The sequence below is a fragment of the Dactylosporangium sp. CA-092794 genome (assembly GCF_050948465.1).
Lineage (GTDB): Bacteria > Actinomycetota > Actinomycetes > Mycobacteriales > Micromonosporaceae > Dactylosporangium.
Window position 1 is genome coordinate 9,433,384 of record NZ_CP192044.1, and the last position, 110,848, is coordinate 9,544,231.

Annotated in this window: 111 protein-coding genes and 1 pseudogene (1 of these 112 cut by a window edge); 46 read left to right on the top strand and 66 right to left on the bottom strand. The window is 74.1% G+C overall.

Annotation, left to right across the window (positions count from 1 at the left end; genetic code table 11):
• Window positions 1–513: 513 nt before the first annotated feature.
• The 10 genes from alc to uraD are packed head-to-tail and all read right to left on the bottom strand — an operon-like array spanning window position 514 to window position 10,505.
• Window positions 514–1,467: an allantoicase gene (gene alc, locus ACQPXD_RS40265; RefSeq protein ID WP_432827614.1), complete on the bottom strand. Its 954-nt coding sequence runs from the start codon at window positions 1,465–1,467 to the stop codon at window positions 514–516.
• Window positions 1,464–2,771 (bottom strand): allantoinase AllB, encoded by a 1,308-nt coding sequence (allB, locus tag ACQPXD_RS40270; protein WP_432827616.1) that lies wholly within the window; start codon window positions 2,769–2,771, stop codon window positions 1,464–1,466. Before allB ends, alc begins: the two co-directional genes overlap by 4 nt.
• Window positions 2,768–3,913: a DUF6986 family protein gene (locus tag ACQPXD_RS40275; protein ID WP_432827618.1), complete on the bottom strand. Its 1,146-nt coding sequence runs from the start codon at window positions 3,911–3,913 to the stop codon at window positions 2,768–2,770. The genes allB and ACQPXD_RS40275 overlap by 4 nt, the downstream gene beginning before the upstream one ends.
• A gap of 1 nt (window position 3,914) precedes the next feature.
• Window positions 3,915–6,182, bottom strand: a complete 2,268-nt coding sequence (gene pucD, locus ACQPXD_RS40280; protein ID WP_432827620.1) for a xanthine dehydrogenase subunit D — start codon at window positions 6,180–6,182, stop codon at window positions 3,915–3,917.
• Window positions 6,179–7,516: an 8-oxoguanine deaminase gene (locus tag ACQPXD_RS40285; RefSeq protein ID WP_432827622.1), complete on the bottom strand. Its 1,338-nt coding sequence runs from the start codon at window positions 7,514–7,516 to the stop codon at window positions 6,179–6,181. The genes pucD and ACQPXD_RS40285 overlap by 4 nt, the downstream gene beginning before the upstream one ends.
• Window positions 7,513–7,971 (bottom strand): (2Fe-2S)-binding protein, encoded by a 459-nt coding sequence (locus ACQPXD_RS40290; RefSeq protein WP_432827624.1) that lies wholly within the window; start codon window positions 7,969–7,971, stop codon window positions 7,513–7,515. Before ACQPXD_RS40290 ends, ACQPXD_RS40285 begins: the two co-directional genes overlap by 4 nt.
• On the bottom strand, window positions 7,956–8,813 hold the full coding sequence (locus ACQPXD_RS40295) for an FAD binding domain-containing protein (protein WP_432827626.1): 858 nt from the start codon (window positions 8,811–8,813) through the stop codon (window positions 7,956–7,958). The genes ACQPXD_RS40290 and ACQPXD_RS40295 overlap by 16 nt, the downstream gene beginning before the upstream one ends.
• Entirely contained in the window at window positions 8,801–9,679 is an 879-nt protein-coding gene (pucL, locus tag ACQPXD_RS40300; RefSeq protein ID WP_432827628.1) for a factor-independent urate hydroxylase, read from the bottom strand. Before pucL ends, ACQPXD_RS40295 begins: the two co-directional genes overlap by 13 nt.
• Before the next feature lie 3 nt (window positions 9,680–9,682).
• Window positions 9,683–9,988: a hydroxyisourate hydrolase gene (gene uraH / locus ACQPXD_RS40305; protein ID WP_432827630.1), complete on the bottom strand. Its 306-nt coding sequence runs from the start codon at window positions 9,986–9,988 to the stop codon at window positions 9,683–9,685.
• Window positions 9,989–10,016: 28 nt separating this feature from the next.
• The gene (gene uraD / locus ACQPXD_RS40310; RefSeq protein WP_432827632.1) at window positions 10,017–10,505 is read right to left on the bottom strand and encodes a 2-oxo-4-hydroxy-4-carboxy-5-ureidoimidazoline decarboxylase; all 489 of its coding nucleotides are present in this window, start codon (window positions 10,503–10,505) and stop codon (window positions 10,017–10,019) included.
• Between the two features lie 180 nt (window positions 10,506–10,685).
• On the opposite strand from uraD, the gene ACQPXD_RS40315 reads away from it, so the two are divergent.
• The 8 genes from ACQPXD_RS40315 to ACQPXD_RS40350 all read left to right on the top strand — a co-directional run bounded on the left by ACQPXD_RS40315 (window position 10,686) and on the right by ACQPXD_RS40350 (window position 19,492).
• The gene (locus ACQPXD_RS40315; protein ID WP_432827634.1) at window positions 10,686–11,684 is read left to right on the top strand and encodes a methylenetetrahydrofolate reductase C-terminal domain-containing protein; all 999 of its coding nucleotides are present in this window, start codon (window positions 10,686–10,688) and stop codon (window positions 11,682–11,684) included.
• On the top strand, window positions 11,681–12,892 hold the full coding sequence (locus tag ACQPXD_RS40320) for an amidohydrolase family protein (RefSeq protein ID WP_432827636.1): 1,212 nt from the start codon (window positions 11,681–11,683) through the stop codon (window positions 12,890–12,892). Before ACQPXD_RS40315 ends, ACQPXD_RS40320 begins: the two co-directional genes overlap by 4 nt.
• The gene (locus ACQPXD_RS40325; protein WP_432827638.1) at window positions 12,889–13,623 is read left to right on the top strand and encodes an ABC transporter ATP-binding protein; all 735 of its coding nucleotides are present in this window, start codon (window positions 12,889–12,891) and stop codon (window positions 13,621–13,623) included. Before ACQPXD_RS40320 ends, ACQPXD_RS40325 begins: the two co-directional genes overlap by 4 nt.
• A 76-nt stretch (window positions 13,624–13,699) precedes the next feature.
• Window positions 13,700–14,557, top strand: coding sequence for an ABC transporter permease (locus ACQPXD_RS40330; RefSeq protein WP_432827640.1), 858 nt, complete (start codon window positions 13,700–13,702; stop codon window positions 14,555–14,557).
• Between the two features lie 22 nt (window positions 14,558–14,579).
• Window positions 14,580–15,752, top strand: a complete 1,173-nt coding sequence (locus tag ACQPXD_RS40335) for a hypothetical protein (RefSeq protein ID WP_432827642.1) — start codon at window positions 14,580–14,582, stop codon at window positions 15,750–15,752.
• A 6-nt stretch (window positions 15,753–15,758) separates the two neighbouring features.
• Window positions 15,759–17,099, top strand: coding sequence for an FAD-binding oxidoreductase (locus tag ACQPXD_RS40340; RefSeq protein ID WP_432827644.1), 1,341 nt, complete (start codon window positions 15,759–15,761; stop codon window positions 17,097–17,099).
• A gap of 65 nt (window positions 17,100–17,164) precedes the next feature.
• Window positions 17,165–18,448: an ATP-binding protein gene (locus ACQPXD_RS40345; RefSeq protein ID WP_432827646.1), complete on the top strand. Its 1,284-nt coding sequence runs from the start codon at window positions 17,165–17,167 to the stop codon at window positions 18,446–18,448.
• 114 nt (window positions 18,449–18,562) lie between these two features.
• Window positions 18,563–19,492: a CPBP family intramembrane glutamic endopeptidase gene (locus ACQPXD_RS40350; RefSeq protein ID WP_432827648.1), complete on the top strand. Its 930-nt coding sequence runs from the start codon at window positions 18,563–18,565 to the stop codon at window positions 19,490–19,492.
• Between the two features lie 55 nt (window positions 19,493–19,547).
• Here the strand turns inward: ACQPXD_RS40350 and ACQPXD_RS40355 are convergent, their stop codons facing one another.
• The 5 genes from ACQPXD_RS40355 to ACQPXD_RS40375 form a co-directional block, all read right to left on the bottom strand.
• Window positions 19,548–20,207 carry a response regulator gene (locus ACQPXD_RS40355; RefSeq protein ID WP_432827650.1) on the bottom strand — a complete coding sequence of 220 codons (660 nt, stop codon included), beginning with the start codon at window positions 20,205–20,207 and terminating at the stop codon, window positions 19,548–19,550.
• A gap of 212 nt (window positions 20,208–20,419) precedes the next feature.
• Window positions 20,420–21,658, bottom strand: coding sequence for a sensor histidine kinase (locus ACQPXD_RS40360; RefSeq protein WP_432827652.1), 1,239 nt, complete (start codon window positions 21,656–21,658; stop codon window positions 20,420–20,422).
• 42 nt (window positions 21,659–21,700) lie between these two features.
• Window positions 21,701–22,459, bottom strand: a complete 759-nt coding sequence (locus tag ACQPXD_RS40365; RefSeq protein ID WP_432827654.1) for a GNAT family N-acetyltransferase — start codon at window positions 22,457–22,459, stop codon at window positions 21,701–21,703.
• 262 nt (window positions 22,460–22,721) lie between these two features.
• Entirely contained in the window at window positions 22,722–23,663 is a 942-nt protein-coding gene (locus ACQPXD_RS40370) for an MBL fold metallo-hydrolase (RefSeq protein WP_432827656.1), read from the bottom strand.
• Window positions 23,664–23,766: 103 nt separating this feature from the next.
• Window positions 23,767–24,144, bottom strand: a complete 378-nt coding sequence (locus tag ACQPXD_RS40375) for a MarR family winged helix-turn-helix transcriptional regulator (RefSeq protein WP_432827658.1) — start codon at window positions 24,142–24,144, stop codon at window positions 23,767–23,769.
• Between the two features lie 108 nt (window positions 24,145–24,252).
• Here ACQPXD_RS40375 and ACQPXD_RS40380 point away from each other — a divergent pair, with 108 nt between their 5' ends.
• Entirely contained in the window at window positions 24,253–25,683 is a 1,431-nt protein-coding gene (locus ACQPXD_RS40380) for an MFS transporter (protein ID WP_432844132.1), read from the top strand.
• 197 nt (window positions 25,684–25,880) lie between these two features.
• Here the strand turns inward: ACQPXD_RS40380 and ACQPXD_RS40385 are convergent, their stop codons facing one another.
• The 11 genes from ACQPXD_RS40385 to ACQPXD_RS40435 are packed head-to-tail and all read right to left on the bottom strand — an operon-like array spanning window position 25,881 to window position 36,814.
• Window positions 25,881–26,378 (bottom strand): hypothetical protein, encoded by a 498-nt coding sequence (locus ACQPXD_RS40385; protein WP_432827660.1) that lies wholly within the window; start codon window positions 26,376–26,378, stop codon window positions 25,881–25,883.
• 11 nt (window positions 26,379–26,389) lie between these two features.
• Entirely contained in the window at window positions 26,390–27,142 is a 753-nt protein-coding gene (locus ACQPXD_RS40390; RefSeq protein ID WP_432827662.1) for a hypothetical protein, read from the bottom strand.
• Window positions 27,143–27,161: 19 nt separating this feature from the next.
• The gene (locus ACQPXD_RS40395; protein ID WP_432827664.1) at window positions 27,162–28,388 is read right to left on the bottom strand and encodes an MCE family protein; all 1,227 of its coding nucleotides are present in this window, start codon (window positions 28,386–28,388) and stop codon (window positions 27,162–27,164) included.
• Window positions 28,385–29,803 carry an MCE family protein gene (locus ACQPXD_RS40400; RefSeq protein ID WP_432827666.1) on the bottom strand — a complete coding sequence of 473 codons (1,419 nt, stop codon included), beginning with the start codon at window positions 29,801–29,803 and terminating at the stop codon, window positions 28,385–28,387. Before ACQPXD_RS40400 ends, ACQPXD_RS40395 begins: the two co-directional genes overlap by 4 nt.
• Window positions 29,800–30,987: an MCE family protein gene (locus ACQPXD_RS40405; protein WP_432827668.1), complete on the bottom strand. Its 1,188-nt coding sequence runs from the start codon at window positions 30,985–30,987 to the stop codon at window positions 29,800–29,802. The genes ACQPXD_RS40400 and ACQPXD_RS40405 overlap by 4 nt, the downstream gene beginning before the upstream one ends.
• 1 nt (window position 30,988) lies before the next feature.
• Window positions 30,989–31,978, bottom strand: a complete 990-nt coding sequence (locus tag ACQPXD_RS40410) for an MCE family protein (protein WP_432827670.1) — start codon at window positions 31,976–31,978, stop codon at window positions 30,989–30,991.
• A complete protein-coding gene (locus ACQPXD_RS40415) occupies window positions 31,975–32,991 on the bottom strand; it encodes an MCE family protein (RefSeq protein WP_432827672.1) in 1,017 nt (338 codons plus the stop codon). The genes ACQPXD_RS40410 and ACQPXD_RS40415 overlap by 4 nt, the downstream gene beginning before the upstream one ends.
• The gene (locus tag ACQPXD_RS40420; RefSeq protein ID WP_432827674.1) at window positions 32,988–34,301 is read right to left on the bottom strand and encodes an MCE family protein; all 1,314 of its coding nucleotides are present in this window, start codon (window positions 34,299–34,301) and stop codon (window positions 32,988–32,990) included. Before ACQPXD_RS40420 ends, ACQPXD_RS40415 begins: the two co-directional genes overlap by 4 nt.
• Window positions 34,298–35,101: an MlaE family ABC transporter permease gene (locus ACQPXD_RS40425; RefSeq protein ID WP_432827676.1), complete on the bottom strand. Its 804-nt coding sequence runs from the start codon at window positions 35,099–35,101 to the stop codon at window positions 34,298–34,300. Before ACQPXD_RS40425 ends, ACQPXD_RS40420 begins: the two co-directional genes overlap by 4 nt.
• Before the next feature lies 1 nt (window position 35,102).
• The gene (locus ACQPXD_RS40430) at window positions 35,103–35,864 is read right to left on the bottom strand and encodes an MlaE family ABC transporter permease (protein ID WP_432827678.1); all 762 of its coding nucleotides are present in this window, start codon (window positions 35,862–35,864) and stop codon (window positions 35,103–35,105) included.
• On the bottom strand, window positions 35,861–36,814 hold the full coding sequence (locus tag ACQPXD_RS40435) for an ABC transporter ATP-binding protein (RefSeq protein WP_432827680.1): 954 nt from the start codon (window positions 36,812–36,814) through the stop codon (window positions 35,861–35,863). Before ACQPXD_RS40435 ends, ACQPXD_RS40430 begins: the two co-directional genes overlap by 4 nt.
• Window positions 36,815–36,984: 170 nt before the next feature.
• Here ACQPXD_RS40435 and shbA point away from each other — a divergent pair, with 170 nt between their 5' ends.
• The 4 genes from shbA (at window position 36,985) to ACQPXD_RS40455 (ending at window position 40,393) form a co-directional block, all read left to right on the top strand.
• A complete protein-coding gene (gene shbA, locus ACQPXD_RS40440; RefSeq protein WP_432827682.1) occupies window positions 36,985–37,563 on the top strand; it encodes an RNA polymerase sigma factor ShbA in 579 nt (192 codons plus the stop codon).
• The gene (locus tag ACQPXD_RS40445; RefSeq protein ID WP_432827684.1) at window positions 37,560–37,922 is read left to right on the top strand and encodes a hypothetical protein; all 363 of its coding nucleotides are present in this window, start codon (window positions 37,560–37,562) and stop codon (window positions 37,920–37,922) included. The genes shbA and ACQPXD_RS40445 overlap by 4 nt, the downstream gene beginning before the upstream one ends.
• Window positions 37,919–38,941, top strand: coding sequence for an anti-sigma-D factor RsdA (locus ACQPXD_RS40450; protein WP_432827686.1), 1,023 nt, complete (start codon window positions 37,919–37,921; stop codon window positions 38,939–38,941). Before ACQPXD_RS40445 ends, ACQPXD_RS40450 begins: the two co-directional genes overlap by 4 nt.
• 717 nt (window positions 38,942–39,658) lie before the next feature.
• Window positions 39,659–40,393 carry an NPP1 family protein gene (locus ACQPXD_RS40455; RefSeq protein WP_432827688.1) on the top strand — a complete coding sequence of 245 codons (735 nt, stop codon included), beginning with the start codon at window positions 39,659–39,661 and terminating at the stop codon, window positions 40,391–40,393.
• Window positions 40,394–40,453: 60 nt separating this feature from the next.
• Here ACQPXD_RS40455 and ACQPXD_RS40460 read toward each other — a convergent pair whose 3' ends face one another.
• From ACQPXD_RS40460 to ACQPXD_RS40530, 15 genes are all read right to left on the bottom strand, one after another.
• The gene (locus ACQPXD_RS40460) at window positions 40,454–41,899 is read right to left on the bottom strand and encodes a cellulose binding domain-containing protein (protein ID WP_432827690.1); all 1,446 of its coding nucleotides are present in this window, start codon (window positions 41,897–41,899) and stop codon (window positions 40,454–40,456) included.
• A gap of 94 nt (window positions 41,900–41,993) precedes the next feature.
• Window positions 41,994–42,695: a class I SAM-dependent methyltransferase gene (locus ACQPXD_RS40465; protein ID WP_432827692.1), complete on the bottom strand. Its 702-nt coding sequence runs from the start codon at window positions 42,693–42,695 to the stop codon at window positions 41,994–41,996.
• 16 nt (window positions 42,696–42,711) lie between these two features.
• Window positions 42,712–43,074: a hypothetical protein gene (locus ACQPXD_RS40470; RefSeq protein WP_432827694.1), complete on the bottom strand. Its 363-nt coding sequence runs from the start codon at window positions 43,072–43,074 to the stop codon at window positions 42,712–42,714.
• Between the two features lie 75 nt (window positions 43,075–43,149).
• A complete protein-coding gene (locus ACQPXD_RS40475) occupies window positions 43,150–44,403 on the bottom strand; it encodes a sensor histidine kinase (protein WP_432827696.1) in 1,254 nt (417 codons plus the stop codon).
• Complete coding sequence (locus tag ACQPXD_RS40480; RefSeq protein WP_432827698.1) at window positions 44,400–45,083, bottom strand: response regulator transcription factor; 684 nt, start codon at window positions 45,081–45,083, stop codon at window positions 44,400–44,402. Before ACQPXD_RS40480 ends, ACQPXD_RS40475 begins: the two co-directional genes overlap by 4 nt.
• Before the next feature lie 25 nt (window positions 45,084–45,108).
• Window positions 45,109–46,641 (bottom strand): pentapeptide repeat-containing protein, encoded by a 1,533-nt coding sequence (locus ACQPXD_RS40485; RefSeq protein WP_432827700.1) that lies wholly within the window; start codon window positions 46,639–46,641, stop codon window positions 45,109–45,111.
• A 26-nt stretch (window positions 46,642–46,667) separates the two neighbouring features.
• Window positions 46,668–47,597, bottom strand: coding sequence for a sugar phosphate isomerase/epimerase family protein (locus tag ACQPXD_RS40490; protein WP_432827702.1), 930 nt, complete (start codon window positions 47,595–47,597; stop codon window positions 46,668–46,670).
• Window positions 47,598–47,674: 77 nt separating this feature from the next.
• On the bottom strand, window positions 47,675–48,028 hold the full coding sequence (locus ACQPXD_RS40495) for a hypothetical protein (RefSeq protein ID WP_432827704.1): 354 nt from the start codon (window positions 48,026–48,028) through the stop codon (window positions 47,675–47,677).
• A 580-nt stretch (window positions 48,029–48,608) separates the two neighbouring features.
• Window positions 48,609–49,355 (bottom strand): metallophosphoesterase, encoded by a 747-nt coding sequence (locus ACQPXD_RS40500; RefSeq protein WP_432827706.1) that lies wholly within the window; start codon window positions 49,353–49,355, stop codon window positions 48,609–48,611.
• A gap of 14 nt (window positions 49,356–49,369) precedes the next feature.
• Window positions 49,370–49,825 carry a DUF4442 domain-containing protein gene (locus ACQPXD_RS40505; RefSeq protein ID WP_432827708.1) on the bottom strand — a complete coding sequence of 152 codons (456 nt, stop codon included), beginning with the start codon at window positions 49,823–49,825 and terminating at the stop codon, window positions 49,370–49,372.
• A 100-nt stretch (window positions 49,826–49,925) separates the two neighbouring features.
• A complete protein-coding gene (locus tag ACQPXD_RS40510; RefSeq protein WP_432827710.1) occupies window positions 49,926–51,443 on the bottom strand; it encodes a phytoene desaturase family protein in 1,518 nt (505 codons plus the stop codon).
• Window positions 51,433–52,200, bottom strand: a complete 768-nt coding sequence (locus ACQPXD_RS40515; RefSeq protein WP_432827712.1) for a creatininase family protein — start codon at window positions 52,198–52,200, stop codon at window positions 51,433–51,435. Before ACQPXD_RS40515 ends, ACQPXD_RS40510 begins: the two co-directional genes overlap by 11 nt.
• Entirely contained in the window at window positions 52,197–53,363 is a 1,167-nt protein-coding gene (locus tag ACQPXD_RS40520) for an LLM class flavin-dependent oxidoreductase (RefSeq protein ID WP_432844134.1), read from the bottom strand. Before ACQPXD_RS40520 ends, ACQPXD_RS40515 begins: the two co-directional genes overlap by 4 nt.
• A gap of 970 nt (window positions 53,364–54,333) precedes the next feature.
• Entirely contained in the window at window positions 54,334–55,554 is a 1,221-nt protein-coding gene (locus ACQPXD_RS40525) for a vWA domain-containing protein (protein WP_432827714.1), read from the bottom strand.
• A complete protein-coding gene (locus tag ACQPXD_RS40530) occupies window positions 55,551–56,714 on the bottom strand; it encodes an AAA family ATPase (protein ID WP_432827716.1) in 1,164 nt (387 codons plus the stop codon). The genes ACQPXD_RS40525 and ACQPXD_RS40530 overlap by 4 nt, the downstream gene beginning before the upstream one ends.
• Window positions 56,715–57,062: 348 nt before the next feature.
• Between ACQPXD_RS40530 and ACQPXD_RS40535 the strand changes: the two are divergent.
• Window positions 57,063–57,287, top strand: a pseudogene (locus ACQPXD_RS40535) (DUF1720 domain-containing protein); the annotation flags it as partial.
• Between the two features lie 79 nt (window positions 57,288–57,366).
• Here ACQPXD_RS40535 and ACQPXD_RS40540 read toward each other — a convergent pair.
• A complete protein-coding gene (locus tag ACQPXD_RS40540; protein ID WP_432827718.1) occupies window positions 57,367–58,734 on the bottom strand; it encodes a hypothetical protein in 1,368 nt (455 codons plus the stop codon).
• 74 nt (window positions 58,735–58,808) lie between these two features.
• Window positions 58,809–59,273 carry a hypothetical protein gene (locus ACQPXD_RS40545; RefSeq protein ID WP_432827720.1) on the bottom strand — a complete coding sequence of 155 codons (465 nt, stop codon included), beginning with the start codon at window positions 59,271–59,273 and terminating at the stop codon, window positions 58,809–58,811.
• 156 nt (window positions 59,274–59,429) lie between these two features.
• Between ACQPXD_RS40545 and ACQPXD_RS40550 the strand changes: the two genes are divergently transcribed.
• From ACQPXD_RS40550 to ACQPXD_RS40565, 4 genes are read left to right on the top strand one after another with little or no spacing between them, the layout of a single operon-like run.
• The gene (locus ACQPXD_RS40550; RefSeq protein WP_432827722.1) at window positions 59,430–60,350 is read left to right on the top strand and encodes an ABC transporter ATP-binding protein; all 921 of its coding nucleotides are present in this window, start codon (window positions 59,430–59,432) and stop codon (window positions 60,348–60,350) included.
• 2 nt (window positions 60,351–60,352) lie between these two features.
• On the top strand, window positions 60,353–61,093 hold the full coding sequence (locus ACQPXD_RS40555) for an ABC transporter permease (RefSeq protein ID WP_432827724.1): 741 nt from the start codon (window positions 60,353–60,355) through the stop codon (window positions 61,091–61,093).
• A 20-nt stretch (window positions 61,094–61,113) separates the two neighbouring features.
• Entirely contained in the window at window positions 61,114–62,373 is a 1,260-nt protein-coding gene (locus ACQPXD_RS40560; protein WP_432827726.1) for a sensor histidine kinase, read from the top strand.
• The gene (locus tag ACQPXD_RS40565; RefSeq protein ID WP_432827728.1) at window positions 62,370–63,005 is read left to right on the top strand and encodes a response regulator; all 636 of its coding nucleotides are present in this window, start codon (window positions 62,370–62,372) and stop codon (window positions 63,003–63,005) included. Before ACQPXD_RS40560 ends, ACQPXD_RS40565 begins: the two co-directional genes overlap by 4 nt.
• A 55-nt stretch (window positions 63,006–63,060) precedes the next feature.
• On the opposite strand, the gene ACQPXD_RS40570 is transcribed toward ACQPXD_RS40565, so the two are convergent.
• The 4 genes from ACQPXD_RS40570 to ACQPXD_RS40585 are packed head-to-tail and all read right to left on the bottom strand — an operon-like array spanning window position 63,061 to window position 67,426.
• Window positions 63,061–65,166: a hypothetical protein gene (locus ACQPXD_RS40570; protein ID WP_432827730.1), complete on the bottom strand. Its 2,106-nt coding sequence runs from the start codon at window positions 65,164–65,166 to the stop codon at window positions 63,061–63,063.
• 9 nt (window positions 65,167–65,175) lie between these two features.
• Window positions 65,176–65,751, bottom strand: coding sequence for a helix-turn-helix domain-containing protein (locus tag ACQPXD_RS40575; protein ID WP_432827732.1), 576 nt, complete (start codon window positions 65,749–65,751; stop codon window positions 65,176–65,178).
• Entirely contained in the window at window positions 65,748–66,878 is a 1,131-nt protein-coding gene (locus ACQPXD_RS40580) for an amidase family protein (RefSeq protein ID WP_432827734.1), read from the bottom strand. The genes ACQPXD_RS40575 and ACQPXD_RS40580 overlap by 4 nt, the downstream gene beginning before the upstream one ends.
• Before the next feature lie 50 nt (window positions 66,879–66,928).
• Complete coding sequence (locus tag ACQPXD_RS40585; protein WP_432827736.1) at window positions 66,929–67,426, bottom strand: hypothetical protein; 498 nt, start codon at window positions 67,424–67,426, stop codon at window positions 66,929–66,931.
• 52 nt (window positions 67,427–67,478) lie between these two features.
• Between ACQPXD_RS40585 and ACQPXD_RS40590 the strand changes: the two genes are divergently transcribed.
• The 5 genes from ACQPXD_RS40590 (at window position 67,479) to ACQPXD_RS40610 (ending at window position 72,739) form a co-directional block, all read left to right on the top strand.
• A complete protein-coding gene (locus tag ACQPXD_RS40590) occupies window positions 67,479–68,486 on the top strand; it encodes an LLM class flavin-dependent oxidoreductase (RefSeq protein ID WP_432827738.1) in 1,008 nt (335 codons plus the stop codon).
• Between the two features lie 134 nt (window positions 68,487–68,620).
• Window positions 68,621–69,130: a GNAT family N-acetyltransferase gene (locus ACQPXD_RS40595; protein WP_432827740.1), complete on the top strand. Its 510-nt coding sequence runs from the start codon at window positions 68,621–68,623 to the stop codon at window positions 69,128–69,130.
• A gap of 60 nt (window positions 69,131–69,190) precedes the next feature.
• Window positions 69,191–70,144: a DUF5996 family protein gene (locus ACQPXD_RS40600; protein ID WP_432827742.1), complete on the top strand. Its 954-nt coding sequence runs from the start codon at window positions 69,191–69,193 to the stop codon at window positions 70,142–70,144.
• Window positions 70,145–70,919: 775 nt separating this feature from the next.
• Window positions 70,920–72,356: a ricin-type beta-trefoil lectin domain protein gene (locus ACQPXD_RS40605; RefSeq protein ID WP_432827744.1), complete on the top strand. Its 1,437-nt coding sequence runs from the start codon at window positions 70,920–70,922 to the stop codon at window positions 72,354–72,356.
• A gap of 38 nt (window positions 72,357–72,394) precedes the next feature.
• Window positions 72,395–72,739: a hypothetical protein gene (locus ACQPXD_RS40610; protein WP_432827746.1), complete on the top strand. Its 345-nt coding sequence runs from the start codon at window positions 72,395–72,397 to the stop codon at window positions 72,737–72,739.
• On the opposite strand, the gene ACQPXD_RS40615 is transcribed toward ACQPXD_RS40610, so the two are convergent.
• Window positions 72,667–72,987, bottom strand: a complete 321-nt coding sequence (locus ACQPXD_RS40615; protein ID WP_432827748.1) for a DUF952 domain-containing protein — start codon at window positions 72,985–72,987, stop codon at window positions 72,667–72,669. The genes ACQPXD_RS40610 and ACQPXD_RS40615 overlap by 73 nt on opposite strands.
• A gap of 83 nt (window positions 72,988–73,070) precedes the next feature.
• On the opposite strand from ACQPXD_RS40615, the gene ACQPXD_RS40620 reads away from it, so the two are divergent.
• The gene (locus ACQPXD_RS40620; protein ID WP_432827750.1) at window positions 73,071–73,406 is read left to right on the top strand and encodes a hypothetical protein; all 336 of its coding nucleotides are present in this window, start codon (window positions 73,071–73,073) and stop codon (window positions 73,404–73,406) included.
• 306 nt (window positions 73,407–73,712) lie between these two features.
• On the opposite strand, the gene ACQPXD_RS40625 is transcribed toward ACQPXD_RS40620, so the two are convergent.
• From ACQPXD_RS40625 to ACQPXD_RS40635, 3 genes are read right to left on the bottom strand one after another with little or no spacing between them, the layout of a single operon-like run.
• Window positions 73,713–73,910, bottom strand: coding sequence for a hypothetical protein (locus tag ACQPXD_RS40625; RefSeq protein WP_432827752.1), 198 nt, complete (start codon window positions 73,908–73,910; stop codon window positions 73,713–73,715).
• A 12-nt stretch (window positions 73,911–73,922) separates the two neighbouring features.
• The gene (locus tag ACQPXD_RS40630) at window positions 73,923–74,180 is read right to left on the bottom strand and encodes a hypothetical protein (protein WP_432827754.1); all 258 of its coding nucleotides are present in this window, start codon (window positions 74,178–74,180) and stop codon (window positions 73,923–73,925) included.
• Window positions 74,181–74,184: 4 nt separating this feature from the next.
• Entirely contained in the window at window positions 74,185–75,954 is a 1,770-nt protein-coding gene (locus tag ACQPXD_RS40635; RefSeq protein ID WP_432827756.1) for a thiamine pyrophosphate-dependent enzyme, read from the bottom strand.
• Window positions 75,955–76,021: 67 nt separating this feature from the next.
• Here ACQPXD_RS40635 and ACQPXD_RS40640 point away from each other — a divergent pair, with 67 nt between their 5' ends.
• Window positions 76,022–77,233, top strand: a complete 1,212-nt coding sequence (locus ACQPXD_RS40640; protein ID WP_432827758.1) for a hypothetical protein — start codon at window positions 76,022–76,024, stop codon at window positions 77,231–77,233.
• 1 nt (window position 77,234) lies between these two features.
• Here ACQPXD_RS40640 and ACQPXD_RS40645 read toward each other — a convergent pair whose 3' ends face one another.
• The gene (locus tag ACQPXD_RS40645) at window positions 77,235–78,017 is read right to left on the bottom strand and encodes an SDR family NAD(P)-dependent oxidoreductase (RefSeq protein WP_432827760.1); all 783 of its coding nucleotides are present in this window, start codon (window positions 78,015–78,017) and stop codon (window positions 77,235–77,237) included.
• A 40-nt stretch (window positions 78,018–78,057) separates the two neighbouring features.
• Window positions 78,058–79,113 (bottom strand): FKBP-type peptidyl-prolyl cis-trans isomerase, encoded by a 1,056-nt coding sequence (locus ACQPXD_RS40650; protein WP_432827762.1) that lies wholly within the window; start codon window positions 79,111–79,113, stop codon window positions 78,058–78,060.
• Between the two features lie 128 nt (window positions 79,114–79,241).
• Here ACQPXD_RS40650 and aceB point away from each other — a divergent pair, with 128 nt between their 5' ends.
• From aceB to ACQPXD_RS40670, 4 genes are all read left to right on the top strand, one after another.
• The gene (aceB, locus tag ACQPXD_RS40655; protein ID WP_432827764.1) at window positions 79,242–80,798 is read left to right on the top strand and encodes a malate synthase A; all 1,557 of its coding nucleotides are present in this window, start codon (window positions 79,242–79,244) and stop codon (window positions 80,796–80,798) included.
• A complete protein-coding gene (locus ACQPXD_RS40660; RefSeq protein ID WP_432827766.1) occupies window positions 80,795–82,252 on the top strand; it encodes an FAD-linked oxidase C-terminal domain-containing protein in 1,458 nt (485 codons plus the stop codon). Before aceB ends, ACQPXD_RS40660 begins: the two co-directional genes overlap by 4 nt.
• 3 nt (window positions 82,253–82,255) lie before the next feature.
• On the top strand, window positions 82,256–83,449 hold the full coding sequence (locus ACQPXD_RS40665) for an FAD-binding oxidoreductase (RefSeq protein WP_432827768.1): 1,194 nt from the start codon (window positions 82,256–82,258) through the stop codon (window positions 83,447–83,449).
• A gap of 62 nt (window positions 83,450–83,511) precedes the next feature.
• Window positions 83,512–84,732: a (Fe-S)-binding protein gene (locus ACQPXD_RS40670; protein WP_432827770.1), complete on the top strand. Its 1,221-nt coding sequence runs from the start codon at window positions 83,512–83,514 to the stop codon at window positions 84,730–84,732.
• A 291-nt stretch (window positions 84,733–85,023) separates the two neighbouring features.
• Here the strand turns inward: ACQPXD_RS40670 and ACQPXD_RS40675 are convergent, their stop codons facing one another.
• Both ACQPXD_RS40675 and tnpC read right to left on the bottom strand, forming a co-directional pair.
• The gene (locus tag ACQPXD_RS40675) at window positions 85,024–85,284 is read right to left on the bottom strand and encodes an IS66 family transposase (protein ID WP_432827772.1); all 261 of its coding nucleotides are present in this window, start codon (window positions 85,282–85,284) and stop codon (window positions 85,024–85,026) included.
• Between the two features lie 8 nt (window positions 85,285–85,292).
• Window positions 85,293–86,435: an IS66 family transposase gene (gene tnpC, locus ACQPXD_RS40680; protein WP_432824394.1), complete on the bottom strand. Its 1,143-nt coding sequence runs from the start codon at window positions 86,433–86,435 to the stop codon at window positions 85,293–85,295.
• A gap of 352 nt (window positions 86,436–86,787) precedes the next feature.
• Here tnpC and ACQPXD_RS40685 point away from each other — a divergent pair, with 352 nt between their 5' ends.
• Both ACQPXD_RS40685 and ACQPXD_RS40690 read left to right on the top strand, forming a co-directional pair.
• A complete protein-coding gene (locus ACQPXD_RS40685; RefSeq protein ID WP_432827774.1) occupies window positions 86,788–87,303 on the top strand; it encodes a gluconokinase in 516 nt (171 codons plus the stop codon).
• A gap of 29 nt (window positions 87,304–87,332) precedes the next feature.
• Entirely contained in the window at window positions 87,333–88,691 is a 1,359-nt protein-coding gene (locus ACQPXD_RS40690; protein WP_432827776.1) for a gluconate:H+ symporter, read from the top strand.
• 5 nt (window positions 88,692–88,696) lie between these two features.
• Here the strand turns inward: ACQPXD_RS40690 and ACQPXD_RS40695 are convergent, their stop codons facing one another.
• The gene (locus ACQPXD_RS40695) at window positions 88,697–89,335 is read right to left on the bottom strand and encodes a GntR family transcriptional regulator (protein WP_432827779.1); all 639 of its coding nucleotides are present in this window, start codon (window positions 89,333–89,335) and stop codon (window positions 88,697–88,699) included.
• A 28-nt stretch (window positions 89,336–89,363) separates the two neighbouring features.
• The gene (locus ACQPXD_RS40700; RefSeq protein WP_432827783.1) at window positions 89,364–91,103 is read right to left on the bottom strand and encodes an ABC transporter ATP-binding protein; all 1,740 of its coding nucleotides are present in this window, start codon (window positions 91,101–91,103) and stop codon (window positions 89,364–89,366) included.
• Between the two features lie 112 nt (window positions 91,104–91,215).
• Here ACQPXD_RS40700 and ACQPXD_RS40705 point away from each other — a divergent pair, with 112 nt between their 5' ends.
• Entirely contained in the window at window positions 91,216–91,797 is a 582-nt protein-coding gene (locus ACQPXD_RS40705; protein WP_432827785.1) for a TM2 domain-containing protein, read from the top strand.
• Between the two features lie 842 nt (window positions 91,798–92,639).
• Here the strand turns inward: ACQPXD_RS40705 and ACQPXD_RS40710 are convergent.
• Complete coding sequence (locus ACQPXD_RS40710) at window positions 92,640–92,849, bottom strand: hypothetical protein (protein WP_432827787.1); 210 nt, start codon at window positions 92,847–92,849, stop codon at window positions 92,640–92,642.
• Window positions 92,850–92,953: 104 nt separating this feature from the next.
• Here ACQPXD_RS40710 and atzF point away from each other — a divergent pair, with 104 nt between their 5' ends.
• From atzF to hpxZ, 5 genes are read left to right on the top strand one after another with little or no spacing between them, the layout of a single operon-like run.
• Window positions 92,954–94,699, top strand: a complete 1,746-nt coding sequence (atzF, locus tag ACQPXD_RS40715; protein WP_432827789.1) for an allophanate hydrolase — start codon at window positions 92,954–92,956, stop codon at window positions 94,697–94,699.
• On the top strand, window positions 94,696–95,391 hold the full coding sequence (biuH, locus tag ACQPXD_RS40720; RefSeq protein WP_432827791.1) for a biuret amidohydrolase: 696 nt from the start codon (window positions 94,696–94,698) through the stop codon (window positions 95,389–95,391). Before atzF ends, biuH begins: the two co-directional genes overlap by 4 nt.
• Window positions 95,392–95,402: 11 nt before the next feature.
• Window positions 95,403–96,083, top strand: a complete 681-nt coding sequence (locus ACQPXD_RS40725; protein WP_432827793.1) for a cysteine hydrolase family protein — start codon at window positions 95,403–95,405, stop codon at window positions 96,081–96,083.
• Between the two features lie 4 nt (window positions 96,084–96,087).
• Window positions 96,088–97,707: a regulator gene (locus ACQPXD_RS40730; protein ID WP_432827795.1), complete on the top strand. Its 1,620-nt coding sequence runs from the start codon at window positions 96,088–96,090 to the stop codon at window positions 97,705–97,707.
• A gap of 12 nt (window positions 97,708–97,719) precedes the next feature.
• Window positions 97,720–98,100 (top strand): oxalurate catabolism protein HpxZ, encoded by a 381-nt coding sequence (gene hpxZ / locus ACQPXD_RS40735; protein ID WP_432827797.1) that lies wholly within the window; start codon window positions 97,720–97,722, stop codon window positions 98,098–98,100.
• Between the two features lie 52 nt (window positions 98,101–98,152).
• Here the strand turns inward: hpxZ and ACQPXD_RS40740 are convergent, their stop codons facing one another.
• From ACQPXD_RS40740 to ACQPXD_RS40750, 3 genes are read right to left on the bottom strand one after another with little or no spacing between them, the layout of a single operon-like run.
• Window positions 98,153–98,728 carry an HdeD family acid-resistance protein gene (locus ACQPXD_RS40740; protein ID WP_432827799.1) on the bottom strand — a complete coding sequence of 192 codons (576 nt, stop codon included), beginning with the start codon at window positions 98,726–98,728 and terminating at the stop codon, window positions 98,153–98,155.
• A gap of 29 nt (window positions 98,729–98,757) precedes the next feature.
• A complete protein-coding gene (locus ACQPXD_RS40745) occupies window positions 98,758–99,573 on the bottom strand; it encodes a DnaJ C-terminal domain-containing protein (RefSeq protein WP_432827801.1) in 816 nt (271 codons plus the stop codon).
• Between the two features lie 35 nt (window positions 99,574–99,608).
• The gene (locus ACQPXD_RS40750) at window positions 99,609–100,217 is read right to left on the bottom strand and encodes an Hsp20/alpha crystallin family protein (protein WP_432827803.1); all 609 of its coding nucleotides are present in this window, start codon (window positions 100,215–100,217) and stop codon (window positions 99,609–99,611) included.
• Window positions 100,218–100,380: 163 nt separating this feature from the next.
• On the opposite strand from ACQPXD_RS40750, the gene ACQPXD_RS40755 reads away from it, so the two are divergent.
• Window positions 100,381–100,776, top strand: a complete 396-nt coding sequence (locus tag ACQPXD_RS40755) for a DUF2267 domain-containing protein (RefSeq protein WP_432827805.1) — start codon at window positions 100,381–100,383, stop codon at window positions 100,774–100,776.
• A 121-nt stretch (window positions 100,777–100,897) separates the two neighbouring features.
• Here the strand turns inward: ACQPXD_RS40755 and ACQPXD_RS40760 are convergent, their stop codons facing one another.
• Window positions 100,898–101,752 (bottom strand): NAD-dependent epimerase/dehydratase family protein, encoded by an 855-nt coding sequence (locus ACQPXD_RS40760; RefSeq protein ID WP_432827807.1) that lies wholly within the window; start codon window positions 101,750–101,752, stop codon window positions 100,898–100,900.
• Between the two features lie 81 nt (window positions 101,753–101,833).
• Window positions 101,834–102,949: an NAD-dependent epimerase/dehydratase family protein gene (locus ACQPXD_RS40765; RefSeq protein ID WP_432827809.1), complete on the bottom strand. Its 1,116-nt coding sequence runs from the start codon at window positions 102,947–102,949 to the stop codon at window positions 101,834–101,836.
• 112 nt (window positions 102,950–103,061) lie between these two features.
• Between ACQPXD_RS40765 and ACQPXD_RS40770 the strand changes: the two genes are divergently transcribed.
• The 8 genes from ACQPXD_RS40770 (at window position 103,062) to ACQPXD_RS40805 (ending at window position 109,036) form a co-directional block, all read left to right on the top strand.
• On the top strand, window positions 103,062–103,712 hold the full coding sequence (locus ACQPXD_RS40770) for a glycosyltransferase family 2 protein (RefSeq protein ID WP_432827811.1): 651 nt from the start codon (window positions 103,062–103,064) through the stop codon (window positions 103,710–103,712).
• The gene (locus ACQPXD_RS40775; RefSeq protein WP_432827813.1) at window positions 103,709–104,356 is read left to right on the top strand and encodes a TIGR04282 family arsenosugar biosynthesis glycosyltransferase; all 648 of its coding nucleotides are present in this window, start codon (window positions 103,709–103,711) and stop codon (window positions 104,354–104,356) included. The genes ACQPXD_RS40770 and ACQPXD_RS40775 overlap by 4 nt, the downstream gene beginning before the upstream one ends.
• Window positions 104,357–104,453: 97 nt before the next feature.
• A complete protein-coding gene (locus ACQPXD_RS40780) occupies window positions 104,454–105,098 on the top strand; it encodes a methyltransferase domain-containing protein (protein WP_432827815.1) in 645 nt (214 codons plus the stop codon).
• Window positions 105,074–106,390, top strand: coding sequence for a molybdopterin-dependent oxidoreductase (locus ACQPXD_RS40785; RefSeq protein WP_432827817.1), 1,317 nt, complete (start codon window positions 105,074–105,076; stop codon window positions 106,388–106,390). Before ACQPXD_RS40780 ends, ACQPXD_RS40785 begins: the two co-directional genes overlap by 25 nt.
• The gene (locus tag ACQPXD_RS40790; RefSeq protein WP_432827819.1) at window positions 106,387–106,791 is read left to right on the top strand and encodes a hypothetical protein; all 405 of its coding nucleotides are present in this window, start codon (window positions 106,387–106,389) and stop codon (window positions 106,789–106,791) included. The genes ACQPXD_RS40785 and ACQPXD_RS40790 overlap by 4 nt, the downstream gene beginning before the upstream one ends.
• Complete coding sequence (locus ACQPXD_RS40795; protein ID WP_432827821.1) at window positions 106,788–107,138, top strand: hypothetical protein; 351 nt, start codon at window positions 106,788–106,790, stop codon at window positions 107,136–107,138. The genes ACQPXD_RS40790 and ACQPXD_RS40795 overlap by 4 nt, the downstream gene beginning before the upstream one ends.
• Complete coding sequence (locus tag ACQPXD_RS40800) at window positions 107,135–108,475, top strand: glycosyltransferase 87 family protein (RefSeq protein ID WP_432827823.1); 1,341 nt, start codon at window positions 107,135–107,137, stop codon at window positions 108,473–108,475. The genes ACQPXD_RS40795 and ACQPXD_RS40800 overlap by 4 nt, the downstream gene beginning before the upstream one ends.
• A gap of 21 nt (window positions 108,476–108,496) precedes the next feature.
• The gene (locus tag ACQPXD_RS40805) at window positions 108,497–109,036 is read left to right on the top strand and encodes a GNAT family N-acetyltransferase (RefSeq protein ID WP_432827825.1); all 540 of its coding nucleotides are present in this window, start codon (window positions 108,497–108,499) and stop codon (window positions 109,034–109,036) included.
• 311 nt (window positions 109,037–109,347) lie between these two features.
• Here ACQPXD_RS40805 and ACQPXD_RS40810 read toward each other — a convergent pair whose 3' ends face one another.
• The 3 genes in view from ACQPXD_RS40810 to ACQPXD_RS40820 are tightly spaced (at most 14 nt apart) and all read right to left on the bottom strand, a layout consistent with a single transcriptional unit that may run on beyond the window.
• Complete coding sequence (locus tag ACQPXD_RS40810) at window positions 109,348–110,199, bottom strand: SWIM zinc finger family protein (protein WP_432827827.1); 852 nt, start codon at window positions 110,197–110,199, stop codon at window positions 109,348–109,350.
• A complete protein-coding gene (locus ACQPXD_RS40815; RefSeq protein ID WP_432827829.1) occupies window positions 110,196–110,483 on the bottom strand; it encodes a YciI family protein in 288 nt (95 codons plus the stop codon). The genes ACQPXD_RS40810 and ACQPXD_RS40815 overlap by 4 nt, the downstream gene beginning before the upstream one ends.
• Before the next feature lie 14 nt (window positions 110,484–110,497).
• Window positions 110,498–110,848, bottom strand: partial view of an LLM class flavin-dependent oxidoreductase gene (locus ACQPXD_RS40820; protein WP_432827831.1) — the end only. It continues 1,077 nt past the right edge of the window; only the last 351 of its 1,428 coding nucleotides appear in the window; the start codon falls outside the window, past its right edge; it ends in the stop codon at window positions 110,498–110,500.

The window sequence follows — 110,848 nt, forward strand, 5'->3', positions numbered from 1 at the left end:
GACGGCCGCGCGACCACGAGAGGGCCCGCGACCACGAGAGGCCGCGCGACCACGAGAGGCCCGCGACCACGAGAGGCCGCGCGACCACGAGAGGCCCGCGACCACGAGACGGCCGCGCGACCGCGAGATAGCCCTGCGACCGGCCGGGTAGCGGCGGAACGCCGGGTGGTTCGGTGGCCGCCGGGTGGCCGGCGGGCCGCGACGGCGCACAACAAGGGGCGCTGCGACGGTAAAGCTCCGCGATCATGCTCAACTGGCCGTGTGCACCACGCGTTTTCCATGATCGCGGAGCAAAAATGTACACATGTGTACATTATGTATCCGTGATCACCGAAAACCCGGTGTCCCGGAGCCGCTCAACGCATGATCACGGAGACATTCCGCTCGTCCGGCGGCACTAAATCGCTATAAATCCCGGTTTTCCGCCTGTCAGGGTATAAGTCGGATAAATCCGGACACGAAGTGTCTGGATTTATCCGGAAAAAGTGCAGAAGACGGGCCAGTGGAGGCGGGCTAGGAGGTCTCGCCCCAGAGGCGGAGTCTGGCCATGCCGCCGTCCGGGTAGATGTCCAGGCGCACGTGGGTGGCGGCCTGTGGCGAGTCGAGGCGGAAGCGGTGCCGCGTGTCGGGCTGCAGCGGCGTGCGCGGCAGCAGGTCGAACCAGGACGAGTCGTCGTCGGGGGACGCCGTGGCGCGCAGCGAGGCGGAGCCGGGGGCGTTGCCCTTGAAGTGGGTGGTGTCCAGCTCCGCCAGGCGGATCCGGCCGCGGTGCGCCAGGCGGACCGTCACCCAGTCGTTGCCGTCGTCGCGGCGGCGGGCGGTCTCCCAGCCCTCGCTCATCTGCCGGGCGCGGTCCGGCAGCAGCAGGTTGCCCGGCGAGCCGTAGAACATGTCGCTGCAGCCCTCGACCACCGCGCCGAGCTCCATCGCGGCCAGGTCCACCGTCATGCCGTGCAGCAGTGCCGGGTCGGGCACGACCGTGCCGTGCACGCGCAGGCGGGCGACGCCGCCGTCGGGGTAGATGTTGAGCCGCACATGGGTGCAGCGGCGAGCATCGACAACCGGGAAGGGGTTGCGGCTGTCGCCCTTGAGCGGCGACCTGGGCACCAGCTCCGCCCAGTCCGCCTCGGCGAGGCCGGCCGGGGACGGGTGTCCTTCGACCTGACAGCCTTCGATGGAGGTGTACGGCGGGAAGTTCCCGGTGAAGTGCGCGGTGTCCACAACCACCCCGTGGACGACGCCGGGCGCGCCGAGGCGAACGATCGCCCAGTCGTGGCCGGGGGTGCGCCGGCGGCGGGTCTCCCAGCCGTCGTAGACCTTGCCCTTCGGGCCGTAGGTCCAGGTCTCGAACTGCGACGGCTCCGGGTTGACCAGGTTGTCCATGGCGGCGAAGAACTCGTCGTTGGCCGCGACCACGCCCCCGCCCAGGGATCGGCCGGCGAGGTCGGGCAGGTCGGTGAACGTCATGCGGCATCCTCCCGGCGCAGGAACTCCCCCTTGGGAGTGTCCCCGACCGGCACCCCGCGCAGCCAGGTGGTGTGCACCACTCCGGACAGTTCCAGGGAGGCGTAGGGGGTGACCGGGTGGCGGTGGTGCAGCGCGGCCGGGTCGACGACGAACGTGCCGGTCGGGTCGAAGGCGACCAGGTCGGCGTCGGCGCCCGGGGCGATGCGGCCCTTGCGGCGCAGGCCGACGAGGTCGGCCGGGCCGGCGGCCATCCAGCGGACCACGTCGGCGAGGGTGAAGCCGCGCTCCCGGGCGGCGGTCCACACCGCGGGCAGGCCCAGCTGCAGGGAGGCGATCCCGCCCCAGGCGGCGGCGAAGTCGCCGGTGTCGCGGCGCTTGAGCTCCGGCGTGGACGGCGAGTGGTCGGAGACGATGACGGAGATGACGCCGTCGGCGAGGCCGCCCCACAGCCGGTCCTGGTTGCCGGTGTCGCGGATGGGCGGGCAGCACTTGAACTCGGTGGCGCCGTCCGGGACGGCGTGGGCGTCCAGCGTCAGGTAGTGCGGGCAGGTCTCGGCGGTGGCCCGCACGCCCTCGGCCCGGGCCCGGCGCAGCGCCGGCAGCGCGTCGGCGGCGGACAGGTGCAGGATGTGCAGCCGGGCGCCGGCCTCGGCGGCGACCGCCAGCGCGGTGCTCACGGCGGACACCTCGGCCGCCGCCGGGCGGGAGGCGAGGAAGTCGGCGTACTCGCGCGACGGGCGGGCGTCGTGCAGCCGGGCCGGGTCCTCGGCGTGGACCACGAACAGCGCGTCGACGGCGGCGAACGCCTCGGCGAGCCCGGCCCGGTCCAGCGGCGGGAACTCGGGCACGCCGGAGTCGACGAGGAAGCTCTTGAAGCCGAACACGCCGGCGGCGTGCAGCGGGCGCAGGTCGGCGGCGTTGCCGGGCACGGCGCCGCCCCAGAAGCCGACGTCGACGAAGCACTGGCCGCGGGCGGCGGCCTGCTTCTCGCGCAGGGCGGCGACGCTCGTGGTCGGCGGCAGCGAGTTGAGCGGCATGTCGACGATGGTGGTCACCCCGCCGGCCGCCGCGGCCCGGGTGGCGGTGGCGAAGCCCTCCCATTCGGTACGCCCGGGCTCGTTGACGTGGACATGCGTGTCGACCAGCCCGGGCAGCAGGGCCAGCCCGCCGAGGTCGGTGACCGGGCCGTCCGGCTCGGTCTCGTAGTCGCCGACGGCCGCGATCCGGCCGCCGTCGACGGTGACGGTGGCGGCCCGCGGGCCGCCGGGCAGGTAGACCTGGCGGGAGCGCAGGGAGAAGGTCACAGGGCCTCCAGCACCTCGATCGGGTGGCGAACATCGCCGGGCCGCAGCGCCCCGCAGTACAGCCCGCGCAGCAGGAACCGGGCCATGGCGCGCGCGGTCGCCGGCTCGTCGAGGTGGCCGCGGACCCGGCGGCCGAGGTAGTGCCCGAGGCGGCGCTGGGCCTCGTCGACGCCGTCGCGGTAGAACGCGAACGTGGCGCCCCAGCGGGTCACCAGGTGCCCGGGGTGCAGGTCCCAGCCCTGGTAGAGGCCGCGCTCCAGGCTGCGGCGGACCAGCCGGGCGTGCAGTGCCCAGGCCGCTTGGACCTCCTCGGTGGTGCCGGTGGGCAGCACGTTGGTGGAGCCGTCGCTGACCCGCACGCCGGTGCCGGCGGCGGCGAGCTGCATGACGGCCTTGGCGTGGTCGGCGACCGGGTGTTCGAGGCTCTGGTACCCCGGGGCGATGCCCAGGGCCGTGCTGTAGTCGTAGGTGCCGTAGTGCAGCCCGGTGAGGCGGCCGTGGGAGCGCACGATCATCTCCGGCAGCGGCGAGCGCCCGTCGGCGCCGAGCACCGCCTGGGGCGTCTCGACCTGCAGCTCGAAGCGCAGCGCCCCCTCGGCCAGGCCGTGGGCGTGCTCCAGCTGGTGGCACAGCAGCACGGCCACGTCGGCGTGGGCGGCCGAGGTCGCCTTGGGGAACGTGATGACGAAGCCGTCCGGGGGCGGGCCGAGGGCGGTGAGGAAGGCGTCGAGGGTGCGGGCGGCGCGCAGTACCGTCTCGGGCTCGAGGCTCTTGCAGCGCAGGCCGAAGTAGGGCGGGGCGTCCGCGCGCAGGGCGGCGCCGGCCGCGGCCGCGTGCGCGTCCTCCTCGTCGTCGGGGCGGGTGCCGTAGCCGTCCTCGAAGTCGACCCGCAGGTCCTCGATCGGCTCGGTGACGAGCTTGGCCAGGACCATCTCGACGATCTCGTCGGGCAGCGGCGGGCGGCCGTGGTCGCGGACCAGGATGCGGGCGCTGTTGCCCCACTCGCCGACCGTGGCCCGGCCGAAGCGGTCGGCGGGCACGTAGACGGTGTGGATCGGCTGCCGGGAGAAGGGCGCGGACGGCTGCCCGAGGTGCTCGGCCCGGGCCTCCAGCTCCTCCAGGTCCCGCTCGGTGAGGCCCATGTCAGGTGCCGGTGAGGTGCTCGGGGCGGACCGGGACCCGCCGCAGCGCCAGCCCGGTGGCGGCGCGGATCGCGGCGACGATGGCGGGCGTGGAGGAGATGGTCGGCGGCTCGCCGATGCCGCGCAGCCCGTAGGGCGCCTCGGGGTCACCCAGTTCGAGGACGTCGATCTTCATCGGGGGTACGTCGAGAATGGTGGGGATCAGGTAGTCGGTGAACGACGGGTTGCGGATCAGCCCGTCCACGACCTGGATCTCCTCCATGACGGCCAGGCCCAGGCCCTGTGCGGTGCCGCCGGCGATCTGGCCGCGCACCGACTGCGGGTGCAGGGCCTTGCCGACGTCCTGCGCGGTGGCGATCTCCACGACCCGGACCAGGCCGAGCTCCACGTCGACGTCGACGGTGGCCCGGTGGGCGGCGAACGCGTACTGCACGTGGGCCTCGCCCTGCCCGGTGCGCGGGTCGATCGGGAAGGTGGGCCGGTGCCGCCACTCGACGGTCCGCTCGACCGGCTCGTCGCCGAGCACGGTGACGAGGTCGGCGACCACGTCCCCGGCGACGGTGAGCAGCTTGCCGCCGGCGAGCCGGCCCTCGGCCAGCCCGGCCCGGCGCAGCACCTCGGCGCGCACCGCCTCGCAGGCCGCCTTGACCGCGCCGCCGGTGACGTAGGTCTGCCGGGACGCCGAGGAGGAGCCGGCGCTGCCGACCGAGGTGTCGGCGGTGGCCACGGTGACCTGGTCGACGCCGAGCTCGGTGCGGGCGATCTGCGCCTGCACGGTGACCAGGCCCTGGCCGACCTCGGCGGCGGCGGTGTGCACGACCGCGGCCGGCTCGCCGCCGACGACCTCCAGGCGCACCCGGGCGGTGGAGTAGTCGTCGAAGCCCTCGGAGAAGCCGACGTTCTTGATGCCGATGCCGTAGCCGACGCCCCGGCGCACGCCCTCGCCGCGGGTGGTGTTGGCCACGCCGCCGGGCAGCTGCCGCGGGTCCGCCTCGCCCGGCGCCGGCTCGGCCGGCAGCGGCCGGTCGCGGACCCGGCGCAGCAGGTCGGCGACCGGGGCCGGGGCGGGCACCACCTGGCCGGTCGGCATCGTATCGCCGGGCTCGAGGGCGTTGCGGACGCGCACCTCCACCGGGTCGAGGCCGAGCGCCTCGGCGAGCCGGTCCATCTGCGACTCGTAGGCGAAGCAGGCCTGCACGGCGCCGAAGCCGCGCATGGCGCCGCACGGCGGGTTGTTGGTGTAGACGGCGTACCCGTCCATGCTCACGCTCGGCACCCGGTACGGCCCGATGCCGAGCGTGGTGGCGTTGGCGACGACGGCCATCGAGGTGGAGGCGTAGGCGCCGCCGTCGAGCACGATCCGGGCCTTGACGTAGACGAGCCGGCCGTCGGCGTCGGCGCCGTGCTCGTAGCGCAGCTTCGCGGGGTGGCGGTGGACGTGGCCGAAGAACGACTCCTCGCGGGAGTAGACCATCTTCACCGGGCGGCCGGTGTGCAGGGCCAGCATGCAGGCGTGGACCTGCATCGACACGTCCTCGCGGCCGCCGAAGGCGCCACCGACGCCGGCCAGGCTGAGCCGGACCTTCTCCTTGGGCAGGCCGAGGCAGCCGGCGACCTGGCCGAGGTCGGCGTGCAGCCACTGGGTGGCGACGAACAGGTCCACGCCGCCGTCCTCGGCCGGGATGGCCAGGCCCGACTCCGGGCCCAGGAACGCCTGGTCCTGCATCCCCACCTCGTAGTCGCCGGTCACCACCACCGCGGCCGTCGCGTCCTGCGGGCCCTTGCGGATCGGCACGTGCCGCAGCAGGTTGCCGGCATCGTGGACCCGCTCGGCGGCCGGGTCCAGCGCCGCCTCGGCGTCCACGACCGGCGTGAGCACCTCGTAGGCCACGGCGATGCGGGCCGCGGCCCGGCGGGCGGTCTCCGGGTGGTCGGCGGCGACGATCGCCACCGGCTCGCCGGCGTAGCGGACCTGGCCCATGGCGAGCACCGGCTGGTCGCGGTGCTCGAGGCCGTAGTGCTTGACGCCGGGCACGTCCTCGGCGGTCAGCACGGCGTACACCCCCGGCATGGCGACCGCCTCGGTGAGGTCGATGCCGGTGATGCGGGCGCGCGGGTGGGGGCTGCGCAGCGTGGCGCCCCACAGCATCCGGTCGGCCCACAGGTCGGAGGAGAACGCGAACTCGCCGGTGACCTTGAGCGTGCCGTCGGGGCGGACCGGCGAGGTGCCGATCCCGTTGGCCGTGGTGGTCGCGACCGTGCTGGTCATCGCAGCTCCTTCGCGGCCCGGGCCAGCGCCGTCGCGAGGCCGGCCTCGTCCACGGTGGACAGCGCGCCGTCCTGCACGACGGCCCGGCCGCCGACGAGCAGCAGCCGCAGCGGCGCGGGCGGGCCGAGGACCAGCGCGGCGACCGGGTCGGCGATGCCGGCGTGGCCGAGGCCGGACAGGTCCCATAGCGCGATGTCGGCGAGCTTGCCGGGCTCGAGCGAGCCGAGCTCGTCGGCGCGGCCGAGGCAGCGGGCGCCGCCGATGGTGCCCAGGGCCAGGGACTCGCGGGCGGTGAGCGCGGCCGGGCCGCCGCGCAGCCGGGCCAGGTAGAGGGCCTGGCGCAGCTCGGCGCCGAGCTGCCCGGCCTCCTGCGAGGCGGCGCCGTCGACGCCGAGGCCGACCGGGGCGCCCGCGTCGAGCAGGTCGCGGACGGGGGCGATGCCGGCCCCGAGCCGCCCGTTGGAGCTGGGGCAGTGCGCGACGCCGGTGCCGGTGGCGCCGAGCCGGCCGATCGCCTCCGCGTCGAGGTGGACGGTGTGGGCGAGCCAGACGTCGTCGCCGAGCCAGCCGAGGCTCTCCGCGTACTGCACGGGGGTGCAGCCGTGGACCTCCCGGCAGTACCCCTCCTCCTCGACGGTCTCGGCCAGGTGGGTGTGCAGCCGCACGCCCTCGCCGCGGGCCAGGTCGGCGGCCTCCCGCATGAGCCGGGGCGTGACCGAGAACGGGCTGCACGGGGCGACCGCGATGCGCACCATGGCGCCCGGCGACGGGTCGTGGAAGCGGTCGATGGCGTCCTTCGTCGCGGCGAGCGCGGCGTCGGTGTCCTCGACGACGCTGTCCGGGGGCAGGCCGCCGTCCTTGACGGACAGGTCCATCGAGCCGCGGCAGGGGTGGAAGCGCAGCCCGACCGCGGTGGCCGCGTCGATCTCGGCGGCGAGCAGGTCGCCGCCGCCGCGCGGGAAGACGTAGTGGTGGTCGGTGCTCGTCGTGCAGCCGGTGAGGGCCAGCTGGGCGAGGCCGGCGGCCGCGGCGGCGTGGACGATGCCGGCGTCGAGGCGGGCCCAGACCGGGTACAGCTCGCGCAGCCAGCCGAAGAGGATCTCCTGCTGGGCGTAGCCGCGGGTGGCCCACTGGTAGAGGTGGTGGTGGGTGTTGACCAGGCCGGGGGTGGCCAGGCAGCCGCGGCCGTCGACCCGGGTGACGCTCGCGTCGCCGCGGTAGGGCCCGGCGCCGACGGCGGCGATCCGGTCGCCGGCCACGACGATGTGCCCCTCGGTGTGCTCGGTCCCGGCCGCGTCCACCGTCGCGATCGCGCAGCGCTCGATGACGATCATCGAGCGGCCGCCAGCTTGACCGCCGCGACGATGTGCTCGTAGCCGGTGCAGCGGCACAGGTTGCCGGCGAGGGCCTCGCGGATGTCCGGGTCGCTCGGGTCCGGGTTGCGCTCCAGCAGGTCGTGCACGGCGACGATGAGGCCGGGGGTGCAGAATCCACATTGGACGGCACCGGCCCGCAGGAACGCCTGCTGGATCGGGTGCAGCGCGTCGGGCGGGGCCAGGCCCTCCACGGTGCGCACCCCGCGGCCCTCCGCCTGGCCGGCCGCGACCAGGCAGGCGCAGACCGGGGTGTCGTCCAGGTAGACCGTGCACGAGCCGCACTCGCCCTGCTCGCAGGCGTTCTTGGCACCGGGCAGGCCGAGCCGCTCGCGCAGCACGTAGAGCAGGCTCTCGCCCTCCCACACGTCGTCGGCGGCCATCGGCTCGCCGTTGACGGTCAGGTTGACGCGCATCGGTACTCCTCCCAGGCCCACCGCAGCGTCCGCCCGCCGAGGACGCTCAGCGCGTGCCGGCGGTAGGCGGCGCTGCCCCGCACGTCGTCGATCGGCCGGGCCGCGGCCCCGACCAGCTCGCCGAAGCGGTGCACGGTCGCGTCCGGCAGCGGCTCGCGGCTCTCCCAGGGCAGCTCGGCCGCGAACGCCTCGGCCTCGGCGGCGCGCAGCGGGGTCGGCCCGGCCGAGCCGATGCCGGTGCCGGCGGTGCGCCGGGCCGGGTCGAGCGCCAGGGCGAACGAGCACACCGCGATGACCATGGCGTTGCGGGTGCCGACCTTGGCGAACTGCTGGGCGCCGGCGGCCGGCGGGAGGAGAAAGGCGGCGATGAGCTCGTCGGTTGCGAGCGCGCTGCGCTTGGGGCCGGTGAAGAACTCGGCGACCGGGATGCGCCGGGCGCCGCGCACGGAGGCGACCTCGACGCTGGCGCCGGCGGCGAGCAGCGGCGGGTGGGCGTCCCCGGCCGGGGAGGCGGAGCCGAGGTTGCCCCCGACGGTGCCGCGGTTGCGGATCTGCGGCGATCCCACGGTGCGGGCGGCCATCGCCAGGCCGGGCAGGCGCCCGCCGAGCTCGTCGATGATGCGGCGGTACGTCACGGCGGCGCCGATGCGCAGGTGCTCGCCGTCGCCACCCCACTCGGTCAGCGCCGCGACCCGGGTCAGGTCGAGCAGGGCGGCGGGGCGGCGCCGGTCGAAGTTGAGCTCGACCATCACGTCGGTGCCGCCGGCGATCGGCACCGCCTCGGGGTGCTCGGCCTTCGCGGCGAGCGCCTCCGGCCAGGTGGACGGCCTCAGAAAGTCCACCGGACCTCCTCGGGGATGTCCACCGAGCGGCGCACCGTGCCCTCGATGAGCCCGTAGGGACGGTCGGCGGCGTAGTAGACCTCGTTGGGGTTGTCCAGGCCGAACGGGGCCAGGTCGACGAGGAAGTGGTGCCGGTTGGGCAGCGAGAGCTTGACCTCGAGCACCTCGGGGCACTGCTCCAGCACGCGCGAGCCCATCTCGAACAGGGTCTGCTGCAGGGCGTAGCTGTAGGTGCCGGCGAACGCCTCGACCAGCGCGGCGCGGGCCTTGGCGGCGTCGGCGGGGGCGCCGGCCGTGCGCCAGGTGGCGTCGACCGAGGTGGCGAGGATGCGGTCGGTGGTCTCCGGCAGCGTGGTGTAGCGGTCCTTGACGAAGCCGTGGAACTCCGAGTCGGTGGTCTTGAGCAGCACCAGACCGGAGACCCCGGAGACGGTCTGGGTGCCGTGGGCGCCGTGGTGCACGACCGCGGTGCGCACCTCGCCGCCGTCGCGGCGGAACGTGTGCACGCCGTCGACGCTGTCCCACGGGTACTGCTCGATCGAGACCCGGGCCTCGTGGATCGTCGGCTGCGAGGCGACGAAGTGCTCCGCCAGCCGCGCCGCGAACGACTCGATGTCGTCGATGCCGTGCTCGCGGGCGAACGCGTAGACCGTGTTCTTCTGCGTGTCGGTGGGCAGCACGGCGCTGTTGTCGCCGGTGAGGTGGCTCGCGGCGAGGTCGCCGCGCAGCGAGACGCTCACGTTGAGGTCGGTGATCGCGTCGCCGCCGGCGCCGCCGCGCGCGACGCGCACGATGCGGGTCTCGGCCTTGCCGTACTGGTTCGGGCCTAGCTCGAAGGTCTTGGCTCCCGGTTGGAAAGTCGACACGGTTCAGCTCCCCCGGTAGGTCGAATAGCCGAACGGGCTGAGCAGCAGCGGCACGTGGTGGTGCCGCGCGTCGGCCACGGTGAACTGGATCGCCACCTCCGGGAAGAACGCGTCCTCGCCGAGGTAGGCGGCGGTGTCGATGACCAGCCGGTAGCGGCCGAGGCTCACGTCCTCGAACCGTAACCGCCCGTCGACGTCGGTGGTGCCCTCCCCGACCAGGAGCCGGTCGGCGGCGGTCTCCAGCCGGATGGGCACCCCGGTGGCGGGGATGCCGCGGGCGGTGTCGAGCACGTGCGTGGAGACGCTCATACCGTCGCCTCCACTCCGCTCCGAACGATCATGCAGCCGCCTCGGCGAGCCGCTCGAGGCGCAGCTCGACGATCTTGCGCAGCTCGCCGCGGACCACGGTGCGCTCGGTCTCGTCGTCGTTGCGCAGCCGGCCCCGGGCCGCCTCCAGGATCTCCTCCGCGGACCGGCCGCTGGCGAAGATCAGGAACAGGTGGCCGAAGCGGCGCTCGTAGGCCTCGTTGACCTCGGCGAGCTCCCGGGCGGAGCCCCGCACCCCGGCCTGCTCGCGGCGCGACCAGGCGGACTCGGTGCTCACCCCGGCCGGTTTCTGCCCGATCCGCGGGTGCGCGGCCAGGACCTGCTGCAGATCCGTCCAGCCCAGCTCGTCGAACGCGCACACCCCGGCCACCACCAGGTCGGCCGAGGTCGGATATGGTCGGGCGGCGGCCACCCGGGCCGCCCAGCCGGGCGACGCGCAGCAGGCGAGGAGGGCTTCCTCGGCGGCCTCGGGCGCGAGGCCGTTGAACCGGTCGAGCATCGGCACCCCTCTCGTATCCCGGCACAGTACTCCGGGGATGTTTCATGTCCAGCCCCCCGCGATCATGTCCAGTATCCGCCTTTTGTCCGGACCCGCGACTCGAACGGGGCCCGAGGTGTGGAAACGGAAGCGTCACGTACGCGAAACCACCGATGACGCCGGGGCGTCGAGATTGTTGGCGTGACCAACATCGCGCCGGACCGGGCACTCGCCCGGCAGGCCTGTCCGAAGCACATGACGCACGGCCCGTGCGCCGGTGTGACGGACGGCGGCGCGTGCGAGGTGCCGTCGGCGGGCATGTGCCCGTACCCCTTGGAATGGTCGTTCGACACGGCCATCGGTGAACGGCTGCGGCTGCCGAAGCCGTTCGTGCTGACCGACCTGCCCGCCGTGCCGCTGGACACCGCAGCGCTGCGCGCCTCCGCCCGGCTGCTGTCCGGCACCGCCGACGCGTTCCTGCTCGGCGACCACGGCGGCGAGCGGGTGCAGTTCCCGCCGTCCTACCGGGCCCGGGTCCTCGCCGACGAGGGGCTGGCCGCCTGGCCGGGCATCAACTGCCGGGACCGCAACCGGGTCGCGCTGGAGGGCGAGCTGGCCGCCTGCCGCGACGCCGGCGCGGCCGGGGTGCACTGCATCACCGGCGACCACCCGGCGCTGGGCCACCGGCCCGACGCCGCGGCCGTCTTCGACCTCGACTCGGTCGAGCTCACCGCCCTGGCCCGGCGGCTGGACCTGATCGTCTCCGTCGCGCACGCCCCGGCGGCGCCGCCGGCCGCGGTCCGGCTCCCCCGGGCGCTGACCAAGATCGCGGCCGGCGCCGACATCGTCGTCGTCGACCACTGCGGCGGCCCGGAGCGGGTGCACGCCGCCGCCGAGGAGCTGCGCGCGGCCGGCTTCACCGGCACCGTGCTGGCCTGCGTGCCGGTCGCCACCGACGCGTTCTCCGCCGCCGTGCTCGCCGGGTTCGCCGGCGGTCGGCTCCCGCCGGGCTACCTGGCCGGGATCTACGAGGCGCCCGACCCGCGGGTCGCCGGCATCGCCGCCGCGGTCGAGCTGGCCCGGGCGCTGCTTTCCCACCCGGGCATCGACGGGGTCAACCTCTCCGGCGGCACCCGGTCCGGGCAGGAGCTGGCCATCGCCCGCGACCTGGCGACCATCGGGCGGGAGCTGCGCCCGTGACGGTCCTGCGCAATGCCACCCTCGCCGACGGCCGGATCGCCGACGTGTCGATCGCCGGCGGGCGGATCGGTGCCGTCACCGACCCGGCCCCCGGGCCCGGCACCGACCTGACCGGCTACGTGCTGCTGCCCTCGTTCGTCGAGCCGCACGCCCACCTCGACAAGGCGCTCACCGCCTCGACGGTGGACAATCCGACCGGCGACCTGCTCGGCGCCATCCGGGCCATGCACGCCGCCGCCGACCGGTTCACCAAGGACGACATCCGCCGCCGCGCCGACCGGGCGGTGCGGGTCATGCTCGCGCACGGCACCACCGCGATCCGCACCCACGTCAACGTCGGCTCGACCATGGGCATGCGGGCCCTGGAGGCGCTGAGCGAGGTCCGCGCCGACTGGGCCGGCCTGGTCGACCTGCAGCTGGTCGCGCTCGTCGGCAACCCGCTGGGCGGCGAGGCCGGGGCCAACCTGCGCGACGCGCTGCGCAGTGGCGCCGACATCGCCGGCGGCTGCCCGCACCTCGACCCCGAGCCGGACAAGGCGGTCGCGATCTGCCTCGACGCGGCGGGCGAGGCCGGCACACCGATCGACCTGCACACCGACGAGACCCTCGACCCGGCCAAGCTGACCCTGGCCACGCTGGCCGACCTGGTGTCGCGGACCGGCTTCGAGCACGGGGCGACCGCGAGCCACTGCGTCAGCCTCGGCGTACAGCCGCCGGACGAGCAGCGCCGGGTGTCGGAGCTGGTCAGCGCGGCCGGCGTCGCCGTGGTGGCGCTGCCGCAGACCAACCTGTTCCTGCAGGGCCGCGACCATCCGGTCGGCACGCCGCGCGGGCTCACCGCCGTGCACGCGCTGCGCCGGGCCGGCGCCCTCGTCGCGGCCGGCGGGGACAACCTGCGCGACCCGTTCCACCCGGTCGGGCGCGGGGATCCCCTGGAGGTCGCCGCGCTGATGGTGATCGCCGGGCACCTCGGCGCCGCCGACGCCGTCGAGTCCGTCACCGCCGCACCCCGGGCCGCGCTCGGCCTGCCCGCCGTCGCGGTCGAGCCCGGCGCCCCGGCCGACCTGGTCGCCCTGCGCGGTGAGGACCTGATCGCCGCGCTCGGCGCCGCCGACCAGGACCGCCTGGTGTGGCGGGGCGGCCGGCTGGTCGCCACCACCACCGTCACCCGCACCCTCGCCGCCCCGCCCGCAAGGAGCCACCCATGACCGCCGCACTGCGGTTCCACGACGTCGGCAAGGCGTTCAAGGACGGCACGGTCGCGCTGACCGGCGCCGACTTCGCCGTCGCGCCCGGCGAGTTCACCTCGATCGTCGGGCCGTCCGGCTGCGGCAAGAGCACCCTGCTGCGCATCGCCAGCGGCCTCGACGACGCCACCGCCGGCGAGGTCACGGTCGGCGCGGACCGGCTCGGATACGTCTTCCAGGACGCCACCCTGCTGCCCTGGCGCTCGGTGCGGGCCAACGTCGAGCTGCTCGCCGAGCTGCACGGGCTGGACCGCTCGGAGCGGCGCAAGCGCGCCGCCGAGGCGATCGAGCTGGTCGGCCTCACCGGCTTCGAGAAGCACATGCCGCACGAGCTGTCCGGCGGCATGCGGATGCGGGCGTCGCTGGCCCGCTCGCTGACCCTGTCGCCGGACCTGTTCCTGTTCGACGAGCCGTTCGGCGCGCTCGACGAGATCACCCGGGAGCGGCTCAACGACGAGCTGCTCTCGCTGTTCCGGCTGCAGCGCTTCGCGGCGCTGTTCATCACGCACTCGGTCATGGAGGCGGTGTTCCTGTCCACCCGCGTGCTGGTCATGTCGGGCCGCCCGGGCCGGATCCTCGCCGACGTGCCGATCCCTTTCGAGTACCCCCGGGATCCCGCCCTGCGCTTCTCCCCCGACTTCGCGGCGCTGTGCGGCGAGATCTCCGGCCACCTCAGAGGAGCACACGCATGAGTGAGCGTAGCGAGCGAATCATGTTGCGGCGTGTGTCGTGCCTCATGGCGACGCCGAGCGCCAGCGAGGTGTCGGCATGAGCGTCATGCAGGCGGCTTCCGACGCGGTCGCCGCGCCCGCCACGACCGCGCCCGCGGGCCGCCGGCGCCGCCCCCGGCTGCTGTGGCGGGTCCTGCCCCCGGTCGGCGTCTTCGCCCTCATCATCGGCGCCTGGTACTACATCTCCTACGGCGTGCTCTCGCAGAGCCGCCGCTTCCTGCTCCCGCCGCCGGACCAGATCATCGAGGTCGGCTTCGGTGACCCGAAGAACTTCGACGCCCTCATGCGCGGCCTCGGCCTCACCACCGAGGTGGCCCTGCTGGGCCTGGCCATCGCCATCGTGGTCGGGGTCGGCGCGGCCGTGCTCATGAGCCAGGCGAAGTGGCTGGAACTCTCGCTGTATCCGTGGGCGGTGATCCTGCAGACGATCCCGATCCTCGCGCTGGTGCCGCTGATCGCGCTGTGGCTCGGCTTCGGCTTCGAGAGCCGGCTGCTCGTCTGCGTGCTCATCGCGCTGTTCCCGATCATCGCCAACACCCTGTTCGGCCTGCAGTCGGCCGACGCGGGCATGCGCGACCTGTTCCGGCTGCACGGCGCGGGCCGGGCCACGGTGCTGTTCAAGCTCATGTTCCCGGCCGGCCTGCCGGCCATGTTCGCCGGGTTCCGGATCTCGGCCGGCCTGTCGGTCATCGGTGCGCTCGTCGGCGACCTGTTCTTCAAGCAGGGCAAGCCGGGGCTCGGCATCCTCATCGACGTCTACCGCTCGCGGCTGCAGACCGAGCAGATGTACGCGGCGGTGATCCTCGCGAGCCTGCTCGGCATCGCGGTGTTCGTGTTCTTCGGCTGGCTGGGCCGGCAGGTCGTCGGCAAGTGGTACCAGGCCGGTCGCGGGTAAATCAATAAACGGGAGCGTGTCCATGAACCGTCCGAAATGGGCGGCGGCGCTGACCGCCGCCGTCTCCTTACTCGCCCTCGCCGCCTGCGCGTCCGAGGACGACACCAGCACGTCGGCCTCCGCCGGGCCGTCGGCCGCGGCCGGGTCGGCCTACGACCTGGCGGGCGTCTGCCCGTCGACCGTGGTCGTCCAGACCGACTGGAACCCGGAGAGCGAGCACGGCGGCACCTACCAGTTGCTCGGGCCCAACCCGAAGATCGACGCGGACAAGAAGCGGGTCACCGGCGCGCTGGTGGCCAAGGACGGCACCGACACCGGCGTGAAGCTGGAGATCCGGGCCGGCGGGCCGGCGATCGGCTTCCAGAACGTGGCCGCCCAGATGTACTCCGACACCTCCATCACGCTGGGCTACGGCGGCTCCGACGATGCCATCGCGTTCTCCAAGACCCAGCCGACCCTGGGCGTCTTCGCCGGGCTGGAGAAGAGCCCGCAGATCATCATGTGGTCGCCGGACGCCCACCCGGACTGGCAGACCATCGCCGACATCGGCAAGACCGACACGAAGGTGATGTACTTCCAGGGCGCGACCTACATGGAGTACTTCACCGGCAAGGGCATCCTGAAGAAGTCGCAGGTCGACGGCTCCTACGACGGCGCGCCCGCGAACTTCGTGGCCTCCGGCGGCAAGATCGCCCAGCAGGGCTTCGCCACCGCCGAGCCCTACATCTACGAGCACGAGATCAAGGCCTTCGGCAAGCCGATCAAGTTCCAGCTCATCGCCGACGCGGGCTTCGACTTCTACCAGCAGATGCTGGCCATCCGCGCGGGCGAGAAGGACAAGCTGGCGCCCTGCCTGAAGAAGCTCGTGCCGATCATGCAGCAGGCCCAGGTCGACTTCATGAACAACCCGGCCGCGACGAACAAGCTCATCCTGCAGCTGGTCGAGCAGTACAACAACGGCTGGACCTACAGCCAGGGCGTCGCCGACAACTGCGTCAAGCAGATGCGGGCGCTGGGCATCGTCGGCAACGGCAAGGACAGCACGCTGGGCAACTTCGAGGACGCCCGGCTGCAGGCGCTGATCGACATCGCCAAGCCCATCTTCACCGCGCAGAACAAGGAGATGAAGGCCGACATCAAGCCCGCGGACCTGGCCACCAACGAGTTCATCGACCCGTCGATCGGCCTGAAGTAGCCGGCAATGCGGTCACCGGTAACACTCCCCGGCGACGTGCCGGTGGTACCGCCGGCCACCCTGGACGCGCTCACCGACGATCTGGTGAGCGCGTTCGGGGCCCGGGCCGTGCGCCGCGACGACGCCGGGCGGCTCTCCGCGTCGACGGACTGGGCGCACATGAGCCCGGTCCTCGCCCCGATGCTGCCCGGCGGCGTCGCCGACGTCGTGGTGTTCCCGCCCGACGCCGACGGCATCGCGCTGGCCACCGCGCTCGCCCACCGGCACAAGGTGCCGCTGACCCCGCGCGGGCAGGGCACCGGCAACTACGGCCAGGGCATCCCGCTCTACGGCGGGCTGGTGCTGGACACCAGCCGGGCCACCACCATCCACGCCGTCACCGACGGCGCGATCAGCGCCGACGCCGGCGCCTCCTTCGTCGCGCTGGAGAAGGCGGCCCGCGCCCACGGCCAGGAGCTGGCCATCCTGCCCTCCACCGTGGGCAGCACCATCGGCGGGTTCATCGCCGGCGGCTCCGGCGGCACCGGGTCGCTGGCCAACGGCGCGATCTGGACCGGCTACCTGCACGAGCTGCGGGTGGCCGCGTGCACGTCGCGGGCGCGGCTGCACGCCGTACCGTATCCGGAGAACACGGCGATGGCGCACGCCTTCGGCGTCTCCGGGGTCATCGCCGGGGCCACCGTGGCGCTGCGCCCGGCGGTGCGGTGGACCGCGCTGTTCGCCGCTTTCGATGCCTTGGTACCCGCGGCAAGCGCCGGCGAGGCGCTGTTCGAGCTGCCCACCACGCCCCGGCTGGTGTCGCTGGACGAGGCCGGGATCGTGGCCACCTATCGCCCGGCGGACCCGGCCATGCCCCGGGACAAGGTGTCGCTGCGCGCCATCGTCGCCGTCGACGACGTGCCCGCCGCGACCGAGGCGGTCCGCGCCCACGGCGGCACCGTCACCGAGGTCCGCGCCAACGGCCCGGCGCTGCTCGCGTCGCTGTCCTACAACCACGTGACGCACCGGGTGCGCAAGCTGCGCCCGGAGCTGACCCACCTGCAGTGCATGGGCCGCGGCCTGATCCACCGCCGGCCCGAGGTCGCCGCCACCGTCCCCGACTCGCTGGTCCACCTGGAGGGCTTCCGGCTGGGCGAGCGGCCCGGCTGGGTCGGCATGCTGTTCACCCGGTTCGTGGACGTGCCGTCGCTCTACGCGGGCATGGACGCGCTGGAGGCGGCCGAGGTCGACGTCGACGACCCGCACACCTGGGTCCTGCACCACGACCGCCTGGAGCGGGTCCGCGCCGCGGCCAAGCGCTTCGACCCCGACGGCCTGCTCAATCCGGGGAAGCTGCCGCCGGCCTGAGCCGCCGCGGCCCTGGCCACCGCGGCCAGCGGCAGCGCCGCCGCGACCGTGGCAGACTCGAACACATGGCCGAGATGGGGCTGCGGCCCGCGATAGAGGTCGTCGACGTCGGCGGGCGGGTCGTGCGGATCGTCGACGGGCACCTGCTCGCGCCCGGCGAGACCCGGTCCATCGGGCACGACCTGCCGCACCGCGGCATCGAGCTCAGCGTCGACGCCGCCGGCTACCGGGCCCGGTGGGTGCGCAGCGCGATCAGCCTGCCCTCGTTCGCCCGGCTGTTCGCCGGGGGCGCGGCCGGCGGGGCGCTGTTCCGGCTGCTCGGGCTGCCCGGCGCCGTGCTCGGCGCGATCGTCGCCGTCGGGGTGGCCCGCGCGACCCGCCCGGCGCGGCCCGCCGACGTCACCGACCCGGCCGTCACCGTGCGCGAGGACGGTCCCGACCTCGTCCTGCAGTCCTCGTCGCTGGCCGCGCTGGTGCTCGGCGTCATGGAGCTGACCGGGTCCGACGGCCCGGTCACCGTCAGCCCGGCCGCGGCCGCCGGGGAGCCGGACGGGGTGCGCCTCGACGACGTCGGCGGCCTCGAGGACGTGGTGGCCCAGTTCCGCGACGTCGCGGTGTCGTTCCGCCACCCGGACGTGATGGCCCGCTGGGGCGCGACCCGGCCGCAGGGCATCCTGCTCTACGGGCCACCGGGCACCGGCAAGACCATGCTCGCCCGGGCGCTGGCCGCGGAGATCGGCGGCGAGCTGCGCGAGATCCGCACGCCGGAGATCCTCGACAAGTGGGTGGGCAACTCCGAGAAGAACATCCAGCGGATCTTCACCGAGGCCCGCGGCCTGCGCAGCCCGACGGTGCTCCTCTTCGACGAGTTCGACTCGATCATCAGCTACACCGGCACGGCCTTCGACGCCGCCGGGCAGATGATCAACGCGGTGGCCGGCATCTTCAAGCAGGAGATGAACACGCTCATCGAGGCCAACCCCAACGTCATCGTCGTGGCCACCACGAACTTCCCGGACCGGGTCGACGCGTCGCTGGTGCGGTCCGGCCGCTTCGACCTGAAGCTGGCCGTCCCGCTGCCGTCGCGGCGGGCCCGGGCCGACATCGCGGCCAAGCTGATCCGCGGCCTGATCGCCCGGCACGAGACGCCGGGCTTCCGGATGTTCGCCGACGACGTCGACATCGACGCCCTGGCGTCGGCCTCCAACGGCCTGACCGGCGCGGACCTCAAGGAGGCGCTGCGCCGCGCCCAGCTGGACAAGGCCATGCACGAGGCCCGCTCCGGCCGCCCGCCCGGCCCGATCACCCAGGACGAGCTGCTCGCGGCCATCGCCCGCCTGCGTACCTGAACGGCAATGGTGGTGCCTGCTGTACCACGGCCGGGCAGCCCGAGGGAATGACCCGCCGCGGGGCGGCTGGTGTGCTGAGGACACACCAATCGACCGTCCCTTGTGGAGGCTCTCGTGGGCGCCGTTCGCGGCCTTGTGCACCGCTTTCCCGTCGTCGTCTTCTTCGCGCTCGCGTTCGGGCTGAGCTGGGTGGCCTGGACGCCGTACATCCTCTCGGAAAGCGGCCTCGGGTGGATCCCGCTGCGCTTCCCGGAGGTGCTGGGCACCACCCAGTTCGCCGGGGTGCTGCCCGGCGCGTATCTGGGCCCGCTGACCGCCGCGTTCGTGGTCACCGCCGCCGCCGAGGGACGGGCCGGGCTGCGGCACTGGTCGCGGCGGCTGGTGCGGCTGCGGGTCGGGTGGCGGTGGTACCTGCTGGTGCTGACCGCCGTGCCGGCCGTGATCCTGCTGGCCACGCTCGCGCTGCCCGGCTCGTGGGGGCACGTGCGCGCGCCCGGCGTGGCGGTGCTCGTGGGGTACCTGCCGCTGCTGCTCGTGCAGATCGTCACCACCGCGATGGCGGAGGAGCCGGGCTGGCGGGACTTCGCGCTGCCGCGGCTGCAGGGACGCTTCGGCGCGGTGGCCGGGACGGTGGTACTCGGCGTGCTGTGGGGGTGCTGGCACCTGCCGCTGTTCTTCACCGAGTGGGGCGGCTGGCCGCACGTGTCGTGGGTGACGCCGGTGGAGTTCGTGGCCGGGTGCGTGCCGCTGAGCCTGGTGATGACGTGGGTGTTCAACCGGACCGGGGAGAGCCTGCCGATCGTGATGCTCCTGCACGCCGGAATCAACACCACCTACTCGCTGGTGTGGAGCCAGGTCTTCCCCACCCTGGACCTGCAGCGGGACTCGATGCACGCCCAGCTCATCGGCTCGACCGTCGTGGCGCTGCTGCTCATCGCCGCCACGCGTGGGCGGCTGGGGCTGCGCACCGCCGCCCGGCCCTCCGCTTCGGCCTCGCCGGCCTCGTCCCAGCCGCGGCCGGCGCCGGCCTCGACACAGCCTTAGCCGCCGCTTTCACCCGCGGCCGGCGCCGGCCTCAACACGGCCCTAGCCGCGGCTTTCAGCCGCGGTCGATGCCGGCCTCCAGGTAGTGCAGGACGGCGGCGACGCGGCGGTCGGTGCGATCCGTCGGCGCGAGGTCCAGCTTGGCGAAGATGCTGCGGATGTGCTTGTGCACGGCGCCGTCGGTGACGAACAGGCGCTCCGCGATCGCCGCGTTGCCCAGCCCCTCGGCCATGAGCGCGAGGACCTCGCGCTCGCGGCCGCTCAGCCGCTGCAGCCGGGCGTCCGGCCGGCCGCGGCTGAGCAACTGCGCGACCACGTCGGGGTCGATCGCGGTGCCGCCGCCGGCCACCCGGTGCAGCGCGGTGAGGAACTCCTCGACCCGGCCGACGCGCTCCTTGAGCAGGTAGCCCAGCCGGGCCCCGCCACCGGCCAGCAGGTCGGTGGCGAAGGCCTGCTCGACGTACGCCGACAGGACCAGCACCGCGAGGCCGGGCCGGCGCCGGCGGGCCTCGACGGCGGCCGCGATGCCCTCGTCGGTGTGTGTCGGCGGCATGCGTACGTCCACGATCGCCACATCCGGCGCGTGCTCGTCCACCGCGGCCAGGAACGTGACCGGGTTGTCGGCGGTGGCCACCACGTCGAGCGACTCGGCCCGCAGCAGCAGCGCCAGCCCCTCCCGCAGCAGCGCGTCGTCCTCGGCGATCACGATCCGCACGGCACGCTCTCCTCGAATCTCGTCCGGCCCACCCGGACGACGCCGTCACGCGCCGCCGCGATCACGATCCGCACGGCACGCTCTCCTCGAATCTCGTCCGGCCCACCCGGACGACGCCGTCGCACGCCGCAGCGATCACGATCCGCACGGCACGCTCTCCTCGAGTCTCGTCAGGCCGCTCCGCGGGACGACGCCGTCGCGTGGCTGCGCGATCACGATCCGCACGGCAGGCTCACCTCGAGTCGCGTCGGGCCGCCCGGCGGGCTGCTCAGGTCGACGGAACCGTCGTGGGCCTCGGCGCGGCGGCGGATGCCGAGCAGCCCCGAGCCGGTGCCCTCGCCGGCGCCGCCGTGGCCGTCGTCGGTGACGCTCAGCAGCAGCCGGTCGCGGTCGCGGCGGAGCCGGACGGTGGCCCGCTCCGCGCCGCTGTGCTTGGCCACGTTGGTCAGCGCCTCGGCCACGACGAAGTAGGCGGTGGCCTCGACCGAGGCGGCGCAGCGGCCCGGCACGTCGGCGTCGACCTCGACCGGGACCGGGCAGGTGGCGGCCAGCGACCGGACCGCGTCGGTCAGGCTGCGGTCGGTGAGCACCGGCGGCAGGATCGTGCGCACGACCGCCCGCAGGTCGGCCAGTGCCTCCTCGGCCGCGCCCTGCGCCCGCTCCAGCAGGTCCTCGGCGCCGGCCGGGTCGCGCGCCACCGCCCGCCGGGCCGCGCCGAGCAGCACGCTGACCGCGACGATCCGGTTCTGCGTGCCGTCGTGCAGCGCCCGCTCGATGCGCCGCAGCTCGGCGGCGTGGGCGTCGAGCGCCGCGGCCCGGGTCGCGGTCAGCTCGGCCACCCGCAGCACCAGGTCGGCGCCCGGATCGGGGGCGAGCAGCCGCCGCCCGGGCGCCTCCTGCAGCCGCGCCAGCGCCGGCAGCCCGAAAACGACGAGCGCCAGCCACACCACGCCGAGCAGGCTCACGAGGGACGCACCCGCCTGGTCGTGCACGACCGGATAGCCGAACGACGGGGTCGCCCCCTCCGGCGGCACCAGCCGCCACCACAGCGCGAACGAGCCGTCGCGCAGCACGTTCAACGGCAGCGCCAGCGCGAGCAGCCCCGCCAGCAGCCCCAGCGTCCCGTGCAGGGCGGCCCAGCGCAGCTCCCGGCGCACCGCGCGGTCGGCGGTGATCGCCCGCAGCCGCACCGGCGCCGGCTGGTGGCCGAGCAGCTCGGGCCCGGTCCGGGAGAGCCGCTCGCGCTCCTGGTCGGCGACGACGCGCAGCAGCCGCACCACGAACGGCACCAGGATCAGCCCCACGCCGACGAGGCAGGCCAGCGCGGTGACGGCCGCGGTCACCGTCACGATCAGGGCGAGCAGCGCGGTGCCGAGCCCGCGAACGAGGCGCTCGAACGCGTCGAGAGCGGCCCGGGTGCGGGCCCGGATCTCCCACCGCGTCGCTGCCATACGCAGAACCTACCGCCCGGGCGTCGGCGCCTGGTCGAAGCGTCAGGCGTGCACGAACGGGATCGTGACGGCCAGCTGGGTGAAGCCGAGCCGCTGCAGGATCGGGCTGCTGTCGGCGGAGGCGTCGACCTGCAGGTACCGGTAGCCGGCCGCGGCGGCGAGGGCGGCCCGGTAGGCGACCACGGCCCGGAAGACGCCGCGGCCGCGCCAGTCGGGCACGGTGCCGCCGCCCCACAGGCTCGCGAACCCGGTGCCGGCGTGGAACTCGACCCGGGCCGCGCAGATCGGGCGCTCGCCGGCCAGCGCGACCACGCCGCTGACGGTGCCGGGGCTGGCCAGCAGCTGACGGCCGATGCCCGCGTGGTCGCCGCCGAAGACCTCGTCGTGCACCCGGACCAGCAGTCCGGCCTCCGCCGCGGTCGTCACCGGCACCAGGTGTACCGCATCCGGAAGCTCGACCCCCTGCGGCACCGCCCCGGTCTCGGCGACGAGCAGCGCCTCCGGCGGGCCCGGCTCGAAGCCCGCGGCCAGCAGCCGGGCGGGCAGGTCGGCCGGCCGATCGTGCGAGTAGTGCTTCCACTCCCACGGCACGCCGGCCTCGGCGAAGCGGCGCACCTGCGCGGCGATGACCGCGCCGGCGTCCAGGCCGTCGAGGCCGCACCAGGTGACGCCGCTCCAGCCGTCCGCGGCGTTGACGACCCGCACGATGCCGGGCTCCCGCTCGACCACCGCGCCGGGGCCTTCCTGGGGCCGCCGGCGGACCTCCCGGTCGTACCGCTCGATCATCAGCTTGACGTCCACCGCCTCACCCAATGCCCGCGGCGCCCCCGGTGCAACCCCTTTTGCCCCGGACCGCCCTCAGCCTCCGGAGCCGCCCCGAGCCGGCCCAGCGCCGGCGCGGTTTTCCTTCCGCGATCATGCACTCAAGCCGCCCACTGGCCGGGATCCTCATGATCCCGGAGCCAAAGCGCCGCTATGCGAGCGCTTTCACTCCACGATCATGGCGATCCCGCCATTCGAAACGTTCTTCTGCATGATCGCGGAAGGAAAGCGCCGCTGAGGGTCAGATGCCGTGTTGCTGGGGGAGCAGGCCGTCGGGGCCGGCCCAGAGCACGATGTTCGGCGGGCCGCCCTGTGCGAGTTCGCGGGTGAAGAAGTCCACGATCTCGGTGTCCGGGTGGCGGAGGCTGAAGTGGATCAGGACGAACAGCGTCGCCGGGTTGGCCTCGATCACTGGGCGTAGCTGGCTCCAGACGGTGTGGCCGATGCGGGCGGCGCGATCCAACTCGGCGTCGTCCAGGAAGGTGCACTCGGTGATCACGACCGGGGTGCCGGGGAGCCAGCCGGCCTCGGCCAGCGCGCTCGCGTGGGTGTCGCCGAGGTAGGCGAACAGCGGGCGGTTCGCCTCGCGGTCGACCGGCTCGCCGGCCGCGCGGCGGGCGGCCATCAGGCGGCCGAACTCCGCCTTCGGGAGCGCGTCGCGCTGCGCGGCCAGGTCGGGGAGCAGCTCCCGGCGGCGTTCGCTCACCACGTAACCCACGCACGGGACCTTGTGGCGGCACTCGACCACCTGGGCGGCATGGCTGCCGCGGCGGCCGAACGTGAACTCGTCGCCGGGGCGTACCCCGTGCACGCGGGCGCCGGCGGCCAGCGTCTCGTCGTAGGCGGCGACCTGGTTCACCTCCGTCGCGGCGCGCAGGTACGACCGGACGTGCTCCAGCGCGTCGGCCGGGACGTAGAGGTCCACGCCGCCGGGGCGGACGGCGAGGAAGTCGAGGTCCTTCACGTGGTCCAGGTGGGTGTGGGTGAGCAGCACGGTCTCCGGCTGCCGGCCCTCGACCAGGCCGGCGTCCAGGCCCAGGCGCAGTTCCGGCACGCAGAAGAACGTCTTGTCGTTGGCGCGTGAGTAGCCGGTCAGGGTCAGATCGGTGCCGGGCAGGGTCCAGGTCCGCCACTGCCGGAAGGGATGCCCCTGCACCAGCGGGGCCGCATGCGTCACGGGCACGCGACAGTCTGGCACGGCGCGGCGCATGGACGCCCGTGAGTTTCCGGGCCGGGGCAGACGCCGGCGAGTCCACCAGCGCGACCCGGGCGATGCGGAAGGGTGGTCAGGCGGGCTGCAGGTGCTCGGCGAGGATCGCCAGATGGGTGTGCCGGGCGGCGGTGTGCCGGGCCAGGCCCTCGGCCGTGAGGTTGACGAACACGCCGCGGCGGTCGGCCTCGCACAAGGCGCGGGCGACCAAGCCGTGCTTCTCCAGCCGGGCCACGGCGCGGGACAGGGCGCTCTGGCTCAGATACATGTCGCCGGCCAGCTCCTGCATGCGGCGCTTCTCACAGTCCTGGGCGATGAGCCGGTCCAGGATCTCGAACTCGCTCAGCGTGAGGCCGTGGCGCTCCTGCAGGGCTCGCTCCAGGTGGCCTGCGACCTCGTTATAGCTGGTCAGCAGCGAGCGCCAGCGCTCGACCAAGGCACCTTCCGAACCCATGCGCGGCATCCTACTCCACCGCGGGTGAAATTGCAGCTGCATTAAATGCAAGAGGATCTAGTGCATGGACATTGGATGCATACGCATCTAGTGTCGGCGCTCGTGACTATGACACAAGCCGAAGCAACGGCACACGGGGCGGGCGCGGAGCAGGTCTGGACTCCCCGGCTCTGGGGAGTGCTGGCCGTTCTGTGCGCCGTGCTGTTCCTCGACGGACTCGACGTCTCGATGGTCGGCGTCGCGTTGCCCTCGATCGGCAGTGAACTGGGGCTGTCGACCACCGCGCTGCAGTGGATCGTCAACGGATACGTCCTGGGCTACGGCGGCCTGCTCCTGCTCGGCGGGCGGACCGCCGACCTGCTCGGCCGCCGCCGCATCTTCCTCGTCGCGCTCGGCGTGTTCGCCGTCGCGTCGCTGGTCGGCGGGCTGGTCGACGACGGTACCCTGCTGATCGCGACCCGGTTCGTGAAGGGGCTCGCGGCCGCGTTCACCGCGCCGACCGCGCTGTCCATCCTCACCACCACGTTCCACGAGGGGCCGGCCCGCAACCGGGCGCTGTCGGTCTTGTCCGTGTTCGGCGCGAGCGGCTACTCCTCCGGGCTCATCCTCGGCGGCCTGCTCACCAGCGTCGGCTGGCGCTGGACCTTCCTGATCCCGGCGCCGCTGGCGGCCGGCGCGCTCCTGGCCGGCATCGCGCTCATCCCGCGCGACCGGGCCGCGGCCGAGGGCGGGCACGACCTGGCCGGGGCGGCGACGCTGGTCGGCGGGATGCTGCTCGCGGTGTACACCGTCGTCTCCGCACCGGCCCGCGGCTGGCTCGACCCGGTGACGCTCGGGCTGGCCGCGGCCGCGGTGGCGCTGCTCGCCGCGTTCGTGGCGATCGAGCGGCGAGTGCCGCACCCGCTGATCCGGCTGGACATCCTGCGGATCGGCGCCATCGTGCGGGCCAACCTGAGCATGGTGGCCCTGTTCGGTTCCTACCTCAGCTTCCAGTTCATGATGACGTTGTACCTCCAGGACGTGCTGCACTGGTCACCCCTGCGGATGGCGCTGGCGCTGCTGCCCGCGGGCCTGCTCGTCGCCTTCGGCTCGCCGTTCGTCGGGCGGCTCATCACCCGGCACGGCACCGCCCCGCTCATCGTCGGCTCGATGCTGTCGATGAGCCTCGGGTACGGCTGGTTCCTGCTCACCGCCGGCACCGCCCCGCAGTACCTGGTCACCACGCTGCCGACGATGCTGCTGCTGGGCGGCGGGTTCGCGTTCGGGTTCAGCTCGATCATGGCCCAGGCCACCGACGGCATCGCGGACGCCGAGCAGGGGCTGGCCTCCGGGCTGGTGCAGACCTCGGGCCAGGTCGGCGCCGCGCTGGTCCTGGCCGTCGTCACCGCGCTGGTCGCGGCCGGCGCACCGGCCGGCGGCGACGACTTCGGGCAGTACCACCCGGGAATCAACCTGGTGACCGGCGTCGCCGTGGCCGGGCTCCTGCTCAGCCTGGTCCCGCTGCTGGCCCGCCGCGCCGTCGGCGCACACCGCGGCTGACCGGGTCCGGCCAGGGCCGAAACCACGAGCGGCCGGCCTTCCTGAGCGAAGGCCGGCCGCTCGCTGGCGAACCCCCACTGCAAACAGCGTGGGCCCGGGCCGGCCCGTTACACGGCGGCGGTGGGGAGCCGGCCGCGCGGCCGGAGCCTCGGACCCGCGACAGTCCTGAGCCTCCCGTCCGGCCCGCGCGGCCGGCGTCAGACCGCGACGGCGTGCGAGACCTTCCACGCGCCGCCGACGGGGACCATGGTGAGGACCACCCGGTTCTGGTCGACCTTTTCGCCGGTGATGTTCGTGTTGCGGCGGTACTGGTCGACGTAGAGCAGCAGCTCCACCCGGTCGGGCGCGGCGCTGACCACGCCCGAGGCGGACACCGAGGCGCGCACGATCGCCTGCTCCGACACCGCGTTGGACTTGAGGGCCGCGGTTGTCTGGGCGTACTCGGCGGCGAAGTCCCCGGTGGCGAACGCCCGGCCGTTGGCGACGCTCGCGTCGAAGCTGCGGTAGTCGTAGGAGAAGATCGCCTGCGCGGCGGCGTCGGCGGCGGCGAGCGACTGGCGCACCGCCACGTCGCGGCGGTGGGCGCGGTCGTGCTCGTACCAGCCGGCGGCGGCGAGCCCGGCGCCGAGCACCACGGCGATCAGCAGCGCGACCGTGCCGCGGCCGGGCCGGGCCGGACGAAGTACCTTCAGCATCGAACTCCCCCTCACCCGACGAACTGCAGCTTGGCCACGAGCCACCGGCCCGAGTCGCGGTCGTGGGCCAGATCGACCTGGATGCGGTAGTGCGACGCCCGGCCCTCCGGCGCCTTCGCGTTGCGCACGGTCGCGTCGACGGCGACGAGCACCACCGCCCGCTCGCGGTCGCCGGAGACCAGCGCCGCGCGCAGCACCGTGCCGCGCGAGTCGACGTTGTTCTCCACGACCGCGGCCCGCACCTGCGCCTGCCCGCGGGTGAACTCGTCGCGGAAGTCGCCGGTCGCGCCGGCCACGATGCGCTGCAGGTCCCGGTCGACGCTGCCGGCGCTGACCGACACGAAGTCGACCGTGGTCTGCTTCGCCGCGGCGAGGGCCTGCTGGTGGGCCTGCTCCAGCATCCGGTCGCCGTACCACCGGCTGCCGAACACGCCCGCCCCGGCCAGCGCCGCGCACAGCAGCACCGCGAGCAGCGCCGGGCCCAGGCCGGGCCGGGAGAACCGCGGCCGGCGCCGGGTCTGCGGAACCCGGCGCCGGACCGCCCGCGGGCGCGCGGTGCGCGGCTTTTCCTCGACGGGCTCCACGTCCGGCGCGGAGTCGTGGACGGGCTCCTCGTCCAGCCGGGACAGGACCGCGGTGATCGGGTCGCGGCGGCGCGCCGCGCGGCGGGTGGCGGCCCGCCGGCGGACGCTGCGGGGCGGCAGCGAGGGCCGGTCCGCGCCACCCGGGACGAGCCGCAGCGTGCGGTGCTCCGAATCGGACACGAGTGCCTCCTTGAACGAGCTACGGGGCGAGGCCCGAGAGCAGCAGTTGTTTCCAGGACTGCTCGCCGGCGAGGGCGTACTGGCCGCCGGTCGAGCCGAACAGCAGCGGGTTGCCGTCGGAGGCCAGGGCCAGGCCGGAGCCCGGGTCGTACCCCGGCTGGGCGGACTGGCCCGGCGGCGGGGGATCGCTGCCGCCCGGCCGCGGCGCGTTGTTGGTGCCCCGCACGCTCGAGCCGGCCGCCTGGTCGGCCCCGCTGCACCGGGTGGAGCCGCCGTACTTGCAGGCCAGCGGATCGCCGGCGTTGAGCACCAGCCCGAGGTGCGCCGTCCCGTCGCCCGGCGTGACCGTGAAGCCGCCGGCGACGACCAGCGGGTACACCACCAGGATCTGCTCGATGCCGGGCAGCCGCCGCACCGCGACCCCGTTCACCGCGACCAGGTTGCCCAGCAGGGTGCCGATCTGCGGATCGAGGTCGTCGAGCAGCCCGACCAGCTGCTGCGCGGCGGGCGGCGCGTCGGCGATGATCCGGCGCAGGTCGGGGTCGGCCGAGCGCAGCGTGGCGGCGAGCTTGGCCAGGCCGTCCGCCCAGGCCCGGATCGCGGCCGCGGACTCCTGCTGGGTTTGCAGCACCGTCCGGCCGTCGGCGAGCAGGGCGTGCGTCTGCGGCAGGTTCGCCGACGCGTCCCGCAGGATGAGCGACGTCGCGTCGAGCAGGTGCCGCAGCGCCTGCTCGTTGCCCTCGAACGCGGTGCCGAGCTCGTCGATGACGATCGACAGCGATTGCGGGTCGACGGACCGCACGAGCGCGTCGAGGTTGGACAGCAGCGTCTCCGGGGCCAGCGGGGTGCCGGTGCGCTCGCGGGGTATGACCGAGCCGTCGCGCAGGTACGGCCCGGCGTCGGTGTCCGGGCGCAGGTCGAGGAACTGCTCGCCGACGGCGGAGCGCTCCGCGACGACCGCGCGGGTGCCGGCCGGCACGCGCACGCCCTCGTCCAGGCGCAGCCGGGCGCGGGCACCGCCGTCGTGCAGGGTGACCGATCGGACCCGGCCGACCGGCACGCCGCGGTAGGTGACCGGCGCGTTGGCGAACAGGCCGCCCGCCTCGGCGAAGTCGGCGTAGACGGTGGTACCGCGGCCCAGCAGGAGGTCGCCGAGGCCGACGTAGTTCAGCCCGACGTAGGCGATGCCGACCAGCCCGATCGCGAGGAAGGCCAGCACCTGCAGCTTGGCGGTGCGTCGGATCACGGCAGCAGCCCTCCCCCGAGGACGTCGTCGACGGTGCCCTGCACGCCGTTGACCGCGCCGGTGACGGGCGGGAGCAGGCAGGCCGGGGACAGCGCGGTGCCGGGCGGCAGGACCGTGCCGGGCGGGAACACGGTGCCGGGCGGCACGATCCCGCCGGGCGGCAGCAGGCTCCCGGGCGGCGTGACGCTGCCGGGCGGCAGGAGGGCGCAGTCCTTCGGCAGGTCGCACTCCTTCGGCGGTTTCCATCCGGGCGGCAGTACCCCGCCGAGCGGCAGGCAGCCCAGCGGCAGCACCTGGGTGGGGTCGGGCGTGCTCGCGGGCGGCTTCGCCGGTGCCTTGCCGGTGCCGCCGCCGGTGCCCTTCGAGCCGGTGCCGGTGGAGCCGTTGCCGGCCGGCTTCTGCGCGGCGGGCGGCGGCGGGGCGGTGTTGACGAGCAGGTTCGACAGGATCGTGGTGGCGCTGAGGTCGGCGGTCGCGCCGAGGTTGACGTAGTCGCCGACGATCGCGCCGGTGACGTTAGGCGGGAACGGGAACGTCAGCATGAAGTTCAGCGACTTGGGCAGCGCGTCGCCGGCCTTCACGAGCTGGTCGAGGATCGGCTGCAGGGCGCGCAGCGAGGCGAGGGTGTCGGCGCGGCTGTCGTCGACCACCCGCGTGCCGACCCGGCCGAGGTCGCCGAGCGCGGTGAGCGCGGTGGTGAGCTGCTGGCGCTGGTCCTCCAGCACGCTCAGCCCGGGCGCGAGGGACTGCAGCGCGGTGCCGATGACGTCCCGCTGCCGCGACAGCGTGCCGGTGAGCCGGTCCAGCGCGTCGATGGCCCGCACGATGTCGGCCTTCTGCGCATCCAGGCCGCCGACGAAGGTGTCGAGCTGGGTCAGCGCGTCGCGGGCGGCCGGCTCGCGGCCCTCGAAGGCGGTGGCCAGCTCCGCGTCGATGGTCCTGAGCTGGGCCAGGCCGCCGCCGTTGAGCAGCATGCCGAGCGCGGCGAGCACCTCTTCGACCTCGGCGGAGCGGCGGGTGCGGGCGAGCGGCACGACCGAGCCGTCGGTGAGGCGGCCCTGCGGAGGCTCGGTGGTGGGCGGGTCGAGGGCCACGTACTTCTCGCCGAGCAGGCTGGTCTGCCGCACGGCCGCGGTCGCGTTGGCGGGCAGCCGCACGTCCTTGCCGATGCGCAGCCGGACGCGGGCGGTCCAGCCGGACAGCGAGATCCGCTCGACGCTGCCGACGGTGACGTCGTCGACCTTGACCGCGGCCTGCGGTACCAGATCCAGGACATCGGCGAACTCGGCGGTGATCCGGTAGCCGTCGCCCGGCGGCGCCCCGCCCGGCAGCGGCAGCCCGGCCACGTCGGGCAGCCTGCAGCCGCCGGCGAGGAACACCGCCGCCAGGCCCGCCGCGAGGGCCGCCCGGTTCACGGCGTGCCTCGCAGGATGCCGCCCAGCGTCAGGTCCCGGGTGACTTCGGGCAGGGAGGGCAGGGCCGGCGCGGCCGGCTGCCCGCCGGTCGCGGGACCGGCCGATGTGGACGGTGCGGCGGCGGTGACCGGCGGGAGCTTCCCGTTCAGCGTCTGGGTGAGCGCGGTGCACTCCTTGGGCAGCTGCGCGACCGGCACCGCGTCGGCCAGGACGGCGCAGACGTAGGCGGCCGCGTCGTAGGGGCCCAGCGCGTTGTCGCGGGTGTCGAGGGTGCCGGAGCGGGGGTTGTAGGCCAGGTTGAGGTTGGACACGGCCAGCGGCGTGACGTCGAGGATCTCGGCGATCGCCCGCTGCTGGCGCACCAGGATGCCGGTCACGTCCGCCAGGGCGTCCACATTGGACTTGAGCGCGTCGCGGTTGTCCCGGACGAACGCGGTCACCTGCGACAGCGCGGTGGCCAGGGCGCGCAGCGCGGCGGCCAGGTCGTCGCGGTCGGCGGCCAGCTGCCCGGCGACGTCGGCGAGGCGCTGGTTGAACGAGCGGACCGCCGCGTCGCTGCGCGCCAGCGCGGTGGTGAACTGCTGCAGGTTGACCAGCGTGCCGAAGAGGTCCTGCCGGCCGTCGGCGACGGTGGTCAGCGCCTTGTCCAGCCCGTCGAGGGCGGCGTGCAGCTCGTCGCCGTTGCCTTCCAGGTTGGCCCGCCCGGCCGCGACGAGGTCCTTGAGCGCGCCGTCGGCGTTGGCGCCGTCCGGGCCGAGCGCCTTGTTGAACTGGTCCAGCGCCCGGTAGATGTCGTCGATCTCCAGCGGCACGGCGGTGCGCTCGACCGGCAGGTCGGCGTTGTCCGTCAGCACGTCGCCGCCGTTGTACGCCGGGGTGAGCTGCACGTACCGGTCGCTGACCACGCTCGGCGGGATGATGAGGGCCTGGGCGCCGGCCGGGATCGGCCAGCCGGCGTCGTAGCGCATCTCGACCCGCACGGTGCGCCCCTCCGGCCGCACCGAGATCACCTCGCCGATCCGCACGCCGAGGACGCGCACCGACGAGCCGGAGGTGATGCCGACGGCGCTGGTGAAGTGCGCGACCAGCCGCCGCTGGGGGTGCCCGCTGCCGGTGACGACCAGCGCGACCCCCGCGACGACGACGGCCGCGACGGCGAACGTGACGATGCGGCGCACGCGCATCTCAGCGGCCTCCCGTCGTGGTGGGGACGTAGGGCTGGAGCAGGCCGGCGACGTACGAGTCGAACCAGCGGCCGTTGCCCACGACGTTGGCGAACGCGTCGACGAACGGCCCCATCTTCGCGATGGTCTGCTCCAGGTTGTCGCGGTTGCGCTGCAGGATCGCGACCACCCCGCGCAGCTGCTGCAGCGCCGGCTCCAGCTGCTGCTGGTTGTCGGCGACGACCCCGGCGAGCTGGGTGGCGAGGGCGTTGGTGCCGACCAGCAGGTCGTGGATGGCGTCCTTGCGCCGGCTGACCTCGGCCAGCAGCGCGTCGCCGTCGGTGACCAGCTTCTGGAACTCCTCGTCGCGCTGCGCGAGCACACCGCTGACCTCGTGCGCCCGGGCCAGCAGCGAGCGCAGCTCGGCGTCGCGGTCGCTGACCGTCCGCGACAGCCGGGTGAGCCCGTCGAGCGACGCCTGCACGCTGGCCGGGGTGTCGGCGAAGGCCTGGGCGAGGGTGGTGAACGCGTCGGCGAGCTGGGTGGTGTCGATCGCGTCGAGGGTGTCGGCCAGGCCGGTCACCGCCTGGACGACGTCGAACGGCGCGGCGGTGCGCTCGAGCGGGATCTCGGCGTGCTCGGCGAGCCGCCCGGGCCCGGCCGGCGCGAGGGCGAGGTACTTCTGCCCGAGCACGGTCTTGATCCGGATCGTGGCCCCGGTGGTCGTGCCCAGCCGCACGCCGTCGTCGTCCATGCGGAAGGTGACCCGCACGTAGGGCCCGGCGGCGCCGCGGGCCAGCGCCACGGCGGTGACCTTGCCGACCCGCACGCCCGCGACCCGCACCTCGTTGCCGGGCACCAGGCCGCTCGCGTCGTGGAACGCCGCCCGGTAACTGCTGGCGGTCAGCCCGACGACCGCGTCGAGCTTGAACGCCCCGAGCACGATGAGCACCAGCACGGCCAGCCCGACGGCCCCGATGACGACCGGATTGCGCTCCCGGAAGGGTTTCATGAGCACCTCGCGGCGGTGGAGTTGAAGCTCGCCGGGTCCAGATGGCTGTTGCCGACGGTCACGTTGCCGTCGAAGTCGCACAGGTAGAAGTTGAACCAGGAGCCGTAGGACGCGACGCGGGTCAATTTGGTGTACCGCTGCGGAAGCTCCTCCAGGGTCTGGTCGAGCACGGCCGCGTTGTCGTTCAGCGTGCTCGACAGCGTCCCCAGCTCGCCGATGTCGGCCTGCAGCGACGGCCGCGCGTCCTGCAGCAGCCCGGCCGTGGCGCCGGTGAGCGCGCCCAGGTTGACCAGCGCGTCGCCGATCGCCTGCCGGTCGCCGGCCAGCCCGGACACGAACTGCTGGAGCCGCTCGATCGTGGTGTCCAGGTCCCCGCGGTGGTCGTCCAGTGTGGACAGTACCGCGTTGAGGTTGGTGACCACCCGGCCGATGACCGCGTCCCGGTCGGCGAGTGTCCCGGTGAGCGACGCGGTGCTGCGCAGCAGGCTCGCCACGGTGCCGCCCTCGCCCTGCAGCACCTGGATGATCTCGAAGGCCAGCTGGTTGACCGTCTGCGGGTCGAGCGCGGTGAACAGCGGCCGGAAGCCGTTGAACAGCACGGTCAGGTCGAGCGCCGGCGTCGTCTGCGACTGCGGGATGAGCCCGTCCGCGCGCAGCGGCACCCGGTCGCCGGGACCTTCGGACAGCGCCACGTACCGCTGGCCGACGAGGTTGCGGTACCGGATCTTCGCCAGGACGCTGGTGGTGAGCGGGATGTCGTCGGCGACGGTGAATCCGACCTCGGCGACCGTGTCGTCCACCACCCGGATGTCGCGGACCTGCCCCACCTTCACCCCGGCGATCCGCACGTCGTCGCCGACGAGCAGCCCGGTGACGTCGGTGAAGCGGGCCCGGTAGCGGGTGCCGCCGCCGGAGAACGCGCCGAGGGTCTGCGCCAGCAGCGCGGTGAGCAGCACGGTCACCGCCGCGAACACGGTGAGCTTGACCAGCGGGGCGAGCACGGAGCGGTTCACGGCGCGTTCACCACCGCTCCGCGCAGCAGCGGACCCCAGAGCAGGACCGCGATGTCGGGCACCTCGGCCGGCGGCACGCCCATCGCCGCGCCCAGCAGCGGCTCCAGCAGCTTGCGCTCCTCGGCGGTGCCGGCGTCGGCGGACGGCAGCTGCCCGGTCGATCCGGCCGGCGCCCCGGCGGCCGGCGGGGCGGAGACGCCGGGCACCACCCCGACCGGCAGCGGCGCGGGGCCGGGCCGGGCGGCGCCGTAGTCGTAGCCGTCGTTGATCGGCGTCGGCGGCGCCGGCACGTGCGGGTCGGGCAGGCCGCGGCAGTCGGGGCCGTTCTTCGCGCCGTAGACGGGCTCGTCGCCGGCCCGGTACTTGCCGTTGTCGCGGGTGATCTCCAGCGTGATGTGCATCTGCCCGCCGGAGAACGCCTGCTCGACCCGCGGCTGCAGCGCCACGAGGCCGCGCATCAGGCAGGGGTACTCCGGGGAGTAGGCGGCCAGCAGCTCCAGCAGGGGCCGGCTGACGTCGCCGACCTGGATCAGCTGGTCGCCGTGGCGCTCGAGGAAGAACCGGGTCACGTCGGCGGCCTCGGTGGTGTCGGACCAGAACGTGGCCAGCTGCGCCCGCTCGTCGCTGACCGTCGTCGCGGTGACCGACGCGTCGCGCAGGATCGACAGCAGGTCGGGCAGCGCCCCGTTGTAGACGTCGAGGACCGCGGCGAGGCGGCGCACGTCGTCGGCCATGAGCGGCATGTCCTTGTTCAGCTCGGCCAGGTAGGCGTCCAGGGTCACCAGGTCGCGGCCGAGCTCGTCGCCCTTGCCGTCCAGGGCGGTGGCGAGGGCTCCGAGGGTCGCGGCGAGCTTGTCGGGCTGGATCGCCTGCAGCAGCGGCAGGGCGTCGTCGAGGACCCGCTCCAGCTCGATGCCGGCGGCGCTGCGGTCCTGGCCGATGACGTCGCCGTCGCGGATCGCCCGCCCGGGCGCCCCGGCGGGCGGGACCAGCGCGACGTACCGCTCCCCGAACAGCGTCTTGGGCAGCAGCCGGGCGGTCACCGAAGCGGGGATCCGCGGCACCAGCGCCGGATCGAGGGCCAGGCCCAGCCGGGCGCCGGAGCCGTCGCTGCCGAGGTCGCGGACCTCGCCGACGACGACGCCGTGGAGCTTGACCTCGGCGCCGCGGCTGAGCTGCAGGCCGGAGCGCGCGGTGCGCAGCGTCACCCAGGTGACGCCGGCGAAGGCCTTGTTGTACTGCAGGACCGCGAGGCTCAGCGCCGCCGCGAGCAGCGCGACGAACGCGATCCCCAGCACCCGCCGCCTCATCCGGCGATCCTGACGGTGGTGGTCGCGCCCCAGATGGCCAGCGACAGGAAGAAGTCCACCACGTTCACCGTGACGATCGCGAGCCGCACCGCCCGGCCGACCGCGACGCCGACCCCGGCCGGGCCGCCGCCGGCGGTGTAGCCGTAGTAGCAGTGCACGAGCACGACGATGACGCTGAAGACCAGCACCTTGCCGAACGACCACAGCACGTCGACCGGCGGCAGGAACAGGTGGAAGTAGTAGTCGTAGGTGCCGGCCGACTGTCCGAAGTAGAAGATCGCCATGGTACGGGTGGCGAGGTAGCTCGACAGCAGCCCCAGCACGTAGAGCGGGATCACCGCGATGAACCCGGCGATCATCCGCGTGGTGACCAGGAACGGCAGCGACGGCACGGCCATCACCTCGAGCGCGTCGACCTCCTCGGAGATGCGCATGGCGCCCAGCTGCGCGGTGAAGCCGCAGCCGACCGTCGCCGACAGCGCCAGGGCGGCCACCAGCGGGGAGATCTCGCGGGTGTTGAAGTAGGCGGAGACGAACCCGGTGAACGCGCTGCTGCCGATCTGGTCCAGGGCCTGGTAGCCCTGCAGCCCGACCTCCGTGCCGGTGAAGAACGTCATGAAGCAGATGACGCCGACCGTGCCGCCGGCCACCGCGAGCGCACCGGCGCCGAAGCTCACCTCGGCCAGGAGCCTGAATACCTCGCGCTTGTACCGCCGGATCGTTCGCGGCGTCCACGCGAACGCCCGCAGGTAGAACGCGAGCTGCCCGCCGAGGTCGTCGAGGCGTTGCAGGACCGCCATGTCAGCTCCCCTTCTGCGGCACGATCTGGAAGTACACCGCCGTGATGACGAAGTTGAGCGCGAACAGCAGCATGAAGGTGATGACCACGCTGTGGTTCACCGCGTCCCCGACGCCCTTGGGCCCGCCGCGCGCGGTCATGCCCTTGTACGACGCGACCAGCGCCGCCACCGCCCCGAACACCAGCGCCTTGAGTTCGCCGACGACCAGGTCCGGCAGCTGCCCGAGGGCCTGGAAGCTGGCCAGATAGGCGCCCGGCGTGCCGCCCTGCAGGATCACGTTGAAGAAGTAGCCGCCGGACACGCCCACGACGCTGACCAGCCCGTTGAGCAGGACCGCGACCAGCATCGTGGCCGCGATCCGGGGCGCCACCAGCCGGTGCAGGGGGTCGATGCCGAGCACCTGCATCGCGTCGAGCTCCTCGCGGATCTTCCGCGCGCCGAGATCCGCGCAGATCGCCGAGCCACCGGCGCCGGCGATGATCAGCGCGGTGACGATGGGGCCTGCCTCGCGTACCACCGCCAGAACCGACGCGGCACCGGTGAACGACTGCGCGCCGAGCTGGCGCACCAGCGAGCCGAGCTGGAGCGCGATCACCGCGCCGAACGGCACCGACACCAGCGCCGCCGGCATGATCGACACCGAGCTCACGAACCACGCCTGCTGCAGGAACTCGCGCACCTGCCACGGCCGGCGGCCCAGCCCGCGCAGCGCGTCGAGGCAGAACGCGAAGAAGTACCCGGACTGGCGCAGCGGCGCGGTCATCGGACCCTCCCCAGCGCGTCCTCGAACGACCCCGGCGGCGGCGTCACGCCGTGCCGCGCGCACCACAGCCCCGGCGCCCGCTCGGCCCGCCGCGGCCGCCCGTCCGACGGCGGCAGCTGCAGCGGGATCGGCGGCAGCGGCGGCGGCTCGACGCCCGCGTCGGCCTCGGCCCGCAGCTCGTCGGCGTCCTTCTCCTCGGCCATGCCGATCGGCCCGATCCGCTGGGCGTTGAGGAACTGCCGGACCACCGGCTCGGTGCTGGACAGCAGCATCTCCCGCGGCCCGAACATCGCCAGGTGCCCGTGGTAGATGAGCCCGATGTTGTCGGGCACCGTGCGGGCCGTGTTGATGTCGTGCGTGACGATCAGGAAGGTCGCGTCGATCTGCTGGTTGAGGTCGATGATGAGCTGGTTGAGGTAGGCCGTGCGGACCGGGTCGAGCCCCGAGTCCGGCTCGTCGAACAGCACGATCTCCGGGTCCAGCACCAGCGCCCGGGCCAGCCCCGCCCGCTTGCGCATGCCGCCGGAGATCTCGCCGGGCAGCTTGCGCTCGGCGCCGGTCAGCCCGACCATGTCCAGCTTCTCCCCGACGATCGCGCGGATCTCCCGCTCGGACTTGCGGGTGTGCTCGCGCAGCGGGAAGGCCACGTTGTCGTAGATGTTCATCGAGCCGAACAGCGCGCCGTCCTGGAACAGCACGCCGAAGAGCTTGCGCACCTCGTAGAGCTCGCGCTCGCTGAGCCGGGTCAGGTCGTAGTCGCCGACCCAGATCGCCCCGCGGTCCGGCCGCAGCAGCCCGACCAGGGTCTTCAGGAAGACCGATTTGCCGGTACCGGAGGGCCCGAGCAGCACCGATATCTCGCCCGCCGGCAGGGTGAGGGTCACGCCGGACCACACCGGCTGGGCGCCGAAGGATTTCGCCAGATCCTCGACGCGCACCTCGACGCCCATCCGCCCCCTCCTCTCGTACCCTCTCGGTGGTGACATCGCGGCCGGGCGGCCGGGCGTAACACACCTCCCCGAAATTTCTTCGGAACCTCCCCGCCGCACGGCTGGTGGGATCGCCCCGGGGCAGTTACGGTGCGGTGACCCCCCGGTAACGAAGGTGTTCCGACACAGCGATGACGGCAACGATCGACCAGGGGCTCGTCGACCGCGCCGTGCGGGCCGAGCCCGAGGCCACCGCGGAGCTGCTGGCGCAGCTGCGCCCGGGCCTCGTCCGGTACTGCCGGGCCAGGCTGGGCCGGGTCGGCGGCGCCTACACGACCGCCGACGACGTGGCCCAGGAGGTGTGCCTGGCCCTGCTGCGGGCGCTGCCCCGCTACCGCGACCAGGGCCGGCCGTTCAGCGCGTTCGTCTATGCCATCGCCGCGCACAAGGTCACCGACGCGCAGCGGGCCGCGGTGCGGGACCCGGCGACCGCGCCGGTCGAGCGGCTCGCCGAGATCTCCGACGCGGCGCCCGGCCCGGAGCAGCAGGCGGTGCGCACCGACCTGGCCCGGCGACTCTCGGGGCTGCTGGGCCGGCTGCCGGAGCAGCAGCGCGAGATCGTGGTACTGCGGGTCGCGGCCGGCCTGACCGCCGAGGAGGTCGGCGTGATCGTCGGGCTGACGGCGGCAGCGGTGCGGGTCGCGCAGTCCCGCGCCCTGGCCCGGCTGCGTACGCTGGCCGGGGACACGCTGGGCGAGGTGGCGGCATGATCGGCTCTCACACGTTGCCGCGGGCCGGCTCGGCACGCATTTCTACGGCGCTGCCGGCCGGCCGGGCGGCCTTTCGCGCGTTGCCGCAGGCCGGCCCGGCGTGCTTTCGCGCGGCCTTTCGCACGCCGCCGCAGGCCCGCTCGGCGCGCTTCCGCGCGTTGCCGCAGGCCGGCCTGGCGCGCTTTCGCGCGGCCTTTTGCACGCCGCCGCAGGCCCGCTCGGCGCGCTTCCGCGCGTTGCCGCAGGCCGGCCCGGCGCGCTTTCGCGCGGCCTTTCGCACGCCGCCGCGGACCCGCTCGGCGCGCTTCCGCGTGGCGCCGCAGGCCGGCCCGGCGCGACGGATCGAGGTGACGCGGTGACGGATCGCACGCCCGCCGCGGCCGCCGGTGAGCCGCCGATCGACTTCGCCGCCGTCCACGCCGACGACGAGTTGCTGACCGCGCTGGGCCGCGGGGAGCCCGTTCCGGCCGAGGACCCGCTCGCCGCCCTCCTCGCGGACTGGCACGCCGACCTGTCCGCCGACCTCCCGTTGCTTGCCGCCGCGGATCCGGCCGACACCTCCGATTTATCGGATCTGCCCGATATCCCCGAGCTGGCAGATATCCCCGAGCTGGCAGATCTCCGCGATCCCGCCGGCACGCCGAGCGAGGCGCCGCGGCCGCCGGTGGCTCCCGCCGCCGGCTCGCCGGCGAGTTCCACTGTTTCGGACATTTCCGAAATTTCACGACGGCGCCGGACCGGGCGGGGGCTGCGGCGGGCGTTCGCCGGGGTGGCGGCGGCGGTCGTGCTCGTCGGCGGGCTGGCGCTCGGGGCGCAGCGCTCCGGACCCGACGGCCCGCTGTGGCCGCTGACCCAGGTGCTCTACCCGGAGCAGGCCCACGAACGCGCCGCCGACCAGGCCATCACCCAGGCCGCCGAGGCGGCCGCGGCCGGCCGCTACGACGAGGCCCGCCGCCTGCTCGACACCGCCGCCCGCGAGGCCGCCCAGGTCGACGACCCGGCCGCCCGCGGCCGGCTGCTCGACCGCATCGACCAGCTTCGCCGCGCGCTGCCCGCGGTGAACACTCCGCCCACCGCCGCGCCGTCGGGCGCCGCCACCCCGGCGGCGACCCCACCGGCCGGCGCGACCCCGGCGCCCACCCCGGCCCCGACCGGCGACCCGGGCCAGGGCCAGGGCGGCGGCCCCGGCGGCGCACCGGCGACCGGCGGCGCGAACCCGGGTGGCGGCGGCACGACCGGCGGCGGAGGAGGAGGCCAGGGCCTGCCGGGCCTGCCGACGCAGATCGTCCCGTCGGTACCGCTGCCGGGATTGCCACTGACCACCCCGGCGCTCCCGCTGCCCACGTCCGGCCTGCCGGTGCCCAAGCTGGGCGGCTGACCCGCGCCGCCGCCGCGCCCTGCTCGACGCGGCGGCCGACCTGCTCGATCTCGGCGGCCGAGGCTCGACGTCACGGACGCGAGCGGCGGTCGCCGGCGTCGGTTCGACCCGGCCCGGGCCGATCGAGTACTGCCACGCGACCATAACTCTCCGCGATCATGTGGCAGCGGTCGCCGTTCACGCACTTTTTCGTGATCGTGGAGCGAAGACGTACCTCCTGGTACCAGAAGACTCCGCGATCATGGAAAACCGTTGGTGTCGGGGGCGATTGGTGCATGATCGTGGAGATTTATCGCCGGCCGGGGCGGCGTGGCGTTGTGACTTAACGGGACATGTCGCCTGTCGGGTTATATATCCGAAAAGTCGTGGCGCGGAGCGCCCGACTTTTCGGTAGGGCGGGCAGGTGAAGTCGCCGTCGATGTCCTTGTCCAGAGTGACGTACTCGTCGCTCATGTTTGGCAGTCCTCCAGTCGCGGGTGGGCGGAAGCGTGACGGCCACGAGCGGCATGGTTTCGTCGGGGAGCCATGGGATGTTCACACCTTGCCGGTCGCGCGACATACTCGTGTTCATCGATATTCATGGCGGTCGCCAATCCGGGCGTCCGACGAGCGTCGATCCACGAGAGGCAAGCGTTGGAACACGTGTCATCGCCGTCAGTTGCCGCACCGAGGAGGACCGGGGCCCGGCGCCGGCGCACCGCGTCAGGGGTCGTGGCCGTGCTGGTCGCGCTCGCGATCGTGCTGCCCGCGACGGCGGCCTTCGCCGACTCGCTGCCGAACCTGCCGCAAAACGCGGGAGGCTACGAGCAGTCATTCTCGCCCGCGTACGACTACGACACCGACGGCTGCTACGCCGTCGCCGCCATCAGCCCCACCGGCACGCTCAACCCGGGGCTCAACCCCACCGGGGCCCTCAACGGCAACTGCCGGGACCAGTCCGATCTGGACCGGTCACAGACCTACGCCCGGTCGAAGTGCAACAACGGCTGGTGCGCGATCGTCTACGCCAGCTACTTCGAGAAGGACCAGGCCCTGCCCGGCGTCAGCCTCGGCGGCCACCGGCACGACTGGGAGCACGTCATCTCCTGGGTCAACCAGGCGAGCAACCAGGTCGACTACGTGACCACGACGCAGCACAGCAGCCAGGTGACCTACGCGCGCTCGCAGGTGCGCTTCGACGGGAGCCATCCCAAGACCGTCTACCACAAGGACGGCGCGTCGACGCACTTCTTCCGGCTCGCCAACGCCAATGACGAGCCGCCGGAGAACCACTACCACAACTGGCGCTATCCGCCGCTGGTGGACTGGAACGGATGGCCCACGACGGCGCTGCGCGACCGGCTGATGACCGCCGACTTCGGCGCGGCGACGATCAAGATCAAGGACGGCTCGTTCGAGTCGCTGCTCGCCGCGTCCAAGCCCGCCGGGATCGCGTTCAACCCGCAGGGCTGAGCAACGCCACGGCCGGAGGAACCGCCGTTCGTGCGAGTTCCTCCGGCCGGTGCGGGCGGGTCAGGGCTGGGTCGTCGTCCGGCAGGGCATGCCGTTCAGCGTGAAGGCGTCCGGGATCGTGCCGGCGTGCGGGCCGTCGATGTTGACGCCGACGTCGCTCTGCGACGTGCCGGCCGGCAGATCGGGGTGGCCGGCGAGGCCGGTGACGGTGACCCGCGAGCCCTGCTGCTCCCACGTGCCGTTCCAGGCCGACCCCGTGCGCACCTGACCGTCGACGTCGAAGGCGAGGGCCCAGTCCGGCACCGTCGTCCGGCCGGTGTTGGTGACGGACAGCGACACGGTGGCGCCGTCGTCCCAGGCCCGCTTCACCTGGTACGAGACCGTGCACGACCCGGTCGACGCCGGGCTCGGGCCGGCACTCGGCGACACCCCCGGATCGCCGGGGGCGGCGGAGCCGGGCGGGCTCGACGCGGATGCGGACGCGGCCGATCCCGGGCCGAGCGGTGCGCCGGAGCCGGTGGACCAGTGCGCCGGGTGGGAGTCGCCGGAGCGCACCAGCGCGTCCGCGGCGGCGGCGCCGGCCACCCCCACGGCGACGGCCACGGCACCACCCAGGACCAACCGGCGCAGCCGGCCGGACCGCGACCGCCGCGGGCGGCCCCGCTCCCGCGCCACGGTGACCGCGGTGGCGTCCGGGGCGTACGCCGCGGCGGGGGCGCCCGGCGGCGCCGCCGGCAGCTCCTTGGTGCCGCCCAGGTTGGCCGTCACGTCGTCCATCGGGCTGACGGCGCGGACGTCGACGGCGCCCACGCGGACGCCGGCCAGGGCGGCGAGGCGGTGGGCGAGCACCGCCGAGGTCGGGCGGATGGCCGGTTCCGCGCCGACGCAGCGCTGGTAGAGGGCCGCGACCTCCAGCGGCATGCCGGGAATCACCGGCAGCGGCGCCGGCTCGGCGGCGTCGCGCAGCAGCCCCGCGCGGCCCGCGGCCGGCGGGCGGCCGGTCAGCGCCGCGAACAGCACAGCGCCCAGGGCACGCACGTCGGCGGCCTGCGCCGCGGCGCCGCCGGCCGGGGCGGACCCGCCGGTGAGCGAGGCGATGAAGAAGTCGACCACCTTGACGCCGGACTCGGTGAGCATGATCGTGTCGGGCGCGATGCCGCCGTGGGCCAGGCCACGGGTGTGGGCGGCCGACAGGGCGGCGGCGACGTAGGCGGAGATCTCGACGGCGGCCCGCCACGGCAGCGGGCCGGCGGCGAGCCGGGTGGCGAGCGAGACGCCGCCGGGGAGCTCCGTCACGATGAAGGCGTCGTCGCCGGACACGCCGTAGTCGTAGACGGCGCTGACGTTCGGATGATTCAACAGCGCCGCGGCCTGGGCGGCGAAGCGCAGGCGCCCGTTGTCGTCCAGCCTCGCGGCGAGCAGCTTCACGGCGACGCGCCGGCGGAGGACCTCGTCGTATGCGATCCAGACGGCGCCGGTGCCGCCCTCGGGAGTGCGTTCGATCAACCTGTACCGACCAGACACCTGCCTGGGTATCTCAACCACGCAAACAGTGTGCCACAGACATTCTCCTGCATATGCCGGTGAATATGGACAAACGTCACGCCGGGCGGCGGCGGTAGTAGGAGTGGACGGCGTCCTGGCCGGTGTAGTTCGGGCCGGCGCGGTCGTCGGCGCCCAGGTACTCGTACGGCAGCGCCACGTCGCCGCGGTCGTGGCGGCCGATCCGCCGGCGGCGGGCCTCGTAGCTGAAGCCGGCCTCGCGCAGATCCGCGGCCAGGCGGCGGCCCGCGGGGAGGCCGCCCTCCAGGCGTACCTCCGCCAGATCCAGGTCGGCGACCAGCCTGCCGCCCGGAGTCAGCCAGCCGGCGGCGCGGGACAGCAGGCCCAGCTTGTCGCCGACGTAGTGCAGGCCGTGGATGCTGGTGATGAGGTCGTACCGCCGCCGCGGCACCCAACTGAGCACGGGCGCCGCGGTCAGCCGTAGCCATGGCACGTCGGGGGCCGGGTCGAAGGCGTCGACGAGGTCGACGCCCTCCACAAGCACCCGCTCGGTCGCGCCCTCGGCGCGCAGCCGGGCGGCCGCCTGGACCAGCGCGCGGCCGGAGCCGCAGCACAGGTCGAGCCAGGCGACCGTGTCCGGCGCGCCGGTGACCCGCAGCAGCGCCGTGAGCACGTCGACCGGGTTGAAGCCGAGCTCGCGCTCGTAGCTGTCGACCCCGGCGAGCTGCCGGCCACGGTTCATCGCGTTGTTCGCCACCACCGCCGAATCGGCGAGCGCGTCGTCGTCGAGCAGGGGCATCGCGCCATGATCGCAGCTAACGGCGGTGGCGGGAACCCCCGCGGTCGTCGCCCGGCCCGTCGTCGGCCCCGTGCCCGCCCCGCAGCCCACCGTGATCGTCCACGTACGGGCTCGCGGATACGTCGTCGGCGCCGTGGCCGCCCCGCAATCCGCCGTGATCGTCCACATACGGACTCGCCGAGGCATACGGGCTGACGTCATCCGACGGGTTGTCGGAAACCGACGGGCTGCCGGAGACGGACGGGCTTTCCGCGGGGGAGACGGCGACGGACGGGGGCGGGGGGTCGTCGTGGCGGCCGGGGCCGGAGTTGGCCAGTGCGGTGCCGCCGATCGCCAGGACCGCGGTGGTCGTGGCGCCGAGGATCAGGAGTCTGCGCATTTCGGGGTACCCCTTCCGTGGTTTGTCTGAGAACCACGGTGCCGGTGCGCACACCAACGCAGTCCTTGGCCCGCGCTAAGGATCGGTTAAGAGCGCCAGGGTCACCCGGGAGCCGGCGACCGACAGGCCGCCGCCGGTCGACTCGGCGGTGCGGCGGGCGATGTCCAGGCCCAGGCCGGAGGAACCGCCGCCGCTGACGCCGCGCGCGCCGGCCGCCGGGTCGAAGCCGGGGCCCTCGTCCTCGACGGACAGCGTGGCGCCGCCGGCCGCCGCGCGCAGCGTCACGGCGAAGCCGACGCCCTCGTCGGTGTGCGCGAAGACGTTGCCCAGCAGCGCGTCCACGGCGGCGGCGAGGTCGGCGGCGCAGATCGCGACCGGCAGCGGGCCCGGATCCAGCTCGGCGCGCACGGCCCGGCCCTGGTCCTCGGCCAGCACGGCCCAGAAGGCGACCCGCTCGGCGACGACCGCGGCGGCGTCGCAGGCGGGCGGTTCGGCGCTCGCCGCGCGGCGGGCGTCGGCGATGACCTCGGTCAGCGCGGCGTCCAGTGCCGCCACGTGCTCCAGCATCCGGGCCGCGTCGGCCGGGTCGGCGAGGCCCTCGGCGTCCAGCCGCAGCGCGGTCATCGGCGTGCGCATCCGGTGCGACAGGTCGGCGGCCGCCTCCCGCTCCTGGCGCAGCAGGTCGCGGATCCGCCCGGCGAGCCGGTTCAGTGCCACGGCGACGGCGCGGACCTCGGGCGGCCCGGCGGCCGGGGCGCGGCGGTCCAGGTCGCCGCCGGCGAGCTCCTCGGAGACGGTGGCGAGGGCGCCGATGGGGCGCACGACGGCGACCGCGAGCCGGTCGGCGACGGCGAGGCCGAGCAGCAGCAGGCCGGCGCCGACGACGGCGAGCACCAGCCAGGAGCGGGCCACGCCCCGGCGCAGGTCCCGTTCGGGCACGAACGAGCGGACGACCGCGGTGCCGCCGGGCAGCCCCTGCACGGCGACGACGACCTCGCGCCCGGCGGCGTGGGCGACGGTGAAGCTGCCCCGCTGGGCGGCGAGGCGCACCGCCGGGGTCGCCGCGACGGCCGCGCCGAGGACGGTACCGTCGGGCAGATAGACGCTCACCGGGTGCGCACCGTCCACATTGGCCTGCTCGACGCTGAGCCGCAGCGACCGCGCGTCGGCGGTGGCCACGAGCGCGCCGAGCGCCTGGGCCTGGGCCGCCGCGGCGGCGACCGCGCGGTCCTCGGCGGCGGCCCGCAGCAGCAGCGCCAGCGGCACCAGGAAGGCGACCAGCACCAGCGCCATGGCCGCGCCGACGAGCAGCGCCAGGCGGCGCCTCACGACGGCCGCCCGAAGCGCACGCCGACCCGGCGCACGGTGTGCAGCAGCCGCGGCTCCTGGGCGGTCTCGCCGAGCTTGCGGCGCAGCCACGAGAGGTGCACGTCGACGGTCTTGTCGGCGGCGGTGTACGCCACCTGCCAGACCTCGGTGAGCAGCTCCCGCTTGCCGATGACCTCCCCGGCCCGGGCGACGAGGTAGTACAGCAGGTCGAACTCGCGGGGCGTGAGGTCCAGCGCCCGCCCGTCCAGGGTCGCGGTGCGGGCCCGCGGGTCGATGCGCACCCCGTCGGCCTCGACCGCCGGGTCGCGCGGGGCGGCCGGGGCGGCGCGGCGCAGCACGGCCCGGATGCGCGCGTCGATCTGGTCGGCGCCGTAGGGCTTGACCACGTAGTCGTCGGCGCCGGCGTCCAGCGCCCGGACCATCTCCCCCTCGGTGCGCCGCGCGGTGACGACGATGACGGGCACCTGGCTGACGGCGCGCAGCATCCGCAGCGCCTCGCGGCCGTCGAGGTCGGGGAGGCCGAGATCCAGCAGTACCACATCGGGAGCCTCCGCCACGACCAGCTTCAGCCCCTCGAGGGCCGTGCCGGCCGGCACCACCACGTGCCCCCGCCCCGACAGCGCACGCAGGATCCCGGTGCGGATCGTCGGGTCGTCCTCCACGATCAGCACCTTCGCCATACGGCGAGGATAAGCCGCGGCGCCGCTACGTGACCGCGCCGTGGAAGACGACCTCCTCGGGCGGGCCGGCGGCGAACACGACGTCGCCGTGGAAGGTGGCTCGGCCGTAGGGCCCGTCCAGGGTGAACGCGGCCCGGCGGAACCGGCCGCCGTCGAAGCGGGTCGTGCCGTGGAACTGCGCGCCGGCGAAGTCGGCGTATCCGGCCGCGCAGCCGCTGAGGTCCAGGTCGACGAGCGTGGCACCGCAGAGCCACAGGTCCATGTCCGGCCAGTGCGCCGGGCCGGGCCGCAGCCGCTCGGCGAGGGTCCGCTGCGCCTCTTGCCGCAGCCGCAGCAGCGCGGCCCGCTCGGCGGTGCGCTCGTCCGCGCGCAGGTCGAAGGTCACGGGGGCGCGCAGCACGGCGCACAGCGTCGTCACGACCCGCTGCCGCAGGCCGGGCCGGTCGTCACCGAGCCGGGCCAGGATCCGCAGCCCGGCGGAACGGACCGCGGGGTCGGGGTCGGCGAGCTGCCGGGCGTACGGGTTCACCGAGGCGTCCGGCACCAGGTCGCCGCCGGCGTCGGTGCGCACCGTCCAGCCGAGCGGCCACACGGACTCGCCGTCGTTGGTGCCCCCGCCCCAGTGCGCGCCGGCGAGGTCGGCCGCGGGCTGCTCGAGGTGGACGCGCCCGGCGAACCGGGCACCGGCGAACGTGGCCGCCGCCGCGAACCGGGCGTTGTAGAACCAGGCCGGGCCGTCGAAGCGGACGTCCCGAAACGACGCGTCGCCGGCGAACCGCGCGCCGTCGCCGCCTTCCTCCCAGTCCTGGTAGTCCTCGACGAGCACCGCGACCGGCCAGTTCGGATCGTCCTCGTTCGGCTCGTCCCAGGGCGCCGGGTCGATCTCGTCGACCGTCTCCCAGGCCTCGTCGTCCTCCCACCACGTGTCGACGCCCCGGCCGAACCACGCCATACCGCCGAACGCGGAGCCGGTGAAGTCCGCCCGTCCGCGGAACCGGGCCCGGCCGAACTCGGCGTCGCCGCCGAACCGCACGCCGGTGAAGCCGGCGTCGCCGTGGAAGACCGCGCGCTGGAAGGCGACGTCGCCGTCGAACGCGGCGCCGTCGAACGCCGTGGTGCCGTGGAACCGGGTGTCGGCGAACCCGGCGTCGTCGAGCCGGCAGCCACTGAAGTCCGCATCGGACAGCGTCGCACCCGACAGGTCGACGCTGATGCCGTCCCACGGCGCCGCCTCATCCCCCGCCGCCTCGCCCGCCGCCTCGCCCGCCGCCTCGCCCGCCGCGGCGCCCGCCGCCTCGCCCGCCGCGGCGCCCGCCGCCTCGCCGGGCGGCTCGCCCGCGCGGAGCCGGTCGGTGAGCAGCCGGAGCGCCGCGCTCCGCTCCGCGGCCGTGGCGTCGCCCGGCTCGCACAGCCACGAGCAGATCGCGTCGGTGACCGGTTGCCGCAGCGCGGGTTCGGCCGCGCCCAGCGCGATCAGGGCCTCCACCGCCGCGCGTCGCGCGCCGGGTGCGGCGGTCGTCAGCCGGTCGACCGCCGTCCGGTACACCGTCGGGTTCACGAGGCGAGCCTAGTGTCCCCCGATCGTCAGAACCGCAGCGCGTCGAGGTAGCCGAAGCCGTTGCGGGCCGTGGTCAGCGCGTCGGCGGGAGCGCGCGGCGGGGTGCCGGCGTCGTCGCGTTCGATGATGTACTCCACGATGCCCGCCTCCTTGGCGTGCGCGAAGATGCGCCCGAAGTCGATGAGGCCGGAGCCGGCGTCCTCGAAGCCGCGGGCGGTGTTGAGGTCCTTCACGTGGACCTGGCGGATGCGGCCGCGGTGCGCGGCGATCAGGTCGACCGGGTCGGCGGTGCCGACCCAGGCCCAGAACAGGTCGACCTCCAGGTGGACCAGGTCCGGGTCGGTCTCGGCGGTCAGGATGTCGTAGCCGGTGCGGTCGCCGCCGTCCTGGCGGAGGAACTCGAGGTTGTGGTTGTGGTACCCGAAGTCGAGGCCGGCCCGCTTGGCCAGCGCCCCGGCCCGGTTGAGGTCGCGGGCCATGGCGCGGTAGGTGGCGCCGGTGCGGATCGGGCGGCCGGACGAGTCGGTGCCGAAATACGGGTGCACGATGTAGTGGTTGCCCACGACGTTGGCGTCCTCGAGCGCGCGCTCCCAGGCGCTCGGGTCGAACGGCTGCGGGATGCCGACGTGGCCGGAGGTGGCGCGGATCCCGGCGGCGTCGAGCGCGGCGCGGAACTGGGCCGCGGTCCGCCCGACGAACCCGGCGTGCTCGATCCGGGTGTAGCCGATCCGGCCCAGCTCGGCCAGGCCGCCGTCGAGGTCGATGCCGAGTTGGTCGCGCAAGGTATACAGCTGGACGCTGATCCGCTCGCGGGGCACCCGCTGCGGCCTGCCGTGCCCGCCGGCCCCGAAGGCGGCCTCGGGCGTGGCGAAGGTCGCGGCGAGCGCGGCGGCGCCGGCCGTGGCGCCGAGGATCTGCCGCCGGCTGAGCGGCGCGGACGTGGTCGTTTCTGGCATGGCGGTGATGCCTCCCGGGTCGACGTTGGCGGGCGCAGACTTTGGGATATGCGCATGGTTCAATTGCTCGGCCAACCCTACCGAACCGCGACGGAGAACGAAACTTTTGAATTTGTTTGCAGAAGTCCGTCCGCGACGGAGCCGGCCGGGGCGGTCAGCGAGCCGTGGATCAGCTCCGTGCGGTGGATCAGCGGCTCCCCCACCGGGACGCCGCGGAGGTCGGCGGTGAGCACGGCGGCGGGCAGCAGGGCCAGGCCGGCGCCCGCGCCGATCAGCGCCAGCAGCGCGCCGGTGTCGGTGCCGGGATAGGCCGGGCCGCCCCGGAAGCCGTCGCACCTTCGCCGAGGCCGCGGTGAGCGTCGCCACCGCCCGCGCGACCACCTGACTCGCCCCTTTCCCTCCGCACCCGTGAACCGCGCGAGCACCGACAAGCCGGGCCCGCCCGTCAGGCGAATTCGAGCCCGTCGGTCACCCGAGTCGCCTACGCCCCGTCACTGTCCGCGCCTTCACCTCTGGCATCGCCGCTGGAATCGGTCCAGTGGGACCCGACGCACTACTGCCGATCGGCGGCGAGTGCCGCTCCGGCGCCCGCCGCGACCGGAAGTCTCCGCGATCACGCCGAACCCGCCCGCGACACCCCGGTTTCTCATGATCACGGAGTGAACATGTACACCTGTGTACCAAATGTCTCCACGATCATGACAAACCCGCGGCGCGTCGCCGACACACGCATGATCACGGACACATCCGGCGCACCACGGCCGAGCCGGACCGAGGCCCCGCTCGCCAGGCGAGCACTCCGCGAAACGACAGCCGCAACGCAGCACGCCGCCGGTCCCCGCCGCGCTTCGCGCGAACCCGGGCAGGCGCGAGCCGGCGACCACTCGTGTGGGCCACATGCCGATAAGTCGGGCGCTCCGCGCCACGACTTATCGGATTTATACCCTGTCAGGGTATAAGTCGGATATATTCGGACACGGAGTGTCTGGATATATCCGGGACGCAAATGCGCTACTCCAGCACGGTGGCGTTGCGCAGGAGTAGTGGGGACCAGGACGGGGCGCCGGTCTTGCCGTGGCGGGGGTCGACGGCGACGAACCGCGCGGCGCCGGCCCGGGTCACGGTGCGCCGGGCGTCCCAGTCCACTGTGGAGCGTTGCTGGATGCGCTCCCGGCAGCGCCAGATCCGCAGGTCGTAGTCCACGATCGTGGAGTGGCCGTGTGCCTGGGAGAACGGCATCGGCGGGCCGGACTCCAGCCACGACGGGTACACCCGCGTCGCCGCCTCGGCCCACAGCGGGCCGTCCTCGGCCCACAGCAGCGGCTCGGGGCGGGTGTTGAGCAGGGCCGCGGTGGTGCCGGCGGTGACCGGCTCGTCCAGCTCCCGCCACGCCCGCACGGTGAGGCCGGCGTGCGTGAGCAGCAGTTCCTCGCCGTCGGCGGTGCGCACCGCGGCGGCGACCCGCAGGCGGTCGCGCAGCCACCAGTCGCGCAGCCGGGCGGCGTCGGTGTCGGCGAGGCGCTCGGGCCAGAACATCTCGCCGCCGACGTACTGCGCGTCGTGGTTGCCGGTGAGCTGGATCCAGCGGTCCGGTGGCCGGGCGGCGACGTAGGCGAGCACGCCGGCGCTGTCCGGGCCACGGTCGATCAGGTCGCCGACCTGGATCACCACCGTGTCCGGGTCGTCGAACGCCGCGACGGCCCGGTCGAGCTGCTCCAGGCAGCCGCCGACGTCGCCGATGATCGCGATCGTCGCCAACGATGCTCCCGAGTTCAGCGGCGGCGGATGCTCCAGTCGAAGGTACCGCGGCAGACGACGACCCCCTCGGCGTCGCTCACCTCGGCCTCGGTGGTGGTGCGGGCACGGTTCGCCGCGCCGGTGCAGACGGCGGCGACCGCGGTCCGGGCGTCGTCGGAGAGCGTGCACGAGGCGACCAGCCGGCCCCGCGCGGGCGCGTGGAACTGCAGCCGGGCGGCGGCGCCCAGCGGGACGACGCCGTCGAAGCCGCCGGGCTCCTCGCAGGCGGCGATGATCGCGGCGAGCCCGGCCGCGTCCACGAGCGTGATCAGCCCGCTGGAGTGCAGGGAGCCGATGACGTTGGTCAGCGCGGGCGGGGTCTCGGCGGCGACCTCGGCCGCGCCGTCGGCGGCGCGCAGCACCTCGAGCCCGAGCGTCTGGTGGGCCGGGATCGGGTACAGCAGCCGACGGGCGAGCTCGGTCGCGTCCATCCCCGGACCGTAGGCCGGACGGCCCCGTCGCCGCCCTACCTGCGGGTTGCCAGCGAATGAACTCTCCCAGCCATCCGCCACCGGGCAAGTGGGCGCCGGGCTAGCGCGAGCCGAGCCAGGTGGCCACGGCGTGGGCGGCGTTGCGGCCGCTGGCGCCCCAGACGCCGGCGCCGGGGAAGGTGCCGGCGCCGGTGAGGTACAGGCCGCGGACCGGCGTCGCGTAGCGGGTCAGCGGCCGGTCGCGGGCCAGCAGGGCGCTGAGCGGGCCGCCGGCGAAGGACGGGGCGTAGCCGCGGCGCAGCCCGAAGTCGCGTTCGTAGTCCTCCGGCGTCATGGCCCGCCAGGCGCCGACACCGTCGAGGAAACCGGGTTCGGCCAGTTCCGCCAGCCGCTCCAGCCAGCGCCGCGGCTCGGGCGAGTCGCGCCACCCGCCGGGCAGCGCGTACGGGGTCCACAGCACCTCGAGGCTCAGCAGGTGCCCGCCGCCGGGCGGGCGCATCGCCGGGTCCAGCACCGAGGGGATGTTGACCAGGAACATCGGCGGGTCGGTGACCCGGTCGGTGACGCCCGCCGTCAGCCGGCCGGGGGCCGGGCTGACCACGGTGGTCGCGACGTGCCCGGCCGAGGGCATGGCCCGCCACACCGGCGGCGCGGCGATGACGGCGTCCACTTTGGACTCATAGCCGTCCGGGGCCGGCCGGCGGGCGTCGCGCGGGCGGCGTACCTCCTGCGGAAGCCAGTCGACGAGGACCGTGCGCGGGTCGACCGCGCACACCACGGCGTCCGCGGTGAGCTGGCCGCCGTCGGCGAGCCGCACGCCGCGCACGGCCGGGCGGCGGCCGGCGTCGACGACCAGGCCGGCGACCGGGCTGGCGGTGCGGATCGTGCCGCCGTGCGCGGTGACGACGGCGGCGAGCGCGTCGGGCAGGGCGCCGCTGCCCCCGGCGGGCCGGCCGACGCCGGCCAGGTGGCGTACCACCGGACCGACGGCGGCCATGCCGGTGCCGGGCGCGGCCGGGGACACGCCCCACACGCCGGGGCCGGTGGTGGCGAACGCCGCCTGGATCCACGGCGGCAGCCCGAACGAGCCGAGCACGTCGAACAGGCTGCGCCGGCGCCAGGACAGCAGCCGGGCCACCACCGCGGGGCCGCTGTCGAGGGCGGCGAGGCGGGCCAGCCCGCCGAACGACGGCGGGGCGGCCGCGGCGGCCACCACCAGGCGGGCCAGCGGCAGCGTCGCGTCGACGTAGCGCCGGTAGGCCGCGGCCACCCCAGCCGAGACGCGCTCCAGCCCGGCGATCGTCTGTTCGATGGAGCGGTACTGCACGAAGGCCGGCTGATCGCCCCAGCCGATGGCCACCTCGACCGGGTCGACGTCGAGGTAGCGCAGCCCGTGCCCGGCCAGGTCCAGTTCCTCGACGATGCCGGAGGCCAGGACCATGGTGTGGTCGCAGTTGCAGATGTTCACCCGGGCCCCGATCGCGTCCACTGTGGACGCACAGCCGCCCGGCGCGGCGCGGGCCTCCAGCACGGTGACCGAGTGCCCGGCCCGGGCCAGGTACGCCGCGCAGGTGAGCCCGTTGTGCCCGGCGCCGACGACGAGGACGTCAGCCGGCATGGGTGAACCGGGCGATCTCGGCGAACGACTCACCGGCGGTGCGCAGCATCCCCTCGTAGAGGGCCGCGCCGTGCCCGGCGTCGGCCAGGGTCGGGTCGCCGAGCGTGCCGTCGGTGCCGAAGTCGTCGCTGGTCCAGCCGAATGTGACCGGGCCGCCGAATCGTACCCGCGAAAAATCGGCCAGATGCTCGGGCACGTTGCGCCGGGCCAGATCCATCCGCACCAGGTCGGGCCGCAGGTGCAGCACCAGCGACGTCTCGTCCTTGCCGCCGTGGATGCCGGTGCCGAGCTCCTCCGGCGGCGAGGCGCCGCCCTGATCCGGCGGTACCGATGGATGCATGACGAACGTGGCGAGGCCGAAATCGATGCGCAGCTGGCGCGCGCACACGTTGAGCAGCGCGCTGTTGCCGCCGTGGCCGTTGAGGAACACCAGCTTGCGCAGCGGCGTCTTCGCCACGCTGCGGCCCAGGTCGTGCACGACCGCCATGAGGGTCGTCGCGCTCAGCCACAGCGTGCCGGCCGCCCAGGCGTGCTCGTCGGACTTGGTGCAGGCCAGCGCCGGCAGCAGCCACAGCTCGTGCTCGTCGCCGTGCGCGGCCACCGCGTCGCGGGCCAGGCTGTCCGCGACCAGCAGGTCGGTGATCAGCGGCAGGTGCGGGCCGTGCTGCTCGATCGCGCCGACCGGCAGCACCGCGATCCCGTGCTCGGGCAGCGCCGCGACGGCGGGCGAGGTCAGCTCCACCAGCAGCCGGTTCACGAGTGGTCCAGCCGGGGCAGCACCTCGGTGGCGATGAGCGTCATCTGCGCGCGCACCCGGTCGTAGGAGTCGCCGGGCATGCCCGGGAAGAGGACCAGGTCCTGCAGGCCGAGCTCGGACTGGTACCCCCGGATCGCCTCGGCCACGTCGGCCGGGCTGCCGACCGCCCAGACGCCCTGCTCCATCGACTCTTCCAGGGTCGGCACGTATCCCGCGGGGGCGGGCCCGCCGCCGGGGCCGTTGTAGCCGCGCCCCCAGCCGTAGGGTCCGAGGAATTTCCAGAATTCGTCGTGTCCCGGGCGTACCTCGGCGATGGCCTGCTCGCGGGTGGCGGCGACGGCCACGTTGAGCACCAGCAGCCGCCGCTCGCCGGGGTCGAGCTCGCCGCCGTGGTGGCGATCGAACAGGGCACCGAACTCGTTCCAGTCCTGCTGCAGCCGCTCGCGCTCCTTGAGCCAGAACACGCCGCCGTAGCCGCGGCGGGGCACCTCCCGCAGCGTCGGCGGGCTGGTCACGGCCTGCCAGGTCTGGAAGGGGTACACCGGCCGGGGCAACAGCGTCAGCTCGCTCACCTCGCCGCCGCGGTCGGGGATGCCCGGCGGCGGCAGGCTGAAGTGCTTGCCCTGGAAGGCGAACGACTCCTGCCCGAGCGCCAGCTCGATGACGTCGAGCGCCTCGCCGGTCAGCTCGCGGTTGCGCCGGTCGGCCTCGGCCGCGTCGGGGTTGTCGTGGCTGCCGACGGAGAATTGGCCGGCGGTCAGCGGCAGCATTTCGCGGGGTACCGTGCCGCGCCCGACCCCGAGAATCCCGCGCCCGCCGCTGAGGTTGTGCAGGAGCGCGAAGTCCTCGGCCAGCCGGAGCGGGTGCCACTGCCCGACGATGTTGAACATGGTGCCGATCCGCAGCCGGCTGGTCCTGGCGGCGAGGAACGCGGAGAACAGCAGCCCGTTGGGGACGACTTCGTACCCTTCGTGCTGGAAGTGGTGCTCGGTCAGCCAGAAGCTGTCGTAGCCGAGCCGCTCGGCGAGCACGCCGCACTCGAGCAGTTCCCGGTGGGCGTGCAGCACGGCCTGCTGGTCGTAACGGCGATCGAGCGGGTCCGGCCCACCGACGCCGGCGTCCGGCATCTCCACCCCACCGAACAGGAAGACCCCGACCCGCATGCGCACCGTCCCAATGTTGATACCTTCAACATTGGGACGATCGCCCCGCTTCGTGTCGCCACTGTTTCGCCCCGGCTACGCCTTCAACACGTTGCCAGCCGCACCCCTCGACTCAACCCATCCCCCACCGCTGCCCGAAAAGTCGGGCACTCCGTGCCACGACTTTTCGGACTTATACCCTGACAGGCGACATGTCCGATAATTGATCGTATTTGCCGCTCCGGTGACGACCGGGGCGGACGAATCTCTCCGCGATCATGCGACTCCCGCTGACAAACGGCGGCTTTTCCATGATCGCGGAGACATTTGGTACCCATGTGTACATATTTGTTCCACGATCATGAAAACCCGCGGTGCAGGTGGCGGCTTCCGCATGATCGCGGAGAGTTCTCGTCGCGATGCCCGATGCCCGGCGCCCGGCGCTCGGCGGAATCAAGCGGCGATTGTTTCGAAAAGTCGGGCGCTTCGCGCCGCGACTTTTCGGACTTATGCCCTGTCGGGAGAAAAATCCGTTAAGTCGTGGCGCGGAGCGCCCGACTTAACGGATCGCCACAGCGCCCGGCCGCACTCAGCACGCACCGGGCCAACGCGCAGCACGCCGCAGGCGGCGCGCCGGGCGCCACCTCGTCACACCGCCTCCGCGCACCGCCGCCGCCCGCTCGCCCGACCTCCGCACCCCGCCCCGCCGCCGCGGCGCCGCTCACGCCTCCGCACCCCGCCCACCTCGCCACACCGACTCCGCACCCCGCCGCCCGCGCGCCCGACCCCCGCCGCGCCGCCCCGCCGCCCCGCCGCGCCGCCCCGCCGCCCCGCCACGCCACGCCGCCGCCGCGCGCGCCGCTCACACTCCGCGCGCCGATCCCGCCTCGGCACGACGTCTCCGCGCGCCGGCCCTGTGGCGGCCCCGCCGGGGCGGGACCGGGGCGGACCGCCACGGGCACGGGGGCGTCTGGCGGTTACGGTTCGCGGTTCAGCCGATGGTGACCACTCGGGCCCAATCGGGTGGGGTGGGTGGGACGTAGTCCGGGTTCTGCTCGTTCCAGCGCCCGGCGGTGTCGCGGGGAAACAGGCCGATCACCGTGCGGCACGGCGGGCGCGTTGCGGGCCACGGGGTCTGGCCGTCGGTAAGGGCAACGACGACGTCCGGGCGGGGTGTGGCGGTCAGCGCCCGGTCGAAGCCGGCGCGCAGGTCCGTCCCGCCGCCGCCGAGCAGTGGGAGGTCCTCGCCGCGGCAGAGTGGGACGACGCGGCCGGCGGCGGCGTCGCACGGTACGACGGTCACCAGGTCGCGGCGGCCGCCGACGGCGCGGGCGATGGCGGCGATCTCCAGCAGGGCGCTGCCGAGTTCGGCGTCGCTGACCGAGCCGGACGTGTCGACGACCACGCAGACGCGGGGCGGGCGGCGGCGCAGGCTTGGCAGGACGATGCCGGGCAGGGCGGTGGAGCGGCGGGCCGGGCGGCCGTAGGTGTAGTCGTCGCCCGCGCCGGCGGCGGAGGCGGCCGTCCGGACCGCGGCGCCGAGGAGTTCGCGCCACGGCTGCGGTGGGTGGAAGGCGGCCTCGGCCCAGCGCTGCCAGCCACGGGGCGCCGTGCCGGGGTGGCCGCGGATGCCCTCGGCCACGCGGAACCGTACCGCGTCGCGCTCCGCGTCGGTGAGGCCGTGGGCGCCGTCCGGGCCGAGGTCCCAGCCGCGTTCCAGGCCGTCGGCCCCGCTGCCGCAGTCGAGCCAGGCCCATTCCGCGGTGTACGGTCCGAGGCCGAACTGCTCCAGGTAGTCCTCCATGAGCAGGCCGGGTTCCAGGCGCAGCCGGGCGGGAACGACGGCGCCGGGCGGGGCGGGCAGGGCGGCGTCGAAGCTGTCGTCGTTGATCTCGCAGTCGGCGGCGATGTTCATCCGCAGGCGCTCGGCGGGGCCGGGCCGGTCGTGCCGCTGGGCGTACCGGTCGCCGCGGCCGTGGTGGTCCCGCAGCAGGTGCGAGACCTCGTGCACCCAGACCGCGGCGAGCTCCGTCAGCGGCGTTCGGTCCACGAACGCGGGCGAGACGTAGCAGCGCCAGTGCCGGTCGACGGCCATCGTCGGTACCGTGCCCGACTCGACCGGGTGCAGCGCGAACAGGGCCGTGGCCAGGTACGGGCGCACCCGCGCGGCGTGCAGCCGGGCCGCCAGCAGCTTGTCCAGGTCGAGCCTCACCGGGCGGCACCGGCCAGCTGGGACAGCGCGACCACCCCGGCCAGCCGCTCGATCGCCGCCGGCGGCTCCCAGTCGTCGCGGCGCAGTTCGGCGAGGGCGGTCGCGGGCACGACCACGAGGTCCGGCGGGCCGGTCTCGGCCGCCCGGGCCAGCAGCGCCCACGCCGCGTCCCAGCGGGCCCGCTCCGGGCGGCGGCGGACCGCCTCGACGACGCCGTCGAGGACCGCCTGGCGCAGGTCGCCTCGATCGGGAAGTACCGCCGCCGGGTCTTGCAACAGATCCTCCGGATCGGGCAGCTCCATGCGGTCCAGCGCGGCCAGGAGCTCCAGCCCGGGACCGTCCCCGACCGTGCCGCGGACCAGCATCGACAGCACGTCCCGGGCGGCGCCGGCGGCGGTGGCGAACGCGACGAGCCGCAGGGCCATGTCCCAGCTGCGCGGCGAGGGCCAGGCACCGCCGCGGCGGGCCTCGGTGCTGGGCAGCTTGTGTACCAGCGCGGGCCGGGCGGCGAGCAGGCCGCACACGCCGCGGCGGGCGAAGTCGACGGCCGGGCCGAGCCGCTGCGGGTCGAGCCGGGGCAGCTGCGCCCGCGGCCAGGTACCGCCGAGGCCCCGGACCACGACCGCGTGGTCGTAGGTCCACTGCAGGTGCACGAACCGGTTGGCCAGCGGCGCGCTGAGCTCCCACCCGTCGGCCGCGGACCCGCGCGGGTTGGCGGCGGCGACGATCCGCACGCCGGGCGGCAGGCGCAGCGCGCCGACCCGCCGCTCCAGCACCAGCCGGAGCAGGGCCGCCTGGACGGCCGGCGGGGCGGTGGACAGTTCGTCGAGGAACAGCAGCCCGTGCCCGGCCCGCACCAGCCGCACGGCCCAGTCCGGTGGCGCCATGGGTACACCTTGCACGGCCGGATCGGCGCCGATGATCGGCAGCCCGGAGAAGTCCGACGGCTCGTGCACGGAGGCGATGACGGTGGTCAGCGGCAGGCCGAGGGTCTCCGCGAGCTGGTTGAGCGCGGCGGTCTTGCCGATGCCCGGCTCGCCCCACAGCAGGACGGGCAGGTCGGCCGATACGGCGAGCATGAGGGCTTCGAGCTGCGGATCCCGGCTCGGCTCGCTCCCCGTGTCCGCAAGGATCTCAAGCAGTTGCGCAGCAATGTCCATGGATCGATTCACCACCTTAAACGATTTTTCGGATATGTCGGATTTATCGGTACTACTAGTGCCACGCGAACCGCGCACCGTCACGCCAAGCGCCAGCGCTCCCCCCGGGCGCAACCTCTGATCCGCGCGGCCGGGCGGACGTATGTCTCCGTGATCATGATGTCCGCGGTAGCCGCACACCGGGTTTGCCATGATCCCGGAGACTTTCGGTACACGGGGGTACATCAGCGCTCCGTGATCATGAGAAACCGTTGGTGTCGGTGCCAGTTGCGCATGATCGCGGAGACTTCCGGTCGCCGCGCCGTGCGGCGCTCGACGGGTGGGACGTGATCGCCGACCGTGCCCACCGTGGGACGCGCAGGTCGGCACCACACGGTCGCCGGCGAGCATCGGCGCGGCGCGGCACCCCGTGCAGCGCGGGTTGTCGGCAGGGGCTGCTGGGCACTCAGCCCGGCGCTGCACGCGCCACGCCCGACGGGACTCGCGCCACGCCAGACAGGACTCGCGCCACGCCCGACAGGACTCGCGCCACGCCAGACAGGACTCGCGCCACGCCAGACAGGACTCGCGCCACGCCAGACAGGACTCGCGCCACGCCAGACAGGACTCGCGCCGCGACCGACGGGACTCGCGCCACGCCCGGCGGGACGTGCTACCGGGGACCGCTGGGCACCCAAGCGGCCCTTCCGGAGCGGGGCGTTGACAGGGGCTGCTGGGCCCAGGTCAGCGAGACCATTCGCCCGGCCAGTGCGGCCGCGCGCCGGGCGGCGCGGGGCGTTGGCGGGGGCTGCCGGGCGGCCAGGCTGGCCCGGCCGGTGCCGCGCGCGGCGCGGGTCGTCGGCGGTGGTGGTTGCTGAGGGCCCAGGCCGGTGCGGAACAGCCCGTGCTGGATGCGCCGCCCCGCCGCCGCTTCGAGGGCGTCCAGCAACGCGCCGCCGGGGAGCGAAGCGGCCGGGCCGAGCAGCCGCTCGACGGTGCGCAGCGCCCCGGCCGCGTCGCCGTGGTCGAGGCGGGCCCGCACGTCGTCGAGGTTCTCCGGGTGCTCGTGCGCCTCGGCGATGGCCCGCAGGCAGGGCAGCGGCGGGCCGCCGAGCGCGGCGAGCAGTTGCTCCCGGCGGAGCTCCTCCGGGCCGTGGTCGAGCGCGGTGAGCACCCCGCCGGCGAGCCCGATGCGGTGCCGGGCGCCGCGGCACTCGACGAGTCGTGGGGCGTCGTCGTCGGGGGGCGGTACCACCGCGTCGGATGGTGCCAGCGCGGCGGCGACGAGCGGGTGCAGCCGGTCGGCGGTGATGAGGCCGGCGCGGAGCAGTTGGAGGTCGGGCGCGGGCCAGGTCGCGGCGTAGGGCAGCACCGGCAAGCCGACGTCCCGCCGGGTCGCCGCTCGGAGGCCGCCGCCGGCCCGCACGACCAGCCGCCGCTTGCCGCCGAGGCGGACGAGCACCTCGGTGCCCGGCCGGTCGTCGGCGCGCCGCAGCAGCTCCGCCTCGGCGGCGCGGTCGGCGCCGGCCCGCGCGGCCAGTTCGCCGGACCGGGTCGCGTCCCAGAGGTGCCGGTGCAGGTCGAGCCGGAAGTGGGGGTCGGGCCGCGGGTGCGGATGGTGCCGTTCGGGCGTGCCGTCCCACAGCGCCAGGCTGATCCGCTGCCCGGCCGCGGCCCAGCCGGGCGCGGTGCGGGCGACGAGGCACGGGGCCCGCTCGCCGGAGCCGTACCGGGCAAGGGAGACGGTGAGCCCGGGGCGCAGCAGGCCGTCGGGCGCGATCCGCGGCATGTGCCACCGGAGGAGGTCGGGCGCGAGCCGCCGCAGGTCGCGGCGCACGGTCCGGGCGAACTCACGCCCGTGCGCATCGGCCAGCGCCCGAAGATTGAGATCGACGTCGACCCGCGCCGCCGCGCAGGCCCCGCCCCAGTCGCCGACGGCGCGCCGAGCGGCCGCGGTGACGATCATCGGCTGCGGTACGGCGAATGCACGCACCCGCAGCCAGTAGCCCAGAGGATTTACGTCCGCCGGCAGAGTGCTCATCAGCACTCACCTTCAGCGAACGAGACCCCCGTCCTGCTCGAGTTGGTACTCATCGCGGATCAGGGTACCAGCGTTCAGTCGTCGCCGGCGATGGACAGGGTCGGGGTGTCAAGCACGCAGGTCACCGCGGCCCGCACCGCGCCGCCGCCGGAGCGGGCCTTGAAGCGCAGCGACGCCGTCGGTGCCGGGCCGCGCGCCACGTGGTCGGCCTCGTAGCCGGCCCGCGGGATCCACGAGACGAGGGTGGCCAGGCCGCCGTCGCAGGAGGCGACGATGCTGCCGCCGTCGGTGGCCAGCGCGCGGGTCGTGTCCGCGGACGGCACCGGCGCGGCCGAGGGCGGCGGCTGCGGCGCGGACGAGGACGGGGCCGGGGCGGGGGCCGGCGACAGCTGCGCCTCGACCTCGGCCTCGCGCAGCGGCGCGTCCGACGGGCCGAACAGCCCGCGGCGCAGCGAGCTCACCGCCCCGATCGACACCGCCGTCGCCAGCGCCGCGGCCGCCAGCCACGCGCCCACCGCCAGTGGCCACCGCATCCTCATGCCGCCCAGTCTGCGCCCGGCCGCGCTAAGCGATGGTTAACCGGGCGATAAGCCGGACGGTGGAGCGTATCCACCGATCGGTCGATGCCGGCATGCACCGTCTGCGCCGCCGCGCGGTCGATCCGCCGCGGCGCGGCCGGCCGCACCCTGGACGGCGTGAACGTCATAACAGTCACGGAGCTGCGGAAGCGGTACGGCGGGCGGAACGTGGTCGACGGCGTCTCGTTCACCGTCGGCGAGGGCGAGATCTTCGGCATCCTCGGCCCGAACGGGGCCGGCAAGACCACCACGGTCGAGTGCATCGCCGGCCTGCGTCGCCCCGACGGCGGCGCGATCAGCGTGCTGGGCCTGGATCCCCGGCGCGACCGGGCCGAGCTGCGGCACCGGCTGGGCATGCAGCTGCAGGAGAGTCACCTGCCCGACCGGCTGACCGTGGCCGAGGCGCTGGAGCTCTACGCCACGTTCTACCGGGACCCGGCCGACTGGCCGGCGCTGCTCGCCGACCTCGGCCTGGCCGGCCAGCGGCGCACCCGGTTCGGCAAGCTCTCCGGCGGCCAGAAACAGCGGGTGTCCATCGCGCTCGCGCTGGTGGGCAACCCGCGCGTGGCGGTGCTCGACGAGCTGACCACGGGGCTGGACCCGCAGGCCCGCCGCGACACCTGGGAGGTGGTCGAGCAGATCCGCGCCCGCGGCGTGACGGTCGTGCTCGTCACCCACTTCATGGACGAGGCCGAGCGGCTCTGCGACCGGGTCGCGCTGCTCGACGCCGGCCGCGCCGTCGCGGTCGACACGCCGGCCGGGCTGGTGTCCAGGGTGGACGCCGAGCAGCGGATGCGGTTCCGCCCGGCCGGCCCGCTGGACGACCGGCTGCTCACCGGCCTGCCCGAGGTCACCGGCGTGACCCGGCAAGGTACCACGGTGATCGTGACCGGCACCGGCAACCTGGTGCAGGCCGTGATCGCGGCGCTGGCCCGCAACCAGATCGTCGCGGCCGAGCTGCGGGTGGAGCAGTCCACCCTGGACGATGCCTTCCTGGCGCTCACCGGACGCCGGCCCGACACCGAACAAGGAGCCTGACGTTGTCCGGACTGACCCGCCTGACGGCCGTGGAGTTGCGGCTGTTCCTGCGCGAACCCAACGCCTACCTCTGGAGCGTGGGCCTCCCCGTGGTGCTGCTGGTGATCCTGGGCGGCGTGCCCGCCTTCCGCAAGCCCGACCCGAAGCTCGACGGGCTGCGCGTCATCGACCTCTACGTGCCGATCATCGCGGTCATGGGCCTGGCCGGGATGGCGCTGTTCGCCACCCCGCTGCTGCTGGCCCAGTACCGCGAGCAGGGCGTGCTGCGCCGGCTGGCGACGACGCCGGTCGGGCCCGGGCGGGTGCTCGGCGCGCAGGTCGCGGTGCAGGCCACGCTCGCCGTCGCCACGGTGATCGTGCTGTACGTGGTGGCCTCCGCCGGGCTCGGCGTGCGGCCGCCGGGCCAGGTGCTCGGCCTGGTGCTGGTGTTCCTGCTCACCGGCGCCGCCATGTTCGGGCTGGGGCTGCTCATCGGCGCGGTGGCGCCGTCCAGCCGCGCCGCGAGCGGGATCGGCAGCGTGCTGTTCTTCCCGCTGATGTTCTTCGCCGGGCTGTGGGCGCCGCGCGAGGTGATGTCCGGCGCGCTGCTGCGGATCAGCGACTGCACCCCGCTCGGCGCGGCGGTGCAGGGGCTGCGGGACACCGCGGACGGCGGCTGGCCGTCCGGCCCGAGCGTCGCGGTGCTGGTGGGCTACGCCGCGCTCACCGGGCTGCTGGCCGTGCGCTGCTTCCGCTGGGAATGAATCTGCGATGGGGTGGAGCCATGACGACCGAGCCGGCCGTGCTGCCCGAGATGCCCGAGTCCCGGCTGCGCCTGCGGCGGTTCCTGACGCCGCTGCCGTACATCCTGCTCGGCTGCTCCACGGCGCTGGCCCTGCTGGCCCCCGGGCAGACCGCGCGCGACCGGCTGGTCACCGCGGCGCTGGCCACGGCCGCCGCCGCCTGGGCGCTGCTGATGTACTCGCTGCGCCCGCCGGCGTGGAAGCGGCGGACCGGGCCGATGCTGCTCTACGCCGGCGTGCAGCTGGCCCTGGTGGGGGTGCTGCTGACCCGCCAGCCGATCTTCTTCGTCTTCGCCACCATCGGCTTCGTCCAGGCCTACGAGGTACTGCCGCCGCGGTGGGCCTTCCTCGAAGTCTTCCTGACCTCGGTGCTGATCAACGGGCTGGCGTTCGGCGTGCCGGACACCGTGGCGTGGGTCACGACGTCGGCGACGGTCGTGGCCCTGCAGACGTTCCTGATCGGATGGTTCGGCTACCTGGGGTACCGCTTCAACGAGCAGACCGAGCAGCGGCGCATCGCGGTCACCCGGCTGCGGACCGCGCTCGCCGAGAACGCGGGCCTGCACGCCCAGCTCGTCGAGCAGGCGCGGGAGGCCGGCGTCAACGACGAGCGGCAGCGGATGGCCCGCGAGATCCACGACACCCTCGCCCAGGGGCTGACCGGCATCATCACGCAGCTGCAGGCCGCCGAGCGGGTGCGCGACGATCCGCGGCTGTGGCGCCACCACGTCGACCAGGTGCACACGCTGGCCCGGGAGAGCCTGGCGGCGGCCCGCCGCTCGGTCGCCGCGCTGGGCCCGCGCGAGCTGGAGGAGGCGCGGCTGCCCGACGCGGTGGCCGACCTGGCCGCGCGGTGGTCGCGGACGTCGGGCGTGGGCGTCCGGGTGGAGACCACCGGTGAGGCCCGGACGCTGCACACCGAGATCGAGATCACGCTGTTCCGCGCCGCGCAGGAGGCGCTGGCCAACGTCGCCAAGCACGCCCGCGCCCTTACGGCGGCGGTCACCCTGTCCTACCTGGACGATGTGGTGATGCTCGACGTCCGCGACGACGGCGCCGGCTTCGATCCCGCGGCGGTGCCGGCCGGTGGCGGCGCCGACGGCAGCGGCTTCGGCCTGCGCGGCGTCCGCCAGCGGGTGGAGCGGGTGCAGGGCACCCTCACCATCGAGAGCGAGCCGGGCGACGGGACCGCCGTCAACGTCACCGTACCGGCCCTGTCCCCGGAAGCGAGGCCGGCATGACCCAGCCACCCATCCGCCTGCTCATCGTCGACGACCATCCGATCGTGCGCGACGGGCTGCGTGGTGCCTTCGCCGGTACCGCCGAGTTCGAGGTCGTCGGCGTCGCCGCCGACGGCGCCGCGGCGGTCGCGCGGGCCGTCGAGCTGCGCCCGGACGTCGTGCTCATGGACCTGCGCATGCCCGGGGTGGACGGCGCCGAGGCGATCCGGCGGCTCCGGCTGCGGGCGCCGGCGGTGCGGGTGCTGGTCCTCACCACCTTCGACACCGACTCCGACGTGCTGCCCGCGATCGAGGCCGGCGCCACCGGGTACCTGCTGAAGGACGCCCCGGTGGAGGACCTGCTGCGCGCGGTGCGCTCGGCCGCGCGCGGCGAGTCGGTGCTGGCGCCGGCGGTGGCCGGGCGCCTCATGGGCCGGGTCCGCCGGCCGGCGTCCGGCGGCACGCTGAGCCAGCGGGAGCTGCAGGTGCTCAAGCTGATCGCGGACGGGGCCACCAACCGGGAGGCGGCCACGAAGCTGCTCATCAGCGAGGCGAGCATCAAGACGCACCTGCTGCACATCTACGACAAGCTCGGGGTCCGCGACCGGGCCGGGGCGGTCGCCGAGGCGTTCCGCCGCGGCCTGGTCGCGTAGCCGCCGATCCGGAATCCGGCGACGGCGCGACGAGGAACCCGCGCCCCGGGGCGAGCTACTGGCCGTGCTCGATGGCCGCGACGGCGGTGCGGGCGGCGGCGAGGAAGGCGTCGTCGAGGTGGCCGAGGCCGCCGATCGGCGAGCGCTCGAAGTCCTCGACGAACGGGCACCACGGATGCTCGGCGACCCCGCGCAGCTCCGGCAGCGCCGCCGCGGCGGCCGGGCCCATCTCGGTCAGGAGCGTGAAGGCGGCCGCCCAGCGGTAGCCCGGCGGCCGGGGCGTGACCTCCTTGAGCAGCGGCGCGATCAGCCCGTCGGCGCGGCCGGTCAGCCGCCAGACGGCCCGGGCGGCGGGCACCCGGCACCGCGGGGTCGGGTCGGCCAGCAGCGGCGTGAGCAGCGGTACCAGGTCGGGGTCGCCGAGCTCCGCGGCCAGATCGGCGGCCTGGTCGCCGCGGTGCTGCGGGGTGCGCTGCCGCAGTCCGCCGGCGGCGAGCTCGAGCACCCGCCGCACGGTCGGGGTGACCTCGTCGGCCGCGCCGGTCAGCCGCCACGCCGCCCGGGCCAGGCCGAGGAAGTCGCGGTGCGCGGTGAGCAGCGCGCGGATCTCGGGCAGCAGCGGCCGCGCGTGCTCGCCGAGCCCGTCGAGCAGGGCGACGGCGTCGTCGTACGGGACGTGGTGGTAGCCCTCGGCCGGCGCGCGGTCGTGGAGCTTGGCCAGCGCGGCCCGGGCGGCGTCGAGCGCCGGGCCGGGGTCGCCGCCGATGCGCAGGATGGCGAGGCGCTCCTCGACGTGGTGGACCCGGAACGGGGACCGCTCGGTGAGGGGGCCGGCGCCGTCGGCGGCGGTCCGCAGCCGGGGCAGCGCGCCGGCCGCGGCCGGGCCGATCGCGGCGAGCGCCTGCACGACCAGCGGTGCCAGGCCGTCACCCGCCAGCAGCCGGGGCACCACGGCGTCGGCGGCCGGGCCCCAGGCGGCGACCAGCCACCGGATGCTGTTTCCCCAGCTCTCCGCCGGGGCCGTGGCCGCCAGGGCCGCCCCGAACGCCGGGTCGTACGCGATGAACGGGCCGGACGGGCGGCCGGTGACGCCGGAGAGCACGTCGAGGACGTTGCCGGCGGTCACCAGGGCCGGACCGCGCGGGTCGCCGAGGTGGACCAGGGCGCGGATCGCGGGGACGGTGGCGGATCGGGCGAGCGCGCCGGCGGCCGGGCGGGCGGCCTCGCCGGCCTCGTGCAGCGCCGTGGCGGCGAGCTCGCCGACCTCGGCCGACGGGTCGGCGAGCGCGGTGGCCAGCACCGGCACCAGGAGGGGGCGGGCGGCCCGGTGTACCTTCACCACCCAGGCCGACGCCCGCGCCGCCTCCTGCCGGATCGGCGCCGAGGAGGACTGGAGCAGCATCACCAGCACCGCCGCGCAGTCGGTGCCGCGCTTGCCCAGGGCCGCGACGAGGTCCTGCAGCGGGCTCGCGGCCGTGCCCCACCACCAGCACCGCTCCAGCGGCTCACCATCGGCCCAGCCGGCCCGGACGGCCTCGGTGGCCGCGGCGGACCACGGCCGGTCGGAGCGGGCGAGGATGAGCGCGGCGGCCGCGCGGACCGGGGCGGGCTGGTCCGCGGACAGCGCCTCGGCGGCGAGGCCGGACGCCGGCTCCAGCCACGCCACGGCGGCGAGGATGCGCGCCTTCGTCTGCGGGTCGGTCTCCACGCCGAGGCGGGCGCGCAGGGCCGGGGCGCTGTCCCGCTTGCGTTTCGGGCACTGCGACAGCGCGAACGCCACGCCGTCACGCACGCCCGGGTCGGCGTCGTCGAGCAGCGGCAGCAGGCGGTCGGCCTCGGCCGTCACCGCGGCCCGGACCGCGGCGACGTGCTTCGTGCGCTGGTTGCCGTGGGCGGCCAGCTCGCCGAGCAGCCGGGCGAGCTCGGCCCGGTGGTGGGTGGCGCCGGCGGCGAGCAGCTCGGCGAGGAACGGCACGACCGGCGCGGACGCCGAGTAGGTCGTGCCCTGGTGGCAGACCGCCCCGGCGAGCAGCCGGCGCGCCTTGGCGGCCGCCTCGGCGTCCGGGCCGGCCATCGCGCGGATCAGCGCCGGCGCGTCGGTCACCGGGCCGTAGGCGCCGTGCAGCCGGGTCCAGTCCACGGCATCGAGAGCGTTCAACATTCGACGAACCTAGCGGGCGTCGTGCCGGACGTTGTGCTGGACGAGGATCACCCGGACCGGGCCGGGCACGGCGCGCCGCCAGCGGTGGCGCAGGCCGCCCTCGTAGTAGAGGCTGCCGCGGGCCTCCAGGACGGTCAGCGCGCCCTCCACGTCGACCTCGATCGTGCCGTCGGCGACGTAGAGGAACTCGTCGCCGGCGTGGATGAAGTACTCGTCGAACTCGTCCGGGGCGCCGGTGAACTCCAGCGGCAGCATCGGCCGCTCGCCGTGGACGAGCGAGCGGACGGTACCGCCGGGCGAGTCGACGCTGGGCAGCGACGGCTCGCCGGGCACCACCGAGACCGGCTCGTCGCCGGGCAGGGCCAGCAGGGCCTGGGCGGTCGTGCCCAGCGCGGCGGCGAGGGCGGTCAGGGAGCGCATGCTGGGGCGGGCCACGCCGCGCTCGACCTGGCTCAGGAACGGGTGGCTCAGCCCGGCCCGCCCGGCCAGGTCCACCAGCGTGAGGCCGAGGCCGTGCCGGCGCGCCCGGATCGTGCCGCCGAGGCGGCGCAGCAGCTCCTCATCGTCCACCGCGGCGCCGCTCACCGCGAAACATCGCCGGCGAGGCGCTCGGCCACCAGCGCCAGCAGGGCGCGGTCGGCGCCGGGCGGGGCGACCAGGGCGAGGCCGGCCGGCGGGGAGGCGCCGGTCGGCACCGCGACGCTGGGCAGCCCGTAGGCGCTGGCCGGCACCGCGCAGCGCAGCGTGTCGCGGCGCCAGTCGTCGCGGCCGGCCGGGCCGAGCCCGCGCGGGTGCCCGGGGCCGCCGGCCGGCAGGGCCAGCCAGGCGTCGTCGCCGAGCAGTTCCAGCAGCTCGGCCCGCCAGGCGGCGATGCGGGCCCGGGCGTCGGCCTCCTCGCCGGCCGAGACCTGGGCGCCGAAGCGGAACCGGCCCTCGACGTCGGGGGCGAGGGCGCGCGGGTGCGCCTCGATCCAGGCGCCCTGCCCGCGCCACGCCTCGGCGGCCTGGACCCGGCGGAAGGCCAGCAGCAGCGGGTCGGGATCGTCCCAGGTGGACAGCGTCACCTCGGTCACCGGCAGGCCGAGCGTCGCGGCGGCACCCGAAGTACCCCCGAGACAGAACAAACGCCGGGGAGCGAGCGCGGGACCGGGCGGGAGCAGCACGTCGCCCACCGCCGCCAGGGTGCGCGCGTCGCGGGTGATCCAGCCGACCGTGTCGAACGACGGGGCGAGGGGCAGCACGCCCTCGGTCGGCACCGCCCCGTGCGTCGGCCGCAGGCCGAACAGCCCGCAGCAGGAGGCCGGCACCCGGATCGAGCCGCCGGTGTCGGTGCCGAGCCCGACGTCGGCGTGGCCGCTCGCCACGGCCGAGGCCGGGCCGCTGGACGAGCCGCCGGTGACCAGGCCGGGCGCGGCCGGGTTCGGCGGGGTGCCGTAGTGCGCGTTGATGCCCGACAGCGAATACGCCAGCTCGTCGGTGTGCGCGATGCCCTGCACGACGGCGCCCGCGGCGCGCAGCCGGGCCACCGCCGGGGCGTCCTCGGCGGCCGGCAGCGCCTCGGCCAGCCAGGCCGGGTTGCCGCCGCCGACCGCGAACCCGGTCACGGCGAAGAGGTCCTTCACCGCCACGCGGAGCCCGTCCAGCGGGCCGCGTCCGGTGGCCGGCGCCAGCGGCATGCCGTTGACCCGCCAGACGGTGGGGTCAGCTGTCACGTTGAGAGGGTACTGCCTGGCGATCCCGCCCACGCCCCGCCGACGGCTTCCTAGGATCCTAGTTCCAGTCCATCGCTCAGGGCGAGCAGGCGCTTTCGCAGCGCCATGTCCAGCTCCTCGGGCAGTTGCAGGAAGCCCGCCGAGGTGTACACGCGGTGATGCTCGTTCGGCCGGTAGGACACCGGCACCGGCGCGCCGTCGCGCACCCGGACCGCGCCCAGCACGTCCTCGGGCGGCACCGAGCCGGCCGGATCCGGGGTGCGGCCGTCGAGGATGTAGAGCCAGCCCTCCCCGATCCCGGCCGCCTGCTCGCGCACCGCGGCCACGCCGAACACGTCGTCGGCGATCGTCTCGTGCAGGAACCGCACGAACGCCGGATTCTCCTCGAAGTGGTCCGGCGGCATGCCCTCGAGCGCCGGCACACCGAGGGCCAGCAGGCCGTACACCGCCTCGGTGAACAGCCCGTGCGCGGACACCTCGTCCGGGGTGAGCGGCGACACGAGGTGGCGGACGCGGTCGCCGAGGACCACCTCGTAGACGTACGGCATGTCGGCCACGCTACGGGAATACCCGCGCTGGGCGCGGTGTTGACCAAGGTCTGTGAGTGAACTTCCACTTTCCGTGCTCGACGTCGCACCCGTCGCGGTCAACGGGTCCAACGGCGAGGCACTGCGCCACACGACCGAGCTGGCCCGGCGGGTCGAGCGGCTCGGATACCGACGCTTCTGGGTCGCCGAGCACCACAACATGCCCGCGATCGCGAGCTCGACGCCGGCCGTCCTGCTCGCGCACCTGGCGGCCGCCACGTCCACCATCCGGGTCGGCTCCGGCGGGGTGATGCTGCCCAACCACGCGCCGCTGGTGGTGGCCGAGCAGTTCGGCACCCTGGAGGCGCTGCACCCGGGCCGCATCGACCTGGGTATCGGCCGGGCGCCCGGCACCGACCAGTACACCGCCCTGGCCCTGCGCCGCACGATGGAGGGGCTGTCGGCGGAGAACTTCCCGCAGGAGCTGCAGGACCTCATCGCGTACTTCGAAGGCGGCACCCGCATCCTCGCCTCGCCCGGCAAGGGCGACAAGCCCGAGGTGTGGCTGCTCGGCTCCAGCGGCTTCAGCGCCCAGCTGGCCGGGGTGCTGGGCCTGCCGTTCGCGTTCGCGCACCACTTCAGCGCGCAGAACACGCTGCCCGCGCTGGCCCTCTACCGCCAGCACTTCCGCCCGTCGCAGTGGCTGTCCGAGCCGTATGCGATGGTCGCGGTCAGCGCGATCGCCGCGCCCACCGACGAGGAGGCCGAGTTCCTGTCCGGCCCGAGCGCGCTGTCGTTCCTGCGGCTGCGCTCCGGGCGGCCCGAGCCGCTGGCCACGCCCGAGGAGGCGGCCGCCTATCCCTACAGCGAGCGGGAGCGGGAGTTCGTGCTGTCCCGGCGCGAGGGGCAGGCGCTGGGCTCCCCGGAGACGGTCCGCAAGCAGCTGAGCGAGCTGCTCGAGGCCACCCAGGCCGACGAGTTCATGCTCACCTGCATGGTGTACGACCTGGAGGCGCGCGCCCGCTCGTTCGAGCTCATCCGCGACGAGGTGGCCCCGTCGCTGCACAAGCCGGGGAGCTGACCCCCTAGACATCGACGGCCTTGGCCCGGGACGGTACCGTCTCCCGATTACGGACGTTACGCCGGATGGCGGACACGGCGGTCTTCAGCGAAGATGGCGGACGATCTTGTGGCCGAGGCGAGGTGGGGGCGCACGTGAACAAGACGTGGGTGCGGCTGCGGCCGGTGCTCGAGGGTGACCTGGCGATGTTCCGGCGGTTCGCGACCGAGCCCGGCCTGGCCGGCGCGGCCTGGACCGGCTACCAGGAGCCCAACGGCCCGGCCCGCCGCTTCGCGCAGGACGGCTACCTCGGCGCCGACGACGGCCGGCTCATGATCGAGGCCGACGAGACCGCGGCCGGTTACGTGGGCTGGTCGTCGATCGGCTCGGGCCTGGCGCAGTACTGGGGCGTCGGCATCGTGCTGCTGCCGGAGTGGCGCGGCCGCGGCGTCGGCTGGCGCGCCCAGCAACTGCTGTGCGACTACCTGTTCGCCAGCTCCCCGGCCCAGCGCATCGAGGCCCGCGTCCAGCCCGAGAACATCGCCGAGCAGAAGGCGCTGGAGAAGGTCGGCTTCGTCAACGAGGGCACCCTGCGCAACGCCGACTTCCGCGACGGCGGCTGGCACAACATCCTCGTCTACGGCAAGCTGCGCAGCGACCGCTGAGGCGCATGATCGGCCCGCCGGCGGGCAGCGTGGGCTGACAGCCGACGCTTGGGGGCGGAAATGACCACTCAGCCGCAGCGCTGGCCGGCCCTCCCGGTCGCCGATTGGGAGCCGACATACGACACGCTGCACATGTACACCCAGATCATCGGCAAGGTCGCGCTGGCCCTGCGGCCGATGACGAACCACTGGTGGCAGGTCGCGCTGGAACTGTCCGCGAAGGGACTGCGGACCGCGGCCATACCGTACGGTGACCGTACCTTCGAGATGCACCTCGACCTCGTCGACCACGAGCTGCGCATCGACACCGACCGCGGCGAGCGGCGCACCGTCGCGCTCGGCGGCCCGGTGCGCGACTTCTACGCCGGCACCATGGCGGCGCTGGACGACCTCGGGCTGCACGTGCCGATCTGGACCCGGCCGGTCGAGGTGACCGACCCGATCCCGTTCGACGAGGACACCGTGCACGCGACCTACGACCCGGCACAGGCCGAGCGGTACTGGCACGTGCTGTGCCAGGTCGAGGGAGTGCTGGACCAGTTCCGGGCCCGCTTCACCGGCAAGGCCAGCCCGGTGCAGTTCTACTGGGGCTCCTTCGACCTCGCCACCACCCGCTACTCCGGCCGGCCCACCGACCCGCCGCCGGGCGCCGACATCATCACCCGGCTGAGCTACACCGCCGAGCAGAGCTCGCTCGGCTTCTGGCCCGGCGGGACCTGGCTCAACGGCGAGCGCGTCGAGCAGCCGGTCTTCTACTCCTACACGTACCCGGAGCCGCCCGGGATGCGCGAGCAGCGGGTCGGCCCGGCGCCGGCGCACTTCGACGCCGGGCTCGGCGAGTTCGTGCTGAGCTACGACGAGGTCCGGCGGGCCGACGACCCGCACCGGGCGATCCTCGACTTCGCCCAGAGCACCTACGAGGCCGGCGCCCGGCTCCAGCACTGGCCGCGCGACGTGCTCGAATGGGCCCCGCCGATGCCGCCCAGCCGGCGCCGGGCACTGTCGGAGACCTGACCTGCGTGGGCGGCCGAAGATCCGCCCCCCGCGAACCCGGCACCACCAGCGCCGCCATGCCCGCCGACGACCGCGATCCGCGATGCGGGTCGCACACACGCCGCGGAGCACAGCGCGGCGCTGGTTGATGTCAGGCGGCCGCCGCGGGCTGGATGTCGGTGGCCGCCGGTGGGGCACAAGCGGTCATCGGCGACAGTGCGGACGTCCCCGGGCGCAACCGCCGATCCGCGCGGCCGGGCCGGACGTATGTCTCCGTGATCATGCTGTCCGCGGCGACCGCACACCGGGTTTTTCATGATCCCGGAACCTTTCGGTACACGGGGGTACATCACCACTCCGGGATCATGAAAAACCGTTGGTGTCGGTGCCGGGTGCGCATGATCACGGAGACTTCCGGTCGCTGCGCCGTGCCCCGCGGCGCGCGGCGCCCGACAGGTGAGACGTGATCGCCGACCGCACCCGCCCCGCCGCACGCGTCATGATCACGGAGACATACGGCCAGCGTCCAGTTCCGCTGGATCATTCGGGTGACGGCGAGCGAGTGCCGCTCCACGTTCCGTGCGGGCCGCGGCCGAGCCCGGCGCCGAGCCTCAACAGAGACTGACGCCGAGTCTCAAAGAACTGTTAAGAAGGTTGCCAAACAGTTCAGAGACATCGATACTTGCTGGCGCCGTAGGTCATCGGCGGTTCGGGGGTACCGCGGGTGGCCGGCGGTCAACCATCCCCCCAGCCATGCCGTTGCCGGCCGCTCCCGGCTCGGCAGAGGAGGCACAGCGTGTCGCAAGAATCCGAACGCCGGCCGCGGGCGCGCACGTCGCGGCGGCGCCGCTGGGCGCTCATCGCCATGGTGACCGGCGTCGTCGTCGCCGGCGGCGTGGTCGGCATCAACTCCGCCTTCGCGGCGACCAGCGGACCCATCGTCGGCTACGGCAGCAAGTGCGTCGACGTGGCCGCCGCCAGCTCGGCCAACGGTACCGCCGTGCAGCTCTACACCTGCAACGGCACCAACGCGCAGCAGTGGACGGTCGGCAACTCCGACAACTCCATCCAGGCCCTCGGCAAGTGCCTCGACGTGGCCGCCGCCGGCACCGCCAACGGTACCCAGATCCAGCTCTACGACTGCAACGGCACCAACGCGCAGAAGTGGACGGTCAGCAACGGCCAGCTGGTCAACACCGGCTCCGGCAAGTGCCTCGACGCCACCGGCCCCAGCTCGGCCGACGGCACCCGGCTGCAGATCTGGACCTGCTACGGCTCGGCCAACCAGCTGTGGACGCTGCCGACCGGCGGCGGCACCACCCCGCCGCCGACCACCACCCCGCCGGCCGGCGGCCCGGGCGCCAAGGCGGTCGCGCCCTACCTCTACGAGGGCTGGGGCAGCCCGCCGAACCCGGTCACCGTCATGAACGCGACCGGCGTCAAGTGGTTCACCATGGCGTTCATGCTCAACAACGGCAACTGCAACCCGTTGTGGGACGGCAGCCGGGCGCTGACCGGCGGCGTCGACCAGTCGACGATCACCTCGATCCGCAACAACGGCGGTGACGTGGTGGTGTCCTTCGGCGGGGCGAGCGGCCCGTGGCTGGAGCACTACTGCTCGAGCGCGTCCGCGCTCGCCGCGGCCTACCAGAAGGTCATCACGGCGCTGAGCCTCAAGGCGATCGACATCGACATCGAGGGCACGCCGTACAACGACAGCAACGACCAGCAGAAGACGGTCGACGCGCTGAAGACCATCAAGGCCAACAACCCGGGCATCACCATCTACATCACGCTCGGCAGCGGCACCGGCGGCCCGGACAGCTCGCTGATCAACCGCGCCGCGTCGGCCGGCCTGGTCATCGACGGCTGGGGCATCATGACCTTCGACTGGGGCAACACCACCGGCAACCAGGGTCAGCTGACCACCCAGGCGGCGGACGGGCTGAAGAACCGGCTCAAGACCGCCTACGGCTGGGACGACGCCACCGCCTACAAGCACGTCGGCATCTCCTCGATGAACGGCATCACCGACGAGAACGCCCACGTGACCGTGGCCGACTTCCAGACGATCGTGGCCTACGCGCAGGCGCACAAGATCGCGCGCCTGACGTACTGGTCGCAGAACCGCGACCGGCCGTGCCCCGGCGGCTACCCGAACGACGACACCTGCTCCGGGGTGAGCCAGAGCAACTGGGACTTCACCCGGACGTTCGCGCAGTACAAGGGCTGAGGCCCGGGATCGCGCCCGGGCCGCGGTATGGTCCGGGCGTGATCGTGCGCGCCGCCACCGGCCACGACCGCGACTGGATCCGCGGCGTGCTCGTCGCGAGCTGGGCCGAGACCCGGGTCGTGGTCGGTGGGCGGCTCCGCGACGCGGCCGCGCTGCCGGCGCTCGTCGCCGGGGCGGACGGCCGGCGGGCCGGGCTGCTGACCTACGACACCGGCCCGGCCGGCCTGGAGGTCGTGACCCTCGACGCGACCGAGCGGGGCCGGGGCGCCGGCACCGCGCTGCTGGCCGCGGCCCGGCGCGGTCGCGATCCTCAGACGGTGACCGCGTCGGCACCGGGGAAGCGGTGCACCTCGAGCACGGCCGAGCGGGGCAGCGGCGCGTAGAGGTGCGGGAAGACGCCGCCGGAGGGGCTGGGCTCCCACCGCAGCGCGGCGCCGAACGGCGCCGGGTCGACGGCGAGGACGACGAGTTCGCCCGCGCCGGCGAAGTACCGCCGGGCGGTCAGGGCCACCTGCTCGGCGGTGGAGAGGTGGACGAAACCGTCCGCGCGGTCCAGCGGCGAGCCCGCGAAGACGCCGGCGGCCTCGAAGTCGGCCCACTCGGCCGGCAGCAGAATCTTGTAGATCGGCACCCGAGCACTGTCGCAGGTTCACCCCGGCCGGGTGGCCGGCGGGCTTGGCCCCGTCACCCGGGCGGCGCCTAGCGTGCCCCGCGATGAGAACGAGGACATGGCAATGCGTCGCCGGGGCGGCGCTGGTGGTGGGCACGCTGAGCGCGGCACAGGCGGCCCGGGAGCCGCATCCGCCGATGGTGGCGCGGTCCCAGGCGACGACCGAACCGCGCGGGCCGGCCGAACCGCCGGCCGAACACCACCGCACGGCGTACCTGCTGGCCGGCTCCGGGCTGCTGGCGATCGGCGGCGTGGTGCTGGTCGGCGGCGTGGCCGGGCTCGGCGGGCTGCGCATTCCCGGCGGGGTGTCGATGGGCGTCGCCCGTTCGCGGCTGTGGTACCGCTCGGTCCGCCGCGCCGGCACCCATCGAGCGCCATAGGCCCGGCCCAGCGTTGCGACGCCCTTTCCGGCTCGCGCCCCCGCGGTCGGCCGCCGTTCCGGCTCGCGCCCCCGCGGTCGGCTGCGGGTTCGGCCTTCAGCGTGCGACGCCCCTTCGCCGAGCAACTGTCAATGCCCGGTGCCGGGGCCCGGCGAGGCGTTGCGCGGCAGAAAGTCTCCGTGATCATGCAGGTGAGCGGTGTGCACCACGGGTTTTTCATGATCGTGGAGCCAAAATGTACGCCTGGGTACCGTATGTCTCCGCGATCATGCGAAAGCCGGGTTGACGGAGTTGCGGCGGGCATGATCACGGAGACTTTTCGCGCTGCGGTGCCGGGCTAAGGGTGCAGTTGCCGGTGAATCGCCGTTTATTATGAAATAACCAACAAATCCGGACTTCGCAGAAGTCTGGATTTGTCGGTTCGAGGAGGAAGCGCCAGGGGCGGATGGCGAGCAAGGGGATGTGCATCTCGGCGGCGGTGCTGGAGCCGTGGAAGGCGATCATCTTGCCCGGGCCTCACTCGAAGAGCGAGCCGTGGCCGCCGCCCTCCCGGGCGCGGGCACGGCGGCGCAGCTCGACCACCACCGCGTCGACCAGGGCGGTCGCGGCCAGCAGGAACAGCAGGACCGCCAGCCAGGTGAGCCCGGCGGCCAGCGCGAGCGTGCCGAGCGCGACGCCGACGACGAGCCCGAACAGGGCCAGCACCAGGCGGAGGTTCAGGGCGCTGTACGGGTGCCCGAAGGTGCCGCGGGCTCCCCGGGGCTGGGCGCGCATGGGTTCATCCCTTCAGCTGCGTGATCTTGTCCTGCAGGATCGTGGTGGCGATGGCGGCCTTGTGCGGCTGGCCCTTGAGGAACGCCTGGGCGAAGCGGGTCGCCTGCTGGTAGGTGACCTTCGCCGGCATGGGCGGCTCGTTGGCGTCGACGGCGACGTCGACCAGCGCCGGCCCGTCGAAGGCGAGCGCCTCGCGCAGCGCGCCCTCGAGGTTGGCCGGCTCGCCGACCCGGGCGCCGAAGCCGCCGCAGCCGCGGGCCCAGGCGGCGTAGTCGGGCGCGGGCTCGCCGAAGCGGACGCCGTACTCCGGCAGGCCCAGCACCATCTGCTCCCAGACGATCATGCCGAGCGCGTTGTTGTTGTTCACCACGACCTTGATCGGCAGGTGGTGCCGGGCGGCGGTGTGGAACTCGGCCATGAGCATGGCGAACCCGCCGTCGCCGACGAACGCGATGCACTGCCGGCCGGGGTACTCGTGCTGCAGCGCGATCGCGTAGGGCAGCCCGGGTGCCATGGTGGCGAGGGTCCCGGACAGGTAGAACTCGCGCCGGCCGACGATCTGCCAGTGCCGGGCGGCCCAGGTGGCCACGGTGCCGGAGTCGCAGCACAGGATCGCGTCCGGGGCGGCGGCCCGGTCCAGCGCCGCGGCGAGGTACTGCGGCGCGATCGGGCTGCGCCCGGGGTCCTCCAGGGTCGCCATCCGATCGCGCCAGTCGCGCATCTTCTCCTGGTACTTGCGCAGGTGCCGGCGGTCCTCCCGGCGGCGCAGCCGGGGCAGCAGCGACTCCAGGGTGGCCGCGGCGTCGCCGACGAGCGGCACGTCGGTCGGGATGCGGGTGCCGGCCCGGGCCGGCTCGGCCTCGATCTGTACCACGTGCGCCTGCCCGGGTTCGGGCAGGAACTTCGTGTACGGGAAGTTCGTGCCCACCATGAGCAGCACGTCGCATTCGTCCATGAGGTCCTCGCTCGGCGCCGTGCCGAGCAGCCCGAGCCCGCCGAGCGAGAACGGCGAGTCGTCGGGCACGACCATCTTGCCCATCAGCGACTTGACGATCGGCGCGGCGAGCACGTCGGCGGTGAGCTCGACCAGCGCGCCGGCCCCGCGGGCGCCGACGCCGGCCAGGATCGCCGGGCGCTCGGCGGCGTTGAGCACGTCGGCGGCGGCCTGCAGGTCGTCGTCGGCCGGGCGGACCGGCGCCGGCACCCACACCGGCGCGGTCGCCGGCGCGCGGACCGGCGAGACGTCCTCGAAGGGGCTGTGCCCGGCCGGGGCGACCTGCACGTCGTTGGGAATGGTCAGGTGGGACACGCCGCGGCGGGCCAGCGCGTGGCGCACCGCGATGTCGACGAGCGCGGGCACCTGGGCCGGGTTGACGATCGGCTCGTTGTAGCCGGCGACGTCCGAGAAGAGCCGATCCAGGTGTACCTCTTGCTGATAGGCGGTGCCGAGCACGCCGGACTCCTGCATGCCGGTGATCGCGAGCACCGGCGCGTGGTCGAGCTTGGCGTCGTAGAGCCCGTTGGCCAGGTGGATGCCGCCCGGGCCGGACGTCGCCACGCAGACGCCGAGCCGGCCGGTCGCCTTGGCGTGCGCCACGGCCATGAAGGCGGCCGCCTCCTCGTGGTGCACGAGCACGAACCGCACCCGGTCCGCGTTGCGCCGCAGCCCCTCCATCAATCCGTTGATGCCGTCGCCCGGGAGGCCGAACACGGTGTCGACGCCCCAGTCGGCCAGCCGCCCGATGATCGCTTCGCCTACGGTCTGCTTCCCCATGTCCGTCGCTTTGCCGCATCGGGCGCATCCAAACCTCCCCGGCCCCGATCCGGTACCGTGCAGCCACATGGGACTGCTGGACCGGCTCCGCGGCACGCCGCACGACCGCTTCGCCCGCCGGGTGCTCACCGCGATGCGTGACGCGGGCGTGGCGCAGGCGCGATACCTGCCGGAACAGTTCGCCATCGAGGTACGCCGGGACCCTGCCGCCACCTCGCCGGCGATCGCCTACCTCGGCAACCTCTACCGCGAGTGCGAGCGGACCGGCCGGGCCGAGCGCCGGGAGCGCATCGCGGCGTTCCTGGAGGCGGTCATCTACAACCCGGGCGCGCCGTCGAGCTGGACGGACGTGGCCCCGCTGCTGCGGCCGCTGCTGCGCACGGTGACCTTCGGCATGGGGGTGCAGGGCACGGCGCCGCGGCCGCTGCGCCGCCCGGCGTGGCCCTACGTGGCCGAGTTCGTGGTGGTCGACCAGCCCACGTCGATCATGTACGTGACGGGGAAGCAGGCCCAGGAGTGGGGCGTCCCGGAGAGCACGGTGTTCGACCGGGCCCGGCGCAACATGGACGAGCTCGCCGCCCGGACCGCCGGCGCGGACGACCCGGGTGACATGCCCGGCCCGCGGGCGCTGATCCGGATGGTCGAGACCGGCGACGCCTACTGGGCCTCGCACCTGTTCGTCGACGGCTGGCTCGCCGGCCAGCGGCTCCGGCTCGGCGGCCGGCCGCTGATGTTCGTGCCGGACACGACCGGCGCGCTGCTGGTGACGCTCGGCGCCGGCGACACGCCCGACGGCATGGGCAAGCTGTTCGAGCTGGTCGAGACCGAGTATCGGGAGGCCGCCCGGCCGATCACGCCGATGGCGTTCACCGTCGACGACACCGGGGCCGTGGTGCCGTATCTGGCCCCGCCGGGCGACCCGATGTACGAGCTGACGCACCGCACGGAGGTGCTGGCGGCGTCCGCCGAGTACGGCGCGCAGGCCCGGCACCTGATCTCCGAGGCGTTCGTGGCCGCGTGCACGGTCGCGCAGCGGCCGGACGGATCGGTGTTCACGGTCGCGAGCTGGGCCGACGGCGTCGACACGCTGCTGCCGCGGGCCGACTACGTGGCGTTGGCGTCCGACGGCGCCGACCCGTTCTTCGTGGCCTGGGACGCCGTCGCCCGCGAGGTCGACCTGGAGCCCGAACCGGACCTGGTGCCGGAGCGCTTCCGGCTGCGCGAGTGGCCCCACCCGGGCGTGGTCGAGCGGCTGCGCAACGTCGCCACCCGGCCTTAGCTCACGCCTCGGCGCGCAGCACCTCCCGCAGCCGGGCCCGCACCCGCGGGTCGCGGGCGTCGCGGTGGGGCTCGGCGACCCGCTGCCCGTCGAAGAACAGCCCGGTCCGGGTCTCGTCGAGGATCAGCCGCAGCGTCGCCGCGCCGCCCTGCTCGACGGTGGTGTACGGCGCCTGCCCGGCCACCCGCACCATCTCGGTGTCCATGAACGTGGCCGGGTGCAGGCAGTTGGCGGTGACCCCGGTGCCCGCGAGCTCCTCGGCGAGATCGAAGGTCCACGCGGCCAGGGCGAGCTTGGCCCGGCGGTACGCGGTGATGCCGTCGTAGTGCCGCTCCAGCTGCGGGTCGGCGAAGTCGATCGGCGCCTGGCCCAGCGAGCCGACGTTGACCACCCTCGCCGGCGCGTTGGCCTTCAGCGTGGGCAGCAGCGCCGTGGTGAGCCAGACCGGGGCGAGCAGGTTGACCGCCCAGCGCAGCTCGTAGCCGTCGGGCGAGAGCTCCCGGCCGGTGCCGGGCGCGCCGAAGCCGACGCCGGCGTTGTTGACCAGCGCGGTCAGCTCCCGGCCGGCCACCTCGGCGGCGAGCCGGTCGACGTCGGCGCGGCGGGCCAGGTCGGCCACGAAGCCCTCGGCCTTGCCGCCGGCCGCCGCGACCTCCGCCACGCCGCGCTCGACCTTCTCGGGGTCCCGGCCGTGCAGCAGGACGGTCAGCCCGGCCGCCCCGAGCCGGGGCGCGAGCCAGCGGCCCAGCCCCGACGTGGCGCCGGTCAGCAGTACGTCGCTCATGCCCCGAACGCTACCGCGCGCCCGGGGCGGCGATCGTTCGTCAGTTGCCGGGGACGGTCAGCCCGCCGCCCGCGTCGGCGGCCTGGATGTCCAGGATGTCGACGTAGAAGCGCAGGTCGCCGTTGGGGTAGCCCTGCGGCGCCGGGTCGCCGTAGGCCTGCTTGGCCGGGACGTCCAGGATGACCCGGCTGCCGACCTTCAGCCCGACCAGGCCGCGGTCCCAGCCCTCGATGACCTGGGGCTGCTGGCTCTGCTCCAGCATGCCGACCTGCACCGGGAAGGTCTGCTTGCGCTGCCAGGACGAGTCGAAGACCTTGCCGTCCTTGTAGGTCAGGCCGACGTAGTTCACCACGACCGTGTCGCCGGCCTTCACCGTCTTGCAGTTGCCCTGGATGACCACGTCCTTGGTGAGCGAGCCGACCTTCGCCTCCTTGCCGGCCTCGGCCTTGGGCTCGTCGGCGAGCCGCTTGTCGAAGCCGCCGAGCATGGGCGGGTAGCTCGACTCGTCCGACTTCTTGCACATCGTCTTCTGCTTCTCGGCGCGGTCGCCGAAATACCACACGCCGGCGAAGGCGCCGCCGACGGCGAGCAGGACGATGATCGTGCCGGCGATCGCCTGGCCGGTGCGGCGCCGGCGGGCGGCCTTGCGGGCGGCGACCCGGGCGGCGGCGCGCTTCTCGGCCTTGGTCAGCGGGGCGGGCGCCTTGGTCTTCGCCTTCGGCTTGTCCGCCTTTTCGGGCTTCTCCGCAGGTTCCGTATCGTCCGACTTGGCCGTTTCGTCCGAGCTTTCGGCTTCCGCGGCCTCCTCGGCATCCGTCGCGGTGGTTTCGTCAGCCTCGGCGGTTTCGTCCACTTCAGCGGTTTCGTCCGGTTCGGCGACAGCCTCGGCCTCGGTCTCGTCGGCGGCCGGCGCCTCGGTGGCGGGCTCTTCGGTGGCCGCGACCTCGGTCGTCTCGGCGGCGGGCTCGGTGGAAACCTCGGCGGGCGGCGCGTCCTGCTCTTCCGTGGTGGTGGCGTCCGGCTCGGCCGGCGCCGCCTTCGGCGGGGTGGCCTTGGTCGACCTTGCCGGGCGGCGGTTCCTGCCCCGATCGCTCACAGTTCGTCGACTCCCCTGGTGGACGGCCCGGCACGGGACGGACCTGAGTTTCGTTCGGCAGAGCTTCCCATACCACACGTCCTTCGGTACCCACCGGGTCCCGCCGGAAATGGCCTAAGGTCGGTCGTATGGGCAACGCTACGGGCGTCGAGATTACCGGACCGTTCGGCGATCGCTACTCCGAGATCCTCACCCAGGAGGCTCTGAGTTTCCTGGCAGAGCTGCATCGCGAATTCGACGGGCGGCGCCGGGAGCTGCTCGCCCTGCGCAAGGAGCGGGAGGCCGCGCTCGCCGCCGGCGGCACGCTGGGCTTCCTGCCCGAGACGCTCACCGTGCGCGAGGGCGACTGGCGGGTCGCCGAGCCCGCGCCGGGCCTGCAGGACCGCCGGGTCGAGATCACCGGGCCGACCGACGCGAAGATGACCATCAATGCGCTGAACTCCGGCGCCAAGGTGTGGCTGGCCGACCACGAGGACGCCAACACCCCGCTGTGGAGCAACGTGGTGGAGGGCCAGCTCAACCTGCGCGACGCGATCGCCGGCACGCTCGCCTACACCTCGCCCGAGGGCAAGTCCTACGCGCTGGGCGACGGCCCGCGGCCGACCATCGTGATGCGGCCCCGCGGCTGGCACCTGCCGGAGAAGCACATCCTGGTCGGCGGCGAGCCGACCTCCGGCTCGCTGACCGACTTCGGGCTGTACTTCTTCCACAACCACGCCGCCACCCGGCCCTACTTCTACCTGCCGAAGATGGAGTCGCACCTCGAGGCCCGGCTGTGGAACGACGTGTTCACCTTCGCCGAGCAGCGCCACGGCCGCCCGGCCGGCACCATCCGCGCCACCGTGCTCATCGAGACCTTCCCGGCCGCGTTCGAGATGGAGGAGATCCTCTACGAGCTGCGCGAGCACTCCGCGGGGCTCAACGCCGGCCGGTGGGACTACATGTTCAGCGTCATCAAGAAGTTCCGCGACCGCAAGGAGTTCGTGCTGCCCGACCGCAACTCGGTGACGATGACGGTGCCGTTCATGCGCGCCTACACCGAACTGCTGGTGCGCACCTGCCACAAGCGCGGCGCGCACGCGATCGGCGGCATGGCCGCGTTCATCCCCAGCCGGCGCGACCCCGAGGTCAACCGGGTGGCGCTGGAGAAGGTCGCGGCGGACAAGACCCGCGAGGCGGGCGACGGCTTCGACGGCTCGTGGGTCGCCCACCCCGACCTGGTGCCGGTCTGCCGGGAGATCTTCGACGCCGCGCTGCGGGACCGGCCCAACCAGCTCGACCGGCTCCGCGAGGACGTGTCGGTGAGCGAGGCCGACCTGCTCGCCGTCGCGCAGACCCCGGGCGGGCACACCGAGGCCGGGCTGCGCAACGCGGTCAGCGTCGGCGTGCAGTATCTCGACGCCTGGCTCAAGGGCACCGGCGCGGTCGCGATCTTCAACATGATGGAGGACGCGGCCACCGCCGAGATCTCGCGCTCGCAGGTCTGGCAGTGGCTGCACAACGGCATCGCGCTCGACGACACCGGCGAGCCGGTGACCGCCGAGCTGGTCGAGCGCATCGCCGGCGAGGAGCTGGCCAAGCTCGGCGGCGACCACGCCGCGGCGAGGGCCCTGTTCATGGAGGTGGCCGTGGCCGACGACTTCGTGGACTTTCTGACCATTCCGGCGTACCAACGGATGCCATGAGCCTCGACGCGCTCGCCGCCGCCGTCCGAGGGTTCCTGGGCGCGGACCAGGTGCTCACGGACCGGCAGCAGCTGCGCACCTACGAGTGCGACGGCCTGGCCCACTACCGGGTCGTCCCGGGCATCGTGCTGCTCCCCCGCACCGCCGAGGAGTGCGCCGCCGTGGTGCGCGCGTGCGCGGCGCACGGCGTGCCGTTCGTGGCCCGCGGCTCCGGCACCGGGCTCTCCGGCGGGGCGTTGCCGCACGCCGACGGCGCGCTCATCGTCACCTCGCAGCTGCGCGCGATCCGCGAGGTGGCGCCGCACGACGAGCGGGCCGTGCTCGAGCCGGGCGTGATCAACCTGCAGGTCAGCCGGGCCGCGAACCCGCACGGCTACTACTACGCGCCCGACCCGTCCAGCCAGCAGATCTGCTCGATCGGCGGCAACGTGGCGGAGAACTCCGGCGGGGCGCACTGCCTGAAGTACGGCTTCACCACCAACCACGTCACCGGGGTGCAGATCGTCACGCCGGACGGCGACCTGGTCCGCCTGGGCGGCCGGGCGCCCGACGCCCCCGGCTACGACCTGCTCGGCGCCTTCGTCGGCTCCGAGGGCACCCTGGGCATCGCGACCGAGGTGACGGTGCGCCTGGTGCGCCTGCCCGAGACCGTGCGCACCCTGCTGGCGGCGTTCCGCGGCACCGACGACGCCGGCGCCGCCACCTCGGCGATCATCGCCGCCGGCGTGGTGCCCGCCGCGGTGGAGATGATGGACGCCCTGGCGATCGAGGCGGCCGAGGCGGCGGTGCGCTGCGGCTACCCCGACGGCGCCGGCGCGGTGCTCATCGTGGAGCTCGACGGGCCGGCCGCCGAGGTCGACGCGCAGTTCGCCGCCGTGGAGGACTTCTGCCGCGCGCACGGCGCCTTCGAGATCCGCATCGCCGCCGACGACGCCGAGCGGGCACTGTTCTGGAAGGGCCGCAAGTCGGCGTTCGCCGCGGTCGGGCGGATCTCCCCCGACTACATCGTGCAGGACGGGGTCATCCCCCGCACCGCGCTGCCGCAGGTGCTGACCCGCATCGGCGAGCTGGCCCACGAGCACGGCGTGCGGGTCGCCAACGTCTTCCACGCCGGCGACGGCAACCTGCACCCGCTGGTGCTGTTCGACGAGGCGGTCGCCGGGGAGGCGGAGCGCGCGGAGACGGTGTCCGGGGCGATCCTCGAGATCTGCGTCGAGCACGGCGGGTCGATCACCGGTGAGCACGGGGTCGGGGTCGACAAGGCCAAACACCTGCCCCGGATGTACACCTCGGCAGACCTCGAAACGATGCAGCTGCTGCGGTGCGCCTTCGACCCGCTGGGCCTGGCCAACCCCGGCAAGGTGTTTCCGACCCCGCGGCTGTGCGGGGAGGTCCCGGGCCGGCGCAAGGGCACCCATCCGCTGCACGAGCCAGGCGTCACGGAGGTGTTCTGAGCCATGACGGTGCTCGACGATATCGCCGGTGTGCCTGCCGCGGCGGTGGCGTCGCCCGCGTCGACCGCCGAGGTCGCCGACGTCGTGCGGGGCGCGGCGCAGGACGGCCTGGCGCTGGTCGCCCGGGGCGCCGGCACCCGGCAGGACTGGGCGCTGCCGCCGGCGCGGCTCGACCTGATCCTGGAAATGGCGGGCGTCTGCGGCCTGGTCGAGCACGCCGCCGGCGACCTGGTCGCCGTGGTGCGGGCCGGCACGCCGCTGCGCGAGGTGCAGGAGGCGCTGCGCCCGGCCGGCCAGCAGCTGGCGCTGGACGAGCCGCTGCCCGGCGCGACCGTCGGCGGCACCGTCGCGGTCAACGCCTCCGGCCCCCGGCGCATGCTCTACGGCACGGTCCGCGACCTGCTCATCGGCGTCACGGTGGTGCGCGCCGACGGCGTGATCGCCCGGGCCGGCGGCAAGGTGGTCAAGAACGTCGCCGGCTACGACCTCGGCAAGCTCGTCGCCGGCTCGTACGGCACCCTCGGCGTGATCACCGAGTGCGCCTTCCGGCTGCATCCGCTGCCCGCCGCCCGCCGCTTCGTCTCGGCCACCGCCGACGGTCCGGACGAGGCCGGCCGGGCCGTGTCCGCGGTGCTCGGCGCCCAGGTCGTGCCCAGCGCCCTGGAGGTCGACATGGCCACCGGCACCGGCCCGCTGACCGTCACCGCGCTCGTCGAGGGCGTGCCGGCCGGCGTCACCCAGCGCGCCGCCGACCTGGAGAAGCTGCTCGGCGCCGACGCCGCGCCGTCCGACGCGCCGCCGCCGGGCTGGGGCGAATACCCGTTCGCGCCCGGCGACGTCGGCCTGAAGCTCACCTGCGCGCTGTCCCGGGTGCCGTATCTGCTGACCGCCGCCGGCGTGACCGCCCAGCTGCACGACGTGCCCATGCGGGTGCGCGGCTCGGCCGGCACCGGCGTGCTCTACGCCGGCCTGCCCGCCGGAACCGACCCGGGCATCGTCGCCGGCGTGGTCAGCGACCTGCGCGCGGCCGCCCGGGCCGGCGCCGGGCACTGCGTGGTGCTGACCGCCCCGCCCACGGTCCGCGGCCGCGTCGACATGTGGGGCCACGTCGACGGCCTCGACCTGATGCGCCGGGTCAAGGACCAGTTCGACCCGGCGGGCACCCTGGCCCCCGGCCGTTTCGTAGGCGGCATCTGATGCCCGGCCGCGACTTTCTCGGGGCATCTGATGCCCGGCTGCGATCTTTTTGGGGGCATCTGATGCCCGAGCGCGAGCGTGACGAGCTCATCAGTGACTGCGTGCACTGCGGTTTCTGCCTGCCGACCTGCCCGACGTATGTGCTGTGGGGCGAGGAGATGGACTCCCCGCGCGGGCGCATCCAGCTCATGCTGCAGGAGTCGCAGGGCGAGCCGCTGACCCAGACCATGGCCGGCCACTTCGACGCCTGCCTGGGCTGCATGGCGTGCGTGACCGCCTGCCCGTCCGGGGTGCGATACGACGAGCTCATCACCGAGACCCGCACCATGGTCGAGCAGGTCCGCCCGCCGGCCGGCCGGGCGCTGCGCGCGGCGGTGTTCGCCCTGTTCCCCTACGCCGAGCGCCTGCGGCTCGCGAAGGCACCTCTGGTGGGGTACCGCATCCTCGGAACGCCCTTCAAACGGCGCCTCCCGGCGACCCTGCGCACGCTGCTCGACCTGGCCCCGCCCGTGCGCCGCGCGGTGCCGCTGCCGCCGCTCGTGCCCGCGCTCGGCCGCCGCCGCGCCCGGGTCGGCATGCTCACCGGCTGCGTCCAGCAGGCGTTCTTCCCGTCGGTCAACGCGGCGACCGCGCGGGTACTGGCCGCGGAGGGCTGCGACGTGGTCATCCCCGCCGCCCAGGGCTGCTGCGGCGCGCTCAGCCTGCACAGCGGCCGGAAGGAGGAGGCGGCCCGCTTCGCCGCGGGCATCGTGGACACGTTCGCCGACGTGGACGCCCTGGTCGTCAACGCGGCCGGCTGCGGCTCGGCGCTGAAGGAGATCGCTTCGCTGCTACCTTCGGATTCGCGCGCTCTGGCGCTGCAGTCGAAGGTCCGCGACCTCTCGGAGTTCCTGACCGAACTGGGCCCGGTGGCGCCGCGCCGCCCGATCCCGGTCGTCGCCGCCTACCACGACGCCTGCCACCTGGCGCACGCCCAGGGCATCCGCACCCAGCCCCGGACTCTGCTCCGCGCCATCCCCGGCCTGGAACTGCGCGAGATCCCGGACGCGGAGATCTGCTGCGGCTCGGCCGGCATCTGGAACATCCTGAACCCGGGCCCGGCCGCACAACTGGGCGACCGCAAGGCCCGCGACGTCCTGTCCACGGGAGCGTCGCTGCTGGTCACCGCCAACCCGGGCTGCTTGATGCAGATCTCGGCCGCGGCCCACCGCGCCGGCCGGCCGCTCCGCCTGGCCCACACCGCGGAGGTCCTCGACGCCTCAATCCGCGGCGTCCGCCCCTGACCCATCGCCCTGCCCCTCCCCCGACCCCCCGCCGCACCGCCCGCCCGCCGCCCGCGCCTCACCAACCGCACCGCCTGCCGTGCGCCGCCCGCCGCGCCCCGCCGCACTCGCTGGCGACCACGTGGTGCCCGGCCTGCGCGTCCCAAACCCGGGGCACGGTCGGCGATCACGTCCCACATGTCGGACGCCGCGCACCGCGAAGCATGCCGCAGCGACCAGAAGTCTCCGCGATCATGCGCACCCGGCATCGACACCAACGGTTTTTCATGATCACGGAGTGCTGATGTGTAACTATTCAGGTTGGGGTGGGAGCCAGGCGTTGCCGGTGAGGGCGTCGCGCAGGGCGGTGAGGACGTGCAGGCCGTTTTTGCGCACGGTGGAGACGTAGCTGCGCACGGTCAGCCAGTGCTGGGCGCCGTGGGGGGTGCGCCAGCCGCCGGAGATCTTCTGCTGGATTTTGACCATGCGGATGTCGCGTTCGGCTTGGTTGTTGTCGAACGGGACGGTGAAGGTGTGGGCGAAGCGCCAGATCTCGCGCCGGAATCCGTGCATCCGGTCGATCAGCGCGAGGATCTTGCCGCGGCCGCCGCTGGTGGGGGTGGGTTGGCGGCGTAGCCGGCCTGGACGGCCTGGTCCCAGCGGTGCAGCAGATCGGTCAGGACGGTCTGGTCGAGACGGTCCCGGCCGGCGGCGACGGCCTGGTTGACCTGGTGTTTGCCCTCGCGGAGCAGCCCGGCCAGGGTCCCGGCCCAGGTGTGGGCCGGGTCGTGTTCGGCCCAGCCGTCCAGTTCCCGCAGGTGGTGAGCGTTGCACAAGGCATGCCCGGCGGTGTCGTAGGCGGGGTGCAGGTACGACTTGAAGCCGTCGTGGACCGCGGTCTGGCCCGCGCCCAGCGCGGTGAGCACACCGATGACGTCGATGGCGTCCCGGCCGCGTTTGTCGTCCAGGTGGTAGAAGGTGCCCAGCGGGGTGCAGGCCACGTGCAGCCACCGCAGCCGGCCGGCCACCCGCAGCCCGGTCTCGTCGAAATGCACCACCGCCGCGGTGCGCAGGACCTGCCGCAGCCGTTGCGTGAAGCCGGTCAGCCGGGTCGCGGCGCGCCCGGTCAGCCCGGCGATCCACCCCGCCGACGGCGCCGCACCGAACAGATCAGCCAGGATCTGCGCGGTACGGTCCACCGGCGTGTGATGGCCGACCAGCAGATAGACCGTCAGGGCCGCGATCGACGGCCCGTACTGCGCCGGCGCGTCCACCCCCACCGGCGCCGCGGCTGTGGTGTGCGTCCCGCACGCGCAGGCGCACCGCCACAGCCGGTGCTCGGTCACCGCCAAGCGCATCGGCGGCAGGTCGAACACCTGCCGCGCCTCGAACCCGACCGGCGCGACACCGGCCAGGACCTCACCGCACCCGGCGCACGCCACCGGCCGGTGATCCACCACCGCATCCGGCTCATCCACCTGTGTCAACGCCGCACCCGGCGCGCCGGGCTGCTTGCCCGCCCGGCGGCCCGCCGCCCGCCGCTGCGACCGCGGCGCCGGCTTCCCCAGCCCATCCGAGGACGGCGGCTTCGACGAGTTGTGCGAGTCCAGCCCCAACCGCCGCTCCAACTCCGCCACCCGCGCCCGCAACACCGCGATCTGCTCAGCCTGGACCACCACCAACGCCGCCAACTCGTCATAGCTGGGACGCGGACCGGCACTCACAACGGACACCGTGCCCTAAACCACCCAGACGATCAAGTCCCTGCCGCCAACCACCTGAATAGTTACGCTGATGTACACCCGTGTACCGCAAGTCTCCGGGATCATGGCAAACCCGGTGTGCGGTCACCGCGGGCATCATGATCACGGAGACATACAGCCGCGATACAGCCGCAATACAGCCGCCCGGGCCGCGCCGATCGGATGCCGCGCCCGACAAGCTGGACATCCACAACCTCCGCCGCCGCGACATTTCGTAAATGTCCGGATTTATCGGCACCGATCGGCGCGCTGAGTGGAGGCGGGCCGTGGGATGGGATGTGTGGTGCGGCGGGCGCGCGGGTACGGTGTCGGCATGCCAGACGCGCCGCCCGTATTCATCGTCATGGGTGTCGCCGGCACCGGCAAGACGACGGTCGGTGCGCTGCTGGCGGGCCGGCTCGGCTGGCGCTACGCCGAGGCCGACGACTTCCACCCCGCCGCCAACGTCGACAAGATGTCGGCCGGCATCCCGCTCAACGACGCCGACCGGGTCCCGTGGCTGGAGGCGATCGGCCGGTGGATCGACGAGCGCGCCGCCGCCGGCGAGCCGGGCGTCGTGTCGTGCTCCGGGCTCAAGCGCGCCTACCGCGACCGGCTGCGCCGCGGCCGCCCGCAGGTGCGTGTGGTGTTCCTCGAGGGCTCCCGCGAGCTGATCATGCGCCGGCTCGCGGCCCGCCACGGCCACTTCATGCGCGTGGAGATGCTCGACAGCCAGTTCGCCGACCTGGAGCCGCCGGCACCGGACGAGGGCGCGACCACGGTGTCGGTCGAGCCGCCGCCCGGCGAGATCGTCGAGGCGATTCTGAAGGCCCACCCCGACGTGACCTGACCGCCGGGCCGACCCGGGAGGTGCCCGCCATGAACTGGACGCTGCACGACACGGCGCTGGTCATCTGGACCCTGGTCGCCATCGCGGTCATCGTGGTGCTGATCACGCGGTACAAAATCCATCCGTTCTTGTCCCTGATCCTCGGCAGCGCCGTCGTCGGGCTGGGCGCGGGGCTCGGCGCGGCGAAGACCATCAGCAGCTTCGAGTCCGGCTTCGGCAGTACCCTCGGCGGCGTCGGCATCCTCGTCGCGCTCGGCACGATCCTCGGCAAGCTGCTCGCCGACTCGGGCGGGGCCGACCAGGTGGTCGACACGATCGTGAGCCGGTCCGGCCGGGCCCGCCTGCCGTGGGCCATGGCGCTGATCGCGATGATCATCGGCATCCCGCTGTTCTTCGAGGTCGGCGTCGTGCTGCTGATCCCGGTCATCTTCCTGGTCGCGCGCCGGGCCCAGGACTCGATCGTGCGGGTCGGCATTCCCGCGCTGGCCGGCCTGTCGGTGATGCACGGCCTGGTGCCGCCGCACCCCGGGCCGCTGATCGCGATCTCGGCGCTGCACGCGGATCTCGGTCAGACGCTGCTGTACGGCCTGATCGTCGCCATCCCGACGGTCGTCGTGGCCGGCCCGCTCTACGGCATCTGGGTGGCCCGGTTTGTGCACCCGGTGCCGCCGCAACGGCTGGTTGCCCAGTTCAGCGGCGAGCGTGAGCAACGCACCGGCAACCGGCCGAGCTTCGCTCTCACGCTGTTCACCGTTCTGCTTCCGGTGGTACTCATGCTGGGCCGCGCCATCGCCGACATCACCGCGGCGCAGGGCAACCCGGTGCGCACCGTCCTGGACCCGCTCGGCGACCCGTTCGTCGCCCTGCTGCTGGCGGTGCTGGTGGCCCTGTTCACGTTCGGCTATCTGCGCGGCTTCACCCGCTCCCAGGTCGGCGACCTGGTCGGGGCGAGCCTGCTGCCGATCGCCGGCATCATCTTCATCATCGGCGCGGGCGGCGGCTTCAAGCAGACCCTGGTGGCGATCGGCATCGGCGACGCGATCGGCAAGGCGGCCGCGGCGAGCGGCATCTCGGCCCTGCTGCTGGGCTGGCTGATCGCGGTCGGCATCCGGCTGGCGACCGGCTCGGCGACGGTCGCCACGGTCACCGCGGCCGGCCTGATGGCGCCGCTGCTCGCCCAGCTGCCCGGCACCAACACGGCCCTGCTCGCCCTGGCGATCGGCTCGGGCTCGCTGTTCCTGTCGCACGTCAACGACGCCGGTTTCTGGCTGGTCAAGGAGTACTTCGGGATGACCGTCGGCGAGACCTTCAAGACCTGGTCCGCCATGGAGACGATCATCTCCGTCGTCTCGATCGTCCTGATCCTGCTGCTGGGCGCCTTCGTCTGATCCGCTCAGTCGAGGTAGAAGCGGGCGCCGTGCTCGTCGAGGGCGGCCAGGATGGTGTCCGGGTCGCGGGACGAGACGACGTCGTAGAGGCGCTCGTGGCGGTGCACGCCGTCGTGCGGGCGGGCCACCTCGGCCTCGCGGCGCAGGTTCAGCGCCATGTACAACTGGATCTTCACCAGGATCGACTCGTAGACCAGGCCGAGCTGGCGGTTGCCGGCCAGCGCCACCACCGCCACGTGGAACTCGCGGTGCGCGGTCGCCATGTCGAAGCGGTCGCCGCGGGCGTCGGCCTCCTGCATCGCCTTCATCGCGTCGGCGACGCCGGCCAGGTCGGCGCCGGGCGGGGTGGTGGTGACGGCGTGGCGCTCCAGAACGTCGCGGACCGCGTAGAGCTCCTGGATGTCGCCGTCGGAGAGGATCGCGACCCGCGCGCCGCGGCGCGGCATGTGCTCGACCAGGCCCTGCTGCGCCAGCAGGCGCAGCGCCTCGCGCAGCGGAGCGCGGCTGATGCCGAAGCGGCGGGTGAGCTGCTCCTCGACCAGGCGCTCGCCCGGCTCGGTGCCGCCGCCGAGAATCTCCCGGGTCAGCCGGGACACCGCGAGCTCGACCAGGCTAGCGCTGGCCAGCTCCTCGGTCTCCTTCATACAACCAGTGTGGCAGATGCCCTCATCCTCACACGGCCTGGAGGCCGTGGAGGCGGGCGAACAGGCCGCCCGCGGCGACCAGTTCGGCGTGGGTGCCCAGCTCGGCCAGGCGGCCGCGGTCGAGCACCGCGATGCGGTCGGCGTTACGGATCGTGGCCAGGCGGTGCGCGACGACGAACGTGGTGCGGCCCCGCATGAGCCGGGTCAGGGCCTGCTGGACCAGGGCCTCGGACTCGCTGTCGAGGGCCGACGTCGCCTCGTCCAGCAGCAGTACCCGCGGGTCGCGCACCAGCGCCCGGGCGATCGCCAGCCGCTGGCGCTGGCCGCCGGACAGCAGCGCGCCGCGCTCGCCGACCAGCGTGTCCCAGCCGTGCGGCAGGTCCTCGACGAACGCGAGCGCGTTGGCGTCGGCCAGCGCCCGGGTCACCCGCTCCTCGGTCATGCCGCGCAGGCCGTAGGTCACGTTGTCCCAGACGGTGCCGTCGAAGAGGACCGGCTCCTGGGGTACCACCGAAACGTGTTTCCGATAACTGCGCAGGTCGATGCGCTCCATGTCGGCGCCGTCGAGCAGCACGCGGCCCTCGGTGGGCCGGATGAACCCGATGAGCAGGTTCAGCATGGTCGACTTGCCCGAGCCCGAGGGCCCGACGAACGCGATGGTCTCGCCCTCGGCGACCGACAGGCTGATGTCCGCGAGGGCGGGTGCCGCGGCCTCGGGGTAGTGGTAGCCGACGCGCTCCAGCTCGATCGCCCCGCGCACGGCGCTCACCCGCTGCTTGCCCTCGTTGAGCTCCAGGTCGGGCGCGGACAGTACCTCGCCGATCGACCGGATCGACTCGAGCCCCTTGGTGACGATCGGCGCGAGGCCGAACAGGCCGATGACCGAGCTGGTGAGCACCGCGAAGTACGAGCTGAGCAGGACCACGTCGCCGGCGCTCACCGGCGCGAAGCCGGTCCAGGCGGCCCAGCCGGCGCCGATCAGGCAGGCGGCGCCGAGCAGCTGGTAGGTGACCCAGGACATCGCGCCGAAGCGGCCGTTGACCCGGTCGAGGCGCAGGCCGGCCGCGCGCACCCCTTCCACGGTGCCGCGCAACCGGTGCACCGCCTCCTGCTCCAGCGCGTGCGCGCGGGTGATCGGCATCAGGTGCGCCATCTCGTCCACGCGCGCGGACAGCTCCTCGACCCGGCGCCGGAACTCCTCGTTGCGCGCCCCGGAACGGCGCCGGACCATCGCGACCAGGCCGGCCGTGCACGGGACGACGAGCAGGAACAGCGGCACGAACTGCGGCACCCGGATCGCCGTGAGCACCATCGCGCCCACCAGCGTCAATACGGCGGAGGTACCCGAGGCGGCCACCTGTTGCAGCATGACCTCGACGTTCTCCACGTCGCGGACGAGCTTGGTCTGCAGCAGGCTCGCGCCCGCCTTCGTGTGGAACCCGATCGACAGCTGCTGCAGCCGCCCCGCCAGCGTCGAGCGCAGATCCATGCCCAGGTGGCGCACGATGAGGCTCATCTGACGTACCCACACCAGATGCATCGGAATGTTCTGCAGCACGATCACCGCGAGCACGCCGGCGTTGAGCCACAGCTGGGTGATCGGCCGGTGCTGCACGACCACGTCGATGATATTCGCGGTGATCACGGGCAGCAGCCAGATCGGGCTGTCCTTCACCGCGAACGCGAGCGTGGCCAGCACGAGCCGCCACCGGCTCGGCGCCAGCAAGCGGAACGTGGTGCGCACCGGGCGACGCCCGTCGAATTCCATACCGGTCATTCTTTGGCGCCCGCCCGGACCTGGGAAGTCGGGCGAACCGTCGACCGCGTCACAGCCGAATCGGGGGCGAAAACTGTCGTACCCACCCTGTAACCTCCACCCCATGACGCAGCCCCCATACGGACCCCCCAACCCATACGCACCGCAGGACCCGTATGGCCAGCCTTCGCCATATCAGCAGCCCGACCCCTACGGCCAGCCCGCCCTGCCCGCGCCGCCGATGTCCGCCCCGCCCGCCTCCGGCCAGCCGTATTCGACGGCCTACCAGCTCCCGCCGACCTCGGGCGTCCCAACCTCGGGCGGCTACGCCCCCTACGGCCAGGCCGCCTACGCCCAGCCCGCCGGCTACCCGATCGCCGTCCCCGCCGTCGTCGCCTACGACCCGCTGACCGGCCAGCCGTATTCGGACAAGAGCAAGCTCGTCGCCGGCCTGCTCCAACTCCTGCCCGCCTTCTTCTTCGCCCTGGGCGGCATCGGCCGCCTCTACGCCGGCAACATCGCCCTCGGCGTCGCCCAGCTCATCCTGAGCGTCGTCGTCGGCTGGGTCGCCTTCTGGTGCGGCTTCCTCCTGCTCTTCCCCTTCGTCATCACCGGCGGCCTGTGGATCTGGTTCCTCATCGACGGCATCATGATGCTCGCCGGCCGCCCCGTCGACGGCCAGGGCCGCCCGCTACGCCCCAACTGACCCGCCCCGCCGCCCCGGACCGCACCGCCCGGACCGCACCGCCCCGCCGGCGGCCCGGACCCGCCGCCGCCCCAGGCCCGCCGCTGCCCCGGACCGCACCGCCGGGGCCCCGCCGCCGCCCTGGCCGCGCACCAGCCGCCCAGGCCGCGCCACCACGGTCAAGGCGCGCGGGGCCGCGCCGACCAGCACCGAGCGAGCCCCGGCGCTGCCCGGCCCCACCTCCGGGTCCGCACCACCGCTACCCCGGCCGCACCACCACGGTGAAGACGCGCGGGGCCGCACCGACCTGAACCGAGGCCGGCACCGCCCGGCCGCACTGCTGGGGTCGCACCGCCCCGCCATCACGGCCGCTCGGGCCACACCGCCACGGTCAAGCCGCGCGGGGCCGCGTTCATCGGGACCGAGCCGCTGGCGTTGGCCCGGTCGCGCCGATCTCGCCCGGCGTCTGTGCCGGTTTCCGTGACCGAATCGTCGCTGTCTAACCGGATTCGGGTAGGCCTGTCCCATTGTTCGCCAAGGGTGAGAACCCCCGATGCGGGCGAGCTGAGTGCACGAATGTTCCGTGATCATGCGTGTTGCCACGGCCGCACCACGGGTTTGCCATGATCGCGGAGACATAAGGTACACGGGTGTACATAATCTCTCCGTGATCATGAAAAACCGGTGGTGTCGATCGCGAGTCCGGCATGATCGCGGAGACTTCCGGTCGAAGCGGGTGCCAGAGTGCGCTCTTGTCGGCGACCCAGTCGACCATCGAGCTGGCGGTCGACACGCCGCCGCCCGAATTGACCCGCCGCGTCCCTTACCGCGCCGGCCCGGGTCCGGGTGGACGGCGGGGCGGGTCAGTGGGGGCGGCGGCGGTGCAGCAGGATGTCCGTCGGGCCGAAGAAGCGGTGGCCCAGGATGCAGCGCAGGCGGACGTGCTCGACCGGGCCGTGCGTGCTCGCCAGCCAGCCGTCCGAGCGCTTGGTCGCGGGCAGGCCGCACTCCGGGCAGTCCACCAGATTCGTCTCCATGCCGGGCGTCACGCGCGACACGGACAAGCGGCTCACGAGCGTCGCGTAGCCGACGTCGGCGCGGGGTTTGAGAGCGGTCGGACATCAATGCGTTACAAGGCGGGTCGCTCAGCGTAACAGGATTGTCGACAATCGACAGTATGACCAGGACCGCCACGCTCAATGGGATCGCCGCGCTGCTGGAGGGCTACCGGCGCGGGGTGCTCGCGGTGGGCGACGTGGCCGAGCAGGCCGGCGCCGCCGAGGCGCCGCCCGGGGTGTGGATCAGCCGGGTGGCGCCGGAGGCGCTGCGCCGTCGGGCGGCGGAGCTCCAGGGTAAGGAGCATCTGCCGCTCTACGGAATACCGTTCGCGGTCAAGGACAACATTGACGTGGCCGGGATGGAGACCACGGCGGGCTGTCCGGCGTTCGCATACACCGCCCAGCGGTCCGCGCCGGTCGTCGAGCGCCTGCTCGCCGCGGGCGCCATGCTGGTCGGCAAGACCAACCTCGACCAGTTCGCCACCGGGCTGACCGGGTCCCGCTCGCCGTACGGCGCGGTCGAGAGCGTCTACGGCGGCGGGCTCATCGCCGGCGGCTCCAGCAGCGGGTCGGCGGTCGCGGTGGCGGCCGGGCTGGTCGCCTTCGCGCTCGGCACCGACACCGCCGGGTCCGGGCGGGTGCCGGCCGCGCTGAACGGCATCGTCGGGCTCAAGCCCACCCCGGGCCTGCTCAGCACGCTCGGCGTGGTGCCCGCCTGCCGGTCGCTGGACTGCGTGTCGGTCTTCGCGCTCAACGTGGCCGACGCGGCGACCGTGCTCGACGTGGTGGCCGGGGCGCACGAGGACGACCCGTGGTCGCGGGCGGCGCCGGCCGGCAGAACCGCAAGGAGCCCGGAAACGGTACGGCTGGGCGTCGCCCGCCCGGAGACCTTGAACTTCGAGGGCGACCGTGGCCAGGCCGAGCGGTACGTCGGCGGCTGCGTGGCGCTGGCCCGGCTCACCGGCGAGGCCGAGACCGTCGACCTGGAGCCGCTGCTGGAGGCCGGCGCCCTGCTGTACCAGGGGCCGTGGGTCGCCGAACGCCTCGCCGACCTGGAGGGTTTCCTGCGCGAGCACGCCGACGAGGTGCTCCCGCTGACCCGCGGCATCCTCGGCGGCGGGCGGCGCTTCTCCGCGACCGAGACGTTCCGCGCCCAGCACCGGCTGCGCGAGCTGCAGGCGGCGGCCGCGCGGCTGTTCGAGCGGATCGACGTGCTGGCGCTGCCGACCATCCCCACGACGTACACCCTGGACGAGATCGCCGCGGATCCGCTGCGCCGCAACGCGATACTCGGCCGGTACACGCAGTTCGCCAACCTGCTCGACCTCGCCGCGGTGACGGTGCCGAACGGGCACACCGCCGACGGGCGGCCGGCGAGCCTGTCGCTGATCGGCCCGGCGTTCAGCGAGCCGACGCTGCTGGCGCTCGCGGGCGCGCTGAGCGGCGCGGCTCCGGGGGTACCCCCCGAACCCGGACCGTCCGAGATGGACATCGCGGTGGTCGGGCTCCACATGCGCGGCGAGGCGCGCAGCGGCGAACTGGTCGCGCTCGGCGGGCGGTTCGTGCGCACGACCCGGACCGCGGACCATTACCGGCTCTACCGGCTGCCGCACGGCGTGCCGGGGCTGGTCCGGGTGGCGGCGGGCGGCGGGCCGCCGATCGAGGTGGAGATCTGGCGGCTGCCGAGCGCGGCGCTGGGCGCGCTGCTGGCCAGCGTCCTGCCGCCGCTGTCGATCGGGTACGTGTCCACTCAGGACGGTGCCGACATCAAGGGCTTTCTGTGCGAGGCGTACGCCGCGGCGGACGCGCGCGACATCACCGCCAGCGGCGGCTGGCGGGCACACCGGTTGGAGGAGGGACCATGAGCGCAACCATCGGCCCGGTCGTCGGCGCGAAGCCGTACGCCTGGCCGTACGACGGTCAGGTGCCGGCCGAGCGCACGGCCCTGCTGTGCATCGACTGGCAGACCGATTTCTGCGGGCCGGGCGGCTACGTGGACAGCATGGGCTACGACATCGGCCTGACCCGGGCCGGCCTGCCGGCCACCGCGAAGCTGCTCGACCACGTGCGCGGCCTGGGCATGCTGGTCGTGCACACCCGCGAGGGCCACGACCCCGACCTGTCCGACCTGCCGGCCAACAAGCGCTGGCGCTCGGCCCAGATCGGCGCCGAGATCGGCTCGACCGGCCCTTGTGGACGGATCCTCATCAAGGGCGAGCCGGGCTGGGAGATCGTGCCCGAGGTGGCCCCGGTCGCCGGCGAGGTGGTCGTCGACAAGCCGGGCAAGGGCGCGTTCTACGCCACGAACCTCGACCTGGTGCTGCGCACGCACGGCATCACGCACATCATCCTGACCGGCATCACCACCGACGTCTGCGTGCACACCACGATGCGCGAGGCGAACGACCGCGGCTACGAGTGCCTGATCCTGTCGGACTGCACCGGCGCCACCGACCCGGGCAACCACGCGGCCGCGCTGCACATGGTCACCATGCAGGGCGGCGTCTTCGGCTGCGTCGCCACCTCGGACGACGTCATCGCCGCAACATCCATTTAGGAGTGTCTACTGTGGCCACTGTCGACGCACTCCCGGGTCCGTACACCTTCGACCCGGCCTCGACGGCGCTGCTCGTCATCGACATGCAGCGCGACTTCCTGGAGCCGGGCGGCTTCGGCGAGACGCTCGGCAACGACGTCTCCCAGCTGCGCCGGACCATCGAACCGACCGCGGCGCTGCTCGTGGCGTGCCGCGCGGCCGGCCTGCCGATCATCCACACCCGCGAGGGGCACCTGCCCGACCTGTCGGACTGCCCGCCCGCGAAGCTCAACCGCGGCGACCCCAGCATGCGCATCGGCGCGCCCGGGCCGATGGGGCGCATCCTCATCCGCGGCGAGCGCGGCCACGACATCATCGACGAGCTCGCCCCGGCCCCGGGCGAGCCGGTCATCGACAAGCCCGGCAAGGGCGCGTTCTACGCGACCGAACTCGGCGAGATGCTGACCGCCAAGGGGATCCGCAGCCTCGTCGTCACCGGCGTCACGACCGAGGTCTGCGTGCACACCACCGTCCGGGAGGCCAACGACCGCGGGTACGAGTGCCTCGTGCTCGCCGACTGCGTCGGCTCGTACTTCCCGGAGTTCCAGGCGACCGGCCTGAAGATGATCGCCGCGCAGGGCGGCATCTTCGGCTGGGTCGGCGAGTCCCCGGCGTTCATCGCCGCCCTCCAAACCACGCTTTCGAGGACGTGACCACATGGCAACGGCTACCGAAACCCCGGCACTGAAGATCCCCTGGTGGGTGCGCGGCGACACGAACGCCTTCTTCGGCTTCGGCGTCAACGTCCTGGTCAACGTGCTGACGCTGACCGCGCTGTGCCTGGGCGTGGTCAAGCTCAGCGAGCACGACGTGTTCCACGCGATCCTGCCGGCGCTCGGCATCGCGCTGGTGGTCGGCAACGTGTACTACACGTTCCTGGCCCGGCGGCTGGGCCGGCGGGAGAACCGCACCGACGTGACGGCCCTGCCCTACGGGCCCAGCGTCCCGCACATGTTCATCGTCATCTTCGTCATCATGCTGCCGGTGTACCTCAAGACGCAGGACCCGACCAAGGCGTGGAAGGCCGGCCTGGCGTGGGCCTTCATCATCGGCGTCATCGTGCTGATCGGCGCCTTCGTGGGCCCGTACATCCGCCGCCACGCGCCGCGCGCCGCCCTGCTGGGCACCCTGGCCGGCATCTCCATCACGTTCATCTCGATGCTGCCGGCCGCCCGCATGTGGAACCTCGCCTGGGTCGCCCTGCCGGTCTTCGCGCTGCTGCTCATCGGTCTGCTCACCAACACGAAGCTGCCCGGCAACTTCCCGATCGGCCTGGCCGCGCTGCTGCTCGGCACCGCGATCGGGTGGATCGGCGGCGCCATGGACGGCAACGCGGTCAGCGCCGCCGCGCACGACGTCGGCTTCGCCCTGCCCGGCTTCCACCTCAACCTGCTGTTCTCCGGCCTGTCCGACGTGGCGCCGCTGCTGGCCACCGCGATCCCGCTCGGCGTGTACAACTTCACCGAGGGCATGTCCAACGTGGAGAGTGCCGCCGCCGCGGGCGACAACTACAACCTGCGTAGCGTCCTGCTCGCCGACGGCGCGGGCGCGATCATCGGCTCCGCGCTCGGCTCGCCGTTCCCGCCCGCGGTCTACGTCGGCCACCCCGGCTGGAAGAAGGCCGGCGGGCGCAACGGCTACTCGATGGCCACCGGCATCGTCATCGCGGTGCTGTGCTTCCTGAGCATGTTCGGTCTGCTCGGCGCGATCTTCCCGATGCCGGCGATCGTGCCGATCCTGCTGTACATCGGTCTGCTCATCGGCGCACAGGCGTTCCAGTTCACGCCGAAGGCGCACGCCGCGGCGGTCATCGCGGCCCTGGTGCCGAACATCGCGCAGTGGGCGACCGGCCAGATCGACAACTCCCTCGCCGCCGCCGGCACCACGGCGGCAAAGGTCGGCGAGGCGGCCCTGGAGGGCAACGGCGTGGTGTACACCGGCCTGCTGACCCTCGGCCAGGGCGCGATCCTGGCCGGCCTGGTGCTCGGTTCGATCGTGGCGTTCATCATCGACAAACGGTTCATCCACGCCGGCATCTTCGCCATGGCGGGCGCGGTCCTGGCCTTCGTCGGCCTGATCCACGGCGAAAAGGTCGCGTGGAACGAAAACGGTCCGGTGGCGCTAGGCTATTTGTTCATCGCCGTGGTCTGCGGGCTGTTCGCGCTGACCCGCCCCACCCCGCGGCCGAAGGACCCCGACGAGATCGAGCTCGACCGCCTGCACGGCGAGGCTCCCGCCGCCGCACCCGAACCCGTCCCGGCCCCGGCCGCCGCCTAGGAGGACTCCACAATGGACATCGATCGCCCTGACGTCGTGGCGGAGGTGGCGGCCGCCTTCACCGACTACGAGAAGGCGCTCGTCGCGAACGACGTCAGGGCGCTCGGTGAATGGTTCTGGGACGCCGAGTCGGTCACCCGGTTCGGCGTCGCGGACCGCCAGACCGGCGCGGCCCAGCTGCACGCGTGGCGCGCCGCGCAGCCCCCGCTGCCGCCCGGACGGCGCCTGTACGACACGAAGGTCACCGTCTTCGGTTCGGACCTGGCCACGGTGACGACGATGTTCGACTACCCCGGCCAGGAGGACCGCCCGGGCCGGCAGTCGCAGACCTGGGTCCGCTTCCCGGTGGGCTGGCGCATCGTCCACGCCCACGTCTCCCACGAGCTGCGCTGAGCGGTCGGCGCGGCCGCGAGTGCGGGCCGCGCCGCCCGGCCGGGTGCGGCGCTCAGTGCGCGGCGGCCATACGGCCGCGGCCGGTGCCCTGGTGGGTGAGCTGGTAGGCGGCGACCAGCAGCAGCACGCCGCTGATGATGGCGTACAACCCGATCGCCCAGGCGATGGCCAGCGCTCCCGCGGCGGGCCGGATCATGATGAACAGCCCCGCGACGATCGCCAGGGCGCCGATGAGGGCGAGCGACCAGCCGCCGTGCTGGCGGGTCGCCAGCCACAGGTCGGCGAGCCCGGTGAGCACCGCCCACACCCCGACCACCACGGCCAGCGCGATCGCCGTGATCCCCGGCCACACGAGCGCGAGGATGCCCAGCACGATCCCCGCGACCCCGGCCATCCCGCGGGCCAGGCGCGGCCCGGTGCCGTCGGCGAAGCCGGTGACCGGGTTCGACGGCCCGGGCGACGGGCGGATCGCGTGCACGAGCTGCTCGACGCCGGTCACGATGGCGAAGATGCCGAACAGCAGCGCGAGCGCGATCACGGTCACCCCCGGCCAGACCACCGCGAGAATGCCGAACACGATCGCGAGCACGCCCCGGATGCCCAGCAGCCACGCTTCTCTCTTCAGCATTGTGATCCCCTGCCTTCCTGGTCGGTGAGCTAGAACGTGCGGGGCGACTCGCGGGCGAGCGAGCGGTACAGCGCCTCCTCGCCGGGGGTGAGCCGCTCCGGCACCACGATGCGGATCTCCGCGAACAGGTCACCGGGCGCGCCGCGCGGGTTGGGCAGGCCCTGGCCGCGCAGGCGCAGCCGGCGGCCCGAGGACGAGCCGGCCGGCACGTCGAGGCGCAGCTCGCCGGCGGGCGTGCCGACCGGGACGACCGAGCCCAGCGCCGCCTCCCACGGGCTGACCGCGACCTCGACCATGACGTCGCGGCCGGACACCTTCAGCCGCGGGTGCGGCGCCAGCCGTACCACCAGCAGCAGGTCGCCGGCCGGTCCGCCGCGCGCGCCCGGGGAGCCCTGCCCGGGCAGCCGCAGGCACGCGCCGTCGACCACGCCGGCCGGGACGTGCACGTCGTACTGCCGCGGCCGCCCCGCCGGGCCGTCGAGCGTGACCCGCCGCCGGCCGCCGGTGTAGGCGGTCTCCACGCCCACGACGAGCTCGGCCCGCGCGTCCGCGCCGCGCGTCGCGGAGCCGCGGAACAGCCCGCCGGACAGGTCGGTGTCGACGCGGCCGTGGTACTTCTGGTGCCGCGCCGGGCGCGCCGTGTCGTACTCCCGGCGCCGTTTCGGGTCGGCCAGCACGCGGTAGGCGGCGGTGATCTCCTTGAACCGCTCCTCCGCGCCCGGCTCCGGGCTGACGTCGGGATGGAACCGGCGGGCCAGCCGCCGGTAGGCTCGCTGGATCTCGTCGCGGCCGGCGCCGCGGGCCACGCCCAGCACTTCGTAGGGGTCGCGGATCTCGACGGCCATACGGTCCGCCCCGCCCCGGGTCCGGCTGGCCCGCCTCAGCGCATCGAGGTGCGGCCGACCTGGCCGGTGCTGCCCGTGCCCGTGGAGCCGGCCCGCTGGCTGGCCGACCCGCGTCTGGACTGGCCTTCTTTCATCTGTTTCGCCGCGGCGGCGGGATTGTCGGGCTCCTTGAGCTGCCGTTCGCCGGAGTCGTCCGGGGTCCGGACCTGGGCGGGCTCCTCGGTGGGCGTCGAGGTCGACTCGACGACCCGTTGTTGCTTCTGGTGTACCTCGATCCGCCGCGCCTGCCGCTCGTGCGCCTTCGGCGCCAGGACGGTGAGCACGCCGCCGTCCAGGTCGGCCGACACGCCGTCGGGGTTCACCTCGCCGGGGAGCGCGATGAGGTACTCGAACTCTCCGGTCCGCCGCGCGTGGTGGCGCAAGGTACCCTCGCGCGGGCGTTCGCCGAACGTGCCGTAGACCCGGATCTCGTCGTCGCGCAGCTCGATCTGCACGTCGTCGGGGGCGACCCCGGGCAGGTCCAGGTCGACCCGGAAGGCGTCGGCGGTCTCCTCGATGTCGACGGGGGCGCCGCCCGTCACGGGCAGGCCCATGGCCGGGTACATGGAAAGCGATCGGCGGGGGCGGGTGACCAGCAGTGTCATGGTGACGTCTCCCAAGTGATGCGGGCTGCGGGTACGTCGCCATGCTGGGCGAGCGGCGGGTGAGGCGGTCCCACCCGGCCCGGATGACCCGCGGCCCGCCCGGGAGCGGCCCGTCCCCGCCGAGTGATGGCCGCTCACCTACCGCCCCGGCAGCGTTCGCGGCATGTACGAAGACGTTTTCATCGCGGAGGTACGCGACAAGACCGGCATCACCGATCCCGAGAGCGCCCGCCGGGCGCTGCGCGGCGTGCTGCACGCGCTGGCCAACCGGCTGCCCGACGGCTGGGTGCACCAGCTGGCGGCGGAGCTGCCGCCGACACTGGCCGAGCCGCTCTGGTCCTACCAGCACCTCTACGACCAGGAGGTACACCTGGACTTCCTGGCCGACGTGGCGGCGCGGGCCGCGGTGGAGCCGGCGGAGGCGGAGCGGCTGGCCCGCGCGGTCTTCGCGGCGGTCGCCGGCGCCTGCGACCCGGCCCTGCTGCGCCGCGTCTACCAGCCGCTGACCAGCGACGTGCTGGCGCTGACGGAGTCGGACGCCTCGCTGCTGCCGGTCTGATCGCGGCCGTACCAAACCACAGGAGCGCGGCCCCTCGACCGCGCTCCCCGTCTTGTCTCCGGCGCCGTTTCCCCGGCAACCTTTTGCAGCGGAGCGACCTCTGATGCGACGACCTTCTGGTTCAGCGGCCCGCGCGCAGGTCGTCCAGCAGCGACGGCGCGGACGGGCTCCAGCCGAGCGAGCGGGCCTTCTCCCCGGTGGCCTGCTGGTCGAGCAGCAGCGCATCGGCGAACAGCGAGCCCAGCCGCCCCCGGGACTCCTCCACGGTCTCCGCGGCCACGCCGGCCCCGCCCGAGGCGGCCTCGCCGATCTCGCGGACCGCCGGGTTCGCGCCGGAGGCGGCGATCAGCCGCCCGAGCCCCTCGCCGCGCTCCACGACCAGCCGGTACAGCGCGGCGACGTCCTCCACGTGCACCGTCGTCCAGTGCTGCGACCCGTCGCCGACGAGCCGCACCCGCCCGGCCTCGTCCCGCGCCGGGGCGAGCACGCCCGCCGGGATGCCGCCGCCGTGCCCGTAGACGATGCCGGGCGCGACGATCGTGGCGGCCAGCCCGCCGTCGAGCACCTGCCGCTCCACGTCCAGCCGCCACGTGGTCAACGCCGGCGGCGCGGGCGGCGCCTCCTCGGTGATGGCCGGATTGTCGCCCCAGAGCCAGATGCCGCTGGTGTGCACGTACGGCTTCGCCGTCCCGCCCAGCCCCTGTCCCGCCGCGGCCACGATGCCCGCGTCGAACCGCGGATTGTCGGGGCCGCCGGTGGCCGCCAGGTGCACCACGCCGTCCGCGGCGGCGAACCGCTCCGCGACCCACCCGGTGTCGAACAGGTCGCCCACCACCGGCTCGGCGCCGGCCTTACCCACCTTGGCCGCGGCCTCGTCCCCGCGCACGAGCGCGCTCACCGCATGCCCGGCGCCCACCAACTGCCGCAGCACGGCGGACCCGATGTACCCGGTCCCGCCCGTCAGTACGATCCTCATGGCCCGACCCTAAGGCGCACCGGACCACCCCGCCGCGTGACCATTCCCTCCCCCGCGGGTGGGAATAACGGCCATCCCCCGTCATCCCCGAAGCGGCGCGCCCGCGAACTCGCGCATGCCCTCCTGCGGACCGATCGCCGCGACGAAGCCGAGGTCGCGCCGCGCCCGCGCGGGCGAGGCGACCACGTGCCGCACGTCACCCGCCCGGAACTCGCCCGTGACGACGGGCTCCGGCCCGGACATCGCCGCGGCCAGCGAGGCGGCCATCGCACCGACCGTCGTCGGTTTTCCCGAGCTGACGTTGTACGCCCGGAAGCCCGCCCCGTCCGCGGTCGCCGCCAGGGCGGCCAGGTTGGCCGCGGCCACGTCGGAGACGTGCACGAAGTCGCGGCGCTGCCCGCCGTCCTCGAAGACCCGCGGCGCCCGGCCGGCCTCGAGCGCGGACCGGAAGATGGCGGCGACCCCGCTGTACGGTGTGTCGCGCGGCATGCCGGGGCCGTACACGTTGTGGTACCGCAGCGCCAAGACGGACCCGCCGGTCACGGCCGCCCAGGCGAGCGCCAGGTGCTCCTGCGCGGTCTTGGTCGCGGCGTACACGCTGCGCGGCCGCAGCGGCGCGTCCTCGTCGACCTCGCCCGGCTCGAGCGCGGCCCCGCACGCGGGGCAGCGGGCCTCGAACCGCCCGTCCGCGAGGTCGGCGGCGGTCCGGTCGGCCGGCGGGGTGGGGCCGTGCCGCGGGCAGGTGTAGGCGCCCTCGCCGTAGACGACCATCGAGCTGGCCAGCACGAGCCGGCCGATCCCGGCCTTGGCCATGGCGGCGAGCAGCACGGCGGTGCCGAGGTCGTTGCAGCCGGCGTACTCCGGGAGGTCGGCCAGATCCACGCCCATGCCCACGACGGCGGCCTGGTGCACGACCGCGTCGATCCCTTCGAGCGCGGCCTCGACGGCGGCGGCATCGCGCAGATCGGCGCGGACGAACGGCCCCTGCGGTGCGGACCCGACGGACCCGACGGACCCGACGAGCGTGGCGGAGCCGCCGGGCGCGGCGGGCGCGGGGGGCGCGGCGGACCCGGCGGGCGCGCGGTGTGCGGTCGGGTGCAGCGCGTCGAGCACGACGACCTCGTGCCCGGCCGCGCGCATGGCCGCCGCGACATGACCGCCGATGAACCCGGCGCCGCCGGTGACGAGGATGCGCATGCGCTCACACTATGGCGCGCCGGCGCGGCGCACCGGGCAAGTTCGCGGTTCGTAATGGTTGGTCAGTTCCTCGTAAGATCCTCGCGCCGCGATCATGGGTAGCGTCCGGGACATGCCCGATGTCGTATTGCCCTGTCTCGATGAGGCGGCCGCGCTGCCGTGGGTGCTTTCCCGGCTGCCGGCCGGATTCCGCGCGATCGTGGCCGACAACGGCTCCTCCGACGGCTCACCCGCGATCGCCGCCGAGCACGGCGCGACGGTCGTGCACGCGACCCCGCGCGGCTTCGGCGCCGCCGCGCACGCGGGGCTCGAGGCGGCCACCGCCGACGTGGTGTGCTTCATGGACGCCGACGGCTCGCTCGACCCGGCGCAGCTGCCGCTGGTCGCCGGCCCGGTCGCGGCCGGCACCCAGGACCTGCTGCTCGGCCGGCGCCGCCCGACGACCCGCGGCGCCTGGCCGGCCCACGGCCGGGCCGGCAACGCGGTCGTGGCCTGGCGGCTGCGGCGCGCGGCCGGGGTGCCGGTCCACGACCTCGGCCCGATGCGCGCGGCGCGCCGCGAGGCGCTGCTCGCCCTCGACCTGACCGACCGCCGCTTCGGCTACCCGCTGGAGATGGTGGTCCGCGCCGCCGACGCCGGCTGGCGCATCGGCGAGGTCGACGTCGACTACGCGCCGCGGGCCGGCGGCCGGTCGAAGGTCACCGGAACGGTCCGCGGCACGCTGCGCACGGTCCGCGACATGAGCAAGGTCCTGGCCCGGTGAGCGCGCCCCGGATCCAGTTGCTGCTGCTGGCCAAGGCGCCGGTCCCCGGCCGGGTGAAGACCCGCCTCTGTCCACCGTGGACGCCCGAGCAGGCGGCCCGCCTGGCCGCCGCGGCCATCGCCGACACGGTCGACGTGCTCGCCGCGACCCCGGCGGTCGCCCGCACGCTCGTCGTGGACGGACCGTTGCCCGCCCCGCCCGGCTGGCACCGCCGCGAGCAACGCGGCGACGGCCTCGGACCGCGGCTCGCCTCGGCCTTCGCCGACACCGCCCGCCGCGGCGTGGCCACGCTGCTGGTGGGCATGGACACCCCGCAGCTGGGCGTCGCTCACCTGGTCGCCGCCGCGGCCGCTCTCTCCCGCGCGGACGCGGTGCTCGGCCCCGCCGAGGACGGCGGCTGGTGGACCCTGGCCCTGCGCGACCCGTCCGCCGCCACGGTCCTCACGGACGTGCCGATGTCCACACCGGACACCTACGCGCTCACCCGGTCCGCCCTGCACCGGCGCGGCCTGCGCGTGGCCACCGCCGCGACCCTCCGCGACGTGGACACCGCCCCCGACGCGACGGCGGCCGCCGCCGCCCGCCCCGACACCCGCTTCGCCGCGCTGCTGTCCACAATGGCCCCGGTCGGTGCGGCCCGATGACCACACCCGTCGGCGCGTTCGGCACGGCACTTGTCGAGGCGACCCCGATGACCGCATCCGTCGGCGTGTTCGGCGTGGCACTTGTCGAGGCGGCCCGATGACCGGGCCGGTGGCCGTGTTCGGCGCGGCGCTGCGGCGGGCGGAGCGCGGCGAACCGGCCGGCCTGCGACTGCTCGGCCCGGACGGCGCGGCCGTGCGGCGCCTCGATCCCGACGCCTGGCACACGGGCCAGCGCCCCGGCGACGGCGCCCTCCTCGCGCGCTGCCCGGACGGCACCGTCGACCTCGGCTGCGGGCCCGGCCGGCTCACGGCGGCCCTGGCCGCGAGCGGCCGCCGGGTGCTCGGGGTCGACCTCAGCCCGCAGGCGGTCCGCTACGCGAGCCGCCACGGCGCGCCGGTGCTGCGCCAGGACCTGTTCCGTCCGCTGCCGGGCGAGGGCACCTGGCACGGCGCCCTGCTCGCCGACGGCAACATCGGCATCGGCGGCGACCCGGTCGGTCTGCTGCAGCGCTGCCGGCGGCTCGTCGGCCCGGGCGGTGCCGTCCTGGCCGAGGTCGACCCGCCCGGCGCCGGAAGCTGGAGCGGCCCGGTCGCGCTCGCCGGCCACGGCCGCACCAGCACACCGTTCGCGTGGGCGTTCGTCGCGGCCGACGACGTCGCCCCCCTCGCCGCCCGGGCCGCGCTGCGGCTCACCGAGACCTGGACGGAGGCCGGCCGATGGTTCGTCCACCTGACCTCCTGAGCCGGGTGACCCGCTGGTTCGCCAGCCCGCTGCGCACGCCGCCCGGCCTCCTGAACCGGGTGACCGGCCGGTTCGCCGGCCCGGCGCGGACGCCACCCGGCTTCCTGAGCCGGGTGGGCCGAGGGTTCGCCAGCCCGCTGCGCTCGCCGGTGCTCACCGCGCACCTCGGGCTGTGGCTCGGTGCGGCGTTGCTGGTCTGCTTCGCCACCGGCGTGCTGAGCCACCTGATCCAGCACCCGGCGTCGTGGTTCCACTGGCCGGCGCGGCCCGTGCAGCTGTACCGCATCACGCAAGGCCTGCACGTGGCGAGCGGTCTGGCCGCCATACCGTTGCTGACCGCAAAGGTCTGGTCGGTCTACCCGAAGCTGTTCACCTGGCCCCCGGTCCGCGACCTCGGCCACGCCCTCGATCGGGCGGCGGCCGGCCTGGCGTCGGCCGCGGCGGTCTTCGAGCTGGTGACGGGCGTGCTGAACATCGCCTACTGGTATTCGGCCATGCCGTTCGGTTTCCTCGGCGCCCATTACTGGACGGCCTGGCTGCTGGCCGGGGCGCTCCTGCTGCACCTGGCGGCGAAGCTGCCGGTCATTCGGTCCGCTCTCGCCGCCCGCCCCACCGAACCAAATCCCGCACCCACCGAACCAAATCCCGCACCCACCGAACCAAGTCGCGCACCGGCCGAACCGATTGCCGCGCCCATCGGCGGCTGGACGCGGAGGGGGGCGATCGCCGTGGTCGGGACCGCCGCCGGTGCGGTCACCGTCGCCACCCTTGGGCAGACCGTCGCGCCCCTGAAACGGGTGTCGCTGCTCGCACCCCGGCTACCGGGCGTCGGTCCGCAGGGCCTGCCCGTCAACAAGACCGCGGCCGCGGCGCGGGTCGTCCGGGTCGACGAGGGCTACCGGCTCATGCTGACCGGCCCGGCCGGACGCCACGCGCTGAGTCTCGCCGACCTTCAAGCGATGCCGCAGACCACGGTCGAGCTGCCGATCGCCTGCGTCGAGGGCTGGAGCTCGGGCGCGACCTGGACCGGCATACGGTTCGCGGATCTGCTCCCGCTGGTCGGCGGCCTGGACCTGCCGGTCACGGTCGAGTCCCTGCAGCCCGACGGACCGTATCGGTCGTCCGCACTGGACCCGGGCCCGGCCCGTGACCCGCTCACCCTGCTCGCCCTGCGGCTGGGCGGCGAACCGCTGCACCTCGACCACGGGTACCCGGCCCGGCTCATCGGTCCGAACCGCCCCGGCGTCCTGCAGACCAAATGGGTCGGCGCGATCACGGCGGCCCCGCGATGAGGGCCCTCCTCGCCCTCGCGGGCCTGGCCCTGGTCGGCTACGGCGCCTACGGCTGGCTCGACGCGCCCGGCCACGAGCTGACCGGCCGGCTGATCTTCGCCGCGGCCGCCCTCGCCGTCCACGACTTCCTGGTGGTACCGCTGGTCCTGGGCGCGGGCGCGCTGGCGATCCGGTACGTTCCGCCGGTGGCCCGCCGCCCGGTCCAGGCCGCGCTCGTGGTCAGCGCCGCGCTGACGGCGGTGGCGTTCCCGTTCGTCATCGGCGTCGGCCGGATCGCCGACAACCCGTCGGCGTTCCCCCAGCACTACGGCCGCGGCCTGCTCGTCCTGCTCGCCGCGGTCTGGCTCGTCGCCGCCGCCTGGACGGCCCTGCGGGCCCGGCGCGCCCGGCGCCGCTCATGACCCGCGCCTGGGCCGACACGGCCGCCCCGCCCCCGCGCACAGCCCGCCACCAGACCCGGCCGACCGGCCCGGCGCCGCTCGTGACCCGCGCCCGAACCGGCACGGCCGCCCCGACCCCGCGCACCGCCCGCCACCAGACCCGGCCGACCAGCCCGGCACCGCCCATCACCCGCGCCCGGGCCGACACGGCCGCCCCGACCCCGCGCACCGCCGGCCACCCAACCCGGCCGATCAGCCCGGCGCCGCTCGTGACCCGCGCGCGAGCCGGCACGGCCGCCCCGACCCGGCCGACCGGTCCGGCGCCGCTCATCACCGGCGGGGCACGCCGCGGGTGGTGCGGCTCATGAGCGACGGCGACGCGGGACCGGCGCACCGGCTGGCGCGGCGCCTCGCGGCGGCGGTGTGCCTGGTGGTGCTGCTCGGGATGTTGCTGCTGCCCGGGCGCTGGTACCTGCTGTCCTGGCTGCCGTTCGCCGCTGGCGTGTGGCTGGTGCCGCGGGTGGACCGGCGGGCCGCGCTGGTGCTCGTCGTGCTCGGCGGGGTGCTGCTCCCGCTGGCCGCCGCGCTGCAAGGGCCGCCGAACAGCAGCGACGACGTCTACCGCTACGTGTGGGACGGCCGGGTCCAGCTCGCCGGGATCGACCCCTACCGTCACCCGCCGGCCGCGCCCGAACTGGTCCCGCTGCGCGACCGTACACTGTGGACACCGCAGGGGCACTGGTGCGTGCCGGACGGCTGCACGCTGATCAATCGGCCGACCGTACCAACCATTTATCCGCCGGTCGCGGAGGCGCTCTTCGCCGCCGTGGCGCCCACGGGTGGCCGGGAGCGGCCGCTGCAGCTCACCATGGCCGCTTTCGCCGCCGCGGTCGCCGTCCTGCTGTGGACGGCCCTGTCCCGGCTGGGCCGCGATCCGCGCCGAGCGGTGCTGTGGGCGTGGTGCCCGCTGGTCGCCCTGGAGGCCGGCAACAACGCCCACGTCGACGTCGTCGCGGTCGCCCTGGCCGCGCTCGCCGTGTGGCTGCTCGCCGGCGATCGTCCGGTTTCCGGGGGTACCATATTCGGACTGGCCATCGCCACGAAGATCATTCCGGTATTGCTGGCCCCCGCGCTGCTGCGCCGCCGACCGATCGCGGTTGCCTTGTCCGCGGCGGGCGCGGTCGCCACGGTGTATCTCCCGCACGTCCTCGTCGTCGGCCCGGCGGTGCTGGGCTACCTGCCCGGTTACCTGCACGAGGAGGGCTACGGCAACGGCACCCGGTTCGCGCTGCTGGACGCCGCCCTCCCCGGTCGCGTGACGGCGCCGGTCGCCGCGCTGCTCCTGGCCGCCACCGCGGTCCTGGTGTGGCGCCGGACCGATCCGGACCGCCCGTGGCGCGCGGCCGCGGTGATGGTCCTGGTCACGCTGCTGGTCACCACGCCGTCGTACCCGTGGTACGCGCTGCTGCTGGTCATGCTGGTCGCCTACGGCGCGCCGGCCGAGTGGCTGGCGGTCGCGGCCGCCGCCTACCCGCCCCAGTTCGCCGCCGGCCTCGGCGTCTCCACCGGCACCGCCCAGCGCGCCGCCTACGGCCTGGCCCTGGCGGTGGTACTGACCGGCCTGCTCCTGCGCCGCGCCGCGGCGATCAGGGCACCCCGGCCCGCCCACGTCAGCGGCCTCCGAAATGCGGTGCCGCGGCGGTGACACACGGCTACCGTCGGCGGCATGATGACCTGGCGGCACGTCACCCCGGACGACTTCCCGCTGCTGGCCCGCTGGCTGTCGGCGCCGCACGTGGCCCGCTGGTGGCACCACGAGACGTCGCCGGAGGCCGTGGCGCGCGACTTCGGCCCGTCCGCGCGCCGCGAGGAGCCGAACGAGGACCTCTTGGCGTTCGTCGACGGCGCGCCGCTCGGGCTGCTGCAGCGCTCGTTCCTGCACGACTACCCCGAGTACCTGACCGACCTGCTGCCGATCACCGCCGTGCCACCGCGCGCGATGACGATCGACTACCTGATCGGCGACGCGGGCAACGTCGGGCGCGGCATCGGTACCCTGTTCATCCGCTCGGCCCTCGAGCGCCTCTGGGCGGACCACGCGGACGCGGCGTGCGTGATCGTGGCGGTACACGCCGACAACATCGCGTCGTGGCGGGCCCTGGAGAAGGCCGGATTGACCCGCGTCGGCAGCGGCGACATCGAGCCGGACAACCCGATCGACGACCGCCGCCACCACGTCTACCGGGTCGACCGGCCCGCCACCTGACCGGCCGCTACCGGCCGGAAGTCTCCGTGATCATGCGCACCCGGCATCGACACCAACGGTTTTTCATGATCGCGGAGTGCTGATGTACCCCGGTGTACCACAAGTCTCCGGGATCATGGCAAACCCGGTGTGCGGCCGCCGCGGACATCATGATCACGGAGACTTTCATCCGCCGGGCCGCGGGGCCGCGCTCACTGATCGGAGGGTGCGTCGCCGCTCGGCAGCGCACCACCGGCCCTCCGCCGCGCTTCGCGCGAGCCCGGGCAGGAGGTCTGTAGCGCGCGAGTGGGTGGCGTCGGCCGTCGGGCCGGTCAGTGGTACCAGCGGCGGAGGGTGCGCAGGAGTTCGGGGCCGCCGAGGTCGGGGGGCGGGGTGGGGAGTTGGCGTAGCAGGAGGTCGCGTTCGGTGGCGAAGGACGGCTCGGGGTCGGTGAGCGGGACGGGTGGTAGCCAGAAGCGTTCCGGTTCCACCTCGGGTTCGGTGAGGGTGGACAGGGCGCCGGCCGTGCCGATCGGGGAGGCGGGGGCGGGGGATGCCGGTTCCTCTTCCTCTGCCGGTGTGGGCTCGGCCGGGCCGGAGCGGAGGGTACGCAGGGCGGTGAGCAGGGTCTCGCGGGGGCGGCCGCGCCAGAGCAGGATGAGGAACGGGTCGGCGTCGAAGCGCTCGGCCAGCAGGTAGCAGGTGGCGGCCAGGTGTTTGCACGGGACGGCCTGGTCGGGGCAGGTGCAGCGCATGGCGAGGTCGGCGAAGCGGGCCGGGAACAGCGGCGCGCCGGCGGCGGCGAAGACGTCCTCGACGTGTGGTGGGAGCTCGCCGGCCAGGAGCTTCGCCGCGCCGAGAGCCTCCCCGGCCAGGGCCTGCTCGACGCGGGCCCACACCGGGTCCGGGAAGGTGGCCAGGCCGATGCTGACCTTGTACGGCGCGGGCCGCGAGCCCTGGACCGTGGCCTTGACCAGGCCTTGCATCACGTCGAGGCGCAGCACCTGGCCGGCGCGGGCGTAGTTGCGGCCGCGGGTCAGGCGGGTGCCGAGGGCGAACGACTCCAGCACCGCCAGGAAGCGCTTGGACCACCAGCTCTCGCCGATGGCGCCGCGCGTGCTGCGGGCCCGGATGCCGCCCTCGACGCGGACCGTCCGGGATCCCCAGTACTCCGGCGTCGTCACCCCCGCAGGCGCTCCAGCCCGGGGACGACGCGGCGCGGCGTGAACTCGATGACCGTGTACTCCGCCAGGCCTTTCTGCTGGAACGGATCCAGCGCGAGGCGGGCCTCCAGCTCGGCGCGCTCGAGCCCGGTCGCCAGGATCACGCCGCCCTCGCGCGGGATCTGGGTGCCGGAGGCGACGAAGACGCCGGCGTCGAACTGGCCGTCGACCCACGCCTTGTGCTCGGCGAGGACGGCGTCGATCTGGTCCAGCCCGGCGAGATACCGCAGCGTGATCACGAACACCCAAGGGAGTCTACTCACTCCCGGAACGCGGCGATGACCTGCGACATCGGTTCCATGCAATCGGGGTGGGGCAGGCGCACCATCACCTCGGCGACGCCGGCCTCGGCGAGCTCCCGGAACCGTCCGATGTGGTCGGTCACGGTGCCGGCGTGCACGGCGGCCGCGTAGGCGTCGCGGGGCCGCCGGCCGCGGCCGGCCTCGACCAGGGCCGCGACCGCGCGGTCGTCGGCGGCGACCAGGGCGGTGGTGAGATGCGTCAGTTCGGTCTGGGAGTTGTACTGCCGGAGAACCCCGGCCTTGCGGCGTACCGTGGCCAGATCGCCCATGACGTTGGCGGCGTCGGCGTAGAGCGCGGCCAGCCGCAG

Coding starts and splice junctions, on each gene's coding strand:
- alc (WP_432827614.1), bottom strand. CDS start 1,467: ATGACGTTCACCGACCTGCCCGACCTCGCCGGCCGATCCCTGGGCGGG.
- ACQPXD_RS40275 (WP_432827618.1), bottom strand. CDS start 3,913: ATGGGCCTCACCGAGCGGGACCTGGAGGAGCTGGAGGCCCGGGCCGAG.
- pucD (WP_432827620.1), bottom strand. CDS start 6,182: ATGACCAGCACGGTCGCGACCACCACGGCCAACGGGATCGGCACCTCG.
- ACQPXD_RS40285 (WP_432827622.1), bottom strand. CDS start 7,516: ATGATCGTCATCGAGCGCTGCGCGATCGCGACGGTGGACGCGGCCGGG.
- ACQPXD_RS40290 (WP_432827624.1), bottom strand. CDS start 7,971: ATGCGCGTCAACCTGACCGTCAACGGCGAGCCGATGGCCGCCGACGAC.
- uraH (WP_432827630.1), bottom strand. CDS start 9,988: ATGAGCGTCTCCACGCACGTGCTCGACACCGCCCGCGGCATCCCCGCC.
- uraD (WP_432827632.1), bottom strand. CDS start 10,505: ATGCTCGACCGGTTCAACGGCCTCGCGCCCGAGGCCGCCGAGGAAGCC.
- ACQPXD_RS40325 (WP_432827638.1), top strand. CDS start 12,889: ATGACCGCCGCACTGCGGTTCCACGACGTCGGCAAGGCGTTCAAGGAC.
- ACQPXD_RS40330 (WP_432827640.1), top strand. CDS start 13,700: ATGAGCGTCATGCAGGCGGCTTCCGACGCGGTCGCCGCGCCCGCCACG.
- ACQPXD_RS40335 (WP_432827642.1), top strand. CDS start 14,580: ATGAACCGTCCGAAATGGGCGGCGGCGCTGACCGCCGCCGTCTCCTTA.
- ACQPXD_RS40340 (WP_432827644.1), top strand. CDS start 15,759: ATGCGGTCACCGGTAACACTCCCCGGCGACGTGCCGGTGGTACCGCCG.
- ACQPXD_RS40345 (WP_432827646.1), top strand. CDS start 17,165: ATGGCCGAGATGGGGCTGCGGCCCGCGATAGAGGTCGTCGACGTCGGC.
- ACQPXD_RS40360 (WP_432827652.1), bottom strand. CDS start 21,658: ATGGCAGCGACGCGGTGGGAGATCCGGGCCCGCACCCGGGCCGCTCTC.
- ACQPXD_RS40375 (WP_432827658.1), bottom strand. CDS start 24,144: ATGGGTTCGGAAGGTGCCTTGGTCGAGCGCTGGCGCTCGCTGCTGACC.
- ACQPXD_RS40380 (WP_432844132.1), top strand. CDS start 24,253: ATGACACAAGCCGAAGCAACGGCACACGGGGCGGGCGCGGAGCAGGTC.
- ACQPXD_RS40385 (WP_432827660.1), bottom strand. CDS start 26,378: ATGCTGAAGGTACTTCGTCCGGCCCGGCCCGGCCGCGGCACGGTCGCG.
- ACQPXD_RS40405 (WP_432827668.1), bottom strand. CDS start 30,987: ATGCGCGTGCGCCGCATCGTCACGTTCGCCGTCGCGGCCGTCGTCGTC.
- ACQPXD_RS40410 (WP_432827670.1), bottom strand. CDS start 31,978: ATGAAACCCTTCCGGGAGCGCAATCCGGTCGTCATCGGGGCCGTCGGG.
- ACQPXD_RS40420 (WP_432827674.1), bottom strand. CDS start 34,301: ATGAGGCGGCGGGTGCTGGGGATCGCGTTCGTCGCGCTGCTCGCGGCG.
- ACQPXD_RS40425 (WP_432827676.1), bottom strand. CDS start 35,101: ATGGCGGTCCTGCAACGCCTCGACGACCTCGGCGGGCAGCTCGCGTTC.
- ACQPXD_RS40430 (WP_432827678.1), bottom strand. CDS start 35,864: ATGACCGCGCCGCTGCGCCAGTCCGGGTACTTCTTCGCGTTCTGCCTC.
- ACQPXD_RS40435 (WP_432827680.1), bottom strand. CDS start 36,814: ATGGGCGTCGAGGTGCGCGTCGAGGATCTGGCGAAATCCTTCGGCGCC.
- shbA (WP_432827682.1), top strand. CDS start 36,985: ATGACGGCAACGATCGACCAGGGGCTCGTCGACCGCGCCGTGCGGGCC.
- ACQPXD_RS40445 (WP_432827684.1), top strand. CDS start 37,560: ATGATCGGCTCTCACACGTTGCCGCGGGCCGGCTCGGCACGCATTTCT.
- ACQPXD_RS40465 (WP_432827692.1), bottom strand. CDS start 42,695: ATGCCCCTGCTCGACGACGACGCGCTCGCCGATTCGGCGGTGGTGGCG.
- ACQPXD_RS40470 (WP_432827694.1), bottom strand. CDS start 43,074: ATGCGCAGACTCCTGATCCTCGGCGCCACGACCACCGCGGTCCTGGCG.
- ACQPXD_RS40480 (WP_432827698.1), bottom strand. CDS start 45,083: ATGGCGAAGGTGCTGATCGTGGAGGACGACCCGACGATCCGCACCGGG.
- ACQPXD_RS40490 (WP_432827702.1), bottom strand. CDS start 47,597: ATGCCAGAAACGACCACGTCCGCGCCGCTCAGCCGGCGGCAGATCCTC.
- ACQPXD_RS40505 (WP_432827708.1), bottom strand. CDS start 49,825: ATGGACGCGACCGAGCTCGCCCGTCGGCTGCTGTACCCGATCCCGGCC.
- ACQPXD_RS40510 (WP_432827710.1), bottom strand. CDS start 51,443: ATGCCGGCTGACGTCCTCGTCGTCGGCGCCGGGCACAACGGGCTCACC.
- ACQPXD_RS40520 (WP_432844134.1), bottom strand. CDS start 53,363: ATGCGGGTCGGGGTCTTCCTGTTCGGTGGGGTGGAGATGCCGGACGCC.
- ACQPXD_RS40530 (WP_432827716.1), bottom strand. CDS start 56,714: ATGGACATTGCTGCGCAACTGCTTGAGATCCTTGCGGACACGGGGAGC.
- ACQPXD_RS40540 (WP_432827718.1), bottom strand. CDS start 58,734: ATGAGCACTCTGCCGGCGGACGTAAATCCTCTGGGCTACTGGCTGCGG.
- ACQPXD_RS40545 (WP_432827720.1), bottom strand. CDS start 59,273: ATGAGGATGCGGTGGCCACTGGCGGTGGGCGCGTGGCTGGCGGCCGCG.
- ACQPXD_RS40560 (WP_432827726.1), top strand. CDS start 61,114: ATGACGACCGAGCCGGCCGTGCTGCCCGAGATGCCCGAGTCCCGGCTG.
- ACQPXD_RS40565 (WP_432827728.1), top strand. CDS start 62,370: ATGACCCAGCCACCCATCCGCCTGCTCATCGTCGACGACCATCCGATC.
- ACQPXD_RS40570 (WP_432827730.1), bottom strand. CDS start 65,166: ATGTTGAACGCTCTCGATGCCGTGGACTGGACCCGGCTGCACGGCGCC.
- ACQPXD_RS40585 (WP_432827736.1), bottom strand. CDS start 67,426: ATGCCGTACGTCTACGAGGTGGTCCTCGGCGACCGCGTCCGCCACCTC.
- ACQPXD_RS40600 (WP_432827742.1), top strand. CDS start 69,191: ATGACCACTCAGCCGCAGCGCTGGCCGGCCCTCCCGGTCGCCGATTGG.
- ACQPXD_RS40620 (WP_432827750.1), top strand. CDS start 73,071: ATGAGAACGAGGACATGGCAATGCGTCGCCGGGGCGGCGCTGGTGGTG.
- ACQPXD_RS40625 (WP_432827752.1), bottom strand. CDS start 73,910: ATGATCGCCTTCCACGGCTCCAGCACCGCCGCCGAGATGCACATCCCC.
- ACQPXD_RS40630 (WP_432827754.1), bottom strand. CDS start 74,180: ATGCGCGCCCAGCCCCGGGGAGCCCGCGGCACCTTCGGGCACCCGTAC.
- ACQPXD_RS40635 (WP_432827756.1), bottom strand. CDS start 75,954: ATGGGGAAGCAGACCGTAGGCGAAGCGATCATCGGGCGGCTGGCCGAC.
- ACQPXD_RS40640 (WP_432827758.1), top strand. CDS start 76,022: ATGGGACTGCTGGACCGGCTCCGCGGCACGCCGCACGACCGCTTCGCC.
- ACQPXD_RS40645 (WP_432827760.1), bottom strand. CDS start 78,017: ATGAGCGACGTACTGCTGACCGGCGCCACGTCGGGGCTGGGCCGCTGG.
- aceB (WP_432827764.1), top strand. CDS start 79,242: ATGGGCAACGCTACGGGCGTCGAGATTACCGGACCGTTCGGCGATCGC.
- ACQPXD_RS40660 (WP_432827766.1), top strand. CDS start 80,795: ATGAGCCTCGACGCGCTCGCCGCCGCCGTCCGAGGGTTCCTGGGCGCG.
- ACQPXD_RS40665 (WP_432827768.1), top strand. CDS start 82,256: ATGACGGTGCTCGACGATATCGCCGGTGTGCCTGCCGCGGCGGTGGCG.
- ACQPXD_RS40670 (WP_432827770.1), top strand. CDS start 83,512: ATGCCCGAGCGCGAGCGTGACGAGCTCATCAGTGACTGCGTGCACTGC.
- ACQPXD_RS40675 (WP_432827772.1), bottom strand. CDS start 85,284: ATGCACGGATTCCGGCGCGAGATCTGGCGCTTCGCCCACACCTTCACC.
- ACQPXD_RS40685 (WP_432827774.1), top strand. CDS start 86,788: ATGCCAGACGCGCCGCCCGTATTCATCGTCATGGGTGTCGCCGGCACC.
- ACQPXD_RS40690 (WP_432827776.1), top strand. CDS start 87,333: ATGAACTGGACGCTGCACGACACGGCGCTGGTCATCTGGACCCTGGTC.
- ACQPXD_RS40695 (WP_432827779.1), bottom strand. CDS start 89,335: ATGAAGGAGACCGAGGAGCTGGCCAGCGCTAGCCTGGTCGAGCTCGCG.
- ACQPXD_RS40700 (WP_432827783.1), bottom strand. CDS start 91,103: ATGGAATTCGACGGGCGTCGCCCGGTGCGCACCACGTTCCGCTTGCTG.
- ACQPXD_RS40705 (WP_432827785.1), top strand. CDS start 91,216: ATGACGCAGCCCCCATACGGACCCCCCAACCCATACGCACCGCAGGAC.
- atzF (WP_432827789.1), top strand. CDS start 92,954: ATGACCAGGACCGCCACGCTCAATGGGATCGCCGCGCTGCTGGAGGGC.
- biuH (WP_432827791.1), top strand. CDS start 94,696: ATGAGCGCAACCATCGGCCCGGTCGTCGGCGCGAAGCCGTACGCCTGG.
- ACQPXD_RS40730 (WP_432827795.1), top strand. CDS start 96,088: ATGGCAACGGCTACCGAAACCCCGGCACTGAAGATCCCCTGGTGGGTG.
- hpxZ (WP_432827797.1), top strand. CDS start 97,720: ATGGACATCGATCGCCCTGACGTCGTGGCGGAGGTGGCGGCCGCCTTC.
- ACQPXD_RS40740 (WP_432827799.1), bottom strand. CDS start 98,728: ATGCTGAAGAGAGAAGCGTGGCTGCTGGGCATCCGGGGCGTGCTCGCG.
- ACQPXD_RS40745 (WP_432827801.1), bottom strand. CDS start 99,573: ATGGCCGTCGAGATCCGCGACCCCTACGAAGTGCTGGGCGTGGCCCGC.
- ACQPXD_RS40750 (WP_432827803.1), bottom strand. CDS start 100,217: ATGACACTGCTGGTCACCCGCCCCCGCCGATCGCTTTCCATGTACCCG.
- ACQPXD_RS40755 (WP_432827805.1), top strand. CDS start 100,381: ATGTACGAAGACGTTTTCATCGCGGAGGTACGCGACAAGACCGGCATC.
- ACQPXD_RS40760 (WP_432827807.1), bottom strand. CDS start 101,752: ATGAGGATCGTACTGACGGGCGGGACCGGGTACATCGGGTCCGCCGTG.
- ACQPXD_RS40765 (WP_432827809.1), bottom strand. CDS start 102,949: ATGCGCATCCTCGTCACCGGCGGCGCCGGGTTCATCGGCGGTCATGTC.
- ACQPXD_RS40770 (WP_432827811.1), top strand. CDS start 103,062: ATGCCCGATGTCGTATTGCCCTGTCTCGATGAGGCGGCCGCGCTGCCG.
- ACQPXD_RS40780 (WP_432827815.1), top strand. CDS start 104,454: ATGACCGGGCCGGTGGCCGTGTTCGGCGCGGCGCTGCGGCGGGCGGAG.
- ACQPXD_RS40785 (WP_432827817.1), top strand. CDS start 105,074: ATGGTTCGTCCACCTGACCTCCTGAGCCGGGTGACCCGCTGGTTCGCC.
- ACQPXD_RS40790 (WP_432827819.1), top strand. CDS start 106,387: ATGAGGGCCCTCCTCGCCCTCGCGGGCCTGGCCCTGGTCGGCTACGGC.
- ACQPXD_RS40795 (WP_432827821.1), top strand. CDS start 106,788: ATGACCCGCGCCTGGGCCGACACGGCCGCCCCGCCCCCGCGCACAGCC.
- ACQPXD_RS40800 (WP_432827823.1), top strand. CDS start 107,135: ATGAGCGACGGCGACGCGGGACCGGCGCACCGGCTGGCGCGGCGCCTC.
- ACQPXD_RS40805 (WP_432827825.1), top strand. CDS start 108,497: ATGATGACCTGGCGGCACGTCACCCCGGACGACTTCCCGCTGCTGGCC.